Annotated in this window: 110 protein-coding genes, 8 tRNA genes, 5 rRNA genes, 1 pseudogene and 1 riboswitch (1 of these 125 running past the window's edge); of the genes and pseudogenes, 107 read left to right on the top strand and 17 right to left on the bottom strand. The window is 35.0% G+C overall.

From position 1 onward, the window contains the following. The 6 genes from QQM35_RS00620 to QQM35_RS00595 form a co-directional block, all read left to right on the top strand. Positions 1–740, top strand: partial view of an IucA/IucC family protein gene (locus QQM35_RS00620; protein ID WP_342610415.1) — the final stretch only. It extends 1,018 nt beyond the left edge of the window; 740 of the gene's 1,758 nt are visible here — the last part of the coding sequence; the start codon falls outside the window, past its left edge; its stop codon occupies positions 738–740. Positions 741–742: 2 nt separating this feature from the next. Then, positions 743–1,816: an alanine racemase gene (locus tag QQM35_RS00615; RefSeq protein WP_342610414.1), complete on the top strand. Its 1,074-nt coding sequence runs from the start codon at positions 743–745 to the stop codon at positions 1,814–1,816. Between the two features lie 79 nt (positions 1,817–1,895). Beyond that, positions 1,896–2,906: an ABC transporter substrate-binding protein gene (locus tag QQM35_RS00610; protein WP_342610413.1), complete on the top strand. Its 1,011-nt coding sequence runs from the start codon at positions 1,896–1,898 to the stop codon at positions 2,904–2,906. 12 nt (positions 2,907–2,918) lie between these two features. Next, positions 2,919–3,950: a FecCD family ABC transporter permease gene (locus tag QQM35_RS00605; protein WP_251518097.1), complete on the top strand. Its 1,032-nt coding sequence runs from the start codon at positions 2,919–2,921 to the stop codon at positions 3,948–3,950. Continuing rightward, a complete protein-coding gene (locus QQM35_RS00600; RefSeq protein ID WP_251942591.1) occupies positions 3,947–4,909 on the top strand; it encodes a FecCD family ABC transporter permease in 963 nt (320 codons plus the stop codon). The genes QQM35_RS00605 and QQM35_RS00600 overlap by 4 nt, the downstream gene beginning before the upstream one ends. 162 nt (positions 4,910–5,071) lie before the next feature. Continuing rightward, positions 5,072–6,445 carry a YjiH family protein gene (locus QQM35_RS00595; RefSeq protein ID WP_251942593.1) on the top strand — a complete coding sequence of 458 codons (1,374 nt, stop codon included), beginning with the start codon at positions 5,072–5,074 and terminating at the stop codon, positions 6,443–6,445. Positions 6,446–6,559: 114 nt separating this feature from the next. On the opposite strand, the gene QQM35_RS00590 is transcribed toward QQM35_RS00595, so the two are convergent. Both QQM35_RS00590 and QQM35_RS00585 read right to left on the bottom strand, forming a co-directional pair. Next, positions 6,560–6,874, bottom strand: a complete 315-nt coding sequence (locus tag QQM35_RS00590; protein ID WP_251518107.1) for a heme oxygenase — start codon at positions 6,872–6,874, stop codon at positions 6,560–6,562. A 140-nt stretch (positions 6,875–7,014) separates the two neighbouring features. After that, positions 7,015–7,275, bottom strand: coding sequence for a hypothetical protein (locus tag QQM35_RS00585; RefSeq protein WP_251518110.1), 261 nt, complete (start codon positions 7,273–7,275; stop codon positions 7,015–7,017). 171 nt (positions 7,276–7,446) lie between these two features. On the opposite strand from QQM35_RS00585, the gene QQM35_RS00580 reads away from it, so the two are divergent. From QQM35_RS00580 to glmM, 19 genes are all read left to right on the top strand, one after another. After that, positions 7,447–7,953: a metal-dependent hydrolase gene (locus QQM35_RS00580; RefSeq protein WP_251518124.1), complete on the top strand. Its 507-nt coding sequence runs from the start codon at positions 7,447–7,449 to the stop codon at positions 7,951–7,953. A 68-nt stretch (positions 7,954–8,021) separates the two neighbouring features. Beyond that, entirely contained in the window at positions 8,022–9,209 is a 1,188-nt protein-coding gene (locus tag QQM35_RS00575) for a UTP--glucose-1-phosphate uridylyltransferase (protein ID WP_251518127.1), read from the top strand. A 15-nt stretch (positions 9,210–9,224) separates the two neighbouring features. After that, entirely contained in the window at positions 9,225–9,911 is a 687-nt protein-coding gene (gene trhA, locus QQM35_RS00570; protein WP_251518130.1) for a PAQR family membrane homeostasis protein TrhA, read from the top strand. 338 nt (positions 9,912–10,249) lie between these two features. Continuing rightward, positions 10,250–11,584: a multidrug efflux MFS transporter SdrM gene (gene sdrM, locus QQM35_RS00565; protein WP_342610412.1), complete on the top strand. Its 1,335-nt coding sequence runs from the start codon at positions 10,250–10,252 to the stop codon at positions 11,582–11,584. A 160-nt stretch (positions 11,585–11,744) separates the two neighbouring features. Further along, positions 11,745–12,203, top strand: coding sequence for a SepA family multidrug efflux transporter (locus QQM35_RS00560; protein ID WP_251518135.1), 459 nt, complete (start codon positions 11,745–11,747; stop codon positions 12,201–12,203). Positions 12,204–12,382: 179 nt separating this feature from the next. After that, positions 12,383–13,447: an Mrp/NBP35 family ATP-binding protein gene (locus QQM35_RS00555; protein WP_251518137.1), complete on the top strand. Its 1,065-nt coding sequence runs from the start codon at positions 12,383–12,385 to the stop codon at positions 13,445–13,447. A 477-nt stretch (positions 13,448–13,924) separates the two neighbouring features. Next, a 16S ribosomal RNA gene (locus QQM35_RS00550) occupies positions 13,925–15,474 on the top strand. Between the two features lie 261 nt (positions 15,475–15,735). Continuing rightward, positions 15,736–18,657 (top strand): 23S ribosomal RNA (locus QQM35_RS00545). A 76-nt stretch (positions 18,658–18,733) separates the two neighbouring features. Beyond that, positions 18,734–18,848 (top strand): 5S ribosomal RNA (gene rrf / locus QQM35_RS00540). The 16S, 23S and 5S rRNA genes sit together here with 6 tRNA genes alongside, the layout of an rRNA operon. A gap of 10 nt (positions 18,849–18,858) precedes the next feature. Continuing rightward, positions 18,859–18,933, top strand: a tRNA-Asn gene (locus QQM35_RS00535). A 1-nt stretch (position 18,934) separates the two neighbouring features. Further along, positions 18,935–19,006, top strand: a tRNA-Glu gene (locus QQM35_RS00530). Positions 19,007–19,011: 5 nt separating this feature from the next. Then, positions 19,012–19,087: transfer RNA gene (locus QQM35_RS00525), tRNA-Val, on the top strand. Between the two features lie 17 nt (positions 19,088–19,104). Beyond that, positions 19,105–19,188 (top strand) — tRNA-Tyr (locus QQM35_RS00520). Between the two features lie 7 nt (positions 19,189–19,195). After that, positions 19,196–19,270 (top strand) — tRNA-Gln (locus tag QQM35_RS00515). Between the two features lie 3 nt (positions 19,271–19,273). Then, a tRNA-Lys gene (locus tag QQM35_RS00510) sits at positions 19,274–19,346 on the top strand. Positions 19,347–19,603: 257 nt separating this feature from the next. Next, entirely contained in the window at positions 19,604–20,509 is a 906-nt protein-coding gene (rocF, locus tag QQM35_RS00505) for an arginase (protein ID WP_251518140.1), read from the top strand. A 176-nt stretch (positions 20,510–20,685) separates the two neighbouring features. Next, positions 20,686–21,492, top strand: a complete 807-nt coding sequence (cdaA, locus tag QQM35_RS00500) for a diadenylate cyclase CdaA (protein WP_251518143.1) — start codon at positions 20,686–20,688, stop codon at positions 21,490–21,492. 1 nt (position 21,493) lies between these two features. Then, a complete protein-coding gene (locus QQM35_RS00495; RefSeq protein WP_251518145.1) occupies positions 21,494–22,426 on the top strand; it encodes a CdaR family protein in 933 nt (310 codons plus the stop codon). Between the two features lie 25 nt (positions 22,427–22,451). Beyond that, the gene (glmM, locus tag QQM35_RS00490) at positions 22,452–23,804 is read left to right on the top strand and encodes a phosphoglucosamine mutase (RefSeq protein WP_251518147.1); all 1,353 of its coding nucleotides are present in this window, start codon (positions 22,452–22,454) and stop codon (positions 23,802–23,804) included. A gap of 63 nt (positions 23,805–23,867) precedes the next feature. Here the strand turns inward: glmM and QQM35_RS00485 are convergent, their stop codons facing one another. From QQM35_RS00485 to QQM35_RS00470, 4 genes and pseudogenes are all read right to left on the bottom strand, one after another. Next, positions 23,868–24,971, bottom strand: a complete 1,104-nt coding sequence (locus tag QQM35_RS00485; RefSeq protein ID WP_251518149.1) for a mannitol-1-phosphate 5-dehydrogenase — start codon at positions 24,969–24,971, stop codon at positions 23,868–23,870. Continuing rightward, entirely contained in the window at positions 24,971–25,405 is a 435-nt protein-coding gene (locus tag QQM35_RS00480; RefSeq protein ID WP_251518151.1) for a PTS sugar transporter subunit IIA, read from the bottom strand. The genes QQM35_RS00485 and QQM35_RS00480 overlap by 1 nt, the downstream gene beginning before the upstream one ends. A 6-nt stretch (positions 25,406–25,411) precedes the next feature. After that, a complete protein-coding gene (locus QQM35_RS00475) occupies positions 25,412–27,448 on the bottom strand; it encodes a BglG family transcription antiterminator (protein ID WP_342610411.1) in 2,037 nt (678 codons plus the stop codon). A 34-nt stretch (positions 27,449–27,482) separates the two neighbouring features. Next, a pseudogene (locus tag QQM35_RS00470) lies at positions 27,483–29,022 on the bottom strand (PTS mannitol transporter subunit IICB). A gap of 614 nt (positions 29,023–29,636) precedes the next feature. Between QQM35_RS00470 and glmS the strand changes: the two are divergent. The 4 genes from glmS (at position 29,637) to QQM35_RS00450 (ending at position 33,702) form a co-directional block, all read left to right on the top strand. Then, positions 29,637–31,442, top strand: a complete 1,806-nt coding sequence (gene glmS / locus QQM35_RS00465) for a glutamine--fructose-6-phosphate transaminase (isomerizing) (protein WP_251518154.1) — start codon at positions 29,637–29,639, stop codon at positions 31,440–31,442. A 206-nt stretch (positions 31,443–31,648) separates the two neighbouring features. Further along, positions 31,649–32,008 carry a DUF2200 domain-containing protein gene (locus QQM35_RS00460; RefSeq protein WP_251518155.1) on the top strand — a complete coding sequence of 120 codons (360 nt, stop codon included), beginning with the start codon at positions 31,649–31,651 and terminating at the stop codon, positions 32,006–32,008. A 21-nt stretch (positions 32,009–32,029) separates the two neighbouring features. Beyond that, positions 32,030–32,815: an ABC transporter ATP-binding protein gene (locus tag QQM35_RS00455; protein ID WP_251518157.1), complete on the top strand. Its 786-nt coding sequence runs from the start codon at positions 32,030–32,032 to the stop codon at positions 32,813–32,815. Between the two features lie 35 nt (positions 32,816–32,850). Beyond that, positions 32,851–33,702 carry an HAD family hydrolase gene (locus tag QQM35_RS00450; protein WP_342610410.1) on the top strand — a complete coding sequence of 284 codons (852 nt, stop codon included), beginning with the start codon at positions 32,851–32,853 and terminating at the stop codon, positions 33,700–33,702. Positions 33,703–33,844: 142 nt separating this feature from the next. Here QQM35_RS00450 and QQM35_RS00445 read toward each other — a convergent pair whose 3' ends face one another. After that, positions 33,845–34,966 (bottom strand): DUF975 family protein, encoded by a 1,122-nt coding sequence (locus tag QQM35_RS00445; protein WP_251518161.1) that lies wholly within the window; start codon positions 34,964–34,966, stop codon positions 33,845–33,847. 134 nt (positions 34,967–35,100) lie between these two features. On the opposite strand from QQM35_RS00445, the gene QQM35_RS00440 reads away from it, so the two are divergent. Continuing rightward, positions 35,101–35,832 (top strand): metallophosphoesterase family protein, encoded by a 732-nt coding sequence (locus tag QQM35_RS00440; RefSeq protein WP_251518163.1) that lies wholly within the window; start codon positions 35,101–35,103, stop codon positions 35,830–35,832. A gap of 195 nt (positions 35,833–36,027) precedes the next feature. On the opposite strand, the gene czrB is transcribed toward QQM35_RS00440, so the two are convergent. Next, the gene (gene czrB, locus QQM35_RS00435) at positions 36,028–36,981 is read right to left on the bottom strand and encodes a CDF family zinc efflux transporter CzrB (protein ID WP_251519057.1); all 954 of its coding nucleotides are present in this window, start codon (positions 36,979–36,981) and stop codon (positions 36,028–36,030) included. A gap of 10 nt (positions 36,982–36,991) precedes the next feature. Next, positions 36,992–37,288, bottom strand: a complete 297-nt coding sequence (locus QQM35_RS00430; protein ID WP_251518165.1) for an ArsR/SmtB family transcription factor — start codon at positions 37,286–37,288, stop codon at positions 36,992–36,994. A 140-nt stretch (positions 37,289–37,428) separates the two neighbouring features. On the opposite strand from QQM35_RS00430, the gene QQM35_RS00425 reads away from it, so the two are divergent. The 7 genes from QQM35_RS00425 to QQM35_RS00395 all read left to right on the top strand — a co-directional run bounded on the left by QQM35_RS00425 (position 37,429) and on the right by QQM35_RS00395 (position 43,450). Next, on the top strand, positions 37,429–38,082 hold the full coding sequence (locus QQM35_RS00425; protein ID WP_251518167.1) for an SDR family oxidoreductase: 654 nt from the start codon (positions 37,429–37,431) through the stop codon (positions 38,080–38,082). A 579-nt stretch (positions 38,083–38,661) separates the two neighbouring features. After that, entirely contained in the window at positions 38,662–39,600 is a 939-nt protein-coding gene (gene manA / locus QQM35_RS00420; RefSeq protein WP_251942619.1) for a mannose-6-phosphate isomerase, class I, read from the top strand. Between the two features lie 22 nt (positions 39,601–39,622). Then, positions 39,623–39,853 (top strand): hypothetical protein, encoded by a 231-nt coding sequence (locus QQM35_RS00415; RefSeq protein WP_251518171.1) that lies wholly within the window; start codon positions 39,623–39,625, stop codon positions 39,851–39,853. A gap of 114 nt (positions 39,854–39,967) precedes the next feature. Further along, positions 39,968–41,350, top strand: coding sequence for an EVE domain-containing protein (locus QQM35_RS00410; protein ID WP_251518172.1), 1,383 nt, complete (start codon positions 39,968–39,970; stop codon positions 41,348–41,350). Positions 41,351–41,588: 238 nt separating this feature from the next. Further along, the gene (locus QQM35_RS00405) at positions 41,589–41,972 is read left to right on the top strand and encodes a thiol-disulfide oxidoreductase DCC family protein (RefSeq protein ID WP_251518174.1); all 384 of its coding nucleotides are present in this window, start codon (positions 41,589–41,591) and stop codon (positions 41,970–41,972) included. 19 nt (positions 41,973–41,991) lie between these two features. Further along, positions 41,992–42,855 (top strand): ribokinase, encoded by an 864-nt coding sequence (rbsK, locus tag QQM35_RS00400; RefSeq protein WP_251518176.1) that lies wholly within the window; start codon positions 41,992–41,994, stop codon positions 42,853–42,855. 151 nt (positions 42,856–43,006) lie between these two features. Further along, positions 43,007–43,450 (top strand): Dps family protein, encoded by a 444-nt coding sequence (locus QQM35_RS00395; protein ID WP_251518178.1) that lies wholly within the window; start codon positions 43,007–43,009, stop codon positions 43,448–43,450. Between the two features lie 114 nt (positions 43,451–43,564). On the opposite strand, the gene deoD is transcribed toward QQM35_RS00395, so the two are convergent. After that, a complete protein-coding gene (gene deoD / locus QQM35_RS00390) occupies positions 43,565–44,275 on the bottom strand; it encodes a purine-nucleoside phosphorylase (RefSeq protein ID WP_251518180.1) in 711 nt (236 codons plus the stop codon). Between the two features lie 184 nt (positions 44,276–44,459). Between deoD and deoC the strand changes: the two genes are divergently transcribed. The 4 genes from deoC (at position 44,460) to QQM35_RS00370 (ending at position 48,042) form a co-directional block, all read left to right on the top strand. After that, positions 44,460–45,122, top strand: coding sequence for a deoxyribose-phosphate aldolase (gene deoC / locus QQM35_RS00385; protein WP_342610409.1), 663 nt, complete (start codon positions 44,460–44,462; stop codon positions 45,120–45,122). A 69-nt stretch (positions 45,123–45,191) separates the two neighbouring features. Next, complete coding sequence (locus tag QQM35_RS00380; RefSeq protein WP_251518183.1) at positions 45,192–46,493, top strand: pyrimidine-nucleoside phosphorylase; 1,302 nt, start codon at positions 45,192–45,194, stop codon at positions 46,491–46,493. Between the two features lie 11 nt (positions 46,494–46,504). Further along, a complete protein-coding gene (gene deoB, locus QQM35_RS00375) occupies positions 46,505–47,692 on the top strand; it encodes a phosphopentomutase (RefSeq protein ID WP_342610408.1) in 1,188 nt (395 codons plus the stop codon). Then, the gene (locus tag QQM35_RS00370; RefSeq protein WP_342610407.1) at positions 47,689–48,042 is read left to right on the top strand and encodes a DoxX family protein; all 354 of its coding nucleotides are present in this window, start codon (positions 47,689–47,691) and stop codon (positions 48,040–48,042) included. The genes deoB and QQM35_RS00370 overlap by 4 nt, the downstream gene beginning before the upstream one ends. 97 nt (positions 48,043–48,139) lie before the next feature. On the opposite strand, the gene QQM35_RS00365 is transcribed toward QQM35_RS00370, so the two are convergent. Continuing rightward, entirely contained in the window at positions 48,140–48,610 is a 471-nt protein-coding gene (locus QQM35_RS00365; RefSeq protein WP_251518187.1) for an S-ribosylhomocysteine lyase, read from the bottom strand. Positions 48,611–48,878: 268 nt separating this feature from the next. On the opposite strand from QQM35_RS00365, the gene QQM35_RS00360 reads away from it, so the two are divergent. The 3 genes from QQM35_RS00360 (at position 48,879) to QQM35_RS00350 (ending at position 52,068) form a co-directional block, all read left to right on the top strand. Continuing rightward, positions 48,879–50,063, top strand: a complete 1,185-nt coding sequence (locus QQM35_RS00360; RefSeq protein ID WP_251942624.1) for a M20 family metallopeptidase — start codon at positions 48,879–48,881, stop codon at positions 50,061–50,063. Beyond that, the gene (gene ldmS / locus QQM35_RS00355) at positions 50,060–51,262 is read left to right on the top strand and encodes an L-aspartate--L-methionine ligase LdmS (RefSeq protein WP_342610406.1); all 1,203 of its coding nucleotides are present in this window, start codon (positions 50,060–50,062) and stop codon (positions 51,260–51,262) included. The genes QQM35_RS00360 and ldmS overlap by 4 nt, the downstream gene beginning before the upstream one ends. A gap of 140 nt (positions 51,263–51,402) precedes the next feature. After that, positions 51,403–52,068 (top strand): DUF2750 domain-containing protein, encoded by a 666-nt coding sequence (locus QQM35_RS00350; RefSeq protein ID WP_251518192.1) that lies wholly within the window; start codon positions 51,403–51,405, stop codon positions 52,066–52,068. Between the two features lie 109 nt (positions 52,069–52,177). On the opposite strand, the gene coaW is transcribed toward QQM35_RS00350, so the two are convergent. Further along, positions 52,178–52,981, bottom strand: coding sequence for a type II pantothenate kinase (coaW, locus tag QQM35_RS00345; protein WP_251518194.1), 804 nt, complete (start codon positions 52,979–52,981; stop codon positions 52,178–52,180). 93 nt (positions 52,982–53,074) lie between these two features. On the opposite strand from coaW, the gene QQM35_RS00340 reads away from it, so the two are divergent. The 4 genes from QQM35_RS00340 to QQM35_RS00325 all read left to right on the top strand — a co-directional run bounded on the left by QQM35_RS00340 (position 53,075) and on the right by QQM35_RS00325 (position 57,008). Beyond that, a complete protein-coding gene (locus tag QQM35_RS00340) occupies positions 53,075–53,443 on the top strand; it encodes a VOC family protein (RefSeq protein ID WP_251518195.1) in 369 nt (122 codons plus the stop codon). Between the two features lie 75 nt (positions 53,444–53,518). Beyond that, a complete protein-coding gene (locus QQM35_RS00335) occupies positions 53,519–54,379 on the top strand; it encodes a GNAT family N-acetyltransferase (protein WP_251518197.1) in 861 nt (286 codons plus the stop codon). Positions 54,380–54,487: 108 nt separating this feature from the next. Further along, positions 54,488–55,048, top strand: a complete 561-nt coding sequence (gene rpoE, locus QQM35_RS00330) for a DNA-directed RNA polymerase subunit delta (protein ID WP_251518209.1) — start codon at positions 54,488–54,490, stop codon at positions 55,046–55,048. 355 nt (positions 55,049–55,403) lie between these two features. After that, the gene (locus QQM35_RS00325; protein ID WP_251518232.1) at positions 55,404–57,008 is read left to right on the top strand and encodes a CTP synthase; all 1,605 of its coding nucleotides are present in this window, start codon (positions 55,404–55,406) and stop codon (positions 57,006–57,008) included. 128 nt (positions 57,009–57,136) lie between these two features. On the opposite strand, the gene QQM35_RS00320 is transcribed toward QQM35_RS00325, so the two are convergent. Next, positions 57,137–57,658 (bottom strand): DUF2529 family protein, encoded by a 522-nt coding sequence (locus QQM35_RS00320; RefSeq protein WP_251518233.1) that lies wholly within the window; start codon positions 57,656–57,658, stop codon positions 57,137–57,139. Positions 57,659–57,858: 200 nt separating this feature from the next. Between QQM35_RS00320 and fdaB the strand changes: the two genes are divergently transcribed. From fdaB to fabZ, 29 genes are all read left to right on the top strand, one after another. Then, on the top strand, positions 57,859–58,719 hold the full coding sequence (gene fdaB, locus QQM35_RS00315) for a class IIb fructose-bisphosphate aldolase FdaB (protein ID WP_251518234.1): 861 nt from the start codon (positions 57,859–57,861) through the stop codon (positions 58,717–58,719). 396 nt (positions 58,720–59,115) lie between these two features. Continuing rightward, positions 59,116–60,375, top strand: coding sequence for a UDP-N-acetylglucosamine 1-carboxyvinyltransferase (locus tag QQM35_RS00310; RefSeq protein WP_251518235.1), 1,260 nt, complete (start codon positions 59,116–59,118; stop codon positions 60,373–60,375). A gap of 75 nt (positions 60,376–60,450) precedes the next feature. Then, the gene (locus QQM35_RS00305) at positions 60,451–60,774 is read left to right on the top strand and encodes a winged helix-turn-helix transcriptional regulator (protein ID WP_251518236.1); all 324 of its coding nucleotides are present in this window, start codon (positions 60,451–60,453) and stop codon (positions 60,772–60,774) included. Positions 60,775–61,015: 241 nt separating this feature from the next. Next, positions 61,016–62,443, top strand: coding sequence for an aldehyde dehydrogenase family protein (locus QQM35_RS00300; protein ID WP_251518237.1), 1,428 nt, complete (start codon positions 61,016–61,018; stop codon positions 62,441–62,443). A gap of 333 nt (positions 62,444–62,776) precedes the next feature. Further along, complete coding sequence (locus QQM35_RS00295; RefSeq protein ID WP_342610405.1) at positions 62,777–63,535, top strand: threonine/serine exporter family protein; 759 nt, start codon at positions 62,777–62,779, stop codon at positions 63,533–63,535. Between the two features lie 15 nt (positions 63,536–63,550). Then, positions 63,551–64,009, top strand: coding sequence for a threonine/serine exporter family protein (locus tag QQM35_RS00290; protein WP_251518239.1), 459 nt, complete (start codon positions 63,551–63,553; stop codon positions 64,007–64,009). A gap of 459 nt (positions 64,010–64,468) precedes the next feature. Further along, a complete protein-coding gene (rho, locus tag QQM35_RS00285) occupies positions 64,469–65,785 on the top strand; it encodes a transcription termination factor Rho (protein ID WP_251518240.1) in 1,317 nt (438 codons plus the stop codon). A gap of 143 nt (positions 65,786–65,928) precedes the next feature. Beyond that, positions 65,929–66,186: a type B 50S ribosomal protein L31 gene (locus QQM35_RS00280; protein WP_251518241.1), complete on the top strand. Its 258-nt coding sequence runs from the start codon at positions 65,929–65,931 to the stop codon at positions 66,184–66,186. A 191-nt stretch (positions 66,187–66,377) separates the two neighbouring features. Beyond that, entirely contained in the window at positions 66,378–66,977 is a 600-nt protein-coding gene (locus QQM35_RS00275) for a thymidine kinase (protein WP_251518242.1), read from the top strand. Next, positions 66,977–68,053, top strand: a complete 1,077-nt coding sequence (prfA, locus tag QQM35_RS00270; RefSeq protein WP_251518243.1) for a peptide chain release factor 1 — start codon at positions 66,977–66,979, stop codon at positions 68,051–68,053. The genes QQM35_RS00275 and prfA overlap by 1 nt, the downstream gene beginning before the upstream one ends. Then, a complete protein-coding gene (gene prmC, locus QQM35_RS00265; protein WP_251518244.1) occupies positions 68,040–68,879 on the top strand; it encodes a peptide chain release factor N(5)-glutamine methyltransferase in 840 nt (279 codons plus the stop codon). Before prfA ends, prmC begins: the two co-directional genes overlap by 14 nt. Positions 68,880–68,963: 84 nt before the next feature. Next, entirely contained in the window at positions 68,964–70,007 is a 1,044-nt protein-coding gene (locus QQM35_RS00260) for an L-threonylcarbamoyladenylate synthase (RefSeq protein ID WP_251518245.1), read from the top strand. Continuing rightward, a complete protein-coding gene (locus QQM35_RS00255) occupies positions 70,004–70,429 on the top strand; it encodes a low molecular weight protein arginine phosphatase (protein ID WP_251518246.1) in 426 nt (141 codons plus the stop codon). Before QQM35_RS00260 ends, QQM35_RS00255 begins: the two co-directional genes overlap by 4 nt. 138 nt (positions 70,430–70,567) lie before the next feature. Further along, on the top strand, positions 70,568–71,092 hold the full coding sequence (locus tag QQM35_RS00250) for a TIGR01440 family protein (RefSeq protein WP_251518247.1): 525 nt from the start codon (positions 70,568–70,570) through the stop codon (positions 71,090–71,092). Positions 71,093–71,112: 20 nt separating this feature from the next. Beyond that, positions 71,113–72,351: a serine hydroxymethyltransferase gene (glyA, locus tag QQM35_RS00245; RefSeq protein WP_342610404.1), complete on the top strand. Its 1,239-nt coding sequence runs from the start codon at positions 71,113–71,115 to the stop codon at positions 72,349–72,351. 16 nt (positions 72,352–72,367) lie between these two features. Then, positions 72,368–72,997, top strand: coding sequence for a uracil phosphoribosyltransferase (gene upp / locus QQM35_RS00240; RefSeq protein ID WP_251518249.1), 630 nt, complete (start codon positions 72,368–72,370; stop codon positions 72,995–72,997). Between the two features lie 21 nt (positions 72,998–73,018). Next, entirely contained in the window at positions 73,019–74,155 is a 1,137-nt protein-coding gene (gene wecB, locus QQM35_RS00235; RefSeq protein ID WP_251518250.1) for a non-hydrolyzing UDP-N-acetylglucosamine 2-epimerase, read from the top strand. Positions 74,156–74,304: 149 nt separating this feature from the next. After that, positions 74,305–74,655 (top strand): ATP synthase subunit I, encoded by a 351-nt coding sequence (locus QQM35_RS00230; RefSeq protein WP_251518251.1) that lies wholly within the window; start codon positions 74,305–74,307, stop codon positions 74,653–74,655. A gap of 29 nt (positions 74,656–74,684) precedes the next feature. After that, positions 74,685–75,407, top strand: coding sequence for a F0F1 ATP synthase subunit A (gene atpB, locus QQM35_RS00225; protein ID WP_251518252.1), 723 nt, complete (start codon positions 74,685–74,687; stop codon positions 75,405–75,407). 31 nt (positions 75,408–75,438) lie between these two features. Beyond that, on the top strand, positions 75,439–75,654 hold the full coding sequence (gene atpE / locus QQM35_RS00220) for a F0F1 ATP synthase subunit C (RefSeq protein ID WP_251518253.1): 216 nt from the start codon (positions 75,439–75,441) through the stop codon (positions 75,652–75,654). 106 nt (positions 75,655–75,760) lie between these two features. Further along, positions 75,761–76,291, top strand: coding sequence for a F0F1 ATP synthase subunit B (locus QQM35_RS00215; protein WP_251518254.1), 531 nt, complete (start codon positions 75,761–75,763; stop codon positions 76,289–76,291). Next, positions 76,291–76,830: a F0F1 ATP synthase subunit delta gene (locus QQM35_RS00210; protein WP_251518255.1), complete on the top strand. Its 540-nt coding sequence runs from the start codon at positions 76,291–76,293 to the stop codon at positions 76,828–76,830. Before QQM35_RS00215 ends, QQM35_RS00210 begins: the two co-directional genes overlap by 1 nt. Before the next feature lie 20 nt (positions 76,831–76,850). Continuing rightward, entirely contained in the window at positions 76,851–78,365 is a 1,515-nt protein-coding gene (atpA, locus tag QQM35_RS00205) for a F0F1 ATP synthase subunit alpha (protein ID WP_251518256.1), read from the top strand. Positions 78,366–78,399: 34 nt separating this feature from the next. Beyond that, complete coding sequence (gene atpG, locus QQM35_RS00200; RefSeq protein WP_251518257.1) at positions 78,400–79,266, top strand: ATP synthase F1 subunit gamma; 867 nt, start codon at positions 78,400–78,402, stop codon at positions 79,264–79,266. A gap of 19 nt (positions 79,267–79,285) precedes the next feature. Then, the gene (atpD, locus tag QQM35_RS00195; RefSeq protein ID WP_251518259.1) at positions 79,286–80,698 is read left to right on the top strand and encodes a F0F1 ATP synthase subunit beta; all 1,413 of its coding nucleotides are present in this window, start codon (positions 79,286–79,288) and stop codon (positions 80,696–80,698) included. Between the two features lie 20 nt (positions 80,699–80,718). Further along, positions 80,719–81,123, top strand: coding sequence for a F0F1 ATP synthase subunit epsilon (locus tag QQM35_RS00190; protein ID WP_251518260.1), 405 nt, complete (start codon positions 80,719–80,721; stop codon positions 81,121–81,123). A 362-nt stretch (positions 81,124–81,485) separates the two neighbouring features. Further along, complete coding sequence (locus QQM35_RS00185) at positions 81,486–81,719, top strand: DUF1146 family protein (RefSeq protein ID WP_251518261.1); 234 nt, start codon at positions 81,486–81,488, stop codon at positions 81,717–81,719. A gap of 89 nt (positions 81,720–81,808) precedes the next feature. Beyond that, positions 81,809–83,074, top strand: a complete 1,266-nt coding sequence (gene murA, locus QQM35_RS00180; RefSeq protein WP_251518262.1) for a UDP-N-acetylglucosamine 1-carboxyvinyltransferase — start codon at positions 81,809–81,811, stop codon at positions 83,072–83,074. A 64-nt stretch (positions 83,075–83,138) separates the two neighbouring features. Then, complete coding sequence (gene fabZ, locus QQM35_RS00175) at positions 83,139–83,579, top strand: 3-hydroxyacyl-ACP dehydratase FabZ (protein ID WP_251518263.1); 441 nt, start codon at positions 83,139–83,141, stop codon at positions 83,577–83,579. Positions 83,580–83,797: 218 nt separating this feature from the next. On the opposite strand, the gene QQM35_RS00170 is transcribed toward fabZ, so the two are convergent. Further along, positions 83,798–84,244 (bottom strand): YwpF-like family protein, encoded by a 447-nt coding sequence (locus tag QQM35_RS00170; protein ID WP_251518264.1) that lies wholly within the window; start codon positions 84,242–84,244, stop codon positions 83,798–83,800. A gap of 189 nt (positions 84,245–84,433) precedes the next feature. Between QQM35_RS00170 and QQM35_RS00165 the strand changes: the two genes are divergently transcribed. From QQM35_RS00165 to yidC, 7 genes are all read left to right on the top strand, one after another. Further along, a complete protein-coding gene (locus QQM35_RS00165) occupies positions 84,434–84,838 on the top strand; it encodes a single-stranded DNA-binding protein (RefSeq protein WP_342610403.1) in 405 nt (134 codons plus the stop codon). Between the two features lie 489 nt (positions 84,839–85,327). Continuing rightward, entirely contained in the window at positions 85,328–86,020 is a 693-nt protein-coding gene (locus QQM35_RS00160; RefSeq protein ID WP_342610402.1) for a transglycosylase family protein, read from the top strand. A 155-nt stretch (positions 86,021–86,175) separates the two neighbouring features. Continuing rightward, positions 86,176–86,277: riboswitch (TPP riboswitch) on the top strand. 70 nt (positions 86,278–86,347) lie between these two features. Continuing rightward, positions 86,348–87,037, top strand: coding sequence for a thiaminase II (tenA, locus tag QQM35_RS00155; protein ID WP_251518267.1), 690 nt, complete (start codon positions 86,348–86,350; stop codon positions 87,035–87,037). Then, positions 87,030–87,851 (top strand): bifunctional hydroxymethylpyrimidine kinase/phosphomethylpyrimidine kinase, encoded by an 822-nt coding sequence (thiD, locus tag QQM35_RS00150; protein WP_251518268.1) that lies wholly within the window; start codon positions 87,030–87,032, stop codon positions 87,849–87,851. The genes tenA and thiD overlap by 8 nt, the downstream gene beginning before the upstream one ends. Beyond that, the gene (thiM, locus tag QQM35_RS00145; protein WP_251518269.1) at positions 87,841–88,638 is read left to right on the top strand and encodes a hydroxyethylthiazole kinase; all 798 of its coding nucleotides are present in this window, start codon (positions 87,841–87,843) and stop codon (positions 88,636–88,638) included. Before thiD ends, thiM begins: the two co-directional genes overlap by 11 nt. Positions 88,639–88,640: 2 nt before the next feature. Next, on the top strand, positions 88,641–89,282 hold the full coding sequence (gene thiE, locus QQM35_RS00140; protein WP_342610401.1) for a thiamine phosphate synthase: 642 nt from the start codon (positions 88,641–88,643) through the stop codon (positions 89,280–89,282). Between the two features lie 83 nt (positions 89,283–89,365). Further along, entirely contained in the window at positions 89,366–90,226 is an 861-nt protein-coding gene (gene yidC / locus QQM35_RS00135; protein WP_251518273.1) for a membrane protein insertase YidC, read from the top strand. A 62-nt stretch (positions 90,227–90,288) separates the two neighbouring features. Here yidC and QQM35_RS00130 read toward each other — a convergent pair whose 3' ends face one another. Together QQM35_RS00130 and cls are read right to left on the bottom strand one after the other, a co-directional pair. Beyond that, positions 90,289–90,936, bottom strand: coding sequence for an HD domain-containing protein (locus tag QQM35_RS00130; protein WP_251518275.1), 648 nt, complete (start codon positions 90,934–90,936; stop codon positions 90,289–90,291). A 47-nt stretch (positions 90,937–90,983) separates the two neighbouring features. Further along, on the bottom strand, positions 90,984–92,468 hold the full coding sequence (cls, locus tag QQM35_RS00125; RefSeq protein WP_251518277.1) for a cardiolipin synthase: 1,485 nt from the start codon (positions 92,466–92,468) through the stop codon (positions 90,984–90,986). 141 nt (positions 92,469–92,609) lie between these two features. Here cls and csoR point away from each other — a divergent pair, with 141 nt between their 5' ends. The 3 genes from csoR (at position 92,610) to QQM35_RS00110 (ending at position 93,431) form a co-directional block, all read left to right on the top strand. Beyond that, on the top strand, positions 92,610–92,903 hold the full coding sequence (gene csoR / locus QQM35_RS00120) for a copper-sensing transcriptional repressor CsoR (RefSeq protein WP_251518279.1): 294 nt from the start codon (positions 92,610–92,612) through the stop codon (positions 92,901–92,903). Between the two features lie 12 nt (positions 92,904–92,915). Then, on the top strand, positions 92,916–93,122 hold the full coding sequence (gene csoZ / locus QQM35_RS00115) for a putative copper chaperone CsoZ (RefSeq protein ID WP_251518281.1): 207 nt from the start codon (positions 92,916–92,918) through the stop codon (positions 93,120–93,122). 168 nt (positions 93,123–93,290) lie between these two features. Then, the gene (locus tag QQM35_RS00110) at positions 93,291–93,431 is read left to right on the top strand and encodes an Lmo0850 family protein (protein WP_251518282.1); all 141 of its coding nucleotides are present in this window, start codon (positions 93,291–93,293) and stop codon (positions 93,429–93,431) included. Positions 93,432–93,605: 174 nt separating this feature from the next. On the opposite strand, the gene QQM35_RS00105 is transcribed toward QQM35_RS00110, so the two are convergent. Then, a complete protein-coding gene (locus tag QQM35_RS00105) occupies positions 93,606–94,805 on the bottom strand; it encodes an FtsW/RodA/SpoVE family cell cycle protein (RefSeq protein WP_251518283.1) in 1,200 nt (399 codons plus the stop codon). A gap of 379 nt (positions 94,806–95,184) precedes the next feature. Here QQM35_RS00105 and QQM35_RS00100 point away from each other — a divergent pair, with 379 nt between their 5' ends. The 20 genes from QQM35_RS00100 (at position 95,185) to QQM35_RS00005 (ending at position 115,343) form a co-directional block, all read left to right on the top strand. Then, on the top strand, positions 95,185–96,255 hold the full coding sequence (locus tag QQM35_RS00100; RefSeq protein ID WP_251518284.1) for a D-alanine--D-alanine ligase: 1,071 nt from the start codon (positions 95,185–95,187) through the stop codon (positions 96,253–96,255). 12 nt (positions 96,256–96,267) lie between these two features. Continuing rightward, positions 96,268–97,635 (top strand): UDP-N-acetylmuramoyl-tripeptide--D-alanyl-D-alanine ligase, encoded by a 1,368-nt coding sequence (locus QQM35_RS00095; protein WP_251518285.1) that lies wholly within the window; start codon positions 96,268–96,270, stop codon positions 97,633–97,635. Positions 97,636–98,023: 388 nt separating this feature from the next. After that, on the top strand, positions 98,024–99,526 hold the full coding sequence (cshA, locus tag QQM35_RS00090) for a degradosome RNA helicase CshA (protein WP_251518286.1): 1,503 nt from the start codon (positions 98,024–98,026) through the stop codon (positions 99,524–99,526). A gap of 201 nt (positions 99,527–99,727) precedes the next feature. Then, positions 99,728–100,207 carry a PH domain-containing protein gene (locus tag QQM35_RS00085; protein WP_251518287.1) on the top strand — a complete coding sequence of 160 codons (480 nt, stop codon included), beginning with the start codon at positions 99,728–99,730 and terminating at the stop codon, positions 100,205–100,207. Then, positions 100,197–101,690: a PH domain-containing protein gene (locus tag QQM35_RS00080; protein WP_342610400.1), complete on the top strand. Its 1,494-nt coding sequence runs from the start codon at positions 100,197–100,199 to the stop codon at positions 101,688–101,690. Before QQM35_RS00085 ends, QQM35_RS00080 begins: the two co-directional genes overlap by 11 nt. After that, positions 101,677–102,162, top strand: a complete 486-nt coding sequence (locus tag QQM35_RS00075) for a PH domain-containing protein (protein ID WP_251942651.1) — start codon at positions 101,677–101,679, stop codon at positions 102,160–102,162. The genes QQM35_RS00080 and QQM35_RS00075 overlap by 14 nt, the downstream gene beginning before the upstream one ends. Positions 102,163–102,409: 247 nt before the next feature. Beyond that, positions 102,410–102,763 (top strand): holo-ACP synthase, encoded by a 354-nt coding sequence (gene acpS, locus QQM35_RS00070; protein ID WP_251518292.1) that lies wholly within the window; start codon positions 102,410–102,412, stop codon positions 102,761–102,763. A gap of 111 nt (positions 102,764–102,874) precedes the next feature. Then, the gene (gene alr, locus QQM35_RS00065) at positions 102,875–104,023 is read left to right on the top strand and encodes an alanine racemase (RefSeq protein WP_342610399.1); all 1,149 of its coding nucleotides are present in this window, start codon (positions 102,875–102,877) and stop codon (positions 104,021–104,023) included. An 85-nt stretch (positions 104,024–104,108) separates the two neighbouring features. Further along, entirely contained in the window at positions 104,109–104,279 is a 171-nt protein-coding gene (mazE, locus tag QQM35_RS00060; protein ID WP_251518296.1) for a type II toxin-antitoxin system antitoxin MazE, read from the top strand. After that, positions 104,276–104,638: a type II toxin-antitoxin system PemK/MazF family toxin gene (locus tag QQM35_RS00055; protein ID WP_251518298.1), complete on the top strand. Its 363-nt coding sequence runs from the start codon at positions 104,276–104,278 to the stop codon at positions 104,636–104,638. The genes mazE and QQM35_RS00055 overlap by 4 nt, the downstream gene beginning before the upstream one ends. 259 nt (positions 104,639–104,897) lie before the next feature. Further along, positions 104,898–105,941, top strand: a complete 1,044-nt coding sequence (locus QQM35_RS00050; RefSeq protein WP_418128863.1) for a SpoIIE family protein phosphatase — start codon at positions 104,898–104,900, stop codon at positions 105,939–105,941. Between the two features lie 125 nt (positions 105,942–106,066). Beyond that, on the top strand, positions 106,067–106,393 hold the full coding sequence (locus QQM35_RS00045; protein WP_251518302.1) for an anti-sigma factor antagonist: 327 nt from the start codon (positions 106,067–106,069) through the stop codon (positions 106,391–106,393). Between the two features lies 1 nt (position 106,394). Continuing rightward, positions 106,395–106,877 carry an anti-sigma B factor RsbW gene (gene rsbW / locus QQM35_RS00040; protein WP_251518304.1) on the top strand — a complete coding sequence of 161 codons (483 nt, stop codon included), beginning with the start codon at positions 106,395–106,397 and terminating at the stop codon, positions 106,875–106,877. Further along, positions 106,852–107,622, top strand: a complete 771-nt coding sequence (sigB, locus tag QQM35_RS00035; RefSeq protein WP_251519061.1) for an RNA polymerase sigma factor SigB — start codon at positions 106,852–106,854, stop codon at positions 107,620–107,622. The genes rsbW and sigB overlap by 26 nt, the downstream gene beginning before the upstream one ends. Positions 107,623–107,813: 191 nt before the next feature. After that, a complete protein-coding gene (locus QQM35_RS00030) occupies positions 107,814–109,964 on the top strand; it encodes a Tex family protein (RefSeq protein WP_342610398.1) in 2,151 nt (716 codons plus the stop codon). Next, positions 109,957–110,409, top strand: a complete 453-nt coding sequence (locus QQM35_RS00025) for a SprT family protein (protein WP_251518308.1) — start codon at positions 109,957–109,959, stop codon at positions 110,407–110,409. The genes QQM35_RS00030 and QQM35_RS00025 overlap by 8 nt, the downstream gene beginning before the upstream one ends. A 375-nt stretch (positions 110,410–110,784) precedes the next feature. Further along, positions 110,785–110,867 (top strand) — tRNA-Leu (locus QQM35_RS00020). Between the two features lie 25 nt (positions 110,868–110,892). After that, a tRNA-Gly gene (locus tag QQM35_RS00015) sits at positions 110,893–110,966 on the top strand. A 137-nt stretch (positions 110,967–111,103) separates the two neighbouring features. Further along, positions 111,104–112,653, top strand: a 16S ribosomal RNA gene (locus QQM35_RS00010). Positions 112,654–112,913: 260 nt separating this feature from the next. Then, positions 112,914–115,343 (top strand): 23S ribosomal RNA (locus tag QQM35_RS00005).

Genomic DNA, 115,343 nt, shown 5'->3' with positions numbered 1-115,343 from the left:
TGCAGGTTTCAATGGAACCCTACGGTATACATGCCATGACAGATTTAAATACTGCGCGTCAATTAGGCGTGATAGTTAGGCAACAACCAAAGATAGATCATGATGGTATAACACTTGTAACTGCAAGTTTAGTTAATCGTAACCCTGTTGACGGGAAAGTAATTGTAGATAGTTATTTAGATTGGGTTGGTGAGGGTGTGACAACGAAAGCGATCAAACGTTTTATTAAAGCATATGCAGAAACACTGATTAAACCTTTGCTTGCGTATATCCAAGATTTTGGTATTGCTTTAGAAGCGCATATGCAAAATACTATTGTGAGTTTAGGCGAAGGATTTCAAATGAAATTCAATGTGAGAGATCTTGGTGGTTCGCGTATTGATTTAAAAACATTTAATCATCGTGTGCCCCATGTCGAACTTACGAATAAAAGTTTAATCGCGGAAGATATTGTAGCGGTTATAGCGAAATTTCAACACGCAGTGATTCAAAATCAAATTGCTGAGTTAATACACCATTTTACACAATATGAAGGTGTCGCAGAACGTGAATTATTTGATATCGTTCGAGAAGTTACCCAAGATTCGATTGACAATAATAAACCACATGCAACGCAAATCAATAACGTTTTATTTGGAAGAAAGATCACAGTTAAATCACTGTTACGTATGCGAATGGAAAGTAAGGTAAAGCAATATGTGACCATTGATTTAGACAATCCGTTATATAGAGAGGTATAACTATGGCACAATTGAAGATAGATTTATCAAAAATACAATATAATGCACATATATTACGAGACATGTGTAAACGTAGTCATATTCATTTTACCCCTGTAGTTAAGGGTGTCGGTGGGGATGAACGAATCATTCAATCGTTAGCTGAAATAGGCATAACGCATTTTGCAGATGCTAGAATAGATAATATTAGAAAGAGTTACAATGGTCATTATACTTATACAATGATAAGAACTGGTAATCAAAGTGAACTCAAAAACATCGTAAACTATACTAATATTAGTATTCAAACTGAATTGGAAACGATACAACACATTAATCAAATCGCGAAATCACTAAACAAAACACATGAAATTTTATTAATGGTTGATTGGAAAGATGAAAGAGAAGGTATACAAACATATGAAGTTATAGAATATATAAACAAAATCGTAAATATGCAACATGTGAAAATGAAAGGATTGGCCTTTAACTTTATGTGTTTTCACTCTGATACTCCAACAACTGAAGATATCCAATTAATTAACGAATTTGTAACGCACGTTGAAAGCCAAACAGCATTAAACATGCAAATTGTCTCAGGGGGGAATTCAAGCGTATTACAAGAAATGGCTAAAGGTCCTCTAGGGAAAATCAATGAATTGAGAATAGGAGAAACTTTATTTAGGGGTGTCAATACCACTACAGATACGCCAATACCTGCTTTGTACCAAGATGCGATTACTTTAGAAGCGGAAATCGTAGAAATTAAACCGAGATTGAGGCATCAATCGCATCATGATTATTTACAGGCGATTCTTGACATAGGCAACCTAGATACAAAAATTCCTGAAATACAACCGTTACATCATGAGGTAGACGTTTTAGGTGCAACAAGTGATCATGTTATGGTTGATTTATATAATCATGATAATTATCAAGTTGGTGATAAGATTCAATTTAGCTTAGGCTACAGTGCTATGGCACAGAGTATGTACATGCCTAATATTACAAAAACGTATGTTGTAGACGAAGCAATTCAAATAATTAATGAAAATTTTGATAAAGTTTTGGGTGTTTCGAAAAATATTCATAAATAGATGTAAAATCATATTGACAATGATAATTGTTATCAATAGAATAAAAGTGTAATTGATACATACATGAGGAGTGAAGTAGATGAAGTACAGCAAAAAGTTTTTGAGCCTTGTTGTTCTTATGGTTGCCGTACTAGTTTTAACTGCATGTGGCAGTGTGAGTGATAACGAAGCGGGTAAATCGAAGAATAATAAATCAAGTAAAGATACGGTTTCAATTAAACACGATGAAGGCACTACAAAAGTACCTAAAAATCCTAAAAAGGTCGTGGCTTTAGAATTCTCATTCGTCGATGCATTGGCAGCTTTAGACATTAAACCAGCCGGTGTAGCGGATGATGGCGATAAAAAACGTATCTTACCTTCTATACGTGAAAAAATTGGTGATTACAAATCTGTGGGTGCTAGAAAGCAACCTAATTTAGAAGAAATTAGTAATCAAAAGCCAGATCTTATTATTGCTGATAGTAATAGACATAAAGGCATTAAAAAAGATTTAGAAAAGATTGCTCCAACAATCTTCTTACCAAGTTTCGATAGTGATTACAAAGATAATATCGAAGCATTTAAAACAATTGCGAAAGCAGTAGGTAAAGAAGATAAAGGAAAAGAAAGACTAGATAAGCACGATAAATTAATGGATAAATACAGCAAGAAGATTACTATGGATAAATCTGAACCCGTTTTACCAGCAGTAGCATCTAAATCAGGTTTATTAGCACACCCAGAGAATACTTACGTAGGTGAGTTATTAAAAGAATTAGGCTTTAAAAATGCTTTAAATAAAACTAAAACAGATAACTTGTCTAAATACTTAAAAGGACCTTATTTACAATTAAATTCAGAAGTTCTTTCTGATATCGATCCTGGGCGCATGTTTATCATGACGGCTAAAGGTAAAAATGATCCCGATCTTAAAAAGCAAGAAAAAGATGCGGTTTGGAAAGACCTAAAAGCAGTAAAAAATGATAGAGTATCAGTAGTAGATAGAAATACTTGGGCACGTGCGCGTGGTATCATATCTTCTGAAGAAATTGCGAAAGAACTTGTTGAAATTTCTAAAGAAAGACAAAAAGACAAACAATCAAAGTAAGGTGAAATGGTAATGACTAAACAATCAAATATTAGTCAAACCAATACGAAAGACACTAAAATGCAAAAACGCACTGCGCTCACTTTTATAGTGAGTGTATGTGCGCTTTTTGTCATTATGTATTTAAATTTACGTATTGGTTCATCACAGATAAATATCAATGATTTTAAAGATTATATTTTGAATGATCATACAAAACAAACTAATTTAATACATAGTGTACGTATGCCAAGAATGCTTGCTGGTTTAATTATAGGGGCAGCTTTAGCATTATCCGGTTTGCTTATGCAAGCGATGACGAGAAACCCACTCGCTTCACCTCAAATTTTTGGGGTGAATTCAGGTGCTTCATTTGTAGTGGTTTTAATTACAATGTTAATCCCTGCTTTATCTGGCTTCTCTACAATACTTGCTTTTGTTGGTGCTTTCATCGGTGGGTTAACCGTTTATTTATTGTCAGGTTCAACGAAAGGGATGACACCAGTCAAGTTAGCGCTTGCCGGAATGGCGATTCATCTATTCTTTTCAAGTATGACTCAAGGTATTATCTTATTGAATGAAGATGCGACTACATCAGTTATGTTTTGGCTTGTTGGTTCACTTTCAACAATAAAATGGGCACAAGTTATCGCTATCTTACCTTGGTTAATAATTGCATTTATCATCACGATATTAATAGCACGTCAACTAACAATTATGGAACTTGGTGAAGATTTAGCAACTGCCTTAGGTCAAAATGTTAAAATGCTACGTCTTATTACAGGTGTATTAGTAATCGTAATGGCTGGTGCTTCAGTCTCAGTAGCAGGACCTATTGGGTTTGTAGGTTTAATCGTACCGCATATCGTTAAGCATTATATACGTACGGACTATAAGCTAATGGTGCCTTTAACGATGATTATAGGCGCAGATTTATTAATGTTATCTGATGTATTGAGTCGATTAGTTGCGTATCCATTTGAATCACCTGTTGGAATTGTAACTGCATTTTTAGGTGCTATTTATTTCTTAGTGATTACGATTAAAGGAGTGGAAAGCCTATGAGTAAGCAATTAACAATAAGATATGTAATAGTTGTTATACTGCTGCTCTTAGCTTCAGTTGCCACTTTATCTATTGGTTCTGTAATGATAAACCCAATAGATGCAATTAAGGGAATTTTCACACACGATAATTTTATATTGAATGAATATCGTTTGCCGAGAATGTTATTAGGTCTCATCGTGGGTAGTAGTCTAGCTATGTCAGGTTCGTTAATACAAGGAGTTGTACGAAACCCTTTAGCTTCTCCTGACGTTATTGGTATAACTAAAGGTGCCAGTTTAACAGCTGTCATTATCATTATGTTATTTCCATCAGCGCCATTATTTGTTTTACCATTTGGTTCATTTTTTGGTGCATTGATTATTAGTGTGATTTTAACGGTACTGATTTCAAAATTTAATGTGAGCGGGTCAAAACTCGCATTAATTGGTTTGGCAATTGGGGCGATTTGTTCAGCGATTGTACAATATTTACTCATCCGTAACCCTTTAGATGCTAATAAAGCATTAGTGTGGTTGACTGGTAGTTTATACGGACATAACATGTCGAATGTTTTAGTAATATTGCCGTGGTTTATTATAGCAGTACCATTAATTGTATATTTTTGTAATCAACTGGATATTTTATCGTTAGGTGATGATATTGCTATCGCATTAGGTGCAAAGGTTAAGAGAACTAAAATGATTCTGTTGCTATTAGCAGTCATATTAGCTGGTGCATCGATATCAGTTGTAGGAGGATTAAGTTTTCTAGGATTAATTGCACCGCATATCGCACGACGTATAGTAGGACATAAACATATTCATATTACGATTATGTCTGGTTTAATGGGAGCATTATTACTCACACTCAGCGATGGTTTAGCACGAGGTATTCACCCTCCATTAGATATCCCCGTTGGTGTCATAGTTGCAATTGTTGGAGTTCCATATTTCTTATTCTTATTGAGAAAAATATGATCCCTTAAGTGAAAATATATTGTGAAGCAATTAAATTATGTATATAGTATGATAAATAATGTCAGTAAAATAATACATTTAGTTATTTACATATTTATGCATAATAGGTTATAATTATTGGTGTTATTTAAAAGAGATAAAAACCACCAAGGGGTGAAACTTATGAACCAATATAGTCGATCGCAAATTTTGAAGGGCAGATTGAAATTTATCATTATGTCATTAATTGGGATAATCTTATTTTTAATACCTATTCCAGTAACAAAAGATGGTAAGACAGAAACCACTTTGCCTGTAGCATTTTTAGCGTCATTTTTGAAAGATATTATAGGGGGCGCAATGCCCATCATTATTGTTTTAATCATTACAGTATCAGGAATAATCACACTACTTTGTTCAACGATATATAAGGATAAGATACATCCTACTGGATTATTAGCTAGTGCATTTAAAGTTAGACCAGTTTGGCTTATATTAAGAATTTTGGCTGTGGTATTTGTATGGATGACATATTTAAAGATTGGGACGAAAGTCATCTATTCTTCTGACACAGGTGGGTTAATATTTAGTGATTTATTACCTACGTTAGTGACAGTATTTTTCTTTGCAGCACTATTCTTACCATTACTTATGGAGTATGGTTTACTTGAGTTACTTGGTCCAATTTTTAGACCAATAATGAGACCATTATTTACCTTACCTGGACGATCTACAGTAGACAATTTAGCTTCGTTTATTGGTGATGGGACAGTCGGGGTCGTTATTACGAGTAGACAATATCAATTAGGTTTTTATTCAAGACGTGAGGCGACAGTAATTTCAACGACATTTAGCGTTGTATCAATAACTTTTGCTATAGTTGTAGCAAATACTGTAAATATGCAAAATCATTTCTTTTATTTTTATTTAAGTGTTATTGTATCGTGTCTTGTTTGTGCGTTAATATTGCCGAGAATATGGCCTTTAAGTGCAATAAAAGATGAATATGCAAAAGAAGTACCGGAAGAACATCGAACAGAGAAATTGCCAGACAACCAATCGGCAATAAGTTACGGTTTCCAACAAGCTACAGAAACAGGTATCAAAGCGCCAGGAGTTAAAGAATTCTTTATTTCAGGATTTAAAACTGTAGTTGATATGTGGTTTGCGATCTTGCCAGTGGTAATGAGCATCGGTACAATTGCGACAATCATTGCAAATTACACGCCATTCTTTGCGATTATAGGAAAACCATTCTTGCCATATTTAGAATTATTACAAATACCCGAAGCTACCAAAGCATCTGAAACAATTATTATCGGATTTGCAGATATGTTCTTGCCATCCATTTTAATAGATGGTGTTAAAAACGATATTACTTTATTCGTGGTTGGTGCCTTAAGTATTTCTCAACTTATCTACTTATCAGAAGTTGGTGGCGTTATTTTAGGTTCGAAGATACCAGTGAGTATCTTTAAACTGTTTATAATCTTTTTAATTCGTACAATCATCGCTTTACCGATTATCGCGTTGATGGCGCACTTATATTTCGGCTAATTAAGCTTGTTGCGTTTAAGGTAATTTATTAGTTTTATAATCAAAAATATACATTAAAATGAATAAAAACACGTCAGGTTTAATAAGAACCTGACGTGTTTTTTTAGTATACAATTAATCAAGTGTAGATAGGACGTGCGCTTTTACGATTTCATTTTCTATTACCGGTGATTCCTCATCTTTAGATTTTGATTTATGACCATGTGCCTCTTTAAAGGCATCACTCTTAAGCCATGCATTAAAGTCTTCTTCAGTTTCCCACCATGTATTAACGTACATATAATCTGCATCTTCCTCGTTATCGAGCTGCCACACTTCAATACGTTTGAAACCATTCAACTCCTCAATTTTTCCACCTTTAGTAAAATGAGGCGCCATCTTTTCAGCGAAACCAGCTTTTAGTTTCATTCGATTTGTAACGACATACATTGGATTCACCTCTTTCATTATTTTCTACTATTATAACATTCTAGAGATAAAATCTGTTTTAAAAGCATAGCTGTAATTTATAACAAAGAACCTGTTAGATTCGAAATGAACCTAACAGGTTTTTATATAAAGTATTAAATTTATTTTGTTATTTCGTTGTATACTTTTTGATCGTTTTGAGTATAAATAATGTATTCATGGTCTTTAGTATCAATGATTACGCGATTTGTTTTACCGAAAGTAGAACCGATACGAGAAACTTTGTCTCTATCTAATTTAGGAACTTCGTGGATATTTTGATCTTGAGAAATATTTGTTATTTCACTAGTAGGAATCTTAATATCTGCAACTCTCCATTGAATTCGTACTTCGTTATTATCTTTCTTTACAGTCATTGCCATTACTGAACACATCCTTTAAATATTTTGTAGCTATATCATACAATAACTTGTAATCGCTTTCAAGGAATTATGCGATACTTTTAATTATTGTGTTATACTTTTTTCGTTGCGAAAGTATGTTCGCATTTTCGCTTTAAATGTGTTACTATATCCTTTAAAGGAGCAATGTAAATGACAGGCAAAACGCATATATCTTGTGGACTTTTAATAGGTGCATTATCTATTAATTATTTCCATACAGAAATATTTACATCTGTTACGATTATGACTTTGGCAGTAATTTCGAGTATATTTCCTGATATTTGCCATACACGTAGTATCATTGGAAGACGCTTTAAATTAATTAGTTTCATTGTAAGAATGTTATTTGGACATCGGACGTTTACGCATTCATTGTTGTTCATGATAATCATTGGAGCATTATTAGTCTTTATACAATCTCCCACACGTTATATAGTAACAATTATGTTAGGATTAATATCACATGTTATACTAGACATGTTAACATCAAGGGGTGTTAAATTATTTTATCCACTTCCGATTAATGTTAGATTTCCATTTGTTTGTCGAACTGGAGGATTAGTAGATTTGTCATTAGCTAGTGCGATAACAGTTGGTACTTGTTATGTGCTATTACGACCGTTTATAGATCCTTTTATTTCGCAATGGATTCATTAAATAATTTTGGGGTAAATCAATACATATTATAGTATAAATATTATTCTTTAAAATTGAGGAGAGAACTTATGCTAGATAAGAAAGAATTGGACAAATATAATCAGGGACATTTAACTGAATTTGAAAAAATGATGAGCAATAATGAAAAAGAGCAACTAGCTAATAAAGTAGAAGAACTTGATTTAGCTGACATTCAAAGTCTATATGAAGAACTGTATGTAAATAAGAAAGTTATTAACGACGTATCTTCTATTGATGAAGTGAGCTACAATGTGAAGAATGATTATACAGATGAAGAAATTAAAGATTTTGAAAAGACAGGACTAGAAGCAATTAAAAAAGGAAAGTTCGCCGTGGTATTAATGGCTGGTGGTCAAGGTACACGTTTAGGTTATAAAGGGCCTAAAGGTACTTACGAAATCGAAGACGTAAGTTTGTTTGAACTTCAGGCGCGTCAACTTATCAATTTATATGAGCAAACAGGAGTTTATATAGATTGGTATATCATGACGAGCAAGATAAATAATCGTGAAACGCAATTATTCTTTGAAGATCAGGATTATTTTGGCTACGACAAAGAACATATCCATTTCTTTAAACAAGATAATGTAGTGGCGTTATCTGAAGAAGGTAAACTTGTATTAGATGTTAATGGCAATATTTTAGAAACGCCAAATGGTAATGGAGGTATCTTCAAATCATTGAAGAAAGCTGGCTACCTGGAGGAAATGTCTGAAAACGGTGTAGAATTTATCTTTTTAAATAATATTGATAACGTCTTAGTAAAGGTACTAGATCCTATGTTTGCAGGTTACACTTATCAAAAGAGTGTAGATGTAGCAACTAAGTCTATTAAACCCAAGGAAGGTGAAAGTGTTGGTAGACTTGTAAATGTTGATCAAAAAGATTCAGTTTATGAATATTCTGAGTTAGATGAGTCAGCGGCAAATTCCTTGGATAATGCCAACATCGGCATCCATAGTTTCAAGCTTAGCTTTATAACAAACGTTGTAGATTACAAATTACCGTATCATTTAGCTGTCAAGAAATTGAAGCAACTAGATGAGGACTTTGGCGTGATTGAACAGTCTACGCTCAAATTTGAATTGTTCTATTTTGATATATTCCAATATGCGAATAGTTTTACTACACTTCAAGTACCGAGAGAAGAAGAATTTTCTCCTTTAAAAAATAAGGAAGGTAAAGATAGTGTTGAAACAGCAACAGCTGACTTGAAACGAGTTGGTTTGATTTAAAAGGTGGTTAAAATTATGTCAGATTCCATGGAAACTGATTTGAAAAATAGCGATAATACTTTGAGAAAAATGATTCCATTAAGTTTTGGTGAAGAAGTAGGTAATTCAGTTTCCCATGGGGTGGCAAGTTTTTTAACCCTAATAGCTTTACCATATGCAGCCGTTAAAAGTTATATTGAATTTGGTGGCATAGGCGCACTGAGCGTATCGATATTCGTCATAAGTATATTTTTAATGTTTATGTCATCAACAATTTATCACACAATGCCAAGTTACTCATCACATAAACTCGTGTTGCGCATTATCGACCATAGCATGATTTATGTTGCGATTGCTGGCACGTATACCCCCGTATGTATACTTGTAGTAGGTGGATGGTTAGGCTGGTCAGCAATGCTAATTCTATGGGGTATCACCATTTGGGGTGTCCTGTATAAATCATTATCGAAAAATGTTAGCCATAAACTTAGCTTAACAATGTATTTAGTTATGGGATGGATAGGTGTACTATTTATACCTACTATTTTATTTGATACATCGCTGACGTTTATGCTGTTTATTTTATTTGGAGGTATTGCATATACAGTAGGTGCTTGGTTTTATGCACAGAAAGAGCGTACGTACTTTCATATGATATGGCATTTCTTTATAATGTTTGCATCTATATGTCATTTTATAGCGATTGTATATTTCATTAAATAATATTCAGTCTAATCACTAAGATAATATAGTTAATAATTGAAATGTATAGGGAATGGGACAGAAATTGAATTTTCTAACGGAAATTTCATAGTTCTACCTAATTGTTAAAGAGTCTGAGACATCTATGTTTGTCCCAGACTCTATTTTTGTGCTTATCAGAATAATATTTCTCGATGATAGCGATTTAATCAGCAAATAATAACTTCTATATACTATTTGCGAATTTTAAATTTTTCATAGGCCAGAAGATGTAATTTACATATTATGTATTGCATTAAAAGATAAAAAGTGGATAATTTATAATGGTTTAATTAGATATATTAGAGAGGTGATATAGTTTGAATTGGAAATCAATAGGGGTCGTTACTGCGCTCGTATTAGTAATGTTTATGTCAGCGATTGAAACATGTATCGTTTCTCTAGCTATCCCAACAATAAAGAATGATTTGAACGTGACACATTCAATATCACTCATATTTGCAATATATTTTATTGCTATAGTGATAGCAAATCCTATTGTAGGTGAATTGCTCAGTCGTACTAAAATTATATACATCACTTTAGTAGGTATATCTCTATTTACAATAGGTAGTTTATTTTCTGGTTTAAGTCAAACATTTATGATGCTAATCATTTCAAGGTTTGTTCAAGGACTCGGAGCTGGAGTAATGATGTCGCTAAGTCAAATTGTACCTAAATTAGCATTTGATATACCATTCCGCTATAAAGTTATGGGAATTGTAGGAAGTGTATGGGGCATTTCTAGTATAATAGGTCCATTATTAGGTGGCGGTATTCTAGAAATTGCGTCTTGGCACTGGTTGTTTTACATAAACATTCCTATTGCCGTGATTGCAATGATTATGGTTTTACTAACATTTCATTTTGAAAGAGAAACCACTTCGAATGCCAGTAAATTAGATTTGAGAGGGTTATCGTTATTTTACGTATTTATCTTTAGTTTAACCTTCGCTGTGATGTATCAAGGGGGAATTATTCTAAATATTGTTGCACTCATCGTAGCAATAATTGTGGGTGTATATTTAATTAAAAGTGAGAAGAAGCAAAGTAATCCTTTTATTCCAGTTATGGAGTTTAACCGAAGTATTATATTAGTGTTTATAACTGATTTTTCCTATGCAATTATTCTTATGGGCTATAATTTATATATGCCATCATTCTTACAAGAATACTTACATCTTTCTCCATTACAAAGTGGATTCGTAATTTTCCCTATATCATTTGCATGGTTATTACTTAACTTTGTTCTAGATAAACTGGAAAGTAAAATGAGTAGAGAAATGTTATATTTATTTGCTTTTACATCATTAATGCTTTGTGGCATATTAGTGATGTTCGGAACATCCTCACCAATATTTATAGCGGTGAGTCTATTACTTGCTGGAATGAGTTTCGGTATAGTTTATACAAAAGATAGCGTAATAACACAAGAAGAGTCAGACCCTACAAATATGAAAAAAATGATGTCCCTTTACACATTAACTAAAAGTATAGGTAATTCATTTGGTTCGACAATTATGGGTTATGCATATGCACTTTCACTTTCGTTTACTGTTTATCATATTCACAATGTTATTTTATTATCAATTATAATTTTAATTGGTTTAATCATACTTTGGACTACAGTTTACCGAGGTAAAATCACGAATTAAATACTTTAAGACAGGGTATTAATACTAAGCTCATGCTACATTTCAAATAAGGTTTCTAGTTATTTGGTAGTTGATTGTTATAATGATACTATGATGATTATACGGGGATAATTATAAAAACATGGAATTAATATATAATAAAAAGGGAGGACAGTAGGCAATGAAATATATTAAATATTTATTCACAACGCTTATTGTGCTTTCTGTATTTATCATGTCTGGAGCTATCTTCTTAGCTTTTCTAGGTTTTGGGCTCTATGGTTTAAGTAGAATATTAATTTATTTCCACCTCGCTTATTTTGGTTATAATAAAAGTTTCTATGATAATTTAATTTATTATGGTAGCTATATCGTATTTGGTTACTTTACATTATTCTTTATAGAAAACCTCATGGATTATTTCAGAAAGAAAATGCCTGATAGTCCGTATTTTCAAGGTTTAACATTTCAGTTGATTACGTTTACAGTGACGACTTTAATATTTTATTTTGTAGTTCATATTCATTATAGCTATATTAATATTGATTTTTGGGTCATCGTATTAATTATGGGACTTCTCTTCATATGTAAGGAAATATTTTATCCAGAAAGTGAAAACCTTAATCAAAAAAATAAATGACTCATTTTGTAGGATTATTAATAATTTAGAAGTTAGTTCGACTTTTTTAAAGTTTGTGAGCTAACTTCTTTTTTTTATTTTTTATGCTATTTATACTTAATTCGAATGATTATAAAGCAAACTATGTCGTTGTTTGTTAGAATACAATTCATACACTAGTTTTTAAAGGGGGATATATTGTGTTATCAATAGAAGAAGTAAAATCTCTTGTTGGTGAAATCAAAGACCCAATAATAGATGTGCCATTAAAAGAAACTGATGGTATTGTGGATGTCAAAATAAAAGAAGAGATTGAGCACGTTAGTGTTAAAGTAGCTATGGCTCAATTAGGAGGTCAACCACAACTAGATTTACAAATGGCAATTGTAGAAGTTTTAAAAGAAAATGGCGCGAATACAGTCGGCATTAGATTCGAAGAACTACCTTCAGAAACGGTAGAACAATATAGAGGCGCAGGTTCAGATGAACCTCAAACGATTGAAGGGCTGTTATCTAAGGATAATCCTGTTGAGTTTATCGCGATAGCTTCAGGTAAAGGTGGCGTTGGTAAGTCAACAGTCGCAGTCAATCTTGCAGTTTCTCTTGCAAGAGAAGGAAAAAAGGTAGGATTAGTGGACGCAGATATTTATGGTTTTAGCGTTCCTGATATGATGGGCATCGACGAAAGACCAGGTGTTGAAGGCAAAGAAATTATTCCCGTAGAACGCTATGGTGTCAAAGTAATCTCAATGGCATTCTTTGTTGAAGAAAATGCACCTGTCATATGGAGAGGTCCTATGTTAGGTAAGATGTTAACGAACTTCTTTACTGAAGTAAGATGGGGAGAATTAGATTACTTAATCTTAGATTTACCACCTGGTACAGGCGACGTAGCCTTAGACGTACATACAATGTTACCTTCAAGTAAAGAAATTATCGTTTCTACACCTCATCCTACAGCAGCATTTGTTGCAGCCAGAGCAGGTGCAATGGCCAAGCATACAGATCACTCAATCTTAGGTGTCATTGAAAATATGTCTTACTTCCAAAGTAAAGAAACAGGAAATAAAGAATATGTATTCGGTAAAGGTGGAGGAGAGAAGTTAGCACAAGAACTCCAGACAGATGTTCTAGGTCAATTACCACTTGAACAACCTTCTTGGAACCCTAATGATTTTGCACCTTCTATTTACCAAGCAGAAGATAGCTTAGGTAAAATATACCAATCAATAGCACAACAAATCATCGAAAAAACAAATAAATAATCTTAAAAACGAAGAAGAGTTTTACTTTTCTTCGTTTTTTCTATTGAAAAATTTTAAAAAGATGGTAGAATAAGTCCTTGTGATCAATAAGACAGACAAAACGTTTTTTTGAAATTACTTTTCATAAAAAATTGTTTGAGCTATTGACATTAATTGTTGAGATTGATATTATATAGAAGTCGTCAAAAACGGCACGGAATTATTTAATTCCTTTATAAAAAGTGTAAAAAATATACTTGAAAAGTTATTTGTTTTGTTTTAATATTATAAAAGTGATGTTAACAAAACATTTACAAAATTAATTTTCTATTGACATTCCTTAACAGAGTTGTTAACATAGAAAAGCCGATATTTAAATGAACATTGAAAACTGAATGACAATATGTCAACGTTAATTCCAAACGCAACAACTTAAAGTTGTTAACAAGTGTTGAAGAAACACATTTAGTATTATGAGCTAATCAAACATCATAAATTTTTATGGAGAGTTTGATCCTGGCTCAGGATGAACGCTGGCGGCGTGCCTAATACATGCAAGTCGAGCGAACAGATAAGGAGCTTGCTCCTTTGACGTTAGCGGCGGACGGGTGAGTATCACGTGGGTAACCTACCCATAAGACTGGAATAACTCCGGGAAACCGGGGCTAATGCCGGATAATATTTAGAACCGCATGGTTCTAAAGTGAAAGATGGCCTTGCTATCACTTATGGATGGACCCGCGCCGTATTAGCTAGTTGGTAAGGTAACGGCTTACCAAGGCAACGATACGTAGCCGACCTGAGAGGGTGATCGGCCACACTGGAACTGAGACACGGTCCAGACTCCTACGGGAGGCAGCAGTAGGGAATCTTCCGCAATGGGCGAAAGCCTGACGGAGCAACGCCGCGTGAGTGATGAAGGTCTTCGGATCGTAAAGCTCTGTTATTAGGGAAGAACAAATGCGTAAGTAACTGTGCGCGTCTTGACGGTACCTAATCAGAAAGCCACGGCTAACTACGTGCCAGCAGCCGCGGTAATACGTAGGTGGCAAGCGTTATCCGGAATTATTGGGCGTAAAGCGCGCGTAGGCGGTTTTTTAAGTCTGATGTGAAAGCCCACGGCTCAACCGTGGATGGTCATTGGAAACTGGAAAACTTGAGTGCAGAAGAGGAAAGTGGAATTCCATGTGTAGCGGTGAAATGCGCAGAGATATGGAGGAACACCAGTGGCGAAGGCGACTTTCTGGTCTGCAACTGACGCTGATGTGCGAAAGCGTGGGGATCAAACAGGATTAGATACCCTGGTAGTCCACGCTGTAAACGATGAGTGCTAAGTGTTAGGGGGTTTCCGCCCCTTAGTGCTGCAGCTAACGCATTAAGCACTCCGCCTGGGGAGTACGACCGCAAGGTTGAAACTCAAAGGAATTGACGGGGACCCGCACAAGCGGTGGAGCATGTGGTTTAATTCGAAGCAACGCGAAGAACCTTACCAAATCTTGACATCCTTTGATCGCTCTAGAGATAGAGTTTTCCCCTTCGGGGGACAAAGTGACAGGTGGTGCATGGTTGTCGTCAGCTCGTGTCGTGAGATGTTGGGTTAAGTCCCGCAACGAGCGCAACCCTTAAGCTTAGTTGCCATCATTAAGTTGGGCACTCTAGGCTGACTGCCGGTGACAAACCGGAGGAAGGTGGGGATGACGTCAAATCATCATGCCCCTTATGATTTGGGCTACACACGTGCTACAATGGACAATACAAAGGGCAGCTAAACCGCGAGGTCAAGCAAATCCCATAAAGTTGTTCTCAGTTCGGATTGTAGTCTGCAACTCGACTACATGAAGCTGGAATCGCTAGTAATCGTAGATCAGCATGCTACGGTGAATACGTTCCCGGGTCTTGTACACACCGCCCGTCACACCACGAGAGTTTGTAACACCCGAAGCCGGTGGAGTAACCTTTGGAGCTAGCCGTCGAAGGTGGGACAAATGATTGGGGTGAAGTCGTAACAAGGTAGCCGTATCGGAAGGTGCGGCTGGATCACCTCCTTTCTAAGGATATATTCGGAACATCTTCTACGAAGATGATAACGGAATAACATTGACATATTGTATTCAGTTTTGAATGCTCATCAGAGTATTCAACAAATGATTGTACATTGAAAACTAGATAAATAAGTAAAATAATGATTTTACCAAGCAAAACCGAGTGAATAGCGTGTATACGCTTGAATTCAAAAATAATCGCTAGTGTTCGAAAGAACACTCACAGATTAATAACGTTTGCTTTTTAGTCTTTTGACTAAAAACATAGATTAAGTTATTAAGGGCGCACGGTGAATGCCTTGGCACTAGAAGCCGATGAAGGACGTTACTAACGACGATATGCTTTGGGGAGCTGTAAGTAAGCTGTGATCCAGAGATTTCCGAATGGGGAAACCCAACACGAGTTATGTCGTGTTATCGATATGTGAATACATAGCATATCCGAAGGTAGACGCGGAGAACTGAAACATCTTAGTACCCGCAGGAAGAGAAAGAAAAATCGATTCCCTGAGTAGCGGCGAGCGAAACGGGAAGAGCCCAAACCAATGAGCTTGCTTATTGGGGTTGTAGGACACTCTCTACGGAGTTAGAAAAGAATAGATTAGACGAAGTAACTGGAAAGTTACATCAGAGAAGGTAATAATCCTGTAGTCGAAAATCTGTTCACTCTTGAGTGGATCCTGAGTACGACGGAGCACGTGTAATTCCGTCGGAATCTGGGAGGACCATCTCCTAAGGCTAAATACTCTCTAGTGACCGATAGTGAACCAGTACCGTGAGGGAAAGGTGAAAAGTACCCCGGAAGGGGAGTGAAATAGAACTTGAAACCGTGTGCTTACAAGTAGTCAGAGCCCGTTAATGGGTGATGGCGTGCCTTTTGTAGAATGAACCGGCGAGTTACGATCTGATGCAAGGTTAAGTAGCAAATGTGGAGCCGTAGCGAAAGCGAGTCTGAATAGGGCGTTGAGTATTTGGTCGTAGACCCGAAACCAGGTGATCTACCCATGACCAGGCTGAAGTTCAGGTAACACTGAATGGAGGGCCGAACCGACTTACGTTGAAAAGTGAGCGGATGAGTTGTGGGTAGCGGAGAAATTCCAATCGAACCTGGAGATAGCTGGTTCTCTCCGAAATAGCTTTAGGGCTAGCCTCAAGTGATGATTATTGGAGGTAGAGCACTGTTTGGACGAGGGGCCCTTCTCGGGTTACCGAATTCAGACAAACTCCGAATGCCAATCAATTTAACTTGGGAGTCAGAACGCGAGTGATAAGATCCGTGTTCGAAAGGGAAACAGCCCAGACCACCAGCTAAGGTCCCAAAATATATGTTAAGTGGAAAAGGATGTGGCGTTGCCCAGACAACTAGGATGTTGGCTTAGAAGCAGCCATCATTTAAAGAGTGCGTAATAGCTCACTAGTCGAGTGACACTGCGCCGAAAATGTACCGGGGCTAAACATATTACCGAAGCTGTGGATTGTCCGTAGGACAATGGTAGGAGAGCGTTCTAAGGGCGTTGAAGCATGATCGCAAGGACATGTGGAGCGCTTAGAAGTGAGAATGCCGGTGTGAGTAGCGAAAGACGGGTGAGAATCCCGTCCACCGATTGACTAAGGTTTCCAGAGGAAGGCTCGTCCGCTCTGGGTTAGTCGGGTCCTAAGCTGAGGCCGACAGGCGTAGGCGATGGATAACAGGTTGATATTCCTGTACCACCATGATTCGTTTTAAGCGATGGGAGGACGCAGTAGGATAGGCGAAGCGTGCTGTTGGAGTGCACGTCCAAACAATAAGACTGAGTGTTAGGCAAATCCGACACTCATAAGGTCAAGTTGTGATGGGGAGAGGAAATTGTTTCCTCGAGTCGCTGATTTCACACTGCCAAGAAAAGTCTCTAGCTAGAATACTGGTGCCCGTACCGCAAACCGACACAGGTAATCAAGATGAGAATTCTAAGGTGAGCGAGCGAACTCTCGTTAAGGAACTCGGCAAAATGACCCCGTAACTTCGGGAGAAGGGGTGCTCTTTAGGGTGCAAGCCCAGGAGAGCCGCAGTGAATAGGCCCAAGCGACTGTTTATCAAAAACACAGGTCTCTGCTAAACCGTAAGGTGATGTATAGGGGCTGACGCCTGCCCGGTGCTGGAAGGTTAAGAGGAGTGGTTAGCTTCTGCGAAGCCACGAATCGAAGCCCCAGTAAACGGCGGCCGTAACTATAACGGTCCTAAGGTAGCGAAATTCCTTGTCGGGTAAGTTCCGACCCGCACGAAAGGCGTAACGATTTGGGCACTGTCTCAACGAGAGACTCGGTGAAATCATAGTACCTGTGAAGATGCAGGTTACCCGCGACAGGACGGAAAGACCCCGTGGAGCTTTACTGTAGTCTGATATTGAAATTCGGCACAGCTTGTACAGGATAGGTAGGAGCCTTAGAAACGTGAGCGCTAGCTTACGTGGAGGCGTTGGTGGGATACTACCCTTGCTGTGTTGGATTTCTAACCCGCACCATTAATCATGGTGGGAGACAGTGTCAGATGGGCAGTTTGACTGGGGCGGTCGCCTCCTAAAGAGTAACGGAGGCGCTCAAAGGTTTCCTCAGAATGGTTGGAAATCATTCATAGAGTGTAAAGGCATAAGGAAGCTTGACTGCGAGACCTACAAGTCGAGCAGGGTCGAAAGACGGACTTAGTGATCCGGTGGTTCCGCATGGAAGGGCCATCGCTCAACGGATAAAAGCTACCCCGGGGATAACAGGCTTATCTCCCCCAAGAGTTCACATCGACGGGGAGGTTTGGCACCTCGATGTCGGCTCATCGCATCCTGGGGCTGTAGTCGGTCCCAAGGGTTGGGCTGTTCGCCCATTAAAGCGGTACGCGAGCTGGGTTCAGAACGTCGTGAGACAGTTCGGTCCCTATCCGTCGTGGGCGTAGGAAATTTGAGAGGAGCTGTCCTTAGTACGAGAGGACCGGGATGGACATACCTCTGGTGTACCAGTTGTCGTGCCAACGGCATCGCTGGGTAGCTATGTATGGACGGGATAAGTGCTGAAAGCATCTAAGCATGAAGCCCCCCTCAAGATGAGATTTCCCAACTTCGGTTATAAGATCCCTCAAAGATGATGAGGTTAATAGGTTCGAGGTGGAAGCGTAGCGATACGTGGAGCTGACGAATACTAATCGATCGAAGACTTAATCAATTTTAAACGTTTTGTTTGGTTTCATTCATTTTACTTATTATCTAGTTTTGAATGTATAATTTCATACAGTTCATTGTCTGGTGACAATGGCAAGGAGGTCACACCTGTTCCCATGCCGAACACAGAAGTTAAGCTCCTTAGCGCCGATGGTAGTCGGACTTACGTTCCGCAAGAGTAGGACGTTGCCAGGCATTTGATTAATCCACAGTAGCTCAGTGGTAGAGCTATCGGCTGTTAACCGATCGGTCGTAGGTTCGAGTCCTACCTGTGGAGCCATGGCCCCGTGGTCAAGCGGTTAAGACACCGCCCTTTCACGGCGGTAACACGGGTTCGAGTCCCGTCGGGGTCATTTATGGAGGATTAGCTCAGCTGGGAGAGCATCTGCCTTACAAGCAGGGGGTCGGCGGTTCGAACCCGTCATCCTCCACCATTTTAATTAAATAGCGCGGAGGGGTAGCGAAGTGGCTAAACGCGGCGGACTGTAAATCCGCTCCTTCGGGTTCGGCAGTTCGAATCTGCCCCCCTCCACCATTCATATTGGGCTATAGCCAAGCGGTAAGGCAACGGACTTTGACTCCGTCACGCGCTGGTTCGAATCCAGCTAGCCCAGCCATTTGAGCCATTAGCTCAGTTGGTAGAGCATCTGACTTTTAATCAGAGGGTCAGAGGTTCGAATCCTCTATGGCTCACTTTAAAGCATTTCTTGTTAAAGAAATGCTTTTTTTTATATGCAAATTTACTATCAGTTAAAAAATGAAAATTAAATATTTATAAATTACTTAGTGGGAAATCTGATGTTAAGTAGAGAAAATTGTATGTTAAATCATTATATTGACTTTTTATGTAAATGTATTTTAAAAGCTAATATATTATATTACATTTGTCTTGAATGTTTTTATTATTTAGATTATTCTAAATATAATGAAAGCAAAGGGGTTGTTATAATATGAAACGAACAATTGATATTATTGGAGCGCCTTCTACATATGGACAGCGCAAATTAGGTGTAGATTTTGGGCCAGATGCCATACGTTATGCAGGGATAGTTGAACGTATAGAAGCGATTGGACATAAGATAGAAGATAAAGGGAATATTGACGTCCCACCTATGGATCTTAAAAAATTTCATGGTGCTCAAAAAGGGTTACGTAATTTGGATGAAATAATTGCAATGTCGAAAAATTTAAGTGAAGCAACTTCTGAAAGTATAGAAAGTGATCATTTTCCATTAACATTGGGTGGGGACCATTCAATTGCAATAGGTTCAATTTCAGGTATTAGTAAGCATTATAATAATTTGGGTGTGATTTGGTATGATGCACATGGCGATTTAAACGTACCAGAAGAATCACCTTCTGGAAATGTTCATGGTATGCCTTTACGTGTACTATTAGGTGAAGGAAATGAATCATTAGTGAATATAGCCTATCCATCTCCAAAAGTAAAATCAGAAAACGTTGTACTCATTGGTATGAGAGATTTAGATCATGGTGAAAGAAGTTATATTAAAGAAAACAATATTAAGACTTATACTATGGCAGATATAGATCGACTTGGAATTGAAAAAGTGATAACTGAGGCAATAGATTATTTAGAGGATAAAACTGATGGAATCCACTTCTCATTAGATGTTGATGGTGTAGACCCAACCGAGACCCCTGGTACTGGTACAAGAGTACTTGGTGGATTAACTTATAGAGAAAGTCATTATGCAATGGAACTGTTACATCAATCTAACTTAATCACTTCTATGGATATAGTAGAGGTGAACCCGTTGATAGATCAAAATAATCATACAGCAGAACAAGCAGTGAGTTTATTAGGCAGTTTCTTCGGAGAAACATTATTATAGTTTATACGGTAAGGTTGAACATAAATCTATACATAATTGGATAAATTATATTCAGTTATGTCAGGATTTGGTTCAGCCTTTTTATTTTTGTATCATTTCTGCATAACTTAATATGACAGGAAAACTTATGATTGGTATAATAGATAGCATGGGAACAGAATACCGGAGGAGATGTTATGGATTTTTCCAATTTATTTGATAACTGGAGTACAGTGAAAATAATTACAAGTGTACTCGATTTACTCATTGTATGGTATGTACTTTATCTTCTCATTACAGTTTTTAAAGGTACGAAAGCCATTCAACTATTAAAAGGTATTGTTGTCATTGTAATAGGACAACAAGTGAGTAAAATGCTTAGTCTAACTGCAACTTCTCGTCTATTTGATTTAGTTATTCAATGGGGAGTGCTAGCGTTAATTGTTATATTCCAACCAGAGATAAGACGAGCTTTAGAACAATTAGGTAGAGGTAGTTTATTTAAACGTTACTCATCTAATTTAAATAATGATGAAGGTAAATTAATTTCATCAGTTTCAAAAGCTGTACAATATATGGCAAAGCGTCGTATCGGAGCACTGATTGTATTTGAAAAGGAAACAGGTTTACAAGATTATATTGAGACAGGTATACCGATGAATTCAGATATTTCACAAGAGCTATTAACAAATGTTTTTATTCCAAATACACCTTTACACGATGGAGCGATGATTATTCAAGACAGTAAAATTGCTAGTGCAGCAAGTTATTTGCCTTTATCAGATAGTGCAAAGATTGCCAAAAGTCTTGGTACAAGACATAGAGCGGCTGTTGGGATTTCAGAAGTCTCAGATGCATTTACTATTGTTGTATCAGAAGAAACGGGTTCAATATCAGTGACGTTCGACGGTAAATTAAGAAAAGATATTTCTACAGAAGCATTTGAAGAATTATTAGCTGAACATTGGTTTGGCTCACACTTTTATCAGAAAGGTGTGAAGTAATATGTTAGAAAGTAAATGGGGCTTAAGATTAATTGCTTTAGTATTAGCACTTGTATTTGTACTGTCGGTTAATAACGTATTTGGAAACATCTTTGATTCGGACAGACTAGGTCAGAAATCTGATGATACGATTCAAGATGTTCCAGTTCAAGTAAAATATGACAATAAAACTTTGTACGCCAATAATGTACCTAAAAAAGTAGATGTAGAGATTTCAGGACCACAATCGCAAATATTACAAACTGCAAATTCAGAAGATATAAAAGCGATTGTTGACTTGCGCGACAAGAAAGCAGGTAAACATACGGTTCAGTATAAAGTAAATGGGTTAAATAAGGATATAGATTACAAAGTTAAACCGAAAGAGGTAGCAGTCAACTTAGAGAAAAAAGTTAGCAAAACAATGAAGGTTGAACCAGATGTCAGCAATAATGATTTGAGTGACAACTACAGAGTGAAAAAACAAGAAGTTTCTCCAGATCATGTACGTGTGACAGGTGGTAAAGAACAAATTGATAAAATTGCATATTTAAAAGCGACTTATAAGAATAATAGTAAAATATCAAAAGATACAACAGATGACGCAAAAATAACAGCATTTGATAGAAATCTGAATAAGATAAATGTTTTAATAGACCCGGAAGATGTTAAATTAAAGGTAAACGTTGATAATTATAGTAAAAAAGTAAAGGTTAAACCACATGTTGTGGGAGAACTAGATGACAACAAGAAATTAGATAAGATTGAATTAAGCGATAAAGAGGTAGAGATATTTGGTAACAGAAAAGAAATTGAAGATATTAATTCTATAAATGCTAATGTTAACGTAAATGGCATTACAGATACTACTAATAAACAAGTTCAATTTGACTTACCAGATAAAGTATCAAAGGTTAATCCTGAAGATACCGACGCTAAAGTTATTGTAAAATAGAGTTTTTATAAAGGAGAAATAGATTATGGCAAAATATTTTGGTACAGATGGTGTGCGAGGTATTGCAAATAAAGAACTAACACCAGAACTTGCATTTAAACTTGGAAGATATGGTGGTTACGTTTTAGCACATAATGAAGGTAAATCACATCCTCAAGTACTTGTAGGTAAAGACACACGTGTATCAGGTGAGATGTTAGAATCAGCCTTGATTGCAGGGTTAATATCAATAGGGGCAGAAGTTATGCGTTTAGGTGTAATTTCAACGCCAGGCGTGGCCTATTTAACACGTGAACTTGATGCTGAGTTAGGTATTATGATTTCTGCATCACATAATCCAGTAGCTGATAATGGAATTAAGTTCTTTGGATCTGATGGTTTCAAATTATCTGATGATCAAGAACGTGAAATTGAAACATTATTAGAGCAAGATAATCCTGATCTCCCACGACCAACAGGTAACGATATTGTCCATTATTCAGATTACTTTGAAGGTGCTCAAAAATATATAAGTTACCTTAAGTCGACAGTTGATGTTGACTTAGATGGTATGAAGATAGCACTAGACGGAGCTAATGGCTCAACATCATCTTTAGCACCATTCTTATTTGGAGATTTAGAAGCTGATACAGTCACAGTTGGTTGTAATCCAGATGGTTATAATATCAACGAGGGTGTAGGATCTACACATCCAGAACTATTAGCTGAAAAGGTTGTCGAAGAAGATTGTGACTTCGGTCTTGCCTTTGATGGGGATGGTGATAGATTAATTGCCGTAGATGAAAACGGTAATATTGTGGATGGCGACCAAATTATGTTTATCATTGGGCAAGCCATGGCGAAAAATCAAGAACTCAACGATAATATGATTGTCTCAACTGTAATGAGCAACTTAGGGTTCTATAAAGCATTAGAAGCAGAAGGTATCCAATCTAACAAGACTAAAGTCGGCGATAGATACGTTGTAGAAGAAATGAGACGCGGTAATTATAATATCGGTGGAGAACAATCCGGTCATATTGTATTAATGGATTATAATACAACAGGCGACGGTTTATTAACAGGTGTCCAATTAGCAAGTATCATTAAAATGACAGGCAAGCGTTTAAGTCAACTTGCAAAACAAATGAAAAAATACCCACAATCACTAGTGAATGTGAAAGTTACAGATAAATATAGAGTTGAAGAAAATGTCGACGTTCAAGAAATTATGACAAAAGTTGAAGTCGAAATGAATGGTGAGGGACGTATATTAGTTAGACCTTCAGGTACAGAACCTCTAGTACGTGTTATGGTAGAGGCAGCTACTGATGAAGATGCGCAACGTTATGCTCAAACGATTGCAGACGTTGTTCAAGATAAAATGGGTACAAAATAATATATATAAATCCTGAGACATGAATACATGTCTCAGGATTTTTTGTGTTATTTAGAATTTTTATTATAAAACGTTATAAGCTGTAACAATTTCTTCAATTAACTTGTCGTCAATTTTAGCATACTGTTTTAAGAATGCTTCAATACCATTTGATTGAATGTAATTGTTCTTTTCTACAGTTTCTGAGTCATCAGCATCATCATATTTTAATAATAATGCTGCAGTTTTTACGAGACCGTCACGTTTTAAGTTATTTTGGTATAAATAGTTTAAAGGTTTTATGATGCGATCTTGAGGACCTATTTTACGGAGTGTCCCACGACCGACTCTCGTTACTTCGTCTGAAAGATGAGGATTTTTAAAACGATCAATAATTTTATCTACATATTGTGCTTGAGCTTCTTCAGTAAAGTTAAATTTAGTTGTAATGTATTGGCTCGTTTCTTCTAATACTTCTTTTAACCCTTGTTGAATCATATGATCATTAACGGCATCAAGTACCGTTTGTTTCTGATGATAACGGCCTGCATAAGCTAAATAAGCATGACCTGTATTAACAGTTAATAACTTTCGTTCAATATATGGCGTTAAATCATCAACGTATTTGATGTGATCTAATTCAGGACCATACCACGCATCTCTTTCCACGACCCATTCAAAGAAAGGTTCAACCATAACATCTAATGCGTTGTCATTTTTTTGAATCGGAACAATTCTGTCAACTGCTGAATTAGCAAAATGAATATGCTCTCCGAGTGGTCCTGTAATATCTAGAATGGCTTTTTTTAATGTATTTGTAGCCATAATAGCATTTTCACAAGCCACAATATTCACAGGTGTTTCTTTCTCTAATAAAAATGGTGCAAACGTCTTGGCTATAATAGGTAGAATATTTACACCGACAGCTGTTGTAATAATATCCGCTTCTAATACTGCTTGCTTAAGGCTGTCTGTTGGTTTTGCAGAATTAATCGCACTAACATTATGCACGCGCGTCGTAGTCTGCGCTTCGTCAGCGAGTATGACATCATATTCGTGTTGTTGGTCTAGTTGATTTATAACGGATTCATTAACATCTGCAAATGTTACTTTAACGTTGTTGTCTGCAAGAATGTAGCCGATAAAACCTCGACCAATATTGCCAGCTCCAAAATGTAATGCTTTCATTAAGCTTCAGCCTCCTCAAAGACTTGTTTGATTTCTTCAGCAGATGAAGCATTAACAATGCGTTCCACATTTTCTTCTTCACTAAATGTAATGGCAATCTTTGATAATAGATCTAAATGTTCTCCATCTTTACCAGCGATACCAACAACGACTTTAACTTCTTCGCCGTCCCAATCAATACCTTGAGGGATTTGAACTAAAGTTAAACCTGATTGTAAGACGCTTGATTTCGCATCATCAGTTCCATGAGGGATAGCTAAGCCATTACCCATAAACGTAGAAACAACTTGCTCACGTTCTTTCATAGCTTGAATGTAATCCTCTGTTACAGCGCCACTTTGTACAAGTGCTTGTCCTGCTTTTTCGATAGCTTCGTTTTGATCTTTGATTTCTTGGTTGATAAAGATATTTTCATTACTAAATAGTTCTGACATTTAAATTCACTCCATTGTTAAATTTGTTTTGAGTTGGTTAAGATATTGCTGTTGTAATATCTCAGTGATATGTTCTTTCTTTGTTAAGAATTGATCGAGATTGTCTAAATGTTCCACTAATGATTCAGATAGGGCACTTACCATTTGTGCCAATGTTTCACTAGGTGGTATAAACATATTGATTAAATATTTAATCTTAACTTCGCCATTTTGACCGTCATGAAACTCAATCGGTTCATTTAAAATAGTGATTAATATAAGTGGTTTCAAAATGATTTCACTTTTTAAATGAGGCATTAATATAGGATACGGGTCTAATGTGAACCATCGATGTAATACAATTTGTTTCATACGTTCAGCGAATGACGTTGTATCTGCTATTACTTCTTGTTGATAGAGGTTGTCTGTAATATAGTCTAGCCAGTCTTGAGATAAACTAATATGTTCAATGTTGACATTATCGATTAAAGTTAAACCTATACGAATTTCATTCATCACGTCATCAATATTAGTTGTAATTGAATCAGTTGGGAATGTTTGAGTCGGATTTAATGATTTAGGTTGTTGGTTATTTAATAAAGTAGTGACGTGGTTAATGTCAGTTTCTGGTAACAAGGGATTTACAGTAATATACGGTTCGTTAATATCAAGGTCAACTGTAGAAATGATAGCGTCAAAAGCTTGAAGGTCGAGTTGGTTTAAATCACCAACAGATGCTTGCTTTATCGAATTGATATCAGTAAATGCTTGTGTTAAGCGTGACGCTAGCAACCGACTTGTGCCTATACCACTACTACAAACGACGAGTAAATTGTATTGTGCTGTTCTTTGAGTTTTAAGTGCGCCGCCAAAGTGCAAGACGATAAATGCAATCTCACTGTCTGGAAAATCAAAATCAGGCCAAGTTTTTTCCAAAGATAGGGCAACACTGTGGAATAAATCATTATATTTTTGCTTAATCATTTCAGTCATTGGATTATACGTTTCGATATTCGCTTTTAACCGATTAATCGCAGGGATGATATGCAGTGTTAATCCTTGTGTTAAAGCGGGTTTATCATAAAATGCGAGACCCGTATCTGAGATCACAAAGTCGATGAATGTTGTGATACGTTCTTCGTCGTTATCATCGTTTACTATTTCGTTCGCATTTTTACGTTTAGCCCCACGAAGGTGAATAGTAATAAATGTAATTTCAGCTTCTGTGAATTGCACACCATAGATGTGCTCTAATTGGAGTGCTAAAGCTGTGGCAACTTTATATTCTAAAGTATTGTTTACATCATGATAAATGTCTTTGTTAATAGCTACGTATTCATTATTGAGCATACGATCAATGCTAAGTACGATATGCACTGTTAATGATAGATAGCTTGATTCAGTCAAAGCGTATGGTAATTGATCTAGAAAGTCCATTAGCATACGTTCAACTTCGAAAATCTTTTCTATATCCACCATAGATAACTGGGCATCATTTATCGAGTGATATACAAAATGGTTTTCAATAACTGAATAAACACTTGTACTATTTAAATTATTAACCATTAATTGACTGAGTAATTCTCTCTTTTTAGATTCAGCGCCACTTAAATGAATACCTTCTCCTCGTTTCTTATGGAGCTGTAGTTGATATCTTTCTAAGGAACGCTCTAATGAATCAAGCAGCTTGGTTAAGGTTTGATTTGAAACCCCCATTTCATGTGCTAAGCTGTATTGTTTGATAGGGGATTTTGTTTGAATAAGTGCATAGAGTATTGCAACTTTTTGTTCTTCCTCAGATAAATCTACAGTACTTTGATTTTGGATTGCGCTTTTTAATGCATTTATCGCTTGGTTATCACCAGTGAGTTGAATACCTTTTTTGTTTACACGTCGTAACTGGACGGCGTATTTATCTAAAAACGATTCAAGGGATTTTAGTTCTCTATGAACAGTACGGGAGGACACACCTAAATGATGTGCAATGTCATATATTTTTACAAAGTTACTCTGGTATTTTAATAGCATTTCAATAATACCTTTTTCTCGAGTACTTAATAACATTATTCTCCCTCCCATATTATGTTCATGTTAAAAATTATTTATTTTTTAGGTTTTCTAGCAATTCATCATATCTTGGAGAATTTAAAAAGTTATCTACTGAAATATGGATTGCATTTGGTGATTGTTTAATTGCTCTGTCAGTTAGTTTCTTTTGAGTAATAACGAGTTGTGCATCTTCTGATAATTGGTTAATTGCTGTATTTGATACATCTACGTTTTGAATATCAGCTTTTTTGAATTTATTACGTAACATGCTTGCTCCCATAGCACTTGAACCCATACCAGCATCACACGCAAAGATAACGTGATTAACGTTGCTATAATCGTGTGCGTCAACGTTTTCAGTATCATAATTGTCTAGAAGATCCTCTGAATCATCTTCTTCCTGGCTATTAGTACTTTGTGCTGCAGTTGTACCAGCAGCTGTAGTCGTAGCCTTATCTTGTTCATTCCCTTTTAATTTAGATGATACACTTGATTTTTTACCTTTCGTTGCTTCCATTTTAGCAGTGGCAGCTTCTAAATCTTGTTTAGGTTCTTTCGTGAATTTTAAAATTAATGAAGCAACAATAAATGATACAAGGGCAGCTAACAGTACACCTAGAATCATAGTTAAATAATCACCTTTAGGTGTATTGATAATATATACGATAAATGAACCAGGTGATGCCGGACTCTTGAACCCGAAATCAAGCAATGAATAAGTTGCTACGCCTGTCATACCACCTAAGATTACGGCGATAAATAATAATGGTCTCATTAAAACATATGGGAAATAAATTTCATGGATACCACCGAAGAAATGGATAATACCAGCACCATATGAAGTCGCTTTAGCAGTACCTTTCCCAAAGATCATATATGCAACTAAAATACCTAAACCAGGTCCAGGGTTTGATTCGATTGTGTAAAGGATTGATTTTCCAGCTGAAGCAGCTTGGTCCGCACCTAGTGGTGTGAACACACCATGGTTAATTGCGTTATTTAAAAATACAATTTTTGCTGGTTCAACAAGAATACTTACTAGTGGTAATAAATGCGCATGTACTAAACCACCTACTGCGAGAGAAAGTATATGCATAATAAATGACATAATTGGCGCAAGAATCTTAAATCCTACGAGTGTCATAATAAAACCAAGGATACCTGCTGAAAAGTTATTGAATAACATTTCAAAGCCTTGTGGCGTTCTTGGTTGTATAAATTGGTCTGTTTTTTTCATTAACCAACCGACAAGTGGTCCCATAATCATTGCTCCAAGTAACATTGTTGTCTGGTAGAGCAACGATAACACCCATTGTAGCAACGGCTGCAATAATACCTCCACGCATTTCATGGATTAAACGTCCACCACTATATGCGATAAGTAAAGGTATTAAATAAGAAATCATTGGAGAGGCTAGCTCACCTAACTCTTTATTAGGCCACCAACCACCTTTAATAAATATTGATGCGATTAAGCCCCATGCTATAAAAGCCCCAATATTTGGCATAATCATACTACTTAAAAATGACCCGAAGGCTTGAACTTTGCGTCCGAGTCCTTTATTTTCTGCTGTTTCTGTTTGTGACATAACTTTTGCCCCCTTTAAATATTTATTTTATATACTAAATTTTAAGGTGTTTTGTTAATGAGAACAATATAAAGTAGTTTCCGATTTGGCACGATTAATATGACAATCGTAAAGTAAGTCGATTACAGTATATATAGTAGAAAGTGATATTGACGCGTTATATTGGGTAAAATGGAACTTTATTTTATTTGCAATGAGAGTTGAGCGCATTGTACAATAGAAAGTATTGATGGAAAGGAGGGAATAATAGCAAAAAAGGTAATCAAAGCGCCTGTGCAAGTAGGTTGATATGTTGAACATTTAAGGTTTAAAACAGAAATCTTAATAGATATGTTAATTGTACTTGTAGACGAGGAGGATAGTTATCGAATCATCGGCGGATGCTATCCCGGATGTGGCTCATTCGACAACTTATTAAGTAAAACATTAGGGCAACCTAGTGCACAAAGTTAATAAGCTAGCCAATGAATATAAAGTAATATGGTTCATAGAAGGTCTTAAGTTACTAAATGACAATGACTGAGACATAATGAAACATTGTATGAGCGTATATAAACAATGTTTTGTTGCTATATGATTTTCTGTGAATACTGTAGATGGAGGTTAATATTAATATGTGCGGAATTGTAGGATATATCGGGCAAGATAATGCCAAAGAATTATTATTAAAAGGTTTAGAAAAATTAGAATATAGAGGTTATGATTCAGCTGGGATTGCAGTAGTTAATGAATCAGGTACTTCAGTATCAAAGGCGAAAGGACGCATTTCAGAACTTAGAAAGGTTGCAGAAGCAGATGATCAAGATGGTACGTTAGGTATTGGTCATACACGTTGGGCAACACATGGTGTACCTAATTATGAAAACTCTCACCCACATCAATCAGCTTCAAAGCGTTTCACTTTAGTACACAATGGTGTAATTGAAAACTATGAAGAGCTTAAGAACGAATATTTAAGCGACATTACTTTCATCTCTGAAACTGATACGGAAGTTATCGTTCAATTAGTTGAGCATTTTTCAAATGAAGGTCTTTCAACTGAAGATGCCTTCACAAAAGTAATCTCTTTATTAGAAGGTTCTTATGCTTTAGGTTTAATCGATAATGAAGATGAAGATAAGATTTTCGTAGCTAAAAACAAATCACCACTATTAATCGGTGTAGGAGACGACTTTAATGTTATCGCTTCAGATGCGATTGCGATGTTACAAGTTACAAATCAGTATAAAGAAATTCACGATCATGAAATCGTAATTGTTAAACGTGATGACGTTGTTATTAAAACACTTGAAGGTGAAGTTCAAGAAAGAGAATCATATACGGCTCAAATCGATGCAGCAGATGCTGAAAAAGGCGTATACGATCACTATATGTTAAAAGAAATTCACGAACAACCAGCTGTTATGCGTCGTATTATTCAAGAATACCAAGATGAAAATGGAAACTTGAAGATGGATTCAAGCATCATTAAAGATGTGGCAGAAGCAGACCGTATTTATGTTATTGCGGCTGGTACAAGTTACCACGCTGGTTTAGTCGGCAAAGAGTTCATTGAAAAATGGGCAGGCGTGCCAACTGAGGTACATGTAGCTTCAGAGTTCGTATACAATATGCCATTATTATCTGAAAAACCATTATTCATCTTTATTTCTCAATCAGGTGAAACAGCAGATAGTCGTGCAGTATTAGTTGAAACAAATAAATTAGGTCATAAATCATTAACGATCACAAATGTTGCAGGTTCAACACTGTCACGTGAAGCGGATCATACTTTATTATTACATGCAGGTCCAGAAATCGCGGTTGCATCTACTAAAGCTTACACAGCACAAATCGCTGTTTTATCTATTCTTTCTCAAATCGTTGCGAAAGAGCACAAGAGAGAAGCAGATGTTGATTTACTTCGTGAATTAGCTAAAGTAACAACAGCTATCGAAGCAATTGTAGACGATGCTGAAGTTATGGAACAAATTGCAACTGATTTCTTAGAAACAACGCGCAATGCATTCTTTATTGGTCGTACAATCGACTACAATGTAAGTTTAGAAGGTTCATTAAAACTGAAAGAAATTTCATATATTCAAGCAGAAGGCTTTGCTGGGGGCGAGTTAAAACACGGTACAATTGCCTTGATTGAAGATGGAACACCAGTAATTGCACTTGCTACACAAGAAAATGTAAACCTTTCAATCCGTGGTAACGTGAAAGAAGTTGTAGCTCGTGGCGCTAATCCATGTATTATTTCAATGAATGGATTAAACAAAGATGGTGACACTTACGTGATCCCGCAAGTACATGAGTTATTAACGCCATTAGTTTCAGTAGTAACTTTACAATTAATCTCTTACTACGCAGCGTTACACAGAGATTTAGATGTTGATAAACCACGTAACCTTGCTAAATCAGTAACGGTTGAATAAACGAATTTAATCAAATGTATATCACAGCTAATCGGTTCTTTTTGAACCGGTTAGCTTCTTTTATTTATTTAAAAAGTTATCTTTACGTTCGTTATATTTTTTAGATAATGTACGTTCACCATTGAAATCTTTGTCGTGCATTTAAAAGTTAATTATGATTGAATAAATAAGTACAATAACAATTGAGATATTAAGGAGGATTTAAAATGGCCGAGCTAAAAATTTATAAAATGTCATTTGCGAAGGTATACCCACTTTTAGTAAAGAAAGTTGAAAAAAAGGGAAGAACTGAAGCTGAATTAAAGGAATTGATTTTTTGGTTAACGGGGTATAATGAATCACAATTAGAAACTTTATTGGACGAAGAAGTTGACTATGAGACCTTTATAAATCAAGCGCCACAACTCAATCCTCATCGAGAATATGTTACCGGTGTCATTTGTGGCACGCGTGTGGAGGAGATGGAGCCTTCTACGATGAAAGAAATTCGCTATTTGGATAAAATGGTAGACGAACTTGCTAAAGGAAAGGCAATGTCTAAGATTTTTAGAGAAGATAAAATTTAAGTCATGAAATAAGGTGAGCTTATGCTAATAAAATTGGAGAACGTGTCCCGTCAGAAACATGGTAATTTGATTATTAATGATGTCAGTTGGCAAATTGACCAAGGAGAAAAATGGTTGCTGTATGGTTTAAATGGGGCAGGGAAAACAACATTATTAAATATAATGAACGTATATGAACCCATAACATCAGGAGAAATCACACTTTTTGGCAAACAGCCTGGAACGAAAGGATATTCTGCAGATATTGTAAGAGATAACATTGGATTTGTTTCTAATAGTTTAATGAACAGATTTCAAGAAGGAGAAAAAGTGATTGACGTCGTGTTGAGTGGGTTGTTCAAATCCATTGGCTTATTTCAACACGTCAATAATGATCAAATTGAATTGGCACGAAAACAATTGGAAGCAATAGGCATGGAAGAGTTCGAAAATCAGTATTATGGTTATTTATCGACTGGCGAACGACAAAAGGTGTTAATTGCTAGAGCAATGATGACACGACCGAAATTATTAATATTAGATGAACCTGCGTCTGGTTTAGATTTTATTACACGTGAAGATTTATTAAATTCCTTGGAGGAAATGTTTGAACAACATCCTGAATTGGCAGTCATCTACGTTACACATTTTATTGAGGAAATAACCCCAGCTTTTAAAAAAGGTTTTCTACTCAAAGATGGGGTATGTTATAAACAAGGCAATTTAATAGATATTATGAACAGTCATACATTAAGTGATTATTTTAATAGAGAAGTTATTTTAAATAAACAATATCAACGCTATTCACTATTTTTAAAAGATAAATGACGATATCTTTAGCTGAAATGAGAGAGGAAGTTCTTATGGATAATATAGAAGCAATTTTTCTTGATATGGATGGTACTTTATTACATAAAGATAATAAAGTAGATTTAGAAACAACAAAAGTGATTCAACAAGTGAGAGGACGCGGGTATAAAGTATTTTTAGCAACGGGGCGTGCTCATGATGAAATTCGCAATTTAATCCCATCGACATTTGAAGTAGATGGCATCATTAGTTCAAATGGTACATTAGGGAAAGTTAATGATGAGACGATTTTTAAACATAGTTTAGATTTCATTACAGTTGATAAAATAGTAGCGCGAGCGCAAGAACAAAACATCTATTATGAGGTATTTCCATTTGATCAAAATAGAATCATTCTAGAAAAGGACAAAGAATGGACGACTGAATTATTTGAAAATGACACTCCACCTGGTGATGTAAGTGAAAGTGAGTGGGCGTCTAGACGAGAGTCTATAAGTGAAAAGGTGGATTGGGTTTCAAGAATACCAGACACCCATTTTTCAAAAATTTATTTATTCTCACCTGAATACAGTAAAATTGCTCGATTTCGTGAAACACTAGCAAACGAGCAAGAAGACTTACGTATAAGTATTTCTAATTCATCGCGCTTTAATGCAGAAACAATGGCTTATAAAAAAGATAAAGGTACAGGTATTAAGGAAATGATTGATCATTTTAATATACCACAAGCATCAACGCTCGTGATGGGTGATAGTGATAATGATAGATCTATGTTTGCATTTGGTGGTTATACGATAGCGATGAAGAATGCTCGTCCTGAAATACAGGCATTGACTGATGATGTAACTACATTTACTAATGAAGAGAACGGTGTGGCCAAGTACTTAAGTGAACATTTTTTATAATTTAAGTAATACGTCAAAAAAAACAGTGTTCCCACAAAGTTTTCCCCTTCGAAAATAGGATATAAAGATAGCCACCCCATAAGATTGAAGTCATCTTTTGGGGTGGCTTTTTTCTAGGATGTTACCTAGCGTTTCTATTTAATTATTGATCTGATTTTTTAACAGAATCTTTTAAATCATGTGCTTTATTTTGACCAGATTCTTTTAATTCATCAGCTTTCTCATTAAATGATGAATTTGTATGTTCTTTGTTGTCTTTAGTATGATCTTTTGATGTCATGTCATCTTTGATGTCTTGTGATTTGTCTTTTAATTGAGACTTTTTATTTGTGTTCTTGTTGCCTTTTTTACCTTTACTTGTTTCTAATTTTTCACCATCACGATTGAAATATTGAACAATAGCTAAAGTATTTAGATAGTAAATTAAAATACGAGCAATTATTACAACGATTGATAATACAGTAACTATTACGTTAGCAAGTGTTTGTGACATATTTCCTGTGAAAATAGAAATTAATTGACTAATTGGAGATGCTAATATGATAGCGATTAAGTTCAATAGTAATAAACCGATAAAGAATTTGAACCAAGTTTTTCTACCGTTTTTAATAGCTTTGAATCCACGTTTTAATTTAGCCCAAGCACCTTTTGAAGGGTCTTTAATTGAAGCTAAAATGGTATTGATAACAAGTGTAATTAAGAACCAAATTACAAATGATTGGATAAATAATACTAATGTTGCAAAAATGATTTGCATTGTTAGTGAAATGCCTAAAGCATGATCTGAACTACTAATTGGTCCTTGTAATACTGTAAATAATTTAACAACACCGAAGTTTAATAGTTTTGATATTAACAAGTTAATAATCATTAAAACAATGATTGTTAATAGTACGACAAATGAAAGTTTCAAGTTTTTAAGATAATGGCCTTTTTTAAAGCCGGCAAAAATATCAGTGAATTTAACCGGTTCTTTATTTATGGCTTTATCTATCGCATATATAATTCCTACGATTAACGGGAATAGAACCAATGCAAAAATTAATATTGGAATAAGGATTGATAGTACAGTCGTAATTATTGGTCCTACTAATGACTGTTTCATCATCGCTGACAGCATTATTTTTTGTATTGCTGCTTGGATAGGTATCATTGATAAAGCTAATAATACATAAACAATGATAAAACCAATAAATGAAAATAATAAAAGTTTACCATTTTGTTTCTTTGTATTTTGTAATGCTAATTTATGAAAGTTAAACAAATTTTAAGCACTCCTTTTTGATGATAAGATTACGATATCAAAAATATAGACATTTTCAAATTAATAGCTAACAAAATTACTACAAAATGTTAAAATATTTCTGTGAATAAGATAAAATGAAAGGAGATTTCATCATGAAATTTGCAATTATTACAGACGTTCATGGCAACTTTGATGCATTAGAGGCAGTACTCGATGACATTGATAGTAGGAATGATATAGAAACGATTTACAACTTGGGAGATAATATTGGTGTTGGACATGAAACAAATAAAGTTTTAGACGCAATATTTGACCGAGACGATATGGAAATTATTGCAGGTAATCATGATGAGGCAATTATGTCATTAGTTAATGACACTCCTTACCCTGAAGATTTAAAAGATAAGTTTTATGAACATCATCAATGGATTGAAAGTCATTTAGATGAGGATTATTACGATCGTTTAAATCAATTACCTCGTAAAATTGAAAAATCAATAAATCAACGCAAATTATTATTTATTCATTATGAAATTAGTAATGATAAATTAAATACCCCGATCGATGGTATTCCATTTAGCCCGATTGTAGAACCAACTGAGAACAATATGACACAGCTATTTTCCGATAAAGATGCTGATTTCATAGCGTTTGGTCATAATCATACTGTACATTTATTTGATGATAAATCGACAATTGATTTTAATCCTGGTGCAGTAGGTTTAAATAATGGATCATATGCTGTATATGGAATTGTAACGATAAATGGTAACGAAATTGATGTAGAACGTGTGAAAGTACCTTATGATAATGAAGAATTTCTTCGTGGCTATGATGAAAAGCAAGTACCAGGAAAGGATTTAATTTTTGATAAATTCTTATAAAAAGTTCGCTTTTGTTATCGATACTAAATGACGGAAGTTGACCGTCGTAATTCGATCGACCCATATGTCACTTGCGTTTAGAAGCATTTAAGTCCCAAATACAAAATACGATATATTCATATAAAAATAGCCAACGCTAAAGATGGATTAATACCTCTTTGACGTTGGCTTTTTGGTATTTTTGTTAGGAACTTATTAATGTTGGTGCGCTTTATGGTCATCTATAGAAGTGCATAAAGTCTCATCCCCATGATCATGATCAGCGGTTTCGAGTTGAATGGTCATGTGATGAATATTTAAATGACCCAATCGATGTTCAAGTTGCTTTAATATGGTTTCACATTGAGTGACCGATAATGAATGTGGTACAACCGCATGGCAACTTAAGGCGTTTAATTCGTTTGAAATTGACCAAATGTGACAATCGTGGACATCTTGAACATGTGGCTCACTTGTAATTGTTTCAATGACATGGATCATATCGACATCGTTCGGTGCACCTTCCATTAAAATATTGATCGATGACGACAATATTCCCCAGCTACTTTTAATAATAAGTAATGAAACGATTAAACTTGCAATAGGGTCAGCATACGTGAAATTGAAAGCCCAAATTAAGAGTGCTGCGATGATGGCACCTACTGATCCTAATAAATCCCCGATGACATGAAGGAAAGCACCACGCATGTTGATATTATGTGTCGTATCACTACCTCTAAACATTAAAAATGCGACAATGATATTTACGATCAAACCTAATATGCTTATCAGGAACATTTCAGAAGAATTCACATCTTGGGGTTTGAAAAATCGACTAATTGATTCATAGATAATAAATAAACCGGTTACGAATAGCGTAACACCATTAAATAAAGCAGCTAATATTTCGAAACGTTTATAACCGAATGTCTTACGAATCGTAGCATGTTTTTCAGCATAAATAAAGGCGAATAATGCAACGCCGAGTGATACAGTGTCACTAAACATATGCAATCCGTCAGATAATAAAGCTAAACTATTGGATAGAAAACCTCCAACAATTTCAATAATCATAAACAAACCAATAATTAAAAAACTTATAAGTAATACCTTTTTGTTATTGGTGTGCACGTGATGGTGATCATGTGAATGATGTTCTGACATCAGTATTCATCTCCTTTTAATTATGGCTAGCATGATGTATTGCTTGGTGTAAGAGGGTAGATACATGTGTATCATCAAGTGAATAAATCATAGTTTGTCCATCACGCTCAGCTTTCACTAATTGTGCTTGCTTTAAAATTCTTAATTGATGGGAAACATTCGATTGATTTAAATTTAATGCATTCGCAATATGACCGACGCTATCATTACCTTCAGCTAAGTAGTGCAGAATTCGAATACGATTTGCATCACTTAAAGCTTTAAAAATTTCAGAAACGCGATCTACTGTAGTTGGATTTAGTTCTTTAGCCATAGTAAACTCCTTATATTAATATATGAACATTTATTCATATATTAATATAACTTAAGTGAAATGTCAAAGTAAGCATATATGTTTTAATTCATTTACGTAGTGATAAAATTAAGTATATATAATAAAGGAGGTAGCAATATATGAGTATTCTTATTATTGGCGCTAACGGTGGCGTAGGGCAATTTCTAGTTGAGCAGTTAAAAGAGAGTGGAGAAACGTTTACAGCCGGCGTTCGCAAACAAGAACAAGTAGATGCTTTTAAAGAAAAAGATATAGATGCTACATTAATTGATGTTGAAGCGGATGATTTGTCAACATTAACTGATAAAATTAAAGGCTATGACAAAGTGATTTTCTCTGTTGGTTCTGGTGGTAAAACAGGCGCAGATAAAACTTTCTATGTAGACTTAGATGGGGCAATCAAAACAATTAAAGCAAGTGAAGAAAACAACGTTCAACAATATGTAATGGTTTCAACATATGATTCACGTAGAGAAGCTTTTGATGCAAGTGGAGACTTAAAACCATATACAATTGCTAAGCATTATGCAGATGAATATTTAAAACAAGCTAAAGTACCTTATACAATCGTCCATCCTGGTGGATTATTAGATGAAGCAGGTACAGGTAAAATTGAAATTGGACAATTCTTTGAAGGCAGAGGTACAATTCCTAGAGAAGATGTTGCCACTGTATTAAAAGAGGTCGTTACAACAGAGGGTTTCGACAATAAAGAATTCCAAATCATTAGTGGTGAGAAAGAAATTCCACAAGCATTAACAAACGTTAAATAAATTCAAATATCTGGATAAGAGACTAGGACACAAACGGTCATTGATAAATAGGCCAAGCCATTTCAACGTGTCTTAGTCTCTTTTTTTATCTATATTTGGATTTCTCTATATTAAATTTGGTATACTTGCCGGAAAGTATCTCATTTTTTCCGTTAAAAACATTCATTGATAATAGAAAAAACCCAAACTTTCCACAGTTTGGGTTTCGTAGCAAATTTTATTTGTTTGAAAAGATTAATAAACCTTTTCAAGTGCATAATTAATCATGTAATTACCTTATATATAGAGCCTTTGAGTCTCATTAATAACTCTATAATTATTATACTATTGCGTACAATTTGGAGCAAGCACTATTTTGGGTAATTTTACTCTTTTGAAGTGGTGTGACTTTAAAATGTATACTTTTAGTAAGCGAATATTAACAAATTGTTAGAAATACTTCATTTCATAGATTTGAGATATGATACAATCACTAATGTAAAAATAATATGATTGCAATTATACAAATTTAAAACATTACGAAATTAAGGAATAACGCATTATTTGAAAAATGTTTCTTTAGTTAACGGAGGTGCAATAATGGCTTTATTTTTAAAACCCATCTTTCATGAAAAGATATGGGGAGGAAACAAACTTGAATCATTGGGTTATGATTTGCCAAATGATCATATAGGAGAAGCTTGGGGGATTTCTGCACATCCTAATGGTAGTTGTGAAATCTTAAACGGTCCTTATAAAGGACAAAAGCTAGATCAAGTGTGGGCAGAACATAGAGAATTGTTTGGTGACTTTCCAAGTCAAGAATTCCCTTTACTCACTAAATTGATAGATGCGAAAGAAGCGATGTCTATCCACGTACATCCTGACGATGCGTATGCTTTTGAAAAAGAAAATGGTCAATTTGGTAAATCTGAATGCTGGTATATTATCGATGCTGAAAAAGACGCAGAAATCATTTATGGCTTAACTTCTACTTCAAAATCAGAAGCGTTAGAACAAATAGAGAATGGGCAATATGATAATGCATTTAATCGAATAAAAGTGCAACCGGGGGAATTCTACTTTATACCTGCAGGCATGGTACATTCAATTGGTGCGGGGATTTTAGCTTATGAAACGATGCAATCTTCTGATGTCACTTATCGTATTTACGATTATCATAGAGGGCAAGATGCACGTGCTTCTAGAACTTTAGATCTGAATAAAGCAAGAGATGTCATAGAAGTTAAAGATGAATCTTACAATATTGCTAAAGAAACAGAAATTATTGAAAATCATAAACGTACTCAACTCGAATCTAATGATTTCTTTACAATGGTTAAGTGGGAAATTTCTGGGACGTTAAATTACATGAAACCGAGAGAGTTTGTACTTGTATCTATACTTAAAGGAGAAGGTCAAGTTATTGTTGATGGGGATATATATTCCGTTAAGCAAGGTCAAAACTTTATTTTAACGTCAGATGATTTAGATACGATATTTGAAGGCGATTTTGAATTAATTATTAGCTATTTGTAATTTATAGTAGGAGTGAAAGGCAGTGTACAAATTTTTATATGTTGCATTAATATGTGGTTTACTTGCTGGGGCAGGAATTTTCCTGAAAATGCCACAATATCCAACGCTTGCAATACCAATGATTATTGCGGTGATTGGAATTATCGCTACAGTCGTTACGATTCCTAATAAGGAAATAAGTGGAATGTTGAAATTCGGAGGGATTTTAATCAATTTAATGCCGCTTTTAGGTGCATTTACGGTTGCACATTAATCAAAATACAAATTAATTGATTAAGCGAAATTATTTGATAAGTAAAGATTGTAGAAAGACAGAGTTTTGAATATAATAGACAAAATAGATTTTTTAGAGATAAGGAGTATACCTATGTCAGAGGAAACAAGATATTTTTGGTTGAATTGCGGTTATAACCGATGGAATCACAATGAGCCATTAGTAGGTCAAACAACCCTGTTTGAATCTGGTGCACAATTTAATCCATCACAAGGTTTCCGTGCTTTTAAACAAGCTAAAGTTGGAGATCGTGTCGTTTTCTATCAAGTACAAATGGACACTGGATTATTAGGATACGGAGAAATTACAAGTGTTCAAACTGGTGCGCAAAATAAGATACGCGTTCATTTTGAATTATTAGAAGAACTTAAACCACTTACTGCGGAATATTTAAAAAGAAGTGAAAAGTTAGAATTCAGAATGAGCCAAATGAAAGAAACACTATTTAATCAAATAAGCGAAGATGAGTTTAATCTGATTTTAAGTTTAGGTAAAGGTGAAATGACGATACCGAGACATTTCTTTATTTCAGAAACTGAAGAATTCAAACCAGATTCTTATCATACTTTATTTACGCATACATACAATGGAATTAAACGTAATGGGTACCATTTTTATACGCAATTGGAAATGGGTGATCAGCTCGTATTCTACAACCGACACAAAGATCAATCTGTTATAGGTATAGGAGAGGTTACTAAGCATATTCATGAAAAGCCGCCTATTCCAGGGCGCACAAATAGTACAGCAATTGAAGTATATTTCAAAAATGAAATTACACCGGTGTCTCTAAGTACGTTGAATAAACATCCGAAGTTAAAAAACTTATACTTTTTACAAGAAAATACAAAACAAGCCATTGCAAGTATGTCGAAAAAGCAATACCAAGCAATTCTTGAAATGAGTGACAACGATGGTGGTATTAAGCCTCAATTTGAAGCGGTGAAAAGCAATGAGATAATAGAAGAATCGGACGATAATTTAAAGCCATTCATCTTATTAGTCGCTGATAAAGGCAATGGTTTAAGTGCAGCCGAAGACTTATTACAAAAAGCAAATGCTAATCCTGTATTTACAACAGGGCATCCTGATTTTTCCGAAGATATGCTTTATGGTAAATATTTACCTAATGAAACAGGAGCGTTGTATTTTAGAGAAGGCTTTATAACGAATTTAATGCCAAAAAGTGATAAACGTTATTTAGTCATCGATAATTTTAATCGGGTGGATCCTGATATTTTCCAAACGTATATAAACGTGTTGGAAGGTTATGAGATGACGATGCCTCGATATAATCGCGAAGGTAATATGGTTAAATGGTCTCGCCATAAAGATTCATATTATCACTTTAATCCGAGTTGGCACATTATTGGAATTACTTATGATGAGCTTAATGAAATTAAACAAAAATATACTGAACAATTTCTTAAATATACTAGAATTGTAAAAGTTAAAAAAGACGATGTTTTAAAATAAAGTAATAGAAGATATGGGACAATATGTCTTCAGGCTAGAATATAAGGTGGTTACTACTGAAAAAGTAGTAACCATCTTTTTTTAAAATTAGCATGAAATTAAAATCATTTTTGCGCTATAAACGAGTTACTATATGTTATATCGATGTTCCTTTATAATATAAATAAATGGTTCATTGTAAGATATCTTTAAAAAATAAGTACCATTTAGTTACATTGTAAAAAAGGAGAGTTGATTTATGCCTATTATTTATTATGATGCAAATTGTGTATACTGCTACAACTATGCGATTTGGTTAATTCAAAACGGTTTATCAACACGCTATGAATTTGCAAAATTGCAAGGAGATGTGGCTGAACAATTACGTGAAAATTATCCAGAAGCGAGACGATACGACAGCGTCATCTTACAAGAAGGTGAACATTTAGAATTCAAATCTGACGCGATTGCAACACTCATCACTTCTTTAACGCAATATAAATGGTTAGGTGTGTTACTCAAATTAACACCGAAAATATTAAGAGACTTTGGTTATCAATTATTTGCAGATAACCGTAACCATATGTGGAAAACACACTGGCATCAACCAAATGATTATGAGAAATCATTTTTTATAGACTAAACAGACGGAGGATTTGTGTATGGGAAACATTGTAGTTATAGGTAGTGCATCAATTGATTTGGTGGTTAAGACATCAGTACTTCCAAATACAGGAGAAACTGTAATGGGAGATACCTTCTTTACTAATCCTGGTGGTAAAGGAGCTAACCAAGCTATAGCTGCAGCACGTTTAAGTGACAAAGTATATATGATTGGCGCAGTAGGCGAAGATGCGCATGGCCAACAGATTATTGATAATTTAAAACAAAATAATGTAGATACGTATTTTATGGATACAATTAAAAATGAAAACTCTGGTACTGCACATATCACATTATATGAAAATGACAATAGGATTATTGTAGTACCGGGTGCAAATAATTACGTAACACCTGAAAACGTATTGCCCAAGATTAAACAATTTCAAGCTGGTGATATCATAATAATGCAACAAGAAATTCCAGAAGACACCATTACAGCAGTAGTAAACTATGCATCGAATCACGGTATGAAAGTGATACTCAACCCTGCGCCATATCGTCCTTTAAATCCAGAAATTATTAGTAAAGTAGATTGGTTAACGCCAAATGAATCTGAAAGCCAGTTGCTCTTTAATCATAAAGAGACACAAGCTTTAGCACAATTACCAAATAAATTAATCATTACTCAAGGTGCTTTAGGTGCATCATTCTACAATGATTCTCAATATCATATAGATGGATATAGACGAGATGTTATTGATACTACAGGGGCTGGAGACACATTTAATGGTGCATTAGCAGTTGCTCTAAATGAGAATAAAGCATTGGCTGATGCGATTGATTTTGCCAATTTAGCTGCGAGTTTTTCAATAACTGACTATGGTGCTCAAGGAGCGATGCCATATAGGAAAGATTTAGATTAAGCTATTTATAATTGGGTAATTAAGAAATAGATGGAAAACATCTCAAACTTAACCATTTACAGTTTACAGATTGTAATAATTATAATATAATAATTATTGTAATCAAGAACATGTCTCTTTGATTAAGGGAATAAAAAGGAGAGGTTTTATAATGGCAAATAATGAAGATGTAGTTAAAGTATTAAACCAACAAGTAGCAAACTGGACTGTAGCATATACTAAATTACACAATTTCCATTGGTTCGTAAAAGGACCTAATTTCTTTTCACTACACGTGAAATTTGAAGAATTATATGATGAAGCAAGCCAATATATAGATGATTTAGCTGAACGTATTTTAGCAGTAGGTGGAAGCCCAGTAGCAACATTAAAAGAAAGCTTAGAACTTTCAATTGTTGAAGAAGCGGAAAAATCTTATAAAGCAGAAGAAATGGTAGAAGAATTATCAAAAGACTTCACAAACATTTCTAAACAATTAGATGAAGCAATCGAAGTTGCTGGCAATGCTGATGATGATGTAACGGAAGATATGTTTATCGGTATGAAAACAGATATCGACAAACATAACTGGATGTTAAAATCTTATTTAGCGTAAGAAATGTTAAATAGAGTACCTCAGCCTTTGAGGAATTAATATATAACAAATAAAATGAGCCCTTCAAAAGTCTATTCTATGAGTAGACTTTTGAAGGGCTCTAGTAATGTTAACTTATTCAGCAATTTCTAATGCAATTTCCATCATTTGAGTAAATGCATTTTGACGTTCTTCTGGTGTTGTAGCTTCATCTCTTAATATATGATCACTTACAGTAAATACGCCTAATGCCTTTTTATTAGCATAAGTTGCATTTAAATATAAACCAGCTGACTCCATTTCTATACCTAAAATTCCCATACGACGCCATTGGTCGTTAAATGTTTCATCTGCATTATAGAAAGTATCTGAAGATAAAATATTACCAACGTGTGTTGTAGCACCAATTTCGTCTGCTTTTTGTTTAGCTTTTAACATTAAATCAAAGTCAGCTAACGGTGCATAATGACCTGGAATATTGAATTGTTCTACATAATTTGAATTTGTTGAAGCTCCTTGAGCAATAATAATGTCATATAAATTAACATTTTCTTGTAAAGCTCCGCATGAACCAATACGAATAATTGTTTCAACATCAAAGAAATTATATAGCTCATATGAATAAATACCGATGCTCGGTATACCCATGCCTGAGCCCATTACTGAGATTTCCTTACCTTTATATGTACCAGTATAACCAAACATATTTCTTACTTCGTTAAATTGCTCAACATCTTCTAAATAATTGTCAGCAATGTATTTGGCACGTAGCGGATCGCCAGGCATTAATACCGTTTTGGCAATTTTTGACTCTTTAGGTTGAATATGAGGTGTACCGTTTGTCATAGTCATCTTCTCCTTTAAATTCTTTATCAAAATAAAGATAACATTTGTTTATTATTTTTGCGAATTTTTGTAGTATAGGAGAAAAGGGCATGCGTTTTATCTAGAGACGTGTGTGAACGTTATGGAATAATTTCAGTTCTGTCCCATATTTAAATGAGTCAAATAATTTTTAGGAGGATGCATTATGAACTATGCACAATATATCGATCACACTTTATTAAAACCTGATTCTACAAGAGAACAGGTGGATAAGATTATCGAAGAAGCGAAACAGTATCACTTTAAATCAGTATGCTTAAATCCGAGCCATGTGGCATATGCTGCTGAAAAGTTACAAGATAGTGATGTATTGGTATGTACAGTGATCGGCTTTCCATTAGGTGCTACGACAACTGAAGTTAAGCGTTTTGAAACGGAAAATGCAATCAAAAATGGCGCATCAGAAATCGATATGGTAATCAATATCGGTGCACTTAAAGATGGCAATTATGATGATGTTCAATCTGATATCGAAGCTGTTGTAAAGGCTGCTCAACAACATACAGTTAAAGTAATTATAGAAACATGTCTATTAACTGATGAGGAAAAGGTTAAAGCGAGTGAATTGAGTAAAGCAGCAGGTGCACATTTCGTTAAAACTTCAACTGGTTTTGCTGGCGGTGGTGCCACAGCTGAAGACGTTAAACTTATGAAAGAAACTGTAGGTGATGATTTAGAAGTCAAAGCTTCTGGTGGAGTAAGAAACTTAGAAGATTTCAATAAAATGTTAGAGGCAGGCGCTACAAGAATTGGTGCAAGCGCAGGCGTACAAATCATCCAAGGTTTGGAAAGTAATTCAGATTATTAAGAAATAAATATTTGATAAGCAGTAATATGCATAAGTGTTTTAAGTCAAAGACATAGGAGGTCGTAACTTATGCGAATGGTTGATTTAATTGAGAAAAAACGCAATGGAGAAGCTTTAACGACATCAGAAATTGAATTTTTTATCAAAGGCTATACGAAGGGTGAGATACCTGACTATCAAGCATCCAGTTTAGCGATGGCGATATTTTTCCAAGATATGAACGATGAAGAACGTGCAGCACTAACAATGGCTATGGTTCAATCGGGTGATGTCATTAATCTTTCACGTATTGAAGGAATTAAAGTAGATAAACATTCAACAGGAGGTGTGGGCGATACAACGACATTAGTATTAGCACCATTAGTAGCTTCTGTTGGCGTTCCAGTAGCTAAGATGAGCGGGCGAGGTCTCGGTCATACGGGTGGTACGATTGATAAATTAGAATCAGTTTCAGGTTTTCATGTTGAAATAGAAGAAGATCAGTTTATTAAACTGGTAAATGAAGATAAATTAGCAGTAATTGGTCAAACTGGAAATTTAACACCAGCAGATAAAAAGCTCTATAGTTTACGTGATGTTACAGGAACTGTTAATTCCATACCGTTAATTGCTTCATCCATTATGAGTAAGAAAATAGCTGCTGGCGCAGATGCTATTGTGCTAGATGTTAAAACAGGTAATGGGGCTTTTATGAAGACAATTGAAGAGGCTGAAGCGTTGGCACATGCTATGGTGCGAATAGGAAATAACGTAGGTAGAAAAACGATGGCTATTATTTCAGATATGAGTCAACCGCTTGGCTACGCTATTGGTAATGCACTAGAAGTGAAAGAAGCCATCGAAACATTACAAGGTCGGGGTCCAGAAGATCTCACAGAACTCGTACTAACTTTAGGTGCTCAAATGGTTGTATTTGGTGGTAAAGCTGAAAGTATAGACGAAGCTAAACAAATTTTACAAAAAGCGATTGATGATGGTTCGGCGTTAGACCGTTTTAAAGTATTTTTAGAAAATCAAGGTGGCGACGGTTCGGTCGTTGAAGATACATCTAAACTACCTCAGGCACAATATCAAATAGAACTTCCAGCACAGACTTCAGGCATCGTAACTGAAATGATTGCCAATGAAATTGGTGTTGCATCAATGATGTTAGGTGCTGGACGTCAAACAAAAGATGATGAGATTGATTTAAGTGTGGGTCTCATTTTGCATAAAAAGGTAGGAGACAAAGTACAACAAGGTGAATCCTTATTAACAATCCATAGCAATTCACAGGATATTGAGCAAGTCAAAGAGAAATTATATGACAATATCACGATAAGTGAATCAGGACAAACATTACCATTGATTCATAAAGTGATAACAGAATAGGAGTGAATCAAATGACTCAACCATTTAATAGAGTACATTTAATCGTAATGGATTCAGTAGGAATAGGTGAAGGGCCTGATGCGAAAGCGTTTAATGATGAAGGAAGTCATACATTAAAGCATACGTTAGAAGGTTTTGAACAATCATTACCAAACTTACAAAATCTAGGCCTAGGTAATATAGAGCCACTTCCTGTCATAGAACAAGTAGATACACCTCATGCGTTTTACACGAAAATGAGTGAAGCTTCTGTAGGTAAAGATACGATGACAGGTCATTGGGAAATAATGGGATTAAATATCATGCAACCATTTAAAGTGTATCCTGAAGGTTTTCCTGAGAAATTAGTTAAAGAAATTGAAAGCATTACAGGAAGAAAGGTCGTAGCGAATCGACCGGCCTCTGGTACTCAGATCATTGATGAGTGGGGCGAACATCAAATGAAAACAGGTGATTTAATCGTCTACACTTCTGCTGATCCAGTATTACAGATTGCAGCGCATGAAGATATTATACCTTTAGAAGAATTATATGATATATGTGAAAAGGTTCGAGAACTAACGAAAGATCCAGAATATTTAATTGGTCGTATTATTGCACGCCCTTATGTCGGGGAACCTGGTAACTTTACACGTACACCAAACCGTCATGATTATGCATTAAAGCCTTTCGGTAGAACGGTCATGAATGAACTTAAAGATCATGATTATGATGTGATTGCTTTAGGTAAGATTAATGATATTTATGATGGAGAAGGTATTACTGAAGCGGTTCGTACTAAAAATAACATGGACGGTATGGATAAATTAATCGATACTGTCAAACGAGATTTTAAAGGCTTAAGCTTTTTAAATCTTGTTGATTTTGATGCGCAATATGGACACCGTAGAGATAAAGCAGGTTATGCACAAGCACTTAAAGACTTTGATGAGCGTTTACCAGAATTAATAGATCACTTACAAGAGGACGATCTCGTAATTATTACAGCCGATCACGGTAATGATCCAACAGCAGAAGGAACAGATCATACACGTGAATATATTCCAGTGTTAATGTTCAGCCCTAAGATTAATGAATATCATGGCTTAACAACAGATAATACATTCAGTTCTATTGGTGCCACAATTGCAGATAACTTTGATGTACCATTACCAAAGTTTGGTAGAAGTTACTTAAAGGAAATGGGTATTGAAAAGTGAAACATTTAATTAGAATATTGCTCGGCTTAATGTTTACGATAGCAGGGGTGTTACATTTTAAAGATGAACCTAGCTTTAGAAAGATTGTTCCTGACTATTTACCTTTACGTAAAACAGCGGTACTCATCACAGGTGTAATTGAAATCATCTTCGGGGGATTATTGATAAAACAACGCCCTACAACTTGTTTAAAAAGAGCAATAAGTGCATTTCTATGGGCAGTATTACCTGCAAATGTATATATGGCACGAAAAAATATACCTTTAGGTGGTAAGCAATTACCTGCGTGGTTATTATATGCGAGGTTACCATTACAATTTGTATTAATTAGAATAATTCATAAATTATAATTATTTTTTCTATGGGAAAATGCTATAAAAATAAACCCCACTGATAGTATTTATTGAAATCTATCAGTGGGGCTTTTAAATATTGTGATATAAGTTATTATTTACCTTCGCCGTAAATGTCGTCCCATTGTGCTTTTTTATCTAAGAAAGCTTGTGCGATTTCTTTTGCACCTTCTAATGAATGACTTGCTGCCCATCCACATTGAACTTCATTACAAGCTGGTACTTCTTCTGCATTTAAGACATCTTGTAAAGTTTGTTCAATTATATTTAACACATCTTCATAATCATCATGGTTAATGAAAGATACATAAAAACCTGTTTGGCAACCCATAGGGCTAATATCTACAATTTTATCTGAATGGTTTCTAATATTTTCAGCCATTAAATGCTCTAAAGAATGTAATCCAGGCATTTCCATATGTTCTTTATTTGGCTGTTTGAAACGGATATCGTATTTATGAATAACATCTCCATTTGCACCTTCCATTTTCCCAGCTAGACGTACAAACGGTGCAACTACTTTTGTATGGTCTAAATTAAAACTTTCAACATTCATTTTTGGCATAACAATATCCTCCTAGTCATTTAATTACCATAATTGTAACAAGCATATGAATTATTTACAATTTCACAACAATGTCGATATGATATGTATATTAGTATTAAAATTTTAAAATTTCTGAAAAATTAATGACAGATTGAACTTCACCGTATAAAATAAATGGTAATCACAAAAATTATATGTATAATTCATACAAAAAATATAGGGAAATTAAGTAAAAGCGATTGATGTAACAGAAGTTGTATGATTGTGGGGAGGCAGTTTTGCAAATATGAATGAAAAACAAAGTATTTTAGATTATATAGAAAGTGAAAAACATAAATATATTGATATTAGTCATTTAATTCATCAACGTCCAGAGTTAGGTAACGAAGAAATATTTGCATCACGTACATTAATTGATCAATTAATAGAGCAAGATTTTAAAGTTGAAACAGATATTGCTGGTCACGGAACAGGTTTTATAGCGCGTTATGATTCTGAACTACCGGGGCCAACTATTGGTTATTTAGCTGAATATGATGCTTTACCTGGTTTAGGACATGCATGTGGCCACAATATTATAGGAACTGCGAGTGTATTAGCAGGTATAGCTTTAAAACAACATATAGACCAAATCGGTGGTGAAGTCATTGTCTTAGGTTGCCCAGCAGAAGAAGGCGGTGAAAATGGGAGTGCCAAAGCATCATATGTTAAAGAAGGGGTCATTGACGACTTGGATATCGCTTTAATGGTACATCCAGGTAATGAAACTTATCCTACTATCAATACATTAGCTGTAGATGTGTTAGATATTAAATTTTATGGTAAGAGCGCACATGCTTCTGAAAATGCGGATGAAGCAAAAAACGCATTAGATGCAATGATTTCGTACTTTAATGGTGTTGCCCAACTACGACAGCATATTAAACGCACTGAACGTGTTCACGGCGTAATATTGGATGGTGGTCAAGCAGCAAATATTATTCCTGATTATACACATGCACGTTTTTATACTAGAGCAACATCGCGTAAAGCGTTAGATATTTTAACAACGAAAGTAAGTCAAATCGCCAAAGGTGCAGCGATTCAAACCGGTTGTGATTACGAATTTGGTCCTATTCAAAATGGAGTCAACGAATTTATTAAAACACCTAAACTGGATGAACTATTCGAAAAATTTGCGACTGACTTAGGTGAAAATGTAAGTCATGATGACTTTGGTTATGGCTCAACGGATACAGGTAATGTAAGTCATGTTGTTCCAACAATTCATCCGCATATCAAAATAGGTTCTAGAAATTTAGTAGGTCACACACATAGGTTCCGTGAAGCTGCAGCAAGTCATCAAGGAGATCAAGCATTAATCAGAGGTTCAAAAATACTGGCATTAATGGGTCTTGAACTAATAATAAATAAACCATTGTTCGATGAAATTGTCGATCAATATAAATATACGAAGGAGCACAAAAAATGAGTAGCCCTAAAACACTACAACCAAAATTATCATTGAGTGATTTGTATGATTCAAATGTAGTTTATTCTTCTCGTCCGTCTTATTTAGCGAATCCATGGTTGGAAGCTGAGGAACATCAGTCTAATTTTTTAACAGCACGTGAATTAATCATTGCAAACCAACTACCCGTCATTGTGCATAAAGCAAGTGTGACAGATAAAATCCAACAATTATTTGAAATGATAGGTAAAGATATGCCTGAAAATATTTATTCATTTGAAGATCGACAAACATATGAACGTTTGCTTAAAGATATTGCACACACTCAAAATAAAAAAATATATTTCCAATATATACATGAAGAATCGGTCGTGAATAAAAAACATTACGCATTAGACAAGGACATTTTTGTTGCGTTAAATAATAAATCACGCATACCAGAGTGGACGAATTTTAAGCAATTACCTAAAAGAGAAATCGTAAAGATGGAGGAATTCGAAACAAAAATTAAGGAATGGGACTTTCCTTTCGTTTTAAAACCTGGCGATGAATTACCAACAGCAGGTGGTTATGGTGTGATGATTTGTTACAACAACACAGATTTAGCAAAGGCTAAAGCACGTATTAAGAAAGCTGAAGATGCAACCCAAACGATGATTATTGAACAAATGATTGAAGCGGTAGCAAATTACTGTGTACAATTTGCATACTCTGAGCAAAGAGGCATACAATACATCGGAACTTCTGAGCAACTCACTGACAAATATGGACATTATAACGGCAATCACAATTCTATAGATGTTCCTGAAAAAGTTATTCAAGCTGGTAGAGAAATTATGGAAATTGGCGTTTCTAAAGGTTACTTTGGTGTTGCAGGCTTTGACTTGCTATTAGATAAAAATGGGGATATCTTTGCAATCGATTTAAATTTCAGACAAAATGGTTCAACGAGTATGCTCTTATTAGAGCCGTTATTAACTCAAGGTTTCCATAAGTTTTACAGTTATATCGCACCTTGTGATAACACGCATTTCTTCAATACAATAAAGAAATATGTCGCACGAGGTGTATTGTTACCTCTGTCTTATTATGACGGTGATTGGTATAAAGATGATGATGTTAAATCGCGTTTTGGTTGTATATGGCATGCTGAAAATCAAGCAGAGGTAGAAAAGTTAGAAAGACAATTTTTAAAAGAATTAAATGCAAATAACAAATAATATCTATTTAATTGTAAATAATTAACAATTAAAGTAATTTAAAAAATAAATGAATACAGTAAATCACTAATTGACGCGTATAGTTGTGTCGTTTATATTTTCAATGTAAGCAAATTTAAAAATGAATAGAAGGTGTAAACATGTCTTACAAAGAAAGTTCATTTTTCAAAGATATTTTAGTGAATGAAGTTTTTTATGTAGCAGTAAAATCTAAAGAGCTCGTGCGAGTTGAACGTGATGGGAAAAACGTTGTTATAGCATGGTCAGACAAAACAATGGCAAAAACATATTTAGAACAAGAAGATGTGGACGTCGACAAGATTAAAAGACTAGATGTCGATCGCTTTGTGACGTATGAGCTAGATGATTTCTTCACAAAAGATGAAGAGATTTTAATGAATCCAACATCAAAAAATGACGGGGAATTTATTAATATTTATAAAGCGACAAATGAACTTATGTCAGATTTAGATAATGTTCGTGTGAAAGAGTTTGTCAAAGATGTAGCTAAAGATGATTTAGTATTTGGTTTAACTAACAAAAATCAAAACCAATTCATTATGATTAGCGATGAAACACATCAACGTCCACAAATTATGCCTGTTTGGAGTATTAAAAGTAGAGCTGAAAAAGTACGAAACGCAGACTTTGAAGAATGTGATTTAATAGAAGTTGAAGGCGAAGTTTTCGGTGAATGGCTTGATAACTTAAGAGATGATGATAAAGCAGTAGCCATTGATTTGAAACCAGGCGTTATTGGGACAGTAGTATCGGCGCAAAAGTTAGCTGATCAACTTACGTTTTAATAAAAAAGCGATTGTAATTTGAAGCTATAATTAAACAAAAAGAATTTGGGAATTTAGAAAAACCACCTTACAAGTTTCATTAATCTTGTGAGGTGGCTTTTTATATTAATTATTTAGATAGATGTATAGAGCCTAGTGCACCTGAGAATGCGCCATGTTCGATATAGTATGGTGTAAAACCGCGTAACACTGTATAATTTTCAACGACTTCACGTAATAATTGGTTGTTGCTAAAAGATGAACCGATATAGGCTACATTTTTCGTTTGATACTCTCTTGCTAATGTAATTGCCATCGTCGTAACAACTTCACCGACGACACCGATAACTGAGGCTAATTTATCTGCATCAGTGAAAGTTTTATCTAAATGATGTAATACATGTCCAAAGTTTGCGGCAGTTAAATCCCCAGAGATAGGTGGTTCACTACCTTGATATACATGTTTAACCTTTAAATCTATAATTTCACGATCGCCTTGTTGTGCGAGGTTCGTCAATTGTGTGTAATCATCAATTCCAGTTAATAAATAACCTAACCCTTGAATCATACCTCCACCAGTACCAACGCCGCCTACACGTTGCTGAGATTTACCATCTGTATAATGTAGTGATGTCCCTGTTCCTACATTTGCAAATATGTAATCAGTTAAATGATGACCTTGTTCGTTTAACAACATTTCTAACCCTTTTGATGATGCGTCAAACTCGACGTGAACATTGGATGCACAATCAAGTTTGCTACTAATTGAAGCGGCTTGCCCACCTGTTAAGTTAATATCTTCACATTGTTGTTGGTTCAACCAGTTGATAACTTTATCTATTTCAGTCGTAAGCATAGTTTCATACTGGCGTTCACCATTTTGTTCTTTAACAATTTTAATAAGCGTTCCACCAGCATCGACACCAATTTTCATTTGATAGCCTCCTAGAATGATTTTACATTACATCTAATAATATAATAAAATAGAGAAAAATCAACACGAAATTGTAAAGGGAGCGATAGGTAAATGATTCAATTAAGTCCATTTATTAAAGTGAACGATGTAGAGGAAGCTGTTAATTTTTATAAAAATGCGTTTGGCGGGGAAATAAAGAAATTAAACGAAACGAATGGTCATTTATTACATGCTGAATTACATGTAAATGAAACAATCGTTATTCACATTTCAAGTACATATGGACGTGAATGGAGTAATGACAATACGAATGTGATTTTAACATTTGATAACTTAGATGAACAAAAGCAAACGTATGAAGCATTAAGTGAAGCGGGCGATCCACACATGCCACTTGAAAAAACTTTCTTTAATGCGATGCATGGACAAGTTAAAGATAAGTATGAAGTGAACTGGTTAATGAATTGCTTTTTAAATTAATGATGCTTAATAAATGGAATATTTATGATAACTTGGGGTATTGATAGATTATTAAATTAAACTAGGGGATTGACGATGTTGATAAAAAAACAATTCGAAGATATAACAGTTCAACCATATGAGGAAAATTTTAAAGAAGCGTTATTGGGATTTAAACTTAATGAACGTCAACAGATTTACTCTTCGTTGCCAAAAGATGTACTAGATGATGCATTAAATGATGAAAATAGAATTCCAAATGTTGCCTTAAACGACCAAGGGGAAGTTGTAGGTTTCTTTGTACTACATAAACATTATCAACATGAAGGTTATGAAACGCCTAATCATGTCGTGTATGTGCGTTCTTTATCTGTAAATGAAAAATACCAAGGTCATGGGTATGGAACAAAGATGATGATGTATTTACCTCAATATGTTCAAGCTTTGTTCCCAGATTTTAACCACCTTTATCTTGTCGTAGACGCTGAAAATACTGGTGCATGGAACGTTTATGAACGCGCAGGTTTTATGCATACGGCAACCAAGGAAGAGGGGCCATTAGGTAAAGAAAGACTTTACTACTTAGATTTAGATTCTAAATATGTATCGTCATTAAAGCTTATGCCCAATGAGGAAGCAACACCTTATGATATTTATATTATAGATTTGATTAAAGATAATGAAAAAGTTGGTTTTATCGCTGTAGAACAACATGAACAACGCATGAATATTTCAAAAGTAGAAGTAAATAAAGACCAGCGAAACAAAGGGATTGCTGAGAGCGCTTTAAGACAACTTTCGACTTATGTTAGAAAGCACTTTAAAGACGTTAATAAACTTTCAATTACATTATACGGTGAAAATAATGAATTAAAACCGTTATGTATGAATAGTAACTTCGTAGAAATCGATGCTGCCGATGACTTTGTCGTTTTTGAAAAATATATAAATTATTAATTGACATTGATAAATTGCACATTGTCATTTATAATTTAGATTTGTTATGATGACTTAAGATAAAAGATCTGAATGGGATAAATGCCATTGAAAGGAAGAATAGTTGATATGAAAATTCAAGATTATACAAAAGAAATGGTTGATGAAAAATCTTTTATTGATATGGCCTATACTTTGTTGCATGAAAAAGGCGATACAATGAATTTATATGATATTATTGATGAGTTTAAAGCTATTGGACATTATAATGATGATGAAATTGAAGATCGTATCGTACAGTTCTATACGGACTTAAATACAGATGGTCGTTTCTTAAACGTTGGTGAGAATATTTGGGGATTACGCGACTGGTATTCAGTTGACGATATTGAAGAGAAGATTGCACCAACAATTCAGAAGTTTGATATTCTTGATGACGAAGACGAGGAAGATAAGAACTTAAAGTTACTTGGTGAAGATGATAATGATGAAGATGATGATATACCTAAAGTTACAGAAGACCAAGAAACTTTAAATGACCCGGAAGATCCAGAAGAAAACAAAGTGGATCAAGTCGAAGAGGAAATTGATGAATCAGATATCGTTATCGATGAAGATGACGAAGAGGACGAAGACGATCTTGAAGAAGATGATTATGAAGAGGAAGAAGAAGATTCTAAGCAAGAATAAATCATAAAATAAATATAATCATTTAATTGACTTTTCTTGTGAAAGTGATAGAATTTTATTCGGGCTCCTTTAATTAGGACGACGTGTATAAAACATATACGCTCCCCCTTACTATGATGTGAGAGGGAGCGATTTTTTTATTTTATAACAAAAAACATTGGTAAATATGTATGTATTTTATAAATTATTGAAAAGCACCTAGCGTCAATTTTTTCGATATGCATTTCATTATTCAAAATGCGTTTGTAAAAGCGTTTGGGTTTTAGAGTAAATGTTAATTTTCAGTTTAAAAGAAATTCCAATCATGATTATAGTAATAGTTTAACTTTTTGTTTTTATTTATAGGAGGCATATTATGACAAAATTTATTTTTGTAACAGGTGGGGTTGTATCTTCCTTAGGAAAAGGTATTACTGCTGCATCTTTAGGTAGATTATTAAAAGATAGAGGATTAAAGGTAACTATTCAAAAGTTCGACCCTTATTTAAATGTTGACCCGGGAACGATGAGCCCCTACCAACATGGTGAGGTATTCGTAACCGATGATGGTGCAGAAACAGACTTAGATTTAGGACATTATGAAAGATTTATCGACATTAATTTGAACAAATATTCAAACGTAACAGCGGGTAAAGTTTATTCACACGTGTTGAAAAAAGAACGTCGTGGCGATTATCTAGGTGGTACAGTTCAAGTTATCCCTCATATCACAAATGAAATTAAAGAACGTTTATTACTTGCTGGTGAGAGTACAAACGCTGATGTGGTTATTACTGAAATCGGTGGAACTACAGGTGACATTGAATCATTACCATTTATCGAGGCGATTAGACAGATACGTAGCGATTTAGGGCGCGACAATGTGATGTACTTACACTGTACGTTATTACCATATATTAAAGCTGCTGGTGAAATGAAGACGAAACCAACACAACACAGTGTGAAAGAGCTACGTGGTTTAGGTATTCAACCAGATCTCATCGTTGTGCGTACAGAGTATGAAATGACTGCCGATTTAAAAGATAAGATTGCTTTATTCTGTGACATTAATAAAGAGAGCGTTATTGAATGTCGTGACGCTGAATCATTATATGAAATTCCATTACAATTAAGTAAACAAGATATGGATGATATTGTTATCGAAAGACTAGCGTTAAATCCGAAGTACGATACACAATTAGATGATTGGGAAAACTTATTAGATACAGTAAACAATTTAGATGGCACGATTAAGATAGGATTAGTAGGTAAATATGTAAGCCTACAAGATGCTTATTTATCAGTTGTTGAATCGTTAAAGCATGCGGGTTATCCATTCAAAAAAGATGTTGAAGTTAAATGGATTGATTCGAGTGAAGTAACAGATGATAATGTTGCTGAATATTTAGCAGATGTTGATGGCGTTTTAGTGCCTGGTGGCTTTGGTTTCCGTGCAAGTGAAGGGAAAATATCAGCGATAAAATATGCACGTGAAAATAATGTGCCATTCTTTGGTATTTGTCTAGGCATGCAACTAGCGACAGTTGAGTACGCAAGAAATGTACTTGGTTTAGAAAATGCCCACTCAGCAGAATTAGACCCAAATACGCCTTACCCAATTATTGACTTATTGCCAGAGCAGAAAGATATTGAAGATTTAGGCGGGACTTTAAGATTAGGTCTTTATCCATGTCATATTAAAGAAGATACTTTAGCTTATAACATCTACAACAAATTAGATATTGAAGAAAGACACCGCCATCGTTATGAATTCAATAATGAATATAGAGAAAAGTTAGAATCTAATGGAATGGTCTTTTCAGGAACAAGTCCGGATGGCCGATTAGTGGAAATGATTGAAATACCTAAAAATGATTTCTTTGTGGCATGTCAATTCCATCCTGAATTTTTATCAAGACCGCAACGACCTCAACCAATCTTTAAAGCATTCGTTGAAGCGGCAATGAACAAACAAAAATAGTTATTTTGAATTAATTAGATTTGAAATACTAGCTTATAATAAAAACGATGATTTCTACTGAGAAATGTAGAAATCATCGTTTTTTGTTTTTCAAAATAAATAAGAGGTTAGTTCAATATACACGTGTATTACAAATCTAAATCTCGAATCATCTCTACCATTTGTGTGTAGATTTCGTAATAAATATAATGAAAAGCGATAGGGTGTGGTTCCACTACTTTATCGTAATCTTCTGTAAATACGATAGGTCTTGGTGAACTTAAGTTGACGAAGTGGAATAAGTGATCCGGAAATTCAATATTTTTAGGTTTATTACATATGAGAACAAAATCAGTGTCTTCTTTAATTAAAGCATTAACATCTTCTTCTACCTGCTCAGTGTAAAATGGTGCAAATAATAATACACGATCAGTCGTGTCTAATTGGTGGAAATCAGATAATGTTTCAAGTGCTTTACTAGATTTTAGTTGTTCTTTGCTGTTGAGTATATAAGATTCATAAAACTTTAAATCGTCATAACCTTTAATATAAACATGACCTTCACCGCCGATAGCCTGAATCAGACATTGACTCGCCATTTGAACATCTATACTTTGATCTTCTATACGGTTAAAAATACCGGTTAATTGAGTAGTTAATATTTTCGACATCGTTTACCTCCATTCCTACATTTATCTATTGTAAAAAACGTACGTGTCGATTGCAATATTATGCATGTTTCTGAAATAAAGATAAAGACAACAGTAAAATTAAAAACGCTTTCAAAGATACTGAATAATGCAAAAAGTTTATTAATTTGGTATAATGATTTTGTAAAATTATGTGCATAATGCACCAAGGAGGAACTTTCATGCCTTTAGTTTCAATGAAAGAAATGTTAATAGATGCAAAAGAAAACGGTTATGCAGTTGGTCAATATAACTTAAATAACCTAGAATTTACACAAGCAATTTTAGAAGCTTCACAAGAAGAAAATGCGCCAGTTATCTTAGGTGTATCAGAAGGTGCTGCTCGTTACATGGGTGGTTTCTACACAGTTGTTAAAATGGTTGAAGGATTAATGCATGATAAAGAAATCACTATTCCAGTTGCAATCCACTTAGACCATGGTTCTAGTTTCGAAAAATGTAAAGAAGCAATCGACGCTGGATTCACTTCAGTTATGATTGATGCTTCTCATGAACCATTTGAAGACAATATTGAAATCACTTCAAAAGTGGTAGAATATGCACATGCAAACGGTGTTTCAGTTGAGGCTGAATTAGGTACAGTTGGTGGACAAGAAGATGACGTCGTTGCAGATGGTGTAATTTACGCTGATCCAAAAGAATGTCAAGAACTTGTTGAAAGAACAGGAATCGATACATTAGCACCTGCATTAGGTTCAGTACATGGACCATATAAAGGCGAACCTAAATTAGGATTTAAAGAAATGGAAGAAATTGGTGCATCAACTGGTTTACCACTTGTATTACATGGTGGAACTGGTATCCCAACGAAAGATATTCAAAGAGCTATTCCATACGGTACAGCTAAAATTAACGTAAACACTGAAAATCAAATTGCTTCAGCAAAAGCAGTACGTGAAACATTAAATAAAGATCAAGATATGTACGATCCTCGTAAATATTTAGGTCCTGCACGTGAAGCGATTAAAGCAACAGTTATTGGAAAAATTAAAGAATTTGGTACTTCAAACCAAGCAAAATAAATTTCAAACTTTAAATCAAACCGATGTTATCTATTATATAAAGATGACATCGGTTTTTTATTTTATAGGTAGTCTTTATTCAAAATTATACTTACAAAATTTATACATTAGTGGATGGTTTATTTTATAAATTTCAATATTTTATACTAATCACTATTTAAATTTTTAAACTCTGATGTATTACATAAATGTTGTATGAAAAAACATAAATTTATGATTTAATTTATGCTCCATTGGGAAAAAGTAAGTAGATAAATATATCAATTTACATAAAGCTTTATATTGATCGTTACAAAACAAAATACCATATGTTTTACAAAGCGAATCGATATAATTTATAATTCATACGTATTATAAAATAGAAAATCGAATGATAGGTAAAGGAGAACAAAACGAATGGTTCAAGAAGTGATTAAAATTAGAGGTGGTCAAACACTTAACGGTAATGTGGATATCCATGGGGCAAAGAATAGTGCAGTAGCAATTATTCCAGCAACAATTTTAGCAGAAGAACAAGTGACTATTGATGGGTTACCACAAATTTCAGATGTAGAAACTTTAGTAAGTCTATTAGGTGATTTGAATATTAAAACTGATTTAGATGGAACAACGCTTAATGTGGATCCAACTCAAATTGAAAATACTTCATTGCCTAATAATAAAGTAGAATCATTGCGTGCATCTTATTATATGATGGGCGCATTGTTAGGTCGATTTAAGAAATGTGTGATTGGCCTTCCAGGTGGCTGTCAATTAGGACCAAGACCAATTGATCAACATATCAAAGGTTTCAAAGCATTGGGTGCCACAATTGATGAATCAAGTGACTCTTCAATGAAAATTGAAGCAGAAAAGTTAACAGGCGCTAATATTTATTTAGATATTGTAAGTGTTGGTGCAACGATTAACATCATGTTAGCTGCAGTTCGCGCTGAAGGACAAACTAAATTAGAAAATGCAGCAAAAGAACCTGAAGTGGTAGACGTTGCTAACTTCTTATCTAGTTTAGGTGCCGATATTAAAGGTGCAGGAACATCAACAATTAAGATTAATGGCGTTGATCGTTTACATGGTTCTAGACACCAAGTTATTCCTGATCGTATAGAAGTAGGAACTTATATGTGTATTGCTGCAGCAAGTGGCGAACAAATGCGAATCAATAATATTATACCTACGCACGTAGAATCACTAATCGTTAAACTAAAAGAACTCGGTGTAGATTTAGAAGTCGGAGAAGACTATGCTGTAATAAATAAAAGTGATGCGTTCAACAGTGTTGACATCAAAACGCTAGTTTATCCTGGCTTTGCTACAGACTTACAACAACCGATTACACCATTATTATTCAAAGCAGATGGTGTTTCATTTGTAACAGATACAATCTATCCTGCACGTTTCAAACACGTGGATGAATTAAAAAATATGGGTGCAAATATTGAGGCTGATCAAGGCACTGCAACAGTTAAACCTTCTACACTAACAGGTACTGATGTGTATGCAAGTGACTTACGTGCTGGTGCATGCTTAATTGTCGCTGGATTACTAGCTGAAGGCGTAACGACGATTCATAACGTTAAATATATCCATAGAGGCTATGCAAATATTGTTGACACATTAAATGGATTAGGCGCAGATATTTGGACAGAAGAAATTTAAAATCTATGGTATAATAAGTATACTCTAGTTAAGATACATGTATCTTAAAGATTATAGTGATATGAGGTGATTACCATGGAGGTTTGCCCTTATCTAGAAAAGACCTTTAAAATTTTAGGGAGAAGTTGGAACGGTCTTATCATAAATTATTTATCTAGATGTACAGAAAGATCTGCGCATTTTTCAGATATGAAACGTGATTTAAAAACAATAACGCCACGTGCACTTAGTCTCAAGTTGACTGAACTTAGTGAATGGGGACTCGTTGAAAAGAAGATTATTTCTAAAAGTCCATTGAACATTTCGTATCAATTAACTGACAAAGGTTATGCATTAGCTGAGGCGCTCGTTCCAATTGAAGACTGGGCACACGATCATTTGGATTTGGAAGAAAACTAAATATATTGTTTTATTGTAAGGTAGGCCATATTAGTACTTTGTTATGGTCTGCCTCTTTTGTATTGGAACTTAATATTCAGCTCATAGATGAGATGGATTTTTTTCATTAACTATATGTTGAAACACTGCAAATACAGTCATGTAAAGGGATTCACAATGTTTGCATGAGCAGAAAAGTTTAAATATAAAATTGATAGGTTAGAATAAAAGTAACGATATAGACAAAAGGAGTGAATGTACGATGAGAAATTTCACTAAACAATATATTGATGGTGAATGGGTAGAAAGCGCTAGTGGAGAAACTTTAGATGTTATCAACCCAGCTACCGAAGAAGTGGCAGGCACAATTGCTAAAGGTAACGAAGACGATGTAAATAAAGCTGTAGAAGCTGCAGATAGAGTTTATGTAGAGTTTAGAAATACAAGTGTCAAAGAAAGACAAGATTTACTAGATAAGATTGTTAAAGAATATGAGAATAGAAAGCAAGATATTATAGAAGCAATTACAGATGAGTTAGGTGCACCATTGTCAGTTTCTGAAAATGTCCACTATCAAATGGGCTTAAATCATTTCACAGCTGCAAGAGATGCTTTAAATGACATGGAATTTGAAGAAAGACGTGGAGACGATTTAGTAGTTAAAGAAGCAATCGGTGTAGCAGGACTTGTTACGCCTTGGAACTTCCCTACGAACCAAACTTCATTAAAACTAGCAGCTGCATTTGCAGCAGGTAGTCCAGTAGTATTAAAACCTTCAGAAGAAACACCATTTGCAGCTATTATTTTAGCTGAAATCTTTGACAAAGTAGGCGTACCTAAAGGTGTGTTTAACCTAGTAAATGGTGACGGCGCTGGAGTAGGAAATCCATTAAGTGAACATCCTAAAGTTAGAATGATGTCATTCACTGGTTCAGGCCCTACAGGATCAAAAATCATGCAAAAAGCTGCTGAAGATTTCAAAAAAGTATCACTTGAATTAGGTGGTAAATCACCTTATGTTATTTTAGATGATGCAGATGTTGAAGAAGCAGCAAAAGCAGCTACAAGTAAAGTTGTAAACAATACGGGGCAAGTTTGTACAGCAGGTACGAGAACATTAGTACCTGAAAGCATGAAACAAGATTTCTTAACAGCAGTTAAAGAACAATTTAGTAAAGTTAAAGTTGGAGACCCTCGTGAAGAAGGCACAGAAGTTGGTCCTATTATTAGTAAAAAACAATATGACCAAGTTCAATCATATATTGATAAAGGTGTAGAAGAAGGTGCCGAATTATTCTTCGGTGGCCCTGGTAAACCTGAAGGATTAGATAAAGGTTATTTCGCTCGCCCAACAATCTTTAATAACGTTGAAAATAGCATGACTATTGCTCAAGAAGAAATATTTGGTCCAGTAATGTCTATCATCACATACAATGATGTGGATGAAGCTATTAAGATTGCTAACGATACTAAATATGGACTAGCAGGTTATGTATTCGGTAAAGATAAAGAAACATTGCATAAAGTTGCACGTTCTATCGAAGCTGGAACAGTAGAAATTAACGAAGCAGGACGTAAACCAGACTTACCATTCGGTGGTTATAAACAATCTGGTCTAGGTCGTGAATGGGGCGATTACGGAATCGAGGAATTCTTAGAAATCAAATCAATCGCTGGTTATTACAAATAATAAAAGAGAAGGGGTAGCACCCTTCTTTTTTTATGCATTAATTTATCTAGTCAAAAAAATTAATTTATGGTATATTTTTAATGCAAATATTTTAATATTATATTTGTATTAATAGAAATAAGATATTTATTTCTGTTGAATTTTTTTAATAAATACATCGCTATAATATAGCGGTGTTTTTTTATCGGAGGTGGACTAGACAAAAACGGATTATAGAGCAATATTTATTTAACCATCAATAAATAAATGTGGAAAAACAATAAATTCATACATGCAATGAAAGTATTATATTGCATTATTTATAAACTGAATCTTTATAAGAGGAGTGTCTCAATGGAACATATAGATGAGGAAGAATATAGGCAGATTACTGAAACAATATTACTCGCAGGACGAATTTTGCTAGAATCTGGCGCTGAAACGAGTCGTGTTGAAGAGACGATCTTTTCGATGGCTAGAAATTTTGGTTATTATCATTGCGAAGCTTATGTTATAAGTAACATTATTAATGTTTCATTAGAAGAAGGTAGAGCACCTAAGATTGTACGTATTCAAGCGAACACAACAGATTTAAGAAAAATATATGAAGTTAATCTCGTAGTAAAAAGAATCATCCACCAAGAAATTGATACGTTCGAAGCGGAGAAAATATTGAAAAAAATTGACGAAAAGACCCCAATGTATAGTTTCATATATAAAGTCTTATTAGCCGGGTTGATTTCATTTTGTTTCCTTTATTTACAAGGTGGAGAATGGATAAACACGCCAAGTGCAGTAATCGCTGGAATGGCAGGTTTCGCTATTGCAGAAGGAATAAAAACGAAAACTTTAGTACTCTTCATCCCTGACTTTATAGGCGCCATTGCTATCGGTGTATTGGTTACATTAGGACATGCGCTTACCCCAGATTCGAAATTAACTCCAGTACTAGTTGCAGGTATTATGCCAATCGTACCCGGTGTGTTAATTACTTCAGCGATACAAGATTTATTCAGTCGTCACATGTTAACTTTTACAGCAAAATTATTACAAGCAATCGTGATCAGTTTCGCTATCGGGTCAGGACTTGCTGTATCATTACTATTTAAATAGAGGAGGCTAGTTGCAATGACATTACTTTTACATATTGTATTAAGTTTTTTAACGTCATTTGCTTTCAGCTTTATATACAACAGCCCTAAACGTACATTCGTTTACTCAGGTCTTGCTGGTTGTTGTGGTTATATGGCTTCGTACTTAGTAGAAACGTATTTTGGTATAGACAGTATTTATTCAAAATTCATTGGAAGTTTAGCACTTGGTTGTGTGAGTCAAATCTTGGCGCGTAAGTTCAAGGTGCCTGTTATATCATTCTTAGTAACAGGTTTAATACCATTAGTGCCAGGTAGTATTATTTCACGCGCAACACAAAAGTTAATCCAACTCAATTTTGGAACTGCTACTCCAATTTTTATTGAAGGTATGTTAATTGCAAGTTCAATCGCTTTAGGTTTATTAATTTCAAACCAAATTGCGAAAATGCTAGGTTTCAACCAAGTTACTAAGGAAGATTATTACCCAAACTAATATACTTTTACGATATTATGACACAATGACTTTTTAGAAAAAGTATTCATAAATATTTATAAAAAGAAGCGATGAGGCTGGGACAAGAATAGTTGTCTCAGCTTCTTTGTTAACTAGTAGGACTATGAAATCTCAATTAGAAAATTCGATTTCTGTCTCACTTCCATCGTTTTTTTAATTCTAAAACATTACCTTTTTAAACTGGTATTACGTGAAGAATCGATAGGGTACATTAAAAATTAAATAAAAGTAAAATTTTGATATATTCCTCATTTAAAATTAAAGAACGATATAAATATGTAATTATTAGCATGTGTATCTATTTTACTCGAATCTGAAAAGTATAATGCTTACAGAAATACATTTTGTATTTAAATAGAAAATTTGCTATAGTTAGAAAAGTAAATAACGGACATAGCTCGTTATTTAAATACTTATTTATGAAATGGGTGCAATTTAATGCCTGAAAAAGAACGAACATCACCTCAATACGAATCGTTCCACGAGTTATATAAAAATTACACTACAAAAGAGCTCACTCAAAAAGCTAAATCTCTTAAACTTTCAAATTACAGTAAACTTAATAAAAAAGAACTTGTATTAGCTATCATGGAAGCACAAATGGAAAAAGATGGTAACTATTACATGGAAGGTATTTTAGATGATATCCAACAAGATGGATATGGCTTTTTAAGAACTGTAAATTATTCTAAAGGTGAAAAAGATATTTACATTTCGGCTAGCCAAATTCGTCGTTTTGAAATTAAACGCGGTGACAAAGTAACTGGTAAAGTAAGAAAGCCGAAAGATAATGAAAAGTATTATGGTTTACTACAAGTTGACTTTGTAAATGATGAAAATGCAGAAGAAGTAAAAAAACGCCCGCATTTCCAAGCGTTAACACCGTTATATCCTGAAGAACGTATTATGTTAGAAACATCTTCAAACAGTTACTCTACACGTATCATGGATTTAATTACGCCTATTGGTCTGGGGCAAAGAGGTTTGATTGTCGCACCGCCTAAAGCAGGTAAAACATCGTTATTAAAAGAAATTGCCAATGCAATTGCGACAAATAAACCCGATGCGGAGTTATTTATTCTATTGGTAGGAGAACGACCAGAAGAAGTAACTGACATAGAACGCTCCGTAGAATCAGCAGAAGTTGTACATTCAACATTTGATGAACCGCCACAACACCATGTTAAAGTGGCTGAGTTATTACTAGAACGTGCCAAACGATTAGTTGAAATTGGTAAAGATGTCATTATTTTAATGGATTCTATTACACGTTTAGCACGTGCATACAATCTCGTCATCCCACCAAGTGGTCGTACACTATCAGGTGGTTTGGATCCAGCGTCATTACATAAGCCTAAAGCATTTTTCGGTGCTGCCCGAAATATCGAAGCAGGTGGAAGTATGACTATCCTTGCTACGGCATTAGTAGATACAGGATCACGTATGGATGATATGATTTACGAAGAATTTAAAGGAACAGGAAATATGGAGTTACATCTCGATCGAAAACTTGCAGAGCGTCGCATATTCCCTGCCATCGACATAGGTCGCAGTTCTACAAGAAAAGAAGAACTATTAATATCTAAGAAAGAACTTGAATCGTTATGGCAGTTACGTAACATTTTCACTGATTCTATTGATTTCACTGAGCGTTTTGTACGTAAATTGAAACGTACTGACAATAACAAACAATTCTTTGAACAATTACAGAAGTCTGCAGAAGAAAGCACGAAGACAGGAAAGCCTATAATTTAAATTCATACCTATTGACATGTGACTAAGAAGTTTGAAATAGGGTTGCTTTTTAAAATTATAGCCTTTATAATTGGTTAGTATTGAGTAAAGCACTCACAAAATAACTCTGTTCCAGATGGTTCAGGGCAAAGGAGCTGAAAATAATGAAACAAAATATTCATCCCGAATACCACACAGTAATCTTTTTAGATACAACTACAGATTACAAATTCTTAAGTGGTTCAACTAAAACATCATCAGAAACTATGGAATGGGAAGATGGCAACGAATACCCAGTAATTCGTTTAGACGTATCTTCAGATTCACACCCATTCTACACAGGTCGTCAAAAATTCGCTGCTGCGGATGGTCGAGTGGAACGTTTCAACAAGAAATTCGGTTACAAATCAAAAAACAACTAATTTGTTGTATTCAAAAAGCATTCTCAATCAATGGGAATGCTTTTTTTATGATGCATATAACGTAAAATGTAAATGATTGCTACATTTTAAATTTATACATAAAACATCAAGATATCTGTGAAAATCTCGTATTTCGATTTTAAAATATGATATAATGAATCGATTATGTTTTGAAAAAGGTGGAACGTATCATGTATGAGACACATCATTCCGGGTGGATTGAATGTATTACGGGTAGTATGTTTAGTGGGAAATCTGAAGAACTGATTCGTCGATTGAGACGTGGATTATACGCTAAGCAAAAAGTGGTCGTATTTAAACCAGCAATCGATGACCGCTATCATAAAGATAAGATTGTTTCTCATGATGGCAATGAAATAGAAGCAATCAATATTTCATCAGCGGCCGAAATTATGAAACACGATTTATCAGATGTTGATGTTATCGGTATAGATGAAGTACAATTTTTTGAAAAAAATGTAGTACATATCATAGAACAATTAGCTAAAAAAGGACATCGTGTGATTACAGCAGGATTGGACATGGATTTTCGTGGTGAGCCTTTTGAACCTATTCCAGAGTTATTGGCAGTTAGTGAAGAAGTCATTAAATTACGTGCTGTCTGTGCAGTTTGTGGTGCTTCCGCAAGTCGTACGCAAAGGTTGATAGACGGTCATCCCGCCAAAGTTGATGACCCGGTAATCTTAGTAGGTGCAAATGAAAAGTATGAACCAAGGTGTCGCGCGCACCATATCGTTACACCAAGTGATAATGATAAGGAGGAAATGTAGTGTTTGATCAATTAGATATAGTAGAAGAAAGATATGAACAATTAAATGAGATGTTAAGTGACCCTGAAGTTGTCAATGATCCAGATAATTTACGTAAATATTCTAAAGAACAAGCTGATTTACAAAAAACAGTAGAGGTTTATAGAGAGTATAAACAAGTTAAGGAAGATTTATCAGACATTGACGAAATGATAAGAGAAACTAAAGACAAAGACGAGTTAGATATGCTCAAAGAAGAAAGTCAATCTTTAAATAGTCGTGTGCCTGGTTTAGAAGAGGAATTAAAAATGTTATTAATTCCTAAAGATCCTAACGATGATAAAAACGTTATCGTAGAAATTCGTGCAGCAGCTGGTGGTGACGAAGCGGCTATTTTTGCTGGTGATTTATTTAGAATGTATTCACGTTACGCAGAATCTCAAAATTATAAAACAGATATCGTAGAAGTTGCTGAAAGTGACCATGGAGGTTACAAAGAAATCAGTTTCTCTGTTTCAGGTGAAGATGCATTTAGTAAATTAAAATATGAAAATGGGGCGCACCGTGTACAACGTGTACCGGAAACGGAATCAGGTGGTCGTATCCATACTTCTACAGCTACTGTTGCCGTTTTACCTGAAGTTGAAGATGTTGAAATCGAAATACGTAACGAAGATATTAAAATCGATACGTACCGTTCAAGTGGTGCAGGTGGTCAGCACGTCAATACAACAGACTCAGCAGTACGTATTACCCATTTACCAACAGGTATTATTGCAACATCTTCTGAAAAATCACAAATTCAAAACCGTGAAAAAGCAATGAAAGTTTTAAAAGCCCGTTTGTATGACATGAAATTGCAAGAAGAACAACAAAAATATGCTGCTCAACGTAAGTCTGCAGTAGGTTCTGGTGACAGATCAGAACGTATTAGAACATACAATTACCCACAAAGTCGTGTAACAGATCATCGTATCGGTTTAACTTTACAGAAATTAGACCAAATCATCGAAGGTAAATTAGACGAAATCATTGATGCATTAACGGTTTCCGAACAAACTGAGAAATTGAAAGAATTAAACAATGCTGAACTATAAATCATTGTTAGGTCAGGCTCAACAGCAGTGCCTTCATAAAGGATTTGAAAAAAGTCGAGCAGAGTGGTTAATGCTCGACTTATTTCATTGGAATAAAACCGATTTGCTTTTGCATTTAAATGATGAAGTGACGGCTGAACATTTGAAACTTTATGAAAAAGCAACTGAAAGAATGCTAACTGGGGAACCGATACAATATATCGTCGGACACCAAACTTTCTATGGAGAAACATTTAAAGTTAATCAACATTGCCTCATTCCAAGGCCTGAAACTGAAGAAGTTATGTTACATTTCTTTCATCAACTTAAACATGAAGATCAAGTGGTAGATATAGGTACGGGTAGTGGTAACATTCCTATTATGCTTAAAAAATTAGACCCCACTTTGAAAGTATATGCGACTGATTTATATTCAGAACCATTAGAGATTGCAAAAGATAATGCCAAAAAACATAATACTGAAATCAACTTTCTACAAGGAGATACATTAACACCGTTATTCGAGCAAGGGCTCAAATTTAATGGTTTAATTTCAAATCCACCATATATTGATAATGAAGAAGCAAAAATGATGGAAGAAACTGTGCTTAAATACGAACCGCACCATGCATTATTTGCTGAATCACATGGTTACCAAATTTATGATCAAATATTAAGCCAACTACCAAAGGTATTATTGCCCCATGCAAAAGTTGTGTTTGAAATTGGATTCAAACAAGGAGAACAGTTAAAACAGATGATTTATGAGCGATATCCTCATTTGGAAGTGAATTTAATAAAGGATATCAATGGTAATAATCGAATTATTTCATTTGAATGGATATAAGAGTTATGCAACTTTAGTTAATTTAGAGTGCATAACTTTTTATTTTATTTTAAAATAATTATTAAATTGAAAGGATGTGAGTAAATGGATACTAAAGTTTGGGACGTTCGTGATTATCAGCAGAACTTAAATCAATATGAAAATTTAGATGAAATCAAATTAACGTTTGAACGTGGTGGTCTCGTTGCTTTGCCCACAGAAACGGTTTATGGCTTAGGTGCTGACGCTAGAAATTCATTAGCTGTTGAAAAAATATATAAAGCAAAAGGACGCCCATCGGATAATCCGCTTATTGTACATATTCATCATCGCAGACAGTTGGAAGACTTTACTGAACCAATAAACGATAAAGTTGAACTGTTAATGGAACAATTATGGCCAGGGCCAATTTCGTTTATTGTGCCATTGAAACGTGGGTTTTTATGTGAGCGAGTAAGTGGAGGATTATCTTCTATTGCAGTAAGAATGCCAAGTCATTCGATAGGAAGACAATTACTTCAATATGTCGATATGCCCATCGCAGCTCCAAGTGCTAATTTAAGTGGAAAACCCTCCCCAACCACATTTCAACATGTATATAAAGATTTAAATGGCAGGGTAGAAGGTATAGTGAATGGTGATCAAAGTGAAGAAGGGCTTGAGAGTACAGTGTTAGATTGTACGCAGTATCCTTTTAGAATTGCACGACCAGGTGCAATTACGAAATCTATGATTGAAAAGATAATTCCTGATTGCGTAGATGACCAAGAAATATTAGATAGTGAAAAACCGATCGCACCAGGAATGAAGTATAAGCATTATGCACCTGAAACGCCATTGACAATTATCAATTCATTTGAAGGTTTGGAAAATGCAAAAGATACATGGAACAATAGTGCCTTTATTGTCCCTGATGACAAACAAAGTCTTGTACCTAAGCAAGCTCAACTTATTTCTTTATGCCAAAATGAAGAAGATATAAAAACTGCTAATCACAATCTATATCACATTCTACACGACTTAGATACAAATGAGGCCATCCAAGATGCTTACATTTATGGCTTTGAAAAAAGAGACGATACGATGGCAATTATGAATCGAATGGAAAAAGCAGCAGATCATCATATAGGTAAAGGAGACAATGTATGAAAGTAATTTTTGTTTGTACAGGAAATACTTGTCGCAGTCCAATGGCAGAAAGTATGGCACGTGAGAAAATGCCGCAACATAAATTTGAATCACGAGGCATATATGCAATGGAAGGCCAACCAACCTCTTCACATACAATAGAAGTGTTAAACGCTTATCAATTACCTAAACCTACAAATAGTCAACCGTTTAAACAAGAAGACTTATCAGCGGATCTTATACTGACAATGTCAACCGCTCATAAAGAAATGTTGCTCAGTATGTCTCAAAGTGCACACAATATTTATACTTTAAATGAATATGTCGAAGAACCTTATGAAGTTGCTGATCCATTTGGTGGCACAAAAGAGGCATATGAAACAATATATAAGCAATTAGATGACTTACTGAATAAATTGAAAATTAAATTAGCACAGCGTTAATTTTGTGAAATCAGTATAAGTGTATCTTTAAATGCGTTATAATGAATGCGTGTAGCAAATTTGTTATTACATGAATTGTGTCGCATAAAGCCAATGACAGATGTCATAAAGTGATGTCAAAAAGTGGAGGTGGGAAATATGAAAGAGTTAAAGTTATTGCTTGAATCCTTAAAAGCGCAGTCATTTTTTAAACCACAAGAATTATGTGTAATAGGTTGTTCAACTTCTGAAATTATAGGTGAGAAAATAGGTACGGTAGGTTCAATGGATGTAGCCCAAGAGATTTTCACTGAACTTAAAGAAATCGAACAACAAACCGGCGTATCATTTGTATTTCAAGGTTGTGAGCACATCAATAGAGCGATAACAATTGAAAAATCTCATTTCAACCCTCTTACTATGGAACAAGTTGATGTCGTACCAGATGTGCATGCGGGCGGTAGTTTAGCCACATATGCATATCAACATATGGAAGACCCTATTGTTGTAGAACATATCAAAGTACATAAAGGTATCGATATCGGACAGACACTTATCGGCATGCATCTGCATCATGTAGCTGTCCCTGTGCGCACAGATGTAAAGCAAATTGGCCAAGCAGTTGTTACTATTGCTACTTCCAGACCTAAGAAAATAGGTGGCGAAAGAGCAAAATATAATTAATACAGAAACGAGGAATTCCAATGTCATTTATTGAAAAGCAAGATAAAGAAATTTATGAAGTGATTCAAAATGAATTCAACCGTCAAAATAATAATATCGAACTGATTGCTTCTGAAAACTTTGTATCAGAAGCGGTAATGGAAGCACAAGGTTCAGTATTAACAAACAAATATGCGGAAGGTTATCCAGGTAGAAGATATTATGGAGGCTGTGAATACGTAGACGTTTCTGAAACATTAGCAATTGAAAGAGCTAAGAAATTGTTCGGTGCTGATCATGCTAACGTACAACCACATTCAGGTTCTCAAGCAAATATGGCTGTTTATTTAGTCGCTTTAGAACATGGAGATACAGTGTTAGGTATGAACTTAAGTCATGGTGGACATTTAACACATGGTGCCCCAGTTAACTTTAGTGGTAAATCATATAATTTCGTTGAATATGGTGTAGATAAAGAAACTGAAAAAATCGACTACGATGAAGTATTAAAAGTAGCAAAAGAACATAAACCTAAACTAATTGTTGCCGGTGCTTCAGCTTATTCACGTACAATTGATTTTAAAGGTTTCAAAGAAATCGCAGACGAAGTAGGGGCTAAATTAATGGTCGACATGGCACACATTGCAGGATTAGTAGCAGCTGGCTTACATCCAAACCCAGTGCCTCATGCAGACTTTGTTACAACAACTACGCATAAAACTTTACGCGGCCCACGTGGTGGAATGATTTTATGTAAAGAAGAATATAAAAAAGAAATCAATAAAACGATTTTCCCAGGTATCCAAGGTGGACCTTTAGAACATGTTATTGCAGGTAAAGCTGTTGCATTTGGTGAAGCTTTACAAGACGACTTTAAGACATATCAACAACAAGTTATTAAAAATGCTAAAACATTAGCTGATACTTTAACTAAAGAAGGTTTCAAAGTTGTATCTGGCGGTACAGACAACCATTTAGTCTCATTAAATGTAAAGGGTTCAGTTGGTATCACAGGAAAAGTTGCTGAAGAAACATTAGATTCTGTAGGAATTACATGTAATAAAAACACAATTCCATTCGATCAAGAAAAACCATTTGTAACAAGTGGTGTACGTTTAGGAACACCTGCAGCAACAACTCGTGGTTTTGACGAAGCTGCATTTGAAGAAGTTGCTAAAATCATCAGCTTAGTTCTTAAAAACCCAGAAGACGAAAAAGCTTTAAATGAAGGTAAAGAACGCGTTAAAGCCCTAACGACGAAGCATCCTTTATATAAGTAAATAGGAGGAAAGAACAATGGGAAAAGTACATGTTTTTGATCATCCACTTATTCAACACAAATTGAGTTACATTCGTGATGTCCATACAGGTACGAAAGAATTTAGAGAATTAGTAGATGAAGTCGGAATGTTGATGGCGTACGAAGTGACACGTGATTTGGAGTTACAAGATGTGGAGATTGAGACACCTGTTACTAAAATGACTGCTAAGAGATTAACAGGTAAGAAACTCGCTTTTGTTCCTATTTTGAGAGCAGGTTTAGGCATGACACAAGGAATTTTGACATTAGTACCTGCTGCAAGAATTGGTCATGTAGGGCTTTACAGAGACCCTGAAACATTAGAGGCAGTGGAGTACTTTGTAAAGTTACCTCAGGACATTGGAGAACGTGAAATTATTGTTGTAGACCCAATGTTAGCAACTGGTGCATCTGCTATTGAAGCAATTCATTCATTGAAAAAGCGTGGAGCAAAAAATATTCGTTTCATGTGTTTAATAGCTGCACCAGAAGGTGTTGAAAAACTTCAAAACGCACATGAAGATGTTGATATCTTTATAGCGGCGTTAGATGAGAAGTTAGACGATCATGCATATATTACACCTGGATTAGGTGATGCAGGAGATCGCTTATTCGGTACGAAATAGTATTTCTTGGAGTGGAGTAGTATGAAAAAAATAATGACCATTTTCGGAACGCGACCTGAAGCAATAAAGATGGCACCGCTTGTCTTAGCATTACAGCAAGATTCAGAGTTGCAACCTGTCGTGGTAGTCACCGCACAACATAGAGAGATGTTAGACGCTGTATTGTCTCATTTTAATATCAGTCCAGATTATGATTTGGATATAATGAAAGCAAAACAATCTCTAACAGATATTACTTCTCGCATATTAACGCGCATAGATGAAGTCATTAAAGAAGAACAGCCAGATATGATTTTAGTTCATGGAGATACTACAACTACGTTTGCGGGAAGTTTAGCTGCATTTTATAACCAAACTCCGATAGGTCATGTTGAAGCTGGCTTGAGAACTGGAAATAAATACGCTCCATTTCCTGAAGAAATGAACAGGCAATTAGTAGGAGTAATGGCTGATTTGCACTTTGCTCCTACTTATATTGCTTATCGTAATTTAATAGCTGAGCAAAAAAATGACAACTCGGTTGTAGTGACAGGAAATACTGCGATTGATGCTATGAAATCAACAGTGAATCTTAACTATGATTCAGAAATCATTAAGAAAAATAACGATAAGCGAATCATTTTATTAACAGCACATAGACGTGAAAATATAGGTGAACCTATGTCACGTGTCTTTTTAGCAATCCGTGACATTGTTGATGAGTTCGAAGATGTAGTGGTCGTATATCCCGTCCACAAAAATCCAAAAGTTAGAGCTTTAGCAGAAGAATATTTATCTCAGCACCCACAGATTGAACTTATTGAACCTTTAGATGTTGTTGATTTTCACAACTTTGCTCAACATGCGTACTTTATTTTAACTGATTCTGGCGGGGTCCAAGAAGAAGCACCCTCACTCGGCAAACCTGTTCTAGTCCTACGTGATACGACAGAGAGACCTGAAGGTGTAGAAGCTGGCACTTTAAAGCTCATTGGTACCCAGAAAAATGATGTGTATCAATCTATCAAACAATTGTTGGTTGACAAAGAGATGTATCAAGAAATGAGTACAGCAAAGAATCCATATGGAGATGGCTATGCTTCTCAACGTATTTGTGAACACATCAAATATTTTTTCAATTTGACAGCAGATAAACCAAATCAATTTAAATTATATTGATAAAATGTGGCTATTTTGTGACAAATCTAAAAAGAATTTTACTAAAATTTGAATAGAATTGACACGATTTACGCCCTATATTATTATTAAAAATGTATGATTGAAATGGTTTACATTTAAGAACTGCAAAGTCGGAAAGAGGCACAAAAATGAAACGTTTCAACATCATTTTCAATCAATATATACAGTATTACATATACGGTATTATTTTACTTGTTATTGTGTATTTTTTCACATATTCACCATTTGTATTAGGTCTTTTAATTGGAACAGTTGGTTCAATGATTATCACTTTTACTTTCGAGTATTTTTTAGCAAAAGCTAAAGAGAAAGATAATATACATATTTCAACAGGCAACATTTGGAGATATCTTACAGTGATACTAGCTTGTTGCATCTGGGTCATGTTCAGAGACGTAATCAATATATTTGGTGTTATGGTGGGACTATCTCTTTCTTATATCTTGTTGATTGTCAAACCATTTATAAGAAAGTATTAAAAAATTTTATATGAAAGAGGTGAGATTATATGCAACATGAGAGCCCTCTTGCTAGTTGGAAGGTTTTTGGCATAGATATTGTTTTTAATCTATCATCTATCATGATGTTGATTATTACATCGATTATTGTTTTTGTTATCGCTATTATATGCACACGTAATCTTCAAAAACGTCCAACTGGTAAACAGAACTTTATAGAATGGGTTTTTGATTTTGTAAGAGGGATAATTGAAAGTAACATGGCATGGTCTAAAGGTGGACATTTCCACTTCTTAGCAGTGACATTAATCCTTTTCTTATTTGTCAGTAACATGCTAGGCTTACCATTCTCAATCGTGACAGGGAACACTTTATGGTGGAAATCACCAACGGCAGATCCAACAGTCACATTGACACTTTCCGTTTTAATTATATTACTTACACATTATTACGGTATTAAGATGCGCGGTACGAAAAAGTACTTTGGTAATTACACGAAACCAATTTTCTTAATGCCAATTAACATCTTCGAAGAATTCACATCTACGTTGACTTTAGGACTACGTTTGTACGGTAATATTTATGCCGGAGAGTTATTACTCACATTACTTTCAGGGCTTGTAGTACACCAATGGGCATGGGGTTGGATTATTGGTATTCCAGGATTACTGGCATGGCAAGCATTCTCAATCTTCATCGGTGCTATCCAAGCTTACATTTTCATAATGTTATCAATGGTGTATATGTCCCATAAAGTTCAGGACGACCATTAAAATAAAGAAAAAAAACTAGGAGGATTTATAAATGAATTTAATCGCAGCAGCAATCGCAATCGGCTTATCAGCACTAGGAGCAGGTATTGGTAACGGTCTTATCGTATCTAGAACAGTAGAAGGTGTAGCACGTCAACCAGAAGCACGTGGTCAATTAATGTCAATTATGTTCATCGGTATCGGTTTAGTTGAGGCACTTCCAATCCTTGGTCTTGTAATTTCATTCATCGTAATGTTCATGAAATAATTCTGTTCCAAAGACGAATGACGAGAAAGGCGAAGCCATTACAGGCTTTCGCCATTCATTTTTATTAGAGTTACGATTATATTGGATGAAAGGAGTGTCAATTTAAGTGACTGCTACGACAAATATGTTTGTACTTGGGGCTTCTGGTTCTCACCACGGTGTAGAATGGGGAACTACCATAGTTACATTAGCGACGTTTATCATTTTACTTTTATTATTAAAGAAATTTGCTTGGGCACCATTAAAAGAAGTCATGGATAAGCGTGAACGTGACATCAATAAAGATATTGATGACGCGGAACAAGCTAAAATCAATGCACAAAAACTAGAAGAACAAAACAAACAAACACTAAAAGAAACACAAGAAGAGGTTCACAGAATTATAGAGGAATCTAAAATTCAAGCACGTCAACAACACGAAGAAATCATTCACGAAGCGAACATCAGAGCGAATGGTATGATTGAAACAGCACAAAATGAAATCAACAGTCAAAAAGAACGTGCAATTTCTGACATTAACAACCAAGTATCAGAACTTTCTGTGTTAATTGCATCTAAAGTATTACGCAAAGAAATTTCTGAAAAAGATCAAAAAGCATTAGTTGAAAAGTACATTAAAGAGGCAGGCGATAAATAATGGCTAATATTTCAAAAAAATATGCTAAAGCATTATTTGATACTGCCTTAGATGTGGATCAACTGGATGTCGTGTACGATGAATTTTCAATCATTGATCAAGTAGTACAAGAAGAAACAGCGAAATTAACAGAATTAGATCAAGATCCTCAAAGAGATACTCAACAACGTTTACAGATTGTAACGGTAGCATTTGGTCAAGCGAATACGTATTTGAGAAACATGTTAAAAGTGCTTGCTGAAAACAGACACTTGTCATATACACATGCTATTTTCAAAGAATATGAAATTCTTCTAAATGAACACCACAATCAAGATTATGCCATTGTTGAGTCTGTTTATGAGCTATCTGAAGATGATTTATCACGTATTGCAACGTTAATACAACAACGTACACAACTTTCAAAAGTTATGATAACTAATGAGATAAATCCAGACCTAATCGGTGGTATCCGTGTCAAAGTAGGAACAAAAGTTATGGATGCAAGTCTTCAAAATGATCTTGCGCAACTAGAGAAAAAATTTACTAGAGTGAAATAATAAATGAAGGAGTGACATTGATGGCCATTAAAGCTGAAGAAATCAGTGCTTTATTACGCTCACAAATAGAAAATTATGAGTCTGAAATATCAGTAACTGATGTTGGTACTGTTCTCCAAATTGGTGATGGCATCGCATTAATCCACGGATTAAACGATGTTATGGCAGGAGAATTAGTAGAATTTAAAAGCGGCGTTCTAGGTTTAGCACAAAATTTAGAAGAATCAAATGTGGGTGTTGTTATTTTAGGCCCATACAGTGATATTAAAGAAGGGGACGAAGTTAAACGTACAGGCCGTATTATGGAAGTACCAGTTGGTGACGAGTTAATCGGTCGTGTAGTTAACCCTCTAGGTCAACCAATTGATGGACAAGGTCCAATCGAAACAAGTAAAACACGTCCAATCGAGAAAAAAGCAACAGGCGTTATGGATCGTAAATCAGTTGACGAACCATTACAAACAGGTATCAAAGCGATTGATGCATTAGTACCTATCGGACGTGGTCAACGTGAGTTAATCATCGGTGACCGTCAAACAGGTAAAACAACAGTAGCTATTGATACAATCTTAAACCAAAAAGATCAAGATACTATTTGTATCTACGTAGCGATTGGTCAAAAAGACTCAACAGTTCGTGCAAACGTTGAAAAATTACGTCAAGCAGGCGCTTTAGATTACACAATTATCGTTAACGCTTCTGCTGCAGACCCTTCACCAATGCTTTATATTGCACCATATGCAGGTGTATCAATGGGTGAAGAATTTATGTTCAATGGTAAACACGTATTAGTAGTTTATGATGACTTAACAAAACAAGCATCAGCTTATCGTGAACTTTCACTTTTACTACGTAGACCACCAGGCCGTGAAGCCTTCCCAGGTGATGTCTTCTACTTACATAGTAGACTATTAGAGAGAGCTGCTAAGTTAAACGATGATTTAGGTGGCGGTTCAATCACTGCATTACCAATTATCGAAACGCAAGCAGGCGACATTTCTGCATACGTACCAACTAACGTAATCTCAATTACAGATGGACAAATCTTCTTACAATCTGATTTATTCTTCTCAGGTGTAAGACCAGCGATTAATGCTGGACAATCTGTATCTCGTGTTGGTGGTTCAGCACAAATTAAAGCGATGAAAAAGGTTGCAGGTACTTTACGTTTAGACCTTGCCTCATATCGTGAACTTGAATCATTCGCTCAGTTTGGTTCAGATCTAGACGAGTTTACAGCTCAAAAGTTAGAACGTGGTAAACGTACTGTTGAAATCTTAAAACAAGATCAAAATAAACCACTACCAGTTGAAAGCCAAGTGTTAATCATATACGCATTAACAAAAGGTTATTTAGATGACATCCCAGTTGAAGATATCATTCGTTTCGAAGACGAATTAAACCATTGGGCTAAAGCAAATGCTACTGATTTATTAGAAGAAATCAGAACATCAGGAAAACTACCAAGTGATGATAAATTTGATGCAGCAATTTCTGAGTTCAAAAAAGGTTTTAGCAAATCTGATCAAGCATAAGGATGTTAACAGTAAATAAAAAGGTGGTGAGATAATGGCATCTCTTAAAGAGATTGATACGCGTATAAAGTCAACTAAGAAAATGAAACAGATTACAAAAGCAATGAACATGGTATCCAGTTCAAAACTACGCCGTGCTGAAGAAAATACAAAGCAATTTACACCTTATATGGAAAAAATGCAAGACGCTATTACAGCAGTTGCCGGTGCAGACAAAAATTCAAATCATCCAATGCTACAACAACGTGAAGTGAAAAAGAGCGGATACTTAGTTATTACAAGTGATAAAGGTTTAGCAGGTGCGTATAATGCCAACGTCTTAAAACGTTTAGTAAAAGACATCGAAGAAAGGCATGATAGCCCGGATGAATATTCAATCTTAGTGTTAGGCCAAGTAGGTGTGGATTTCCTAAAAAACAAAGGATACAATATTCATCAATCTTTAGTTGAAATACCGGATCAGCCTTCGTTCAAAGAAATACAAGCTATAGCGAAAAAAGCAATAGACTTATATAGTGACGAAGAAGTCGATGAAATGAAAATATACTTTAGTCACTTTGTTACCGTACTAGAACATAGACCATCAATAAAAACAGTCCTTCCATTATCTCCAGAAGATTCAAGTACTGGTCATGGTCAAATGTCATCATATGAATTTGAACCAGATAAAGAATCTATATTGAGTGTTATTTTACCTCAATATGTAGAGAGCTTAATCTATGGAACGATCTTAGATGCTAAAGCCAGTGAACATGCAACACGTATGACAGCAATGAAAAATGCTTCTGATAATGCGACAGAACTTATTGATGATTTATCACTAGAATATAACCGAGCTAGACAAGCAGCAATCACGCAACAGATCACTGAAATTGTCGGTGGTTCAGCTGCACTTGAATAAAATTAAAGGAGGAAACAGCATGGGATTAGGCCGTGTAACACAAGTTATGGGTCCAGTCATTGATGTTCGTTTCGAACACAATGAAGTGCCAGAAATTAACAATGCCTTATTGCTAGATGTTGAACGAGACGACGAAACAGTATCTTTAACATTAGAAGTGGCGTTACAACTTGGCGATGACGTAGTACGTACGATTGCTATGGATTCAACTGATGGTGTCAAACGTGGTACAGAAGTTAAAGATAGTGGTCAAAGTATTACAGTACCAGTTGGTGATGCTACTTTAGGAAGAGTATTTAACGTACTTGGAGATTCAATTGATTTAGATGAGAAGATTGATGAATCAGCTCGTCGCGATCCAATTCATAGAGAAGCTCCTGCATTCGACGAACTTTCAACAAACGTTGAAATATTAGAAACAGGAATCAAAGTTGTCGATTTATTAGCACCTTATATTAAAGGTGGTAAAATCGGACTCTTCGGTGGTGCCGGAGTAGGGAAAACAGTTTTAATTCAAGAATTAATTAACAACATCGCTCAAGAGCACGGCGGTATTTCAGTGTTCGCCGGTGTTGGTGAACGTACACGTGAAGGTAACGACCTTTACTATGAAATGAGCGACAGTGGTGTAATCAAGAAAACTGCTATGGTCTTCGGTCAAATGAACGAGCCACCTGGCGCACGTATGCGTGTAGCATTATCTGGTTTAACTATGGCAGAGTACTTCCGTGATGAGCAAGGCCAAGACGTATTATTATTCATTGATAATATCTTCAGATTTACTCAAGCAGGTTCTGAGGTTTCAGCTTTACTTGGTCGTATGCCTTCAGCCGTTGGTTATCAACCAACACTAGCTACTGAAATGGGTCAATTACAAGAACGAATCACGTCTACAACTAAAGGTTCTGTAACTTCAATCCAAGCAGTATTCGTACCTGCCGATGACTATACTGACCCAGCGCCAGCTACAGCTTTCGCTCACTTAGATGCGACAACAAACTTAGAGCGTAAGTTATCAGAAATGGGTATTTACCCAGCGGTAGATCCACTTGCTTCTACATCACGTGCACTTGAACCTGCTATTGTTGGTCAAGAGCATTATGAAGTAGCACGTCAAGTTCAGGCTACATTACAAAAATACAGAGAATTACAAGATATCATTGCAATTCTTGGTATGGATGAACTTTCAGAAGAAGATAAGCAAACAGTTGAAAGAGCGCGTCGTATTCAATTCTTCTTATCTCAAAACTTCCACGTAGCTGAACAATTTACTGGTCAAAAGGGTTCTTACGTGCCAGTTAAGAAAACTGTAGAAGACTTCAAAGACATCTTAGAAGGCAAATACGATCACATTCCTGAAGATGCATTCCGACTTGCAGGTGGCATGGAAGATGTAATTGCAAAAGCTAAAGACATGGGTGTTGAAGTTTAATAAATTAGGAGGTATGGATAATGAGTACATTAAGCCTGGATATTGTCACTCCTAATGGTTCTGTTTACGACCGAGATGATGTTGAACTAGCAGTATTACAAACGACTGCCGGTGACATCGGTGTTATGTATGGACACATTCCTACAGTTGCAGCGCTAGAAATTGGCTTTGCGAAAATAAATTTTGACGGCGGTTCAGAATATATTGCAGTGAGTGAAGGTTTTGTTGAAGTCAGACAAGAAAAGTTATCAATTATTGTACAAACTGCTGAGCCTGCTAACGAAATAGACGTAGCTAGAGCAGAATTAGCTAAGTCTAGAGCAGAGTCTCACCTAAATAATGAGTCTGATGACACTGACGTTAATAGAGCCAAACGTGCATTAGAACGCGCGAATAACCGTATTCGTGTTGCAAATCTACAATAGTTAGTGGGAAAATATAAAAAACGCATATATTATACAACTTAGAGTTGTGATAATTAGACGTTTATAATTATAATGAAGTTCCCCACAAATTAATAAAAAGCGTGGTTTCCATAGAAACCACGCTTTTTTTAAATGTGTTTATTTATAAGTTGAAAAATAAAATTATAACTATTAAAATGATAGTTTAATACTCAGTTAAACAATATAAGTTAAACACGACATATTTAAACATTACACGTAGAGATATAGAAATGATAAATAGCAAAATACACTGAAACGCATTTACAATATCAATAACCGAGTATCAATTAAATGCAAATTGTTGTAAAATATATAAATGTGAATAGTGAGGTGTATGTTAAATGGAATACATGGGACAATTTTCAATTGTTCATCTCATATTACATGTGGTTTGTATTTGTATTGCTTATTGGGCATTAAATGCGATTAGATTAGACAAAATATTTAAAAATGGTTTCGCATTGCAAGTACAAGTGTGTATGATATTTTTAGCGATTTTATTGGGAACTGGAGTCAGTAATTTTATTGTTGACTTATTAGAGTTTTCAACTCAAATTAAGTTTTTAACAAACTAATTCATATTATTGTATATTTTTTATAGTTATAGATATAATGATTTTGAAGTGAAATGAAATATTTAAAGTAGTAAAGTGGAGGATTTAAGATGGATAAGATTGAAATTAATGGTGGAAATAGATTGACGGGCGAAGTTAAAGTTTCTGGTGCGAAAAATGCAGTATTACCAGTATTAACTGCATCTTTATTAGCTTCTGAAGGTGTAAGTACTTTAAAGAATGTACCAGCTTTAAGTGATGTTGAAACAATTAATAATGTTATTTCAACTCTAAATGCAGAAGTTTCTTATAATAAAGAAGAAGAAACTGTAACTGTTGATGCTACGAAAGATTTAAATGAAGAAGCACCATATGAATATGTGAGTAAGATGAGAGCTAGTATTCTTGTGATGGGGCCACTATTAGCACGTTTAGGTCACGCAAAAGTTGCGCTCCCAGGTGGTTGTGCAATAGGTTCACGTCCAATTGAACAACATATTAAAGGTTTTGAAGAATTAGGTGCAGAACTCCATATGGAAAATGGATTTATTTATGCAAGTACGAAAGATGGTCTTAAAGGTACTACAATCCATTTAGATTTTCCAAGCGTAGGTGCAACTCAAAACATTATAATGGCTGCTTCATTGGCTGAAGGTAAATCAGTCATTGAAAATGTTGCACGCGAACCTGAAATTGTTGATTTAGCTAACTATATCAATGAAATGGGCGGTAATATTTCTGGTGCAGGTACTGATACGATAACAATTCAAGGTGTAGAAACATTACACGGTGTAGAACATTCAATTATCCCTGATAGAATCGAAGCAGGGACTTTACTCATTGCTGGTGCTATAACACGTGGTGACATTCTTGTTAATGGTGCAATTAAAGAACACATGACAAGTTTAATTTATAAATTAGAAGAAATGGGCGTACAATTGGACTATGAAGACGATGCCATTCGTGTAAGTGCAGAAGGTGCCTTAAAGCCAGTAGACGTTAAAACACTACCTCATCCAGGTTTCCCAACAGATATGCAATCACAGATGATGGCACTATTATTAACTGCAGAAGGACATAAAGTTGTAACTGAAACAGTGTTTGAAAATAGATTTATGCACGTGGCAGAATTTAAAAGAATGAATGCACAAATTACTGTAGAAGGCAGAAGTGCAAAGATTGAAGGAAAAAGCGAACTACAAGGTGCACAAGTAAAAGCAACAGATTTACGTGCTGCCGCAGCATTAATTTTAGCTGGACTAGTAGCTGAAGGAACGACTCAAGTTACTGAATTGAAACATTTAGATAGAGGGTATGTTGATTTACACGGAAAATTAAAGGCATTAGGTGCAGATATTAAACGAATTAACGACTAAATGATATGATAGTAACGTAAGTGGTAAAACAATTACTATATTATATTTTCGGAGGTTTATATCAATGGAGACGATTTTTGACTATAACCAAATAAAAGAAATTATTCCTCATAGACAGCCTTTTTTATTAATTGATCGTGTCGTTGAGTATGAAGAAGGGCAACGTTGTGCTGCAATTAAACAAGTTTCTGGTAATGAACCATTTTTCCAAGGTCATTTTCCTGAATACGCTGTAATGCCTGGTGTATTAATTACAGAAGCATTGGCACAAACAGGTGCTGTTGCAATGCTTAATAACGAAGCAAATAAAGGTAAAATTGCTTTATTTGCTGGTATTGATAAATGCCGATTTAAAAAACAAGTAACACCTGGTGATACGTTATACTTAGAAGTAGAAATTACTAAAATGAAAGGACCAATCGGTAAAGGTAGCGCTAAAGCAACTGTCGATGGTCAACTTGCATGTAGTTGTGAATTAACATTTGCAATACAAGACAATAAGTAAGAATAAACTCATACTTAATTTAAATATGCATTGTATATTAGGGTGAACCGGAAATTTTTAATTTCGGTTCATCTTTTATTTTTTTATTAATAATTGACTATAAAAAAACAGCGATTGTTGGACGAAATTTTCCTACAATCGCTGATATTTTGGGTAGAGTATAGTTTAATATAAAATACATTATCTTTGTAATTTGTGAATATTATCAAGAAAACGAATCATTCATTCTTTTCTAGTTTTTCATCTTTCAATCTTGGTTTAGATTGCATCATTCGGTTGAATGTCTTCTTCAACTCATCTCCAGTTAAACCATCGTCTATAAGTTGTTCAAGTAAGCTTTCTGCATAAACTTGTCTTAATGTATAGATATGACATTCAAAAACGACAGAAATGGCACGCTCTAATTGAGTAATATGTTTAATCGTTGCATCGAATAAAGCTGGGTCATTGGCTGGTCGTGTAATGACAACACGGATATCTAATAAAGTTTCATCATCCATATATTGTTGCATTGTTTCTAAATGGAAGTCAGAAATAACGATTTCTAATAGCCAACCTGTGCCGCTACTTTCTTTATTTATAATTACACCATCATCGATTTCATATTCTGTTACGCCACCATTTTCTGAAACAATTTGAAATCGAACTGCTTTAAATGTTTTCATCGTTTTCACATCCAAATAAAAATTTTAAATTTTACTATATCTTCAATTATAGACTTATTATAACGCAATTATTACCTTAGAAGAAATTAAATGTAAAATATTGTTAGAATATTACTAATAAAAAGTTGTTTATTGTATTTTGACCTCATTTTGTAAAATAACTATGATGTATTTACAAGGAGGTGACACATGATTAATAATATCGTTATCGTCGGACGATTGACGAAAGACCCAAAGTTGTTCGAAAAAGAGGAAACCTATTTAACAACATTTTGTGTAGCTGTCGAAAGGAATTATAAGGATAGAAATCAAAATAACATAGTTGGTTTTATTTATTGTAAATCTTTTGGCAAGGTAGCTCAGAACATTGTTAAGTATGTCAATCAAGGATCGCTTGTCGCAATAACTGGTCAAATGCAATCAAGAAAATACGTTAAAGACGATCAAACACATTTTATTTCCGAGTTATACGTTGAAACAATTAAGTTTTTAACTTCAAAGCACAAGGATGAAATCGAACCCCACACTACAAAAGATAATCAAGAAATCCTCGAAGACACGATACAAGACAGTGACTTGTACGAAATCATTTAAAACTCCCCCTAATTTTAATACTTATCTATGTTGTTCATTATTAAATTAATACACATTTATTTCCTACTATCAATTATACTTCTTAAACATACTATCCTTCTTTAGACCTCCCCCAGCTATCGAAGGATAGATTTGTTATCAAAATGTCATACATAAAATGATGGAAATTACTAGAGATTTAAAACTTTTAAACTTATAAAATACTGTCATTGCAAATTAAAGGTAAATTTATGGTTAATAAAAACAGAATAATCAGATATTTTACAAAGGTATTACATGCACCAATTGATAGAATTGTCAGTAAAATTTGAACATAGCAAACGATAAAGAAATTATTAGCACTAATTATTGTAAAAGTACATGTAATCTATATGTAAAAATAAAGCTGTTATTTTCATTTGGCTGTAACCTACAAGGTGATTTAAGATGTTACATTGTATTTAGCAAATTAATCAAACAATTAATTATCTTATAGGAGGATTTATTGAAATGAAAAAAACAGTTATCACTTCAACTTTAGCATTAGGCTTAGGCGTAACTGGCGCAGTAGCAGGACATTCAGCAGATGCTGCAGAACAAAATATCAATAAAGCAGACTTAGCTAACAAAGCTCAACATAATCCAGAGTATTTAAATGAACACCCAGTACATTCAGGTGCTTATAACTATAACTTCAAATATGACAAATTACACTATGATTTCGAATCAAATGGTACTTACTGGTCATGGAAATACGGCTCTAACTGGTACGTAAATGGTGATCAAGGTTCAAACAACCAAACTCAAACTAAACAAGTTTCTCATAAATCAGTTGCTAAACCAGCTGTAAAACAAGAAGCTGCTCCACAAACAAAAGCAACTCAACAACCAAAACAAACAACAACTAAACAAGCTCAACCAGCTCAAAAAACAACAAACGAATCAGCTTCAACTGGTTCTTCAGTACATGTAAACAGTCATTTACAACAAATCGCTCAACGCGAATCACGTGGTAACATCCACGCAATCAACCCTTCATCAGGTGCAGCAGGTAAATATCAATTCTTACAAAGCACTTGGGATTCAGTAGCACCAGCTCAATACAAAGGTGTATCACCAGCAAACGCTCCTGAATCAGTACAAGACGCTGCAGCTATGAAATTATACAACACTGTTGGTCCTTCACAATGGGTAACTGCATAATATAAATTTTCATATAAATGAATATATAAGAAGAGTGGATACCGAATTCGGTATTCACTCTTTTTTATTATGTAATACTTTTAGATAGCTCAACAAACCGTTCTTTTGCAAATGAATAGTGGTTTTGTTATGGTTAATTTAACAAAATATTATAGAAAATCTACTAGGGGTGCCTATAGGCTGAGATGAATTATAGTGTTCAAACCCTTAAACCTGATTTGGTTAAAACCAACGTAGGGAAGTAGTTTCATTATAGTCGATTGATATTAACTATTATTAACTACATTCTTACGTTGAATGTAGTTTTTTTATTGAGGAGGATTCAACTTGTTATTTTCTGAAGAATTAAAAAAAGATTCGCAACCAATTATCAACGATATTTATAATGACCCTTTTATTCAAGATATGTTACACGGCGAATTACCTAAAGCAGCTACAAAATTTTATTTAAGAGCAGACGCTTCTTATTTAAAAGAGTTTGCGAATATCTACGCATTAATTATTCCAAAGTTATCATCATTAGACGATGTGAAATTTTTAGTGGAACAAATCCAATTCATAGTGGGTGGAGAAGTAGAAGCGCATGAAATATTAGCAGATTACGTCGGTGAACCATATGAAGAAATAGTACAAGAAAAAGTTTGGCCACCAAGCGGCGATCATTATATTAAACATATGTATTTCAATGCCTTTGCTAAAGAAAACGCAGCATTTACGATTGCAGCAATGGCACCTTGCCCATATGTTTACCAAGTTATTGCTAAACAAGCATTAAAAGATGATGCTTTAAATCAACAATCTGGTCTGAAAAAATGGTTTGAATTTTACAGTACTGAAATGGACGAATTAGTTGAAGTATTTGATGAATTAATGAATAAATTAACTGAACATTGTACAGAAGATGAAAAACAAGAAATTAAAGAATGTTTCTTACAAAGTACTGTGCATGAACGCAATTTCTTTGCAATGTCATATAATGAAGAAGCGTGGTCATTTGGAGGAGATGCACATGAATAAACCTAAAATAGCACTGACTATTGCAGGCACTGATCCTACAGGCGGTGCTGGTGTTATGGCAGATTTAAAATCATTCCATGCATGTGGTGTCTATGGAATGGCTGCTATTACAAGTATTGTTGCTCAAAACACGAAAGGTGTACAACACATTCACAACTTTGATCAAAGTTGGTTGGCAGAACAAATGGAGAGTATATTTGATGATGAATTACCTCAAGCGATTAAAACAGGGATGATTGCATCCAAACCCATGATGGAATTAATTCGTGATTATTTAAAGAAATATCCTGATTTACCTTACGTGATTGATCCAGTTATGCTTGCAAAAAGTGGAGATTCATTAATGGAAGATGACGCTAAAGCAGATTTACAAAATATATTACTTCCTTATGCAATGGTAGCAACGCCAAATTTACCTGAAGCAGAAGAAATTACTGGTTTAACTATTAATGATGAACAGTCTATTTATCAAGCAGGAAAAGTTTTTATCAATGAAATAGGCAGCAAAGGGGTCGTTATCAAAGGCGGCCATTCAGAAGATAAACAGAATGCAAAAGATTATCTTTTTACGCAAAATGATGTGTATACATTCGAAGAGCCACGTTATGATACAAAACATACACACGGTACAGGGTGTACTTTCTCAGCTGTCATAACTGCTGAACTTGCTAAAGGTAAATCTATTTATGAAGCGGTTCAAAAAGCGAAAAAATTCATTTCTTTAAGTATTAAACATACACCAGAAATAGGCCAAGGAAGAGGGCCAGTGAATCACTTTGCGTACATGAAAGAGGTCGGCTTAGATGACGAATAATTTAGAACAGTTAAGAACTCAAAATCCATTAGTGATTTGTTATACCAATGATGTAGTAAAAAACTTCACTGCAAATGGTTTGTTAAGTCTAGGAGCAAGCCCTGCAATGAGTGAAGCGCCTGAAGAAGCAGAAGATATGTTACAAGTTGCGCAAACTTTGCTTATTAACATTGGTACATTAACGAAAGATCAAGAAATGGATATCATTAAAATTGGTCAAACAGCGAATAAAGTTGGAACACCTATCGTATTTGACCCGGTTGCAGTTGGCGCATCTCAATATCGAAAAGACTTCTGTAAGCGTTTTTTAGAGGAAGTTGAAGTTAGCGTCGTTAAAGGAAATAGTTCCGAGGTATTAACTTTAATTGATAGTGAAACAAAGATGAAAGGTACTGAAGGTGATCACTCATTAGATGTTGTTAATATTGCAAAATCAGCACATGAGCAGTTAAAGTGTGCCATTATTATTACTGGAAAAACAGATGTTATTGCTCATAATGGTCAAATTGTTAAACTAAATAACGGTTCTCCTCTATTAGCAAAGGTTACAGGCGCTGGTTGTTTATTAGGCGCTGTAGTAGCGAGCTTTGTAGATCAAACTCAACTTTCTCAGTTATCGATAAATGCACTTATCGAAGCAGTATCAATATATAATATTGCAGCGGAACAAGCAGACAATATTTCACAAAATAAAGGCCCAGGTACATTTGCAGTAGAATTAATCAACTATTTATCATTAATCACTTATGATGACTATTTAACACATCATCAAGTCCAAGAGGTGTAAATATGTTTCACAAATCTGATTTAAAGGTTTACTTTATTTGTGGAAGTCAAGACATCCCTGATGGTGTTACAATACATGAGGTTGTAAGAGAAGCTTTAGAAGCCGGGATTACGATGTTTCAATTTAGAGAAAAAGGTCCTGGTGCTCGTGTAGGTGACGAAAAAGCATTACTTGCTACAGAGTTATTTAAACTTTGCAAAGAGTATCATGTGCCATTCATCGTAAATGATGATGTAACTTTAGCTAAACAAATTAATGCTGACGGTATTCATCTTGGACAAGATGACGTAGCCATAAGTGATGTAGCATCTCAATTTAAAGATAAAATCATAGGCTTAAGCGTAGGTAACGTGGAAGAATATCATAATTCGGATTTAACGAATGTTGATTATATTGGCGTAGGACCGATGTATGCGACGCGTTCCAAAGATGATGCGAACCATCCAGTAGGGCCAGAAATGATTCCAACCCTAAGACAATATGTGAATGATTTGCCAATCGTTGCAATCGGTGGCATTGATGTAAATAATGCTAATGAAATTGTTGAAGCTGGGGCAGATGGTTTATCGGTTATATCTGTTATAGCTAAAAGTGAAAACATCAGTGAAACTGTGCAACATTTATTACAATCTGTTGAACAATAGTAGAAATTGCTTTTTTTAATTTTCACTCTAAGCCTTATATGATAGAATGTTATTTATGTGAATAAAAGGTTAGAGGTGGAAAAATGAAAAAGAAAACGTTATTACCTTTATTGTTAGGTGTAATGGTTTTATTATCTGGTTGTGATTATTCTAAACCAGAAAATAGAGACGGATTTTTCTTTAATACTTTCGTCGATCCAATGAGTAAGTTGATTCATTGGTTAGGCTCAAGTTTTAATAATGATTACGGTCTTGCAATAATTGTCTTAGTTTTAGCGATTCGTTTAGTTTTATTACCATTCATGTTATCAAACTATAAAAATAGTCATATGATGCGTGAAAAAATGAAAGTTGCCAAACCTGAGGTAAATGAAGTACAAGAAAAAGTTAAACGTGCGCGTACTCAGGAAGATAAAATGGCAGCGAACCAAGAACTCATGGAAGTTTACAAAAAATATGATATGAATCCTATGAAGAGTATGTTAGGTTGTTTACCAGTACTTATTCAAATGCCTATTATCATGGGATTATACTTTGCATTGAAATCAAATCTTGCAGGTTTTTCTCATCACCCACACTTCTTATGGTTTAACTTAGCTAAACCAGACATCTTGATTACAATAATCGCGGGTGTGCTATACTTTTTACAGGCTTACGTATCATCAAGATCTATGCCTGAAGAACAAAAACAAATGGGTTACATGATGATGGTTATTTCCCCAATTATGATTATCTTCGTATCCCTAAGTTCAGTTTCTGCATTAGGTTTATATTGGTCAGTCAGTGCGGCGTTCTTAGTTGTACAAACTGAAGTTGCTAATATGTATTATTCTAAATTAGCTAAAAAAGAAGTTGAACCTATGCTTGCAAAAATGAACAAAGAAAAAACTAATAAAAAAGGCGGCAACACACAAGTCGTTTCTAATAAGAAGAAAAAGAAATAATGTATAAATAAAGAGCGAGGCTTTGAAATTCAAAGCCTCGCTCTTTTAAATTATCGATACAGTTAAAAGTACCATTCATTAAAAAATTGAGTAACAAATCTTTTCATATAATCATGACGTTCCTCAGCCATTTTTTTACCTGTTTTTGTATGCATTAATGATTTGAGTTTAAACAATTTTTCATAAAAATGTTTGATTGCTGAGGGAGGTGTGTCTTGCTTATCAATTTCTACATCTAATAGAGGATGATTTGCCTCTGATTCGACCCACATAGGCTCATTAAAATGACCTGCAAATTGAAACGTACGTGCAATACCAATTGCGCCCAAAGCATCTAGTCTATCAGCATCTCTCACGATTTGTCCTTCAATAGGTAATTCAACATGATTATTTGCGCCGTTGTTATAACTCATGTTATTAATGATAAACATAATCTCTGATTGCTGACTTTGGCTAAGCTTTTGTTGCTTTAAAAATTGTTGTAGTTTCACAGTTGCATCTGTGACATCAGTTAACTTGCTATCGACAGTATCGTGAAGTAAGGCAGCTAATTGAATTACCAATCGGTCACCTTGTTGTTCTTGTTCAGCAATATGTAGTGCAATTTTCACTACACGTTGCACATGTGCAACATCATGTCCGCTTGTATCATGTTTATGACATTGTTTCATATAATGTGTTGCGTTAAAGATAATGTTTTGTGAGTTCATTAATGTAACTCCTTTGCATTTAACAAATGTTCTATACATCTATTTACTTATAATATAGGGGATAATAATTGAGAAATACCTTCTTTAAATTTAATCCAGTTACTGCGTTTTTCATAAAGTTCTTTCGTTAAACGATGTGACACTTTTAAATCATCTTGGAAAGCGCGCTTAAGTTGTTGTGCAATTTCCGTATCATATATAAAGGCATTTACTTCAAAGTTTAAAGTGAAACTACGGTGATCCATATTTGCAGTTCCGACGCTCGCCAATTCATCATCTATAACGACTGTTTTTGAATGTAAGAATCCATTATCATAATGAAATATATTTACTCCCGCATCTAACAATGAAGCGACGTTTTTATAAGTAGCCCAGAAGACAAATGGGTGATCTGGTTTATTAGGAATCATAATGTTGACTTCTACGCCACCGAGTGCAGCTATTTTCACTGCATCTAAGAATGCTTGGTCAGGAATAAAATATGGCGTTTGAATATAGATGGATTGCTTAGCTGAAGCAATCATTTTTAAATAACCGTATTTAATTTGTTCCCAAGTTTCATCTGGTCCACTAGAGGCAATCTGAACACCCTTCGTACCGCCAGACTTAACATCAGGGAAGTAACGATCTTCATATTTAATATCTTCACGAGAAGATTGAGAGTTCCAATCCAACATAAAACGTAATTGTAATGCGTTAACAGCATCACCAACTATACGTAAATGTGTATCCCGCCAATAACCAAACTTTTTCTTTAATCCGAGATATTCTTCACCTACATTAAAGCCACCCACGTAACCAATATGTCCATCAATAATAACAACCTTTCTATGGTTTCTATTATTCATTCTTAAGTTGATAAGCGGTAATTTAGATGGGAAAAACGATTCAAAATGACCATTTTTCTTTCGGAAGTTCTTAAAATCCTTAAACTTTAACGTTCTAGATCCCATATCATCATAAAGCATTCTCACTTCTAAACCTTCGTCAAGCTTGTGTTCTAAAGCGGTTAAGATACGGTTGCTGAGTTGGTCATTTCTGAAAATATAATATTGAATGTGTATGTAATCTTTAGCTGCATAAATATCGTCTATTAAAGATTCAAATTTGTCAGCACCGTCTGTAAACACTTTAATTTCATTATCGGTTGTTAAGAACGCTGCATTGTTATATAACAACATTTGTACCATATCTTTATACTTAACAATTTGATGGTTTCCTTTTGAAAAATCATCATTTTTTAAGGCTTCCATTTGTTCATTGACGATCATTTCTATACCGATTTGATCTTCTCTGTCTATCTTAAAGATTTGTTGACGTTGAATTTGTCTACCAAATAACAAGTAGATTACAAATCCTAGTATGGGTAACAGAAATAGTACTAATATCCATGCCCAAATCGAACTGGCAGATCGCCTTTCCATAAATATAATTGTAAAAGCAAAGATAACATTTAATAAAAAGGCACCAATTAAAATAACGTTGATGATGATGTTGGTGTGACTATACAACATTGCGAAAATATCTACCATATGTACCTCCATACACTTAAATCAAGTGTTAAAAAATATAAAAGTCCCAATTATTGTAACATGTAGAACACTTTTTATCACTTGACTGATAGGGGGGATAGGTATATTATGTTGATGAATTCTAAAGGGAGGCAACCTTAAATGACTGAAATTCATAAAGCGCATCATTCAGAACAAACTAAAGCGAATTTAACTTCACGATTAAACCGCATAGAAGGGCAAGTTCGTGCGATTAATAGAATGATATCTGAAGATGTATATTGTGATGATGTACTTACTCAAATTAGAGCAACACGCTCTGCATTAAACAGCGTTGCAACAAGATTATTGGAACATCATATGAAAGGCTGTATTATGGATAAAGTGAACCATGGCGAAGAGGAAGAAGCGATGGAAGAGTTATTAGTAACATTTCAAAAATTAATGAAAGACTAGGAGCGAGCAATAGTGGAATTTGAGACGATTTATGTTTCTAACTTAACTAATGAAGAACAACAACATAAACTTGAGCAACGATTATTTACAATAGATGGAGTGCAAAAGGTCTGTATTAATCAAAGGAGTGGACAGATCGACATCGAATTTGAAACACCTGCAAGTTTAAATAATTTAGAAAAAGAAGTATATGATTTAGGATTTGAAATTATTAATTGATGTAATTGTACACATTTGAAATTAATAATGTGCAAATATTGTATGTAAAGTATGTTTTAAGATAATATTTTGACATTATGACAATATATTTAAAATTTTAAATATTGTATGGTAATTGGCTACTAAATAAGGTAATATGGTAGTAAGAAAGAAGTTAGGGGTGATAATATGACTAAAGAAAATGAAAAGATTCAAAATGTAGTTCAACTATTATCATCATTAGGGGTTAACATAAAGAAAACTAAATCAAGATTAGATGTTATGCATTCTTTATCAACTAATGTGAAAGCCGCTAACCAGTTGAAATAGTCTTATTACCAAGAAAGCGATGAGGACACGTGTTCACATCGTTTTTTTCTGCCAAAAATACATAAGTTATGTCGTTTGAAGTTATTTGAATATGTTCAAAATAAAACAGTATAGTTCTATTTTATAAAAAGAGAGCCATTCCAAAATCTGGAATAGCTCTCTTTTGTTTAAAGATTATGCATTTTCTTCTTCTTGTTGGTGATATTTCTTTTTAGGTTGGTGATAGTAAATAGATAGCAATATACCGACACCAAACATTAAGCTCCATAAAGCACTACCACCATAACTAATAAATGGTAATGGTATACCCGTAATCGGTAACAATTGAATCGTCATACCTATATTTTGTAAAACATGGAATAGTATCAATGAAATAAATCCAATTATAAATAGTTTCGCATATAGGCTTTCTAATTTAGTTGCTAATCTTATTAAATGTATGATTAGTATTAAATAAATAAGTAGTAAAACGACTGCACCGATAAAACCAAATTCTTCTCCAATTACTGAGAAAATGAAGTCGGTATGATTTTCAGGTATATAAACTTCACCATGATTAAATCCTTTACCGAATAACTGACCTGAACCGATTGCTTTAAGTGATTCTGTTAGATGATAACCATCGCCACTACTAAATGTATATGGATCAAGCCATGAGTTAATACGACCTAGTTGATATGTTTGAATACCTAATAGCTTTTCGAAAATCGTTGATTTAAAAATAATCGATAAAATAATACTAGCGCCTGCTACTATTACAAAGATAAATAACGGAGCTAATATTCTCCACGTAATACCACTTACAATTAACATCCCAGCAATGATTGCACAAATTACTAAAGTTGTACCTAAGTCATTTTGTAATAGAATGAGTATCATTGGAATTATAGATAGACCACAAATTTTAAAGAATAATTTGAAGTCCGTTCTAATTGATGGTTTAAAGGTAAATCGATTATGATTAGAAATTAATTTTGCTAATGCCAATATGAGTATAATCTTCATAAATTCTGAAGGTTGTATACTAATTGGACCTGCTTTAAACCAACTTTGTGCACCGTTGATGACAGGCATCAATGGGTTTGGTGGTATGATAACTAAAATTAATAACGCTACACATAAAATAATGTAAAGTGTATATGTATGTCGGAATAACTTTTTCGGTGAAATAAGCATGATTAATCCAGCAATTATACCACCGAAAATATAATAAAGTATTTGTCTAATACTGAAGTTAGCGCTATATTGTCCGCCGCCCATTGCCGAACTTATTATAGTGATACTGATAATTGCTAAAAGTGCAAGGATAGCGACTAATTTCCAGTCTATCCGTCTAAACCAGGGGTTATTCTTTAATTGACGTAAACTGTTCATTTCTTACTCCTTTAAAATGCTAGAATCTCTATAAATATGTATTATACATTGAGTTTATCGAATTTTACATCATTTTGCTAGAAAGAGGGTATCTCTTTTACAAATTCGATTAAAAAATACATTTTGAATATAAACCACCATACATAAATTTCAAAAAAAGATTGTCACTATCATAAGTTATTTTAATAATGAAAATATAAATAAGTAGTAATGAGATTAACACAAATTAAATAACGACTCGCTTACTTATTTTATTTATAATCATTTTAATCTATATGAAAAAATTAAAGTTAGCACTTAAATGAACCCCTAAACAAATGCATAAGAGTATATAATCATGGTATGATATACCTTAAGAATGGTAGATGGAGGAAAATATATGACTAAGGAAAATATATGTATTGTATATGGTGGTAAAAGCGCAGAACACGATGTTTCTATATTAACTGCTCAAAATGTTCTTAACGCAATCGATAAAGAACAATATCAAGTTGATATCATATACATTACGAATGATGGCGACTGGAAAAAACAAGATAATATTACATCTGAAATAGAAAATATTGATGACTTACGATTAAGCGATGTAGAAGCGGGGGAAATCTCGCAATTGCTTAAAGTAGGCAGTTCAGGGCAACCATATAGTGCAGTATTTCCATTATTACATGGTCCGAACGGTGAAGATGGTACAATTCAAGGTCTATTTGAAGTATTAGATATTCCATATGTTGGAAATGGTGTATTAGCTGCTTCAAGTTCAATGGATAAACTTGTGATGAAACAATTATTTGAACATAGAGGATTACCACAATTACCGTATGTTAGTTTCTTAAGAAGTGAATACAGAAAGTATGAAAATAATATATTAAAACTTGTATACGATAAATTAGAATATCCAGTATTCGTTAAACCTGCTAATTTAGGTTCAAGTGTAGGAATTAGTAAATGTAGCAACGAGGAAGAATTAAAATCTGGTATTGAAGAAGCCTTCCAATTTGACCGTAAATTAGTTATTGAACAAGGTATTAACGCTAGAGAAATTGAAGTTGCGGTCTTAGGTAACGATTATCCAGAAACGACGTGGCCTGGCGAAGTAGTAAAAGACGTGGCTTTCTATGACTATAAAGCGAAATACAAAGATGGCAAGATTAGATTAGATATTCCTGCTGATCTTGATGAAGAAGTTAAGATGACGTTAAGAAATATGGCAGTTGAAGCATTTAAAGCAACGGACTGTGCAGGATTGTTACGTGCTGACTTCTTTGTGACTGATGATAATCAAATATTCATTAACGAAACGAATGCTATGCCTGGCTTTACTGCTTATAGTATGTATCCAAGTTTATGGGAAAATATGGGACTTTCATATGCTGATTTAATTACTAAATTGATTGATTTAGCAAAAGAAAAGCACGAAGAAAAGAAAAAGAACAAATACAATATTGATTGAGGCGAATAAATAATGATTGAAGTAACTTTAGGAAAAATCAAGGAATGGATCTCTTGTGAAATCGATGAGCAACATTTGAACACTACGGTTAAAGGTGTTTCTATAGATTCTCGAGTTATTGAAAGTCAAAATTTATTTATTCCTTTTAAAGGTGAAAATGTCGATGGACATAAGTTCGTGGCGCAAGCACTTAAAGATGGTGCAGGTGCTGCATTTTATCAAAAAGATGTTCAACTTGATGGAAATGTAGAAGGTCCAATTATTTGGGTTGACGATACGTTAGAAGCTTTACAACAATTAGCAAAGGCCTACTTAAAATTCGTTGGTCCCAAGGTCATTGCAGTTACTGGTTCAAATGGTAAAACAACGACAAAAGATATGATTGAAAGCGTGTTAAAATCACATTATAAAGTGAAGAAGACACAAGGTAATTACAACAACGAAATTGGTTTACCATTAACGATATTGGAATTAGATCAAGATACCGAAATTTCCATTTTAGAAATGGGTATGTCAGGGTTTGGTGAAATTGAATTATTATCAAATATAGCGCACCCGGATATAGCTGTCATCACTAATATTGGTGAATCACATATGCAAGATTTAGGATCTAGAGAAGGGATTGCGCAAGCTAAATCAGAAATTACTAAAGGACTGATAGATGGTGGCTTGTTCATTTACGATGGAGATGAACCACTATTAAAGCCACATGTCGAACAACTTAATCATGTCGATTGTATAAGTATTGGTTTAGAGAGTTCGAATGTGAAAACTTGTCATTTTGAACAAGTTACAGATAAAGGCATTCAATTTAAATTTAACGGTACTGACCAGTACAAATTACCAGTACTTGGAGCTCATAACATGAAAAATGCGACAATTGCAATTACAATTGGTGAGCAATTAAACTTAGATTATGAAACAATCTATCATAATATTTCACATGTGCAACTCACAGGTATGCGCATGGAACAACACCATTTAGACGATAATACGGTCATTATCAACGACGCCTATAATGCAAGTCCTACTAGTATGAAAGCAGCAATCGATACATTATCTAATATGGGAGGACGTAAATCCATAATATTAGCTGATGTATTAGAGCTTGGTGGTATTAGTGAAGAAATGCATAAATCAGTTGGTGATTATTTAGAGGATAAGGCGATTGCGAATTTATATACGTTTGGCAATGAATCAAAGTTTATCAATGAAACAGGCCAACCTCACGTTGATAAAGCTGTACATTTTGAAGATAAACAACTTCTAATTGACCATATTTTAGATAATATGACGCAAGGTGATAAAATATTAGTTAAAGGTTCTAGAGGTATGAAGTTAGAAGAAGTTGTCGAAGCGATTATCGAAGCAAATAAGTAGTACCATCAATATGTCGCAGGCAAATATTGGTTACATCTCCTAATAAGGATTACCTTATTAGGAGATTTTTTGAATTTAGTTGATATTAAGTATTTTTGAACAGATCACTGGTTACAATTAAAAATTAAGTCATTTGTTAAATTAAAACAACTTCTGCACAATTTTTTTGAGTATTATAATGAGTGCTCATTTAATAAAAAACAAACGCTTTCAATGTCTTTGTAATAGGCTTTATATTTCTATTAAATTAAATTAGAAAGTAGATATTACATCTCATTTAGAAATTGGTTTATTGCGATTATATACTTGAGGTGGTACTATTAAGAAGTTGAAGAAACTTAAACGAATAAATATGTATAGTAATACAGATAAATAAAGGAGAATTATATTGCAAAATTTTAAAGAATTAGGGATCTCGGACAAGTTGGCAGAAACCCTAGAATCAATCGGGTTTACAGAAGCCACTCCGATACAAAAAGATAGTATCCCTCTTGCCTTAGAAGGCAAAGATGTTCTTGGTCAAGCGCAAACTGGGACAGGTAAAACAGGTGCGTTTGGTATACCATTAATCGAAAAAGTCGTTGGAACAACTGGCGTTCAAGCATTAATTTTAGCTCCAACACGTGAATTGGCTATGCAAGTTGCTGAGTCAATCAAAGAATTTAGTAAAGGGCAAAATGTACAAGTTGTTACAGTATTTGGGGGCATGCCTATAGACCGTCAAATCAAAGCCCTTAAAAAAGGACCTCAAATCGTTGTGGGTACACCTGGTCGTGTAATAGACCATTTAAACCGTCGCACACTTAAAACAAATGATATTAAAACATTAATATTAGATGAAGCGGATGAAATGATGAACATGGGCTTCATTGACGATATGAAATTCATTATGGACAAGATTCCAGCTTCACAAAGACAAACAATGCTATTTTCAGCGACGATGCCAAAAGCCATTCAAACATTAGTTCAACAATTTATGAAATCACCTCAAATTGTTAAAACAATGAACAATGAAAATTCTAACCCACAAATAGAAGAATTCTACACTATTGTGAAAGAACTTGAGAAGTTCGATACATTTACAAATTTCTTAGATGTTCATCAACCTGATTTAGCAATTGTGTTCGGACGGACAAAACGTCGTGTTGATGAATTAACAAGTGCATTAATTTCTAAAGGATATAAAGCTGAAGGTTTACACGGGGATATTACTCAAGCTAAACGTTTAGAAGTATTGAAAAAGTTCAAAAACGATCAACTTGATATATTAGTTGCAACAGACGTAGCTGCAAGAGGACTTGATATTTCAGGTGTCAGCCACGTATACAATTTCGATATCCCTCAAGATACTGAAAGTTATACGCACAGGATCGGTCGTACTGGCCGTGCTGGTAAAGAAGGCATTGCGATTACTTTCGTTAATCCGATTGAAATGGATTATATTAGACAAATTGAACATTCTAACAATCGTCAAATGCAAGCTTTAAGACCACCACATCGTAAAGAAGTATTAAAAGCGCGCGAAAATGACATTAAAGGTAAAGTAAAAGACTGGATGTTAAAAGATAGCGAACCTCGTTTACAACGTATTGCGACAGAATTACTTGAAGAATATAATGAGACAGAATTAATTGCATCATTACTTCAAGAATTAGTTGAATCAAATGATGATGTTGATGTTCAATTAACATTTGAAAAGCCTTTATCACGTAAAAATCGTCAAAGTAAAGGACCGAAACGTGGTAATCATAAACGTGGCAATAAATTTGATAATAAAAATCGTCGCGGTAAAGGCGGTTACAATAATAAAAAGAAAAATGATCGTTCATCAGACAGAAAAAATAATAAAAAGTCGATGAAAGGTCGTACATTTGCTGATCATCAGAAATAATTAAATACTTTAATATGCTCATTTAATTTGAGCTGTTACGAAAAAATTCTAACCCTTCACAGATGCATGTGAAGGGTTTTTGGTGTTTTTATATCACGATATTTGTTTTATATTAAGTTTATAATTAGCTATAAAAAAGGATAGACAAATTAAATATAAATGTTATGTTATAATTAATCAAAACTATAGAGGAGTGGCCTAATGCTAAGTGATTCAACAATGTATAAAAGCCCGAAACAAGCACTTTATTATCATTACATAACACGTTTGTTTAATAGTGCTTTTGGCATTATTGTACTCGTATTTTTTATATATTTATGGCAATTATTTAACTGGTGGCATGGACTGATTTATCTATTTAGTGGTCTAATCTTGTTGGAAATTCTCTTATTGATATTTCGGCCATGGATCAAATATCGATATGCTTATTACAAAGTGTCAAACCCGATCATTGAAGTGAAAAATGGCTTGTTCTTTAAAAGGAAAGAAATTATGAAATTTGAACGTATCCAATACATAGAAAGGAAGAGTAATCCTATTTTAAGTAAGATGCAACTGTCTCAAGTTACTATGTTAACAGCAGGACATGTGATAGTACTACCATTAATGAAAAATGATGAGGTAGACCGGTTAGAAACCGAAATTTTACAATACCTGAGAGGAGCTGATTATGATGTCTAGACCTCAAAAGCTACATCCTATTTCATACCTTTCGGGTTTAATTAACGTGATTAAACAAAATATTGTCTTCATTATCATTTTTAGTTTATTTAATTTAAGAAGCTTTGATTTTACAAATTTACAAAATTATATTTTCCCAGGTATTTATCTTGGGTTTCTATTGATTGTATCGATATATCAGGGCGTAAAGATATATAACACACGTTATTGGATTGAAGATGATCATTTTATATTACAAACAGGTGTATTTTCAAAATCGAAAAAAGAGTTAAATATTCGACGTATACAATCTATGGAAACTTCACAAGGTTTATTAAGTCAGATTGTTAACGGGGTAGAATTACATATAAAAACCCCAAGTGATGGCATCAATTTAGAAACGGTTACTAAGCAACAAAGCCAGTTGATTAGAGAGTCAATTATCGATAGACAGAAAGCTTTAGAAGATAAAGGGGAAGTAAAAGCGCAACGTGTTGAAAATCTAGAACACCAATCACAACAAACACATATGTATCAACTTAACTTCAAAGAATTGTTAACCATGTCGATGACGAGTGGCGCAATTGGTGTGACTTTTGTAACTTTATCTCCGATTGTAGGGGCATTTTCAGATCATTTTCCTTGGCATTGGTTGGGAACTGTTTTAGGGAGCTTATCTTCTTCAATTTTACTGAAAGTAATTTTGTTTTTAATTGGACTGTTAATTTTAAGTTATATATGTGGCGCCATTTTAGTTGTCATTCGATACTATAATTATACGCTCACGCGACAAGGTAACCAACTTCATATAAAGTACGGTTTACTTAATATTAAAAATATTACTGTTCCAACAGACCGCGTGCAAGCAGTTATAGAAAAACAATCATTTATCAGAGCATTATTAGGTTATACATCTATCCAATTTCTAATTACTAGTGATGATAATGATCTTTCGTCAGATAATGAAGCGACCGCAGAAGGAAATGTTATGATATTACCATTCATTCATAAACGCCAGGCATATGACATTCTTGCCAAATTAATACCACAAATGGCGTTTAAGGATACAAGAAAAGGTAAGCCATGGCGTAGTTACCATAAACATTTTTGGGTTCAATCAGTTGTTATTTTAGTTATTGCTGAAATCATAAATTACTTTTGGCAACCATGGATATTTATTTTAGCAGCAATTTTAATTATTTACTTAATCTTGCAGAGTATTATTGTAGTTAAACAATCAGGACTTGAACTATTTAAAAATGAGTTGGCTGTGCGAAAAGTGACTTTATTTGGTTATAAAAACAGTTATTTGAAGCATGATAATTTATTAGGGTTGGAAATAAATACGACACCAATTTCAGAAAAAAGTGACTTGGCGAACTTCAACTTCATTATTGCTAAAGGAATGGGAAGTGAATATATTGGTTTGGATTATATTAATGAAAGTGAAGTTGAAATGTTACGAGAGTGGTATTTGAAAGGAGTAGATTATGACTCAATATAATTATATGGAACCTTCTGGTGTGAAAGTGATGCGTATTTCAGCCTTAATAACGATTGTCATTTTATTGTTGGTAGCAGCTATATTATTTATCGTGGATAGCCTTTGGTTAAATCTACTTTCAAAGTCTGCCCATACATGGTATCTCGTCATAGGTGGTTGTGCAGCATTAGTCAGTATAATCGTTTGGGTTATCATCGTACCTAAAGTAAAATATAAAATATTCCGATATAAAATTAATGATCACGAAGTCATCGTTAAAAGAGGCGTTTGGTTTGTAGAGGAAGTAAAGGTACCTATCTTCAGAATTCAAAATATTGATAGTTTTGAAGGTTTATTGATGAGAAAGCATAAGTTAACTAATTTAACGTTATCCACGGCTGGTGGTACTATCGAAATTAAGTTAATCAATAAAAAGCAAGCTTCAAACATTAAACGAACAATAAAACAAATGAATAGGGATAGAGAAAGATAAATTGAATTATATTTTCGCACGAGTGATAGATAATTAATTTAGGGAGTGGGACAGAAATCGAATTTTTTAATAGAGATTTCGTAGTCCCAACCCGGCAAGGATGACTAGGATTGAAAAAACTCGATATAAGTGTATTTTCAAGTTTGCTATTTACTGCCTAGTTAATAAAAAGTCTGTGACTTCTACTTTAGTTGCACACACACTAAATAAATCACTCGTGTGTTTATTTATAAGTGAGGAGTTTGTAATGATTTACGGAATTGGAATTGATTTAGTAGAAATTGAAAGAATTCAGCAATTGTATCAACGACAGCATAAATTAGTAAAACGTATACTTACAGAACAGGAAGAACTGAAATTCAATGAAATTAATAATAAGCAACGAAAAATTGAATTTTTAGCAGGTCGTTTTGCGACGAAAGAAGCATTTAGTAAAGCGGTTGGCACAGGGTTAGGTCAGTCCATTGCTATGAATGAAATCAATTGTTATAACAATGAACTTGGTAAACCTAACATTGATTATGAAGGTTATAAAGTTCATGTCAGTATTACACACACTGAACATTATGCAATGAGCCAGGTAATCATAGAAGAAACATGATAAATAAGATACTATAATCTTTTTATTTTGTTCATTTCGCGGTTTGATTTAGAATAGAATATAATAAATCGTGATGGAAGCGTCTTTGACAGTTATAGGAGGTATGTCAATATGTCTGATAAATATTATAGAGCATCGTACGTCAACGTGGATCTCAATGCAATTGCATCGAACTTTCAATTATTCCAGAAGTTACATCCTAATAAGACTGTAATGCCTGTTGTTAAAGCGAACGGCTATGGGCTAGGAAGCTTAGCGATTGCAAGGCATCTAATGGATGTTGGGGCGAATTTCTTTGCTGTTGCTACCTTAGATGAAGCGATTGAATTACGTATGCATGGGGTGAATGCTCAATTATTAATATTGGGAGTTGTGCCTACATATGATATTAGAAAAGCGTTACAACACCGTATCGCAGTAACGGTACCTTCGTTAACTTGGTTAGAGCAAGCTATCAATGAAATGCCTGAAAATAATGAAAAGGACTTATGGTTACATATTAAGTTAGATACAGGTATGGGTAGATTAGGTGTGAAAGATGTAGATGAGTATCAACAGGTGATTGATTTAATTCATGAACATGAGCATCTTATATTTGAAGGCGTCTTTACGCATTTTGCGAGTGCAGATGAACCGGGTGAATCAATGAATAATCAACAAGATAAGTTCGAATCCATTGTTGAGCAAGCTGAAAAGCCTCTTTATATTCATACACAAAACTCTGCTGGTGCCTTGATGAAAGATTTACAATATTGTAATGCCATTAGATTAGGCATATCTCTATATGGTTATTATCCTTCAAACTATGTTCGAGACAACGTAAAGGTTCATTTGAAACCGAGTGCCCAATGGGTAAGTGAAGTAGTTCAAACTAAATATTTAAAAGAAGGTGAGTCCGTTAGTTATGGCGGGGTTTACACTGCAGATGAACCTACAAAGATAGGTATTGTACCGGTAGGATATGCTGACGGGTATCCTAGACTCATGTCAGGATTTAAAGTAAATGTAGATGGACATCAATGCGAAGTTATAGGAAAAGTATGTATGGATCAAATTATTATTAAAATTCCTGAAGCAGTAGAAGCTAATGATCCAGTAATAATTATGGACCATCACCGAAACAGTGAACAATCTGCTGAAGCGCTTGCACATCAACAACAGACGATTAATTATGAAGTGCTATGCCGTTTAAGTAGAAGGCTTCCACGTGTCTATCATGGGACTGAGGAAACTGAAATTCGTAATGAATTGTTAAAATAGTATAGTCACTGTATGAAAATTTTGTTATTATTAACTTAACAATTAACTATTCCTATTCTATTTTAGTCTCATGGAGGTCTTATTCATGGTAAGTATCACGCAGAACAGAAATCATAGTATGGAACAATTACTTAAAGAAGGCTATTCTCAAATGGCTGATTTAAATCTCTCCCTTGCAGCAGAAGCTTTCCCATTCGAATGTGAAGCTTGTGATTGCAATGAACTTTATCTCAGTTCAAAGAATAACAATGAATGATGAGAAGAGGAGACGTTTATTTAGCGGATTTATCGCCAGTCCAAGGGTCTGAACAAGGAGGGATTAGGCCTGTCGTCATTATTCAGAATGATACTGGTAATAAATATAGTCCTACCGTAATTGTGGCGGCAATTACAGGTAGGATCAATAAAGCTAAGATACCTACACATGTTGAAATAGAAAAAAGTAAATATAAGCTTGATAAAGATTCCGTTATTTTACTGGAACAAATCAGAACTTTAGATAAGAATAGATTGAAAGAAAAATTAACATATCTTTCCGATGCTAAGATGGTAGAAGTCAATAATGCTATTGACATTAGTTTAGGATTACATAATGTTAGAAATTCACGCACATAGTTTTTATTAATTGAGTAATAACATTAATAAAATAATGGTTATAGACATCGATTTGCAATAGTATGCAACACGCAAATAATTACACATAATAATGTGATTATATTAAAATCACAACCTTTCAATTTTTGTGATAATAAGCCTTTTAATAGGATATCTAAGTTGAAAAGCTTTAGGGGATCCTAAAGCTTTTTTAATTTAATTTACTTTTGAATAACTAAATTATAATTTAGTTTAAGAATTTGCATTATATATCAAATCGATGTATGCGATTTATATTTGCATTTTGAGGAGGAAAAACCACGTGAAAGAGTTCGAAAATCAATATAAAGCGCTAATTGATGAAAGTTTACATTCGAAAGACAGTTCAGATCTATTGAAAAAAGTTGAACATTTTACTAATGAAGTTATTAAAAAAGACCTTCTACCAGAAGATATTGTAGAAATCCATAAAAGCTATGTTCAAAAGTTAGATTTAGATAGAGCTTCAATTTTAAAGACTTTCGATGTGCTTAAAGAAATCACAAGTGGCTTTGGTTATAACTACAGAGATTATCAACAACTTGTCGATCGAATGCAATATCATGATAAAGAAATCGATTTAGCGTCAAGACTTCAACAAACAATGTTAAAAACAGAAATTCCTCAATTTGATAGCATACAGATCGGTGTTATTTCAGTCGCAGCTCAAAAGGTTAGTGGCGATTATTTCAACTTAATAGATCATAAAGATGGGACGATGAGTTTCGCTGTTGCAGATGTCATTGGTAAAGGAATTCCCGCTGCCCTCGCGATGAGTATGATTAAATTCGGCATGGATTCTTATGGTCACTCACAATTGCCTAGTGATGGGTTAAAGCGATTAAACCGTGTTGTTGAGAAAAATGTTAACCAAAATATGTTCGTGACAATGTTTTACGGATTATATGAAGAACTCAACCATTTACTCTATTGTAGTTCAGCAGGACACGAGCCTGGTTATATCTATAGAGCAGATACTCAGGAGTTCGAAGAAATTAGTGTTAGAGGTAGAGTATTAGGTGTAAGCCAACAAACACGTTATAAGCAACAAGAGATACCAATTTATATAGATGATTTTGTTATCATTTTTACTGACGGTGTTACGGAAGTTAGAAATGAGGCTGGAGAATTTTTAGATAAATCCTATCTTTTAGATATGATTCATAAGTATAAACATATGCATCCACAGGACATTGTTCAATTGCTATATGAGGAAATATTAAAAATACAAAATCCCGAAAAAAGAGATGATTTAACAATATTAATCATTAAGAGAGTGAATTAATCGTTAAACTTATAACATAATTTAGCTATTTTAAAACAAATTATTTTTGTTTATAGCTCAAGGTTAGTTTTAAATTTTACGGGTATAGAAGATGTGAATGAGACTAAAATTAGGAGTGTATTTGTATGAAACTTAATATTGAAACAGAGCGTCATGATACACATTACAATGTCAAAGTTGCAGGTGAACTTGACGTTTACACTGTTCCAGAGTTAGAGGAAGTCTTAGTTCCGATGCGACAAGAAGGTACACATGACATCTATGTAAATTTAGAAAATGTAAGTTATTTAGATTCAACGGGTCTTGGATTATTTGTCGGTACTTTAAAAGCATTGAACCAACACGATAAAGAGTTATATATACTTGGCGTTTCTGATCGTATTAGCCGATTATTTGATATAACAGGCTTAAAAGACTTGATGCATGTTAATGAAGGAACGGAGGTTGAATAACATGCAACAAAAACAAGATTATATTGAAATGCGTTTGCCAGCAACTGCGGAATACGTAAGTTTAATCAGACTTACTTTATCTGGTGTGTTTACACGAGCGGGTGCTACATACGACGATATAGAAGATGCTAAAATTGCAGTGAGTGAAGCGGTAACGAATGCTGTTAAACATGCATACAAAGAAGATTCTGAACGTCAAGGTATGATTAACCTTTGCTTTGAAATTTTCGATGACAAAATAAAAATTATAATTTCTGATCAAGGTGAAAGCTTTGATTATGAAGAAACGAAAGCACAATTAGGACCCTACCAAGAAGATGAAAATATCGATTTCTTAAGAGAAGGTGGCCTCGGTTTATTCTTAATTGAATCTCTCATGGACGAAGTTACAGTAGATAAACGATCTGGGGTAACAATAAGCATGATAAAGTATATTAAAAAAGAGCAGGTGCGAAATGATGGCGAAAGAGTCGAAATCAGTTAATGATGTATCACCTGAACAAATTAATCAATGGATTAAAGAACAACAAAATAATGAGAATACTGATGCTCAAGAGAAGCTAGTGAAACATTATAGAAAACTTATTGAATCATTAGCTTATAAATATTCAAAGGGTCAGTCACATCATGAGGATTTAGTTCAGGTTGGTATGGTAGGCTTAATAGGTGCTATTAACCGTTTTGACTTATCCTTCGATAGAAAGTTTGAAGCCTTTTTAGTTCCTACTGTCATTGGAGAAATCAAAAGATATTTACGCGATAAAACTTGGAGTGTACATGTACCTAGAAGAATTAAAGAAATTGGTCCACGTATAAAGAAGGTAAGTGATGAACTCACGAACGAGTTGGAACGATCACCTTCAATTGAAGAAATTGCGGATAGATTAGAAGTTAACGATGAGGATGTTCTTGAAGCAATGGAAATGGGTCAAAGTTACAATGCTTTAAGCGTTGATCATTCAATCGAAGCTGATAAAGATGGTTCAACGGTTACATTGTTAGACATCATGGGTCAACAAGATCACAATTATGACTTAACAGAGAAACGAATGATTCTAGAGAAAATATTACCAATTTTAACAGAGCGAGAGAGACAAATTATTCAATGTACATTTATTGAGGGCTTAAGTCAAAAAGAAACAGGTGAACGTATAGGTTTAAGTCAAATGCATGTTTCAAGACTTCAAAGAACAGCGATAAAAAAATTACAAGAAGCAGCAAATAAATAATCAATACAAATTTATATAACAAATGCTTCGTTATTAAATGAGATGTTAAAGGCGACTTCTAATAAATAGAAGTCGCCTGTTTTTCATCTAAAGTCACAAAGCGTTTGTGGTTATTATAATCAATTCTATGTAATATATATGTTAAAATATTTTAGTATCATTAATTTTGAAAGAAACGAGCGGAGGAGACTATGGATAGTAATTTAATACAATCTATAAATAATCAATACAACTTTTCGACGCAACAAATTAAAGCAGTATTATCACTGCTAGAAGAGAAGAACACAGTGCCATTTATAGCACGTTATAGAAAAGAACAAACTGGTGGCCTCGATGAAGTTGAAATTAAAAAAATAAATGATGAATATCAATATATGGTGAATCTTCAAAAACGTAAAGACGAAGTGATTAACAGTATTGATGAACAAGGTTTGTTAACGGATGACCTAAAAGCAGATATTTTAAAACAAACTAAACTGCAACGTGTAGAAGATTTATATCGTCCATACAAACAAAAGAAAAAAACACGTGCTACTGAAGCGAAGCGTAAGGGTCTAGAACCACTTGCTAAATGGTTAACACAACCGAAATTAGAACAATCAATCGAGCACAAAGCACAACAATTCTTAAATGAGGAAGTAGAAACAATTAACGATGCAATCCAAGGCGCACAAGACATCATTGCGGAAAACGTTTCAGATGAACCGAAATACCGTGAAAAGATTTTGAAGGATACGTATCAACACGGACAAATCGTTACGCAAAAGAAAAAGAAAGCCGAAGACGAGTTAGAAACCTATGCTATGTATTACGATTATGCAGAGCCTATTAAGAAAATTGCTAACCATCGAGTGTTAGCCGTTAACCGTGGGGAAAAAGAAAAAGTTTTAACAGTGAAAATTGATATGGATACTCAAGGCATCGAGAACTTTATCCGCAAAAATGAAATTACCACGCAACATGAAGGTACAGAAGTGATTTCGAATGCAATTAAAGATAGTTTAAAACGATTAATCATGCCATCAATCGAGAGAGAAATCAGAGCAGATTTAACGAAAAAAGCTGAAGATCATGCAATTGATGTCTTTAGTGAAAACTTAAGAAATTTATTATTGCAACCACCAATGCAAGGTAAACAAATATTAGGCGTAGATCCAGCATTTCGAACAGGATGCAAATTAGCTGTAATTAATCCCTTTGGTACATTTGTTGCTAAAGGCGTGATGTATCCACATCCGCCAGTAAACAAAAAGGCAGAAGCAGAACAGACTTTCTTACAATTTGTTAAAGACTACGATGTTGAACTTGTAGCTATTGGTAATGGAACAGCAAGTCGAGAGTCTGAACAATTCGTAGCTTCTATGATACAGAAACATAATCTTGATATACAATTTATTATTGTCAATGAAGCGGGTGCATCAGTTTATTCAGCTTCAGAAATTGCGCGTAATGAATTTCCTGATTTTCAAGTAGAAGAGCGAAGTGCTGTATCAATTGGTAGAAGGGTACAAGACCCATTAAGTGAATTGGTTAAGATCGACCCTAAATCAATTGGTGTCGGTCAATATCAACACGATGTAAACCAGAAATCGTTAGAAGGTGCACTTACATTCGTAGTAGAAACAGCCGTAAACCAAGTAGGTGTTGATGTAAATACTGCTTCGAAATCATTATTACAATATGTATCAGGTCTATCAAACAGCATTGCCCAAAATATTATCGACTATCGAGAAGAAAATGGAGCAATTAAGCATAATAAAGAGATCGCAAAAGTAAAACGTCTAGGCGCTAAAACATTTGAACAAAGTATAGGGTTCTTGAGAATTGTAGAAGGTAGTGAACCTTTAGATAATACATCTATACACCCTGAAAGTTATGAAGCGACTTATACATTATTGAATGCAATTAATATGAATGGCGATGATTTAGGTACAGACAATTTGAAAAAAGCATTAAATCAATTAGATATTAAAGAAACAGCTGAAAAGCTCAATATCGGTGAACCTACGTTAGAAGATATTATTAAGTCATTGATTGCACCGAATCGCGATCCACGTGATGCATTTGAAACACCAATTTTAAAGTCAGATGTACTTTCTATAGAAGATTTATCTAAAAATATGAAATTAAGTGGAACCGTTCGAAATGTCGTGGACTTTGGTGCTTTTGTTGATATTGGTGTGAAACAAGATGGTTTAGTACACGTTTCGAAATTATCAAAGAAATTTGTTAAAAACCCAATGGATGTTGTTAGTGTTGGTGATATCGTGGACGTTTGGATACTTGATATTGATGAAAAGAAAGGCAAAGTTTCACTCACAATGATTGATCCAAATGAATAATGAAGACTTGCAACAGATGACTGAAACATTGTCGAAAGATTACTTTAGCCTGCCTTTTAAACATCAAGCATATTTTAATAAACGCTTGCGAACTACTGGGGGACGCTATCTTTTAAAAAGTCATAACATTGAGATTAACTATAAACAGTATGAACATTTTGGAAAAGATGCCATTGTTCAAGTTGTATTACATGAGCTATGCCATTATCATCTTCATTTACAAAACAAAGGGTACCAACATCGAGATCAAGACTTTAAAAAATTAAGTAAACAAGTGGGTGCACCTAGGTATTGTACACCTACTGAAAAATACGAAGATCGTGTAAATTATATGTATCAATGTCTTCAATGTGGTACGAAAGCATATAGAATACGCAAAGTGAATGTTAAAAAAATGGTATGTGGTAAATGTGGAGGAAGACTCAAAGAATTCAATATAAAATAGTTCATTAATTAATATTATTAGGTAACCGTAATTTGTTCTTTAAATCGCAGAACAAATTGCGGTAATTTTATGTGTAGAATTTCTTGGGATTTTAGATATATTAATAATGGATAGTCGAAAATGTTAATAATATTAAAGTTAAAAAGTTAAAATTGCTGCTAAATACAGGAAATTTAAAGAAAATCAAATTTTTTAGTGAATTTCTATTGACGTTGGATTGAATATATTATAGTATATAAAACGTTGCGAAAATAATATGAACTTCGATTAACGCAGTATTAAATTTATTAATTAAATCTTAATTTATTATTGACATTGCATTACAAATAATTTACAATGTTAAATACAGTAATCGGAAATAAACCGTTTTGCCAAGCGGTCGTGGCGGAATGGCAGACGCGCTAGGTTGAGGGCCTAGTGGGAGTAATCCCGTGGAGGTTCAAATCCTCTCGGCCGCATCAAATAGCAATTCAAATTTATAATGCGGGTGTAGTTTAATGGCAAAACCTCAGCCTTCCAAGCTGATGTTGTGGGTTCGATTCCCATCACCCGCTCCATTTTAAATAATATTTAATGAACATTGAAAACTGAATGACAATATGTCAACGTTAATTCCAAACACTACAACTTAAAGTTGTTAACAAGTGTTGAAGAAACACATTTAGTATTATGAGCTAATCAAACATCATAAATTTTTATGGAGAGTTTGATCCTGGCTCAGGATGAACGCTGGCGGCGTGCCTAATACATGCAAGTCGAGCGAACAGATAAGGAGCTTGCTCCTTTGACGTTAGCGGCGGACGGGTGAGTATCACGTGGGTAACCTACCCATAAGACTGGAATAACTCCGGGAAACCGGGGCTAATGCCGGATAACATTTAGAACCGCATGGTTCTAAAGTGAAAGATGGCCTTGCTATCAATTATGGATGGACCCGCGCCGTATTAGCTAGTTGGTAAGGTAACGGCTTACCAAGGCAACGATACGTAGCCGACCTGAGAGGGTGATCGGCCACACTGGAACTGAGACACGGTCCAGACTCCTACGGGAGGCAGCAGTAGGGAATCTTCCGCAATGGGCGAAAGCCTGACGGAGCAACGCCGCGTGAGTGATGAAGGTCTTCGGATCGTAAAGCTCTGTTATTAGGGAAGAACAAATGCGTAAGTAACTGTGCGCGTCTTGACGGTACCTAATCAGAAAGCCACGGCTAACTACGTGCCAGCAGCCGCGGTAATACGTAGGTGGCAAGCGTTATCCGGAATTATTGGGCGTAAAGCGCGCGTAGGCGGTTTTTTAAGTCTGATGTGAAAGCCCACGGCTCAACCGTGGATGGTCATTGGAAACTGGAAAACTTGAGTGCAGAAGAGGAAAGTGGAATTCCATGTGTAGCGGTGAAATGCGCAGAGATATGGAGGAACACCAGTGGCGAAGGCGACTTTCTGGTCTGCAACTGACGCTGATGTGCGAAAGCGTGGGGATCAAACAGGATTAGATACCCTGGTAGTCCACGCTGTAAACGATGAGTGCTAAGTGTTAGGGGGTTTCCGCCCCTTAGTGCTGCAGCTAACGCATTAAGCACTCCGCCTGGGGAGTACGACCGCAAGGTTGAAACTCAAAGGAATTGACGGGGACCCGCACAAGCGGTGGAGCATGTGGTTTAATTCGAAGCAACGCGAAGAACCTTACCAAATCTTGACATCCTTTGATCGCTCTAGAGATAGAGTTTTCCCCTTCGGGGGACAAAGTGACAGGTGGTGCATGGTTGTCGTCAGCTCGTGTCGTGAGATGTTGGGTTAAGTCCCGCAACGAGCGCAACCCTTAAGCTTAGTTGCCATCATTAAGTTGGGCACTCTAGGCTGACTGCCGGTGACAAACCGGAGGAAGGTGGGGATGACGTCAAATCATCATGCCCCTTATGATTTGGGCTACACACGTGCTACAATGGACAATACAAAGGGCAGCTAAACCGCGAGGTCAAGCAAATCCCATAAAGTTGTTCTCAGTTCGGATTGTAGTCTGCAACTCGACTACATGAAGCTGGAATCGCTAGTAATCGTAGATCAGCATGCTACGGTGAATACGTTCCCGGGTCTTGTACACACCGCCCGTCACACCACGAGAGTTTGTAACACCCGAAGCCGGTGGAGTAACCTTTGGAGCTAGCCGTCGAAGGTGGGACAAATGATTGGGGTGAAGTCGTAACAAGGTAGCCGTATCGGAAGGTGCGGCTGGATCACCTCCTTTCTAAGGATATATTCGGAACATCTTCTACGAAGATGAAACGGAATAACATTGACATATTGTATTCAGTTTTGAATGCTCATCAGAGTATTCAACAAATGATTGTACATTGAAAACTAGATAAATAAGTAAAATAATGATTTTACCAAGCAAAACCGAGTGAATAGCGTGTATACGCTTGAATTCAAAAATAATCGCTAGTGTTCGAAAGAACACTCACAGATTAATAACGTTTGCTTTTTAGTCTTTTGACTAAAAACATAGATTAAGTTATTAAGGGCGCACGGTGAATGCCTTGGCACTAGAAGCCGATGAAGGACGTTACTAACGACGATATGCTTTGGGGAGCTGTAAGTAAGCTGTGATCCAGAGGTTTCCGAATGGGGAAACCCAACACGAGTTATGTCGTGTTATCGATATGTGAATACATAGCATATCCGAAGGTAGACGCGGAGAACTGAAACATCTTAGTACCCGCAGGAAGAGAAAGAAAAATCGATTCCCTGAGTAGCGGCGAGCGAAACGGGAAGAGCCCAAACCAATGAGCTTGCTTATTGGGGTTGTAGGACACTCTCTACGGAGTTAGAAAAGAATAGATTAGACGAAGTAACTGGAAAGTTACATCAGAGAAGGTAATAATCCTGTAGTCGAAAATCTGTTCACTCTTGAGTGGATCCTGAGTACGACGGAGCACGTGTAATTCCGTCGGAATCTGGGAGGACCATCTCCTAAGGCTAAATACTCTCTAGTGACCGATAGTGAACCAGTACCGTGAGGGAAAGGTGAAAAGTACCCCGGAAGGGGAGTGAAATAGAACTTGAAACCGTGTGCTTACAAGTAGTCAGAGCCCGTTAATGGGTGATGGCGTGCCTTTTGTAGAATGAACCGGCGAGTTACGATCTGATGCAAGGTTAAGTAGCAAATGTGGAGCCGTAGCGAAAGCGAGTCTGAATAGGGCGTTGAGTATTTGGTCGTAGACCCGAAACCAGGTGATCTACCCATGACCAGGCTGAAGTTCAGGTAACACTGAATGGAGGGCCGAACCGACTTACGTTGAAAAGTGAGCGGATGAGTTGTGGGTAGCGGAGAAATTCCAATCGAACCTGGAGATAGCTGGTTCTCTCCGAAATAGCTTTAGGGCTAGCCTCAAGTGATGATTATTGGAGGTAGAGCACTGTTTGGACGAGGGGCCCTTCTCGGGTTACCGAATTCAGACAAACTCCGAATGCCAATCAATTTAACTTGGGAGTCAGAACGCGAGTGATAAGATCCGTGTTCGAAAGGGAAACAGCCCAGACCACCAGCTAAGGTCCCAAAATATATGTTAAGTGGAAAAGGATGTGGCGTTGCCCAGACAACTAGGATGTTGGCTTAGAAGCAGCCATCATTTAAAGAGTGCGTAATAGCTCACTAGTCGAGTGACACTGCGCCGAAAATGTACCGGGGCTAAACATATTACCGAAGCTGTGGATTGTCCGTAGGACAATGGTAGGAGAGCGTTCTAAGGGCGTTGAAGCATGATCGCAAGGACATGTGGAGCGCTTAGAAGTGAGAATGCCGGTGTGAGTAGCGAAAGACGGGTGAGAATCCCGTCCACCGATTGACTAAGGTTTCCAGAGGAAGGCTCGTCCGCTCTGGGTTAGTCGGGTCCTAAGCTGAGGCCGACAGGCGTAGGCGATGGATAACAGGTTGATATTCCTGTACCACCATGATTCGTTTTAAGCGATGGGAGGACGCAGTAGGATAGGCGAAGCGTGCTGTTGGAGTGCACGTCCAAACAATAAGACTGAGTGTTAGGCAAATCCGAAACTCATAAGGTCAAGTTGTGATGGGGAGAGGAAATTGTTTCCTCGAGTCGCTGATTTCACACTGCCAAGAAAAGTCTCTAGCTAGAATACTGGTGCCCGTACCGCAAACCGACACAGGTAGTCAAGATGAGAATTCTAAGGTGAGCGAGCGAACTCTCGTTAAGGAACTCGGCAAAATGACCCCGTAACTTCGGGAGAAGGGGTGCTCTTTAGGGTGCAAGCCCAGGAGAGCCGCAGTGAATAGGCCCAAGCGACTGTTTATCAAAAACACAGGTCTCTGCTAAACCGTAAGGTGATGTATAGGGGCTGACGCCTGCCCGGTGCTGGAAGGTTAAGAGGAGTGGTTAGCTTCTGCGAAGCCACGAATCGAAGCCCCAGTAAACGGCGGCCGTAACTATAACGGTCCTAAGGTAGCGAAATTCCTTGTCGGGTAAGTTCCGACCCGCACGAAAGGCGTAACGATTTGGGCACTGTCTCAACGAGAGACTCGGTGAAATCATAGTACCTGTGAAGATGCAGGTTACCCGCGACAGGACGGAAAGACCCCGTGGAGCTTTACTGTAGTCTGATATTGAAATTCGGCACAGCTTGTACAGGATAGGTAGGAGCCTTAGAAACGTGAGCGCTAGCTTACGTGGAGGCGTTGGTGGGATACTACCCTTGCTGTGTTGGATTTCTAACCCGCACCATTAATCATGGTGGGAGACAGTGTCAGATGGGCAGTTTGACTGGGGCGGTCGCCTCCTAAAGAGTAACGGAGGCGCTCAAAGGTTTCCTCAGAATGGTTGGAAATCATTCATAGAGTGTAAAGGCATAAGGAAGCTTGACTGCGAGACCTACAAGTCGAGCAGGGTCGAAAGACGGACTTAGTGATCCGGTGGTTCC

It is taken from the genome of Staphylococcus hsinchuensis (assembly GCF_038789205.1).
GTDB lineage: Bacteria > Bacillota > Bacilli > Staphylococcales > Staphylococcaceae > Staphylococcus > Staphylococcus hsinchuensis.
Note: the sequence above shows the minus strand (reverse complement) of the source record. Positions and strands in the feature narration are given on the sequence as shown.

Bases quoted from the DNA above. Each gene is read 5' to 3' on its own strand.
- rocF (WP_251518140.1), top strand. From the start codon at position 19,604: ATGAAACGAACAATTGATATTATTGGAGCGCCTTCTACATATGGACAG.
- QQM35_RS00250 (WP_251518247.1), top strand. From the start codon at position 70,568: ATGAAAGAGTTAAAGTTATTGCTTGAATCCTTAAAAGCGCAGTCATTT.
- deoD (WP_251518180.1), bottom strand. From the start codon at position 44,275: ATGACAAACGGTACACCTCATATTCAACCTAAAGAGTCAAAAATTGCC.
- QQM35_RS00475 (WP_342610411.1), bottom strand. From the start codon at position 27,448: ATGTTATTAAGTACTCGAGAAAAAGGTATTATTGAAATGCTATTAAAA.
- QQM35_RS00160 (WP_342610402.1), top strand. From the start codon at position 85,328: ATGAAAAAAACAGTTATCACTTCAACTTTAGCATTAGGCTTAGGCGTA.
- QQM35_RS00450 (WP_342610410.1), top strand. From the start codon at position 32,851: ATGGATAATATAGAAGCAATTTTTCTTGATATGGATGGTACTTTATTA.
- QQM35_RS00310 (WP_251518235.1), top strand. From the start codon at position 59,116: ATGGTTCAAGAAGTGATTAAAATTAGAGGTGGTCAAACACTTAACGGT.
- QQM35_RS00425 (WP_251518167.1), top strand. From the start codon at position 37,429: ATGAGTATTCTTATTATTGGCGCTAACGGTGGCGTAGGGCAATTTCTA.
- QQM35_RS00100 (WP_251518284.1), top strand. From the start codon at position 95,185: ATGACTAAGGAAAATATATGTATTGTATATGGTGGTAAAAGCGCAGAA.
- rho (WP_251518240.1), top strand. From the start codon at position 64,469: ATGCCTGAAAAAGAACGAACATCACCTCAATACGAATCGTTCCACGAG.
- cls (WP_251518277.1), bottom strand. From the start codon at position 92,468: ATGGTAGATATTTTCGCAATGTTGTATAGTCACACCAACATCATCATC.
- QQM35_RS00350 (WP_251518192.1), top strand. From the start codon at position 51,403: ATGTCTTACAAAGAAAGTTCATTTTTCAAAGATATTTTAGTGAATGAA.
- QQM35_RS00050 (WP_418128863.1), top strand. From the start codon at position 104,898: ATGTATGCGATTTATATTTGCATTTTGAGGAGGAAAAACCACGTGAAA.
- murA (WP_251518262.1), top strand. From the start codon at position 81,809: ATGGATAAGATTGAAATTAATGGTGGAAATAGATTGACGGGCGAAGTT.
- QQM35_RS00080 (WP_342610400.1), top strand. From the start codon at position 100,197: ATGATGTCTAGACCTCAAAAGCTACATCCTATTTCATACCTTTCGGGT.
- QQM35_RS00295 (WP_342610405.1), top strand. From the start codon at position 62,777: ATGGAACATATAGATGAGGAAGAATATAGGCAGATTACTGAAACAATA.
- atpG (WP_251518257.1), top strand. From the start codon at position 78,400: ATGGCATCTCTTAAAGAGATTGATACGCGTATAAAGTCAACTAAGAAA.
- QQM35_RS00025 (WP_251518308.1), top strand. From the start codon at position 109,957: ATGAATAATGAAGACTTGCAACAGATGACTGAAACATTGTCGAAAGAT.
- QQM35_RS00410 (WP_251518172.1), top strand. From the start codon at position 39,968: ATGTCAGAGGAAACAAGATATTTTTGGTTGAATTGCGGTTATAACCGA.
- rsbW (WP_251518304.1), top strand. From the start codon at position 106,395: ATGCAACAAAAACAAGATTATATTGAAATGCGTTTGCCAGCAACTGCG.
- glmM (WP_251518147.1), top strand. From the start codon at position 22,452: ATGGCAAAATATTTTGGTACAGATGGTGTGCGAGGTATTGCAAATAAA.
- glyA (WP_342610404.1), top strand. From the start codon at position 71,113: ATGTCATTTATTGAAAAGCAAGATAAAGAAATTTATGAAGTGATTCAA.
- QQM35_RS00455 (WP_251518157.1), top strand. From the start codon at position 32,030: ATGCTAATAAAATTGGAGAACGTGTCCCGTCAGAAACATGGTAATTTG.
- QQM35_RS00460 (WP_251518155.1), top strand. From the start codon at position 31,649: ATGGCCGAGCTAAAAATTTATAAAATGTCATTTGCGAAGGTATACCCA.
- QQM35_RS00595 (WP_251942593.1), top strand. From the start codon at position 5,072: ATGAACCAATATAGTCGATCGCAAATTTTGAAGGGCAGATTGAAATTT.
- atpB (WP_251518252.1), top strand. From the start codon at position 74,685: ATGCAACATGAGAGCCCTCTTGCTAGTTGGAAGGTTTTTGGCATAGAT.
- QQM35_RS00170 (WP_251518264.1), bottom strand. From the start codon at position 84,244: ATGAAAACATTTAAAGCAGTTCGATTTCAAATTGTTTCAGAAAATGGT.
- acpS (WP_251518292.1), top strand. From the start codon at position 102,410: ATGATTTACGGAATTGGAATTGATTTAGTAGAAATTGAAAGAATTCAG.
- QQM35_RS00590 (WP_251518107.1), bottom strand. From the start codon at position 6,874: ATGTATGTCGTTACAAATCGAATGAAACTAAAAGCTGGTTTCGCTGAA.
- QQM35_RS00210 (WP_251518255.1), top strand. From the start codon at position 76,291: ATGGCTAATATTTCAAAAAAATATGCTAAAGCATTATTTGATACTGCC.
- QQM35_RS00300 (WP_251518237.1), top strand. From the start codon at position 61,016: ATGAGAAATTTCACTAAACAATATATTGATGGTGAATGGGTAGAAAGC.
- csoR (WP_251518279.1), top strand. From the start codon at position 92,610: ATGACTGAAATTCATAAAGCGCATCATTCAGAACAAACTAAAGCGAAT.
- atpE (WP_251518253.1), top strand. From the start codon at position 75,439: ATGAATTTAATCGCAGCAGCAATCGCAATCGGCTTATCAGCACTAGGA.
- atpA (WP_251518256.1), top strand. From the start codon at position 76,851: ATGGCCATTAAAGCTGAAGAAATCAGTGCTTTATTACGCTCACAAATA.
- coaW (WP_251518194.1), bottom strand. From the start codon at position 52,981: ATGAAAATTGGTGTCGATGCTGGTGGAACGCTTATTAAAATTGTTAAA.
- mazE (WP_251518296.1), top strand. From the start codon at position 104,109: ATGGTAAGTATCACGCAGAACAGAAATCATAGTATGGAACAATTACTT.
- QQM35_RS00230 (WP_251518251.1), top strand. From the start codon at position 74,305: ATGAAACGTTTCAACATCATTTTCAATCAATATATACAGTATTACATA.
- QQM35_RS00560 (WP_251518135.1), top strand. From the start codon at position 11,745: ATGAAATATATTAAATATTTATTCACAACGCTTATTGTGCTTTCTGTA.
- deoB (WP_342610408.1), top strand. From the start codon at position 46,505: ATGACTCAACCATTTAATAGAGTACATTTAATCGTAATGGATTCAGTA.
- QQM35_RS00335 (WP_251518197.1), top strand. From the start codon at position 53,519: ATGTTGATAAAAAAACAATTCGAAGATATAACAGTTCAACCATATGAG.
- alr (WP_342610399.1), top strand. From the start codon at position 102,875: ATGTCTGATAAATATTATAGAGCATCGTACGTCAACGTGGATCTCAAT.
- QQM35_RS00325 (WP_251518232.1), top strand. From the start codon at position 55,404: ATGACAAAATTTATTTTTGTAACAGGTGGGGTTGTATCTTCCTTAGGA.
- rbsK (WP_251518176.1), top strand. From the start codon at position 41,992: ATGGGAAACATTGTAGTTATAGGTAGTGCATCAATTGATTTGGTGGTT.
- QQM35_RS00185 (WP_251518261.1), top strand. From the start codon at position 81,486: ATGGAATACATGGGACAATTTTCAATTGTTCATCTCATATTACATGTG.
- QQM35_RS00430 (WP_251518165.1), bottom strand. From the start codon at position 37,288: ATGGCTAAAGAACTAAATCCAACTACAGTAGATCGCGTTTCTGAAATT.
- ldmS (WP_342610406.1), top strand. From the start codon at position 50,060: ATGAGTAGCCCTAAAACACTACAACCAAAATTATCATTGAGTGATTTG.
- deoC (WP_342610409.1), top strand. From the start codon at position 44,460: ATGAACTATGCACAATATATCGATCACACTTTATTAAAACCTGATTCT.
- upp (WP_251518249.1), top strand. From the start codon at position 72,368: ATGGGAAAAGTACATGTTTTTGATCATCCACTTATTCAACACAAATTG.
- QQM35_RS00045 (WP_251518302.1), top strand. From the start codon at position 106,067: ATGAAACTTAATATTGAAACAGAGCGTCATGATACACATTACAATGTC.
- thiE (WP_342610401.1), top strand. From the start codon at position 88,641: ATGTTTCACAAATCTGATTTAAAGGTTTACTTTATTTGTGGAAGTCAA.
- thiD (WP_251518268.1), top strand. From the start codon at position 87,030: ATGAATAAACCTAAAATAGCACTGACTATTGCAGGCACTGATCCTACA.
- QQM35_RS00190 (WP_251518260.1), top strand. From the start codon at position 80,719: ATGAGTACATTAAGCCTGGATATTGTCACTCCTAATGGTTCTGTTTAC.
- yidC (WP_251518273.1), top strand. From the start codon at position 89,366: ATGAAAAAGAAAACGTTATTACCTTTATTGTTAGGTGTAATGGTTTTA.
- QQM35_RS00275 (WP_251518242.1), top strand. From the start codon at position 66,378: ATGTATGAGACACATCATTCCGGGTGGATTGAATGTATTACGGGTAGT.
- trhA (WP_251518130.1), top strand. From the start codon at position 9,225: ATGTCAGATTCCATGGAAACTGATTTGAAAAATAGCGATAATACTTTG.
- QQM35_RS00095 (WP_251518285.1), top strand. From the start codon at position 96,268: ATGATTGAAGTAACTTTAGGAAAAATCAAGGAATGGATCTCTTGTGAA.
- QQM35_RS00615 (WP_342610414.1), top strand. From the start codon at position 743: ATGGCACAATTGAAGATAGATTTATCAAAAATACAATATAATGCACAT.
- QQM35_RS00030 (WP_342610398.1), top strand. From the start codon at position 107,814: ATGGATAGTAATTTAATACAATCTATAAATAATCAATACAACTTTTCG.
- QQM35_RS00290 (WP_251518239.1), top strand. From the start codon at position 63,551: ATGACATTACTTTTACATATTGTATTAAGTTTTTTAACGTCATTTGCT.
- QQM35_RS00075 (WP_251942651.1), top strand. From the start codon at position 101,677: ATGACTCAATATAATTATATGGAACCTTCTGGTGTGAAAGTGATGCGT.
- rpoE (WP_251518209.1), top strand. From the start codon at position 54,488: ATGAAAATTCAAGATTATACAAAAGAAATGGTTGATGAAAAATCTTTT.
- QQM35_RS00110 (WP_251518282.1), top strand. From the start codon at position 93,291: ATGACTAAAGAAAATGAAAAGATTCAAAATGTAGTTCAACTATTATCA.
- QQM35_RS00365 (WP_251518187.1), bottom strand. From the start codon at position 48,610: ATGCCAAAAATGAATGTTGAAAGTTTTAATTTAGACCATACAAAAGTA.
- atpD (WP_251518259.1), top strand. From the start codon at position 79,286: ATGGGATTAGGCCGTGTAACACAAGTTATGGGTCCAGTCATTGATGTT.
- QQM35_RS00575 (WP_251518127.1), top strand. From the start codon at position 8,022: ATGCTAGATAAGAAAGAATTGGACAAATATAATCAGGGACATTTAACT.
- prmC (WP_251518244.1), top strand. From the start codon at position 68,040: ATGCTGAACTATAAATCATTGTTAGGTCAGGCTCAACAGCAGTGCCTT.
- QQM35_RS00405 (WP_251518174.1), top strand. From the start codon at position 41,589: ATGCCTATTATTTATTATGATGCAAATTGTGTATACTGCTACAACTAT.
- QQM35_RS00610 (WP_342610413.1), top strand. From the start codon at position 1,896: ATGAAGTACAGCAAAAAGTTTTTGAGCCTTGTTGTTCTTATGGTTGCC.
- QQM35_RS00340 (WP_251518195.1), top strand. From the start codon at position 53,075: ATGATTCAATTAAGTCCATTTATTAAAGTGAACGATGTAGAGGAAGCT.
- QQM35_RS00165 (WP_342610403.1), top strand. From the start codon at position 84,434: ATGATTAATAATATCGTTATCGTCGGACGATTGACGAAAGACCCAAAG.
- wecB (WP_251518250.1), top strand. From the start codon at position 73,019: ATGAAAAAAATAATGACCATTTTCGGAACGCGACCTGAAGCAATAAAG.
- QQM35_RS00320 (WP_251518233.1), bottom strand. From the start codon at position 57,658: ATGTCGAAAATATTAACTACTCAATTAACCGGTATTTTTAACCGTATA.
- QQM35_RS00380 (WP_251518183.1), top strand. From the start codon at position 45,192: ATGCGAATGGTTGATTTAATTGAGAAAAAACGCAATGGAGAAGCTTTA.
- QQM35_RS00055 (WP_251518298.1), top strand. From the start codon at position 104,276: ATGATGAGAAGAGGAGACGTTTATTTAGCGGATTTATCGCCAGTCCAA.
- QQM35_RS00605 (WP_251518097.1), top strand. From the start codon at position 2,919: ATGACTAAACAATCAAATATTAGTCAAACCAATACGAAAGACACTAAA.
- QQM35_RS00085 (WP_251518287.1), top strand. From the start codon at position 99,728: ATGCTAAGTGATTCAACAATGTATAAAAGCCCGAAACAAGCACTTTAT.
- QQM35_RS00395 (WP_251518178.1), top strand. From the start codon at position 43,007: ATGGCAAATAATGAAGATGTAGTTAAAGTATTAAACCAACAAGTAGCA.
- QQM35_RS00580 (WP_251518124.1), top strand. From the start codon at position 7,447: ATGACAGGCAAAACGCATATATCTTGTGGACTTTTAATAGGTGCATTA.
- QQM35_RS00480 (WP_251518151.1), bottom strand. From the start codon at position 25,405: ATGTCAGAACTATTTAGTAATGAAAATATCTTTATCAACCAAGAAATC.
- manA (WP_251942619.1), top strand. From the start codon at position 38,662: ATGGCTTTATTTTTAAAACCCATCTTTCATGAAAAGATATGGGGAGGA.
- QQM35_RS00255 (WP_251518246.1), top strand. From the start codon at position 70,004: ATGAAAGTAATTTTTGTTTGTACAGGAAATACTTGTCGCAGTCCAATG.
- QQM35_RS00305 (WP_251518236.1), top strand. From the start codon at position 60,451: ATGGAGGTTTGCCCTTATCTAGAAAAGACCTTTAAAATTTTAGGGAGA.
- glmS (WP_251518154.1), top strand. From the start codon at position 29,637: ATGTGCGGAATTGTAGGATATATCGGGCAAGATAATGCCAAAGAATTA.
- fabZ (WP_251518263.1), top strand. From the start codon at position 83,139: ATGGAGACGATTTTTGACTATAACCAAATAAAAGAAATTATTCCTCAT.
- cdaA (WP_251518143.1), top strand. From the start codon at position 20,686: ATGGATTTTTCCAATTTATTTGATAACTGGAGTACAGTGAAAATAATT.
- fdaB (WP_251518234.1), top strand. From the start codon at position 57,859: ATGCCTTTAGTTTCAATGAAAGAAATGTTAATAGATGCAAAAGAAAAC.
- sigB (WP_251519061.1), top strand. From the start codon at position 106,852: ATGGCGAAAGAGTCGAAATCAGTTAATGATGTATCACCTGAACAAATT.
- QQM35_RS00485 (WP_251518149.1), bottom strand. From the start codon at position 24,971: ATGAAAGCATTACATTTTGGAGCTGGCAATATTGGTCGAGGTTTTATC.
- QQM35_RS00585 (WP_251518110.1), bottom strand. From the start codon at position 7,275: ATGGCAATGACTGTAAAGAAAGATAATAACGAAGTACGAATTCAATGG.
- QQM35_RS00105 (WP_251518283.1), bottom strand. From the start codon at position 94,805: ATGAACAGTTTACGTCAATTAAAGAATAACCCCTGGTTTAGACGGATA.
- QQM35_RS00440 (WP_251518163.1), top strand. From the start codon at position 35,101: ATGAAATTTGCAATTATTACAGACGTTCATGGCAACTTTGATGCATTA.
- QQM35_RS00130 (WP_251518275.1), bottom strand. From the start codon at position 90,936: ATGAACTCACAAAACATTATCTTTAACGCAACACATTATATGAAACAA.
- QQM35_RS00600 (WP_251942591.1), top strand. From the start codon at position 3,947: ATGAGTAAGCAATTAACAATAAGATATGTAATAGTTGTTATACTGCTG.
- QQM35_RS00495 (WP_251518145.1), top strand. From the start codon at position 21,494: ATGTTAGAAAGTAAATGGGGCTTAAGATTAATTGCTTTAGTATTAGCA.
- QQM35_RS00260 (WP_251518245.1), top strand. From the start codon at position 68,964: ATGGATACTAAAGTTTGGGACGTTCGTGATTATCAGCAGAACTTAAAT.
- thiM (WP_251518269.1), top strand. From the start codon at position 87,841: ATGACGAATAATTTAGAACAGTTAAGAACTCAAAATCCATTAGTGATT.
- QQM35_RS00280 (WP_251518241.1), top strand. From the start codon at position 65,929: ATGAAACAAAATATTCATCCCGAATACCACACAGTAATCTTTTTAGAT.
- QQM35_RS00360 (WP_251942624.1), top strand. From the start codon at position 48,879: ATGAATGAAAAACAAAGTATTTTAGATTATATAGAAAGTGAAAAACAT.